Source organism: Streptomyces sp. NPDC054796 (assembly GCF_053611545.1).
The window spans coordinates 208,058-293,405 of the sequence record NZ_JBSHAO010000002.1; the positions used below are offsets into that span (position 1 = coordinate 208,058).

General features: G+C 71.4%; 76 protein-coding genes and 2 pseudogenes (1 of these 78 only partly in view). 37 read left to right on the forward strand and 41 right to left on the reverse strand.

Features of this window, described 5'->3' with window-relative positions; genetic code table 11:
• Positions 1 to 452, reverse strand: a pseudogene (locus ACWGJ2_RS02700) (pectate lyase family protein); its annotated part reaches 646 nt to the left of the window's first position; the annotation flags it as partial.
• Positions 453 to 939: 487 nt separating this feature from the next.
• Here ACWGJ2_RS02700 and ACWGJ2_RS02705 point away from each other — a divergent pair.
• The 5 genes from ACWGJ2_RS02705 (at position 940) to ACWGJ2_RS02725 (ending at position 8,702) form a co-directional block, all read left to right on the forward strand.
• Complete coding sequence (locus tag ACWGJ2_RS02705; protein ID WP_453344105.1) at positions 940 to 2,430, forward strand: acyl-CoA carboxylase subunit beta; 1,491 nt, start codon at positions 940 to 942, stop codon at positions 2,428 to 2,430.
• Positions 2,431 to 2,443: 13 nt separating this feature from the next.
• Complete coding sequence (locus tag ACWGJ2_RS02710) at positions 2,444 to 3,700, forward strand: beta-ketoacyl-[acyl-carrier-protein] synthase family protein (protein WP_453344106.1); 1,257 nt, start codon at positions 2,444 to 2,446, stop codon at positions 3,698 to 3,700.
• Between the two features lie 2 nt (positions 3,701 to 3,702).
• A complete protein-coding gene (locus ACWGJ2_RS02715) occupies positions 3,703 to 5,406 on the forward strand; it encodes a CoA-transferase (RefSeq protein WP_453344107.1) in 1,704 nt (567 codons plus the stop codon).
• Between the two features lie 14 nt (positions 5,407 to 5,420).
• On the forward strand, positions 5,421 to 6,359 hold the full coding sequence (locus ACWGJ2_RS02720) for a 3-oxoacyl-[acyl-carrier-protein] synthase III C-terminal domain-containing protein (protein ID WP_453344108.1): 939 nt from the start codon (positions 5,421 to 5,423) through the stop codon (positions 6,357 to 6,359).
• A gap of 111 nt (positions 6,360 to 6,470) precedes the next feature.
• A complete protein-coding gene (locus ACWGJ2_RS02725) occupies positions 6,471 to 8,702 on the forward strand; it encodes a beta-ketoacyl synthase N-terminal-like domain-containing protein (protein ID WP_453344109.1) in 2,232 nt (743 codons plus the stop codon).
• Between the two features lie 57 nt (positions 8,703 to 8,759).
• Here the strand turns inward: ACWGJ2_RS02725 and ACWGJ2_RS02730 are convergent, their stop codons facing one another.
• From ACWGJ2_RS02730 to ACWGJ2_RS02755, 6 genes are read right to left on the reverse strand one after another with little or no spacing between them, the layout of a single operon-like run.
• A complete protein-coding gene (locus ACWGJ2_RS02730) occupies positions 8,760 to 9,530 on the reverse strand; it encodes an SDR family oxidoreductase (protein ID WP_453344110.1) in 771 nt (256 codons plus the stop codon).
• Positions 9,527 to 9,928 carry a carboxymuconolactone decarboxylase family protein gene (locus ACWGJ2_RS02735; protein ID WP_453344111.1) on the reverse strand — a complete coding sequence of 134 codons (402 nt, stop codon included), beginning with the start codon at positions 9,926 to 9,928 and terminating at the stop codon, positions 9,527 to 9,529. The genes ACWGJ2_RS02730 and ACWGJ2_RS02735 overlap by 4 nt, the downstream gene beginning before the upstream one ends.
• Positions 9,925 to 10,344 carry a hypothetical protein gene (locus tag ACWGJ2_RS02740; RefSeq protein ID WP_453344112.1) on the reverse strand — a complete coding sequence of 140 codons (420 nt, stop codon included), beginning with the start codon at positions 10,342 to 10,344 and terminating at the stop codon, positions 9,925 to 9,927. Before ACWGJ2_RS02740 ends, ACWGJ2_RS02735 begins: the two co-directional genes overlap by 4 nt.
• Positions 10,341 to 10,628: an acyl carrier protein gene (locus ACWGJ2_RS02745; RefSeq protein WP_453344113.1), complete on the reverse strand. Its 288-nt coding sequence runs from the start codon at positions 10,626 to 10,628 to the stop codon at positions 10,341 to 10,343. Before ACWGJ2_RS02745 ends, ACWGJ2_RS02740 begins: the two co-directional genes overlap by 4 nt.
• Positions 10,629 to 10,633: 5 nt before the next feature.
• Positions 10,634 to 11,089, reverse strand: a complete 456-nt coding sequence (locus ACWGJ2_RS02750) for an ester cyclase (protein WP_453344114.1) — start codon at positions 11,087 to 11,089, stop codon at positions 10,634 to 10,636.
• On the reverse strand, positions 11,086 to 11,895 hold the full coding sequence (locus tag ACWGJ2_RS02755; RefSeq protein WP_453344115.1) for an SDR family oxidoreductase: 810 nt from the start codon (positions 11,893 to 11,895) through the stop codon (positions 11,086 to 11,088). The genes ACWGJ2_RS02750 and ACWGJ2_RS02755 overlap by 4 nt, the downstream gene beginning before the upstream one ends.
• Positions 11,896 to 12,099: 204 nt before the next feature.
• Between ACWGJ2_RS02755 and ACWGJ2_RS02760 the strand changes: the two genes are divergently transcribed.
• From ACWGJ2_RS02760 to ACWGJ2_RS02770, 3 genes are all read left to right on the forward strand, one after another.
• Entirely contained in the window at positions 12,100 to 13,140 is a 1,041-nt protein-coding gene (locus tag ACWGJ2_RS02760) for a phosphotransferase family protein (RefSeq protein ID WP_453344116.1), read from the forward strand.
• Between the two features lie 32 nt (positions 13,141 to 13,172).
• Entirely contained in the window at positions 13,173 to 14,402 is a 1,230-nt protein-coding gene (locus tag ACWGJ2_RS02765; protein ID WP_453344117.1) for an acyl-CoA dehydrogenase family protein, read from the forward strand.
• An 89-nt stretch (positions 14,403 to 14,491) separates the two neighbouring features.
• Complete coding sequence (locus tag ACWGJ2_RS02770; protein ID WP_453344118.1) at positions 14,492 to 15,331, forward strand: enoyl-CoA hydratase/isomerase family protein; 840 nt, start codon at positions 14,492 to 14,494, stop codon at positions 15,329 to 15,331.
• Here ACWGJ2_RS02770 and ACWGJ2_RS02775 read toward each other — a convergent pair.
• From ACWGJ2_RS02775 to ACWGJ2_RS02795, 5 genes are all read right to left on the reverse strand, one after another.
• Positions 15,307 to 16,344: a LuxR C-terminal-related transcriptional regulator gene (locus ACWGJ2_RS02775; RefSeq protein ID WP_453344119.1), complete on the reverse strand. Its 1,038-nt coding sequence runs from the start codon at positions 16,342 to 16,344 to the stop codon at positions 15,307 to 15,309. The two genes, ACWGJ2_RS02770 and ACWGJ2_RS02775, sit on opposite strands and share 25 nt — an antisense overlap.
• A gap of 343 nt (positions 16,345 to 16,687) precedes the next feature.
• Positions 16,688 to 16,951, reverse strand: a complete 264-nt coding sequence (locus ACWGJ2_RS02780) for a hypothetical protein (RefSeq protein WP_453344120.1) — start codon at positions 16,949 to 16,951, stop codon at positions 16,688 to 16,690.
• A 253-nt stretch (positions 16,952 to 17,204) separates the two neighbouring features.
• On the reverse strand, positions 17,205 to 19,394 hold the full coding sequence (locus ACWGJ2_RS02785) for an MMPL family transporter (protein ID WP_453344121.1): 2,190 nt from the start codon (positions 19,392 to 19,394) through the stop codon (positions 17,205 to 17,207).
• A gap of 27 nt (positions 19,395 to 19,421) precedes the next feature.
• Positions 19,422 to 19,970: a TetR/AcrR family transcriptional regulator gene (locus ACWGJ2_RS02790; RefSeq protein ID WP_453344122.1), complete on the reverse strand. Its 549-nt coding sequence runs from the start codon at positions 19,968 to 19,970 to the stop codon at positions 19,422 to 19,424.
• Between the two features lie 96 nt (positions 19,971 to 20,066).
• On the reverse strand, positions 20,067 to 20,789 hold the full coding sequence (locus ACWGJ2_RS02795; RefSeq protein ID WP_453344123.1) for an NUDIX hydrolase: 723 nt from the start codon (positions 20,787 to 20,789) through the stop codon (positions 20,067 to 20,069).
• 84 nt (positions 20,790 to 20,873) lie between these two features.
• On the opposite strand from ACWGJ2_RS02795, the gene ACWGJ2_RS02800 reads away from it, so the two are divergent.
• From ACWGJ2_RS02800 to ACWGJ2_RS02810, 3 genes are read left to right on the forward strand one after another with little or no spacing between them, the layout of a single operon-like run.
• The gene (locus ACWGJ2_RS02800) at positions 20,874 to 22,637 is read left to right on the forward strand and encodes a hypothetical protein (RefSeq protein ID WP_453344124.1); all 1,764 of its coding nucleotides are present in this window, start codon (positions 20,874 to 20,876) and stop codon (positions 22,635 to 22,637) included.
• On the forward strand, positions 22,634 to 23,536 hold the full coding sequence (locus ACWGJ2_RS02805) for a 5'-methylthioadenosine/S-adenosylhomocysteine nucleosidase family protein (RefSeq protein WP_453344125.1): 903 nt from the start codon (positions 22,634 to 22,636) through the stop codon (positions 23,534 to 23,536). The genes ACWGJ2_RS02800 and ACWGJ2_RS02805 overlap by 4 nt, the downstream gene beginning before the upstream one ends.
• Before the next feature lie 51 nt (positions 23,537 to 23,587).
• The gene (locus ACWGJ2_RS02810; protein ID WP_453344126.1) at positions 23,588 to 24,247 is read left to right on the forward strand and encodes a hypothetical protein; all 660 of its coding nucleotides are present in this window, start codon (positions 23,588 to 23,590) and stop codon (positions 24,245 to 24,247) included.
• Between the two features lie 232 nt (positions 24,248 to 24,479).
• Here the strand turns inward: ACWGJ2_RS02810 and ACWGJ2_RS02815 are convergent, their stop codons facing one another.
• On the reverse strand, positions 24,480 to 26,078 hold the full coding sequence (locus ACWGJ2_RS02815; protein ID WP_453344127.1) for a helix-turn-helix domain-containing protein: 1,599 nt from the start codon (positions 26,076 to 26,078) through the stop codon (positions 24,480 to 24,482).
• Between the two features lie 221 nt (positions 26,079 to 26,299).
• Between ACWGJ2_RS02815 and ACWGJ2_RS02820 the strand changes: the two genes are divergently transcribed.
• Positions 26,300 to 27,682 carry an alpha/beta hydrolase domain-containing protein gene (locus ACWGJ2_RS02820; protein ID WP_453344128.1) on the forward strand — a complete coding sequence of 461 codons (1,383 nt, stop codon included), beginning with the start codon at positions 26,300 to 26,302 and terminating at the stop codon, positions 27,680 to 27,682.
• Between the two features lie 89 nt (positions 27,683 to 27,771).
• Here the strand turns inward: ACWGJ2_RS02820 and ACWGJ2_RS02825 are convergent, their stop codons facing one another.
• The 3 genes from ACWGJ2_RS02825 to ACWGJ2_RS02835 form a co-directional block, all read right to left on the reverse strand.
• The gene (locus ACWGJ2_RS02825; protein ID WP_453344129.1) at positions 27,772 to 28,704 is read right to left on the reverse strand and encodes an endonuclease/exonuclease/phosphatase family protein; all 933 of its coding nucleotides are present in this window, start codon (positions 28,702 to 28,704) and stop codon (positions 27,772 to 27,774) included.
• 372 nt (positions 28,705 to 29,076) lie between these two features.
• A complete protein-coding gene (locus ACWGJ2_RS02830; RefSeq protein ID WP_453344130.1) occupies positions 29,077 to 29,703 on the reverse strand; it encodes a hypothetical protein in 627 nt (208 codons plus the stop codon).
• Between the two features lie 174 nt (positions 29,704 to 29,877).
• On the reverse strand, positions 29,878 to 30,732 hold the full coding sequence (locus ACWGJ2_RS02835) for a poly(ethylene terephthalate) hydrolase family protein (RefSeq protein ID WP_453344131.1): 855 nt from the start codon (positions 30,730 to 30,732) through the stop codon (positions 29,878 to 29,880).
• A 455-nt stretch (positions 30,733 to 31,187) separates the two neighbouring features.
• Between ACWGJ2_RS02835 and ACWGJ2_RS02840 the strand changes: the two genes are divergently transcribed.
• From ACWGJ2_RS02840 to ACWGJ2_RS02855, 4 genes are all read left to right on the forward strand, one after another.
• Entirely contained in the window at positions 31,188 to 32,213 is a 1,026-nt protein-coding gene (locus ACWGJ2_RS02840; RefSeq protein ID WP_453344132.1) for an amidohydrolase family protein, read from the forward strand.
• A 17-nt stretch (positions 32,214 to 32,230) separates the two neighbouring features.
• Positions 32,231 to 32,914 carry a 4-carboxy-4-hydroxy-2-oxoadipate aldolase/oxaloacetate decarboxylase gene (ligK, locus tag ACWGJ2_RS02845; protein ID WP_453344133.1) on the forward strand — a complete coding sequence of 228 codons (684 nt, stop codon included), beginning with the start codon at positions 32,231 to 32,233 and terminating at the stop codon, positions 32,912 to 32,914.
• Between the two features lie 178 nt (positions 32,915 to 33,092).
• Positions 33,093 to 34,013 (forward strand): amidohydrolase family protein, encoded by a 921-nt coding sequence (locus ACWGJ2_RS02850; RefSeq protein ID WP_453344134.1) that lies wholly within the window; start codon positions 33,093 to 33,095, stop codon positions 34,011 to 34,013.
• A 50-nt stretch (positions 34,014 to 34,063) separates the two neighbouring features.
• Positions 34,064 to 35,497: an MFS transporter gene (locus tag ACWGJ2_RS02855; protein WP_453344135.1), complete on the forward strand. Its 1,434-nt coding sequence runs from the start codon at positions 34,064 to 34,066 to the stop codon at positions 35,495 to 35,497.
• Positions 35,498 to 35,617: 120 nt separating this feature from the next.
• Here the strand turns inward: ACWGJ2_RS02855 and ACWGJ2_RS02860 are convergent, their stop codons facing one another.
• The gene (locus tag ACWGJ2_RS02860; RefSeq protein WP_453344136.1) at positions 35,618 to 37,171 is read right to left on the reverse strand and encodes a glycoside hydrolase family 3 protein; all 1,554 of its coding nucleotides are present in this window, start codon (positions 37,169 to 37,171) and stop codon (positions 35,618 to 35,620) included.
• Positions 37,172 to 37,508: 337 nt separating this feature from the next.
• On the opposite strand from ACWGJ2_RS02860, the gene ACWGJ2_RS02865 reads away from it, so the two are divergent.
• The 4 genes from ACWGJ2_RS02865 to ACWGJ2_RS02880 are packed head-to-tail and all read left to right on the forward strand — an operon-like array spanning position 37,509 to position 41,894.
• The gene (locus ACWGJ2_RS02865) at positions 37,509 to 38,645 is read left to right on the forward strand and encodes a phytanoyl-CoA dioxygenase family protein (protein WP_453344137.1); all 1,137 of its coding nucleotides are present in this window, start codon (positions 37,509 to 37,511) and stop codon (positions 38,643 to 38,645) included.
• A complete protein-coding gene (locus tag ACWGJ2_RS02870; RefSeq protein WP_453344138.1) occupies positions 38,627 to 39,988 on the forward strand; it encodes a DUF6271 family protein in 1,362 nt (453 codons plus the stop codon). The genes ACWGJ2_RS02865 and ACWGJ2_RS02870 overlap by 19 nt, the downstream gene beginning before the upstream one ends.
• Positions 39,985 to 40,626 (forward strand): GNAT family N-acetyltransferase, encoded by a 642-nt coding sequence (locus ACWGJ2_RS02875; RefSeq protein ID WP_453344139.1) that lies wholly within the window; start codon positions 39,985 to 39,987, stop codon positions 40,624 to 40,626. The genes ACWGJ2_RS02870 and ACWGJ2_RS02875 overlap by 4 nt, the downstream gene beginning before the upstream one ends.
• On the forward strand, positions 40,626 to 41,894 hold the full coding sequence (locus ACWGJ2_RS02880; protein WP_453344140.1) for an MFS transporter: 1,269 nt from the start codon (positions 40,626 to 40,628) through the stop codon (positions 41,892 to 41,894). The genes ACWGJ2_RS02875 and ACWGJ2_RS02880 overlap by 1 nt, the downstream gene beginning before the upstream one ends.
• Positions 41,895 to 41,949: 55 nt before the next feature.
• Here the strand turns inward: ACWGJ2_RS02880 and ACWGJ2_RS02885 are convergent, their stop codons facing one another.
• Positions 41,950 to 42,180, reverse strand: coding sequence for a hypothetical protein (locus ACWGJ2_RS02885; protein WP_453344141.1), 231 nt, complete (start codon positions 42,178 to 42,180; stop codon positions 41,950 to 41,952).
• Positions 42,181 to 42,411: 231 nt separating this feature from the next.
• Between ACWGJ2_RS02885 and ACWGJ2_RS02890 the strand changes: the two genes are divergently transcribed.
• Positions 42,412 to 43,248 carry an SAM-dependent methyltransferase gene (locus ACWGJ2_RS02890; RefSeq protein WP_453344142.1) on the forward strand — a complete coding sequence of 279 codons (837 nt, stop codon included), beginning with the start codon at positions 42,412 to 42,414 and terminating at the stop codon, positions 43,246 to 43,248.
• 42 nt (positions 43,249 to 43,290) lie between these two features.
• Here the strand turns inward: ACWGJ2_RS02890 and ACWGJ2_RS02895 are convergent, their stop codons facing one another.
• The 4 genes from ACWGJ2_RS02895 to ACWGJ2_RS02910 form a co-directional block, all read right to left on the reverse strand.
• Positions 43,291 to 45,363, reverse strand: a complete 2,073-nt coding sequence (locus tag ACWGJ2_RS02895) for an iron ABC transporter permease (RefSeq protein WP_453344143.1) — start codon at positions 45,361 to 45,363, stop codon at positions 43,291 to 43,293.
• 4 nt (positions 45,364 to 45,367) lie between these two features.
• Positions 45,368 to 46,345: an iron-siderophore ABC transporter substrate-binding protein gene (locus tag ACWGJ2_RS02900; protein ID WP_453344144.1), complete on the reverse strand. Its 978-nt coding sequence runs from the start codon at positions 46,343 to 46,345 to the stop codon at positions 45,368 to 45,370.
• Entirely contained in the window at positions 46,342 to 47,202 is an 861-nt protein-coding gene (locus tag ACWGJ2_RS02905) for an ABC transporter ATP-binding protein (protein ID WP_453344145.1), read from the reverse strand. Before ACWGJ2_RS02905 ends, ACWGJ2_RS02900 begins: the two co-directional genes overlap by 4 nt.
• 324 nt (positions 47,203 to 47,526) lie before the next feature.
• Entirely contained in the window at positions 47,527 to 47,967 is a 441-nt protein-coding gene (locus ACWGJ2_RS02910; RefSeq protein ID WP_453344146.1) for a hypothetical protein, read from the reverse strand.
• A 319-nt stretch (positions 47,968 to 48,286) separates the two neighbouring features.
• On the opposite strand from ACWGJ2_RS02910, the gene ACWGJ2_RS02915 reads away from it, so the two are divergent.
• A complete protein-coding gene (locus tag ACWGJ2_RS02915; protein WP_453344147.1) occupies positions 48,287 to 50,569 on the forward strand; it encodes a prolyl oligopeptidase family serine peptidase in 2,283 nt (760 codons plus the stop codon).
• A 138-nt stretch (positions 50,570 to 50,707) separates the two neighbouring features.
• Here the strand turns inward: ACWGJ2_RS02915 and ACWGJ2_RS02920 are convergent, their stop codons facing one another.
• The 5 genes from ACWGJ2_RS02920 to ACWGJ2_RS02940 form a co-directional block, all read right to left on the reverse strand.
• Positions 50,708 to 52,039, reverse strand: a complete 1,332-nt coding sequence (locus ACWGJ2_RS02920; RefSeq protein ID WP_453344148.1) for an MFS transporter — start codon at positions 52,037 to 52,039, stop codon at positions 50,708 to 50,710.
• A gap of 46 nt (positions 52,040 to 52,085) precedes the next feature.
• Positions 52,086 to 53,036 carry a catechol 2,3-dioxygenase gene (locus tag ACWGJ2_RS02925; RefSeq protein ID WP_453344149.1) on the reverse strand — a complete coding sequence of 317 codons (951 nt, stop codon included), beginning with the start codon at positions 53,034 to 53,036 and terminating at the stop codon, positions 52,086 to 52,088.
• Positions 53,037 to 53,178: 142 nt separating this feature from the next.
• On the reverse strand, positions 53,179 to 54,381 hold the full coding sequence (locus tag ACWGJ2_RS02930; RefSeq protein ID WP_453344150.1) for a 4-oxalomesaconate tautomerase: 1,203 nt from the start codon (positions 54,379 to 54,381) through the stop codon (positions 53,179 to 53,181).
• A 97-nt stretch (positions 54,382 to 54,478) separates the two neighbouring features.
• Positions 54,479 to 55,129 (reverse strand): GntR family transcriptional regulator, encoded by a 651-nt coding sequence (locus ACWGJ2_RS02935; protein ID WP_453344151.1) that lies wholly within the window; start codon positions 55,127 to 55,129, stop codon positions 54,479 to 54,481.
• 237 nt (positions 55,130 to 55,366) lie between these two features.
• A complete protein-coding gene (locus tag ACWGJ2_RS02940; protein ID WP_453344152.1) occupies positions 55,367 to 56,260 on the reverse strand; it encodes an NADP-dependent oxidoreductase in 894 nt (297 codons plus the stop codon).
• Positions 56,261 to 56,330: 70 nt separating this feature from the next.
• Here ACWGJ2_RS02940 and ACWGJ2_RS02945 point away from each other — a divergent pair, with 70 nt between their 5' ends.
• A complete protein-coding gene (locus tag ACWGJ2_RS02945; RefSeq protein WP_453344153.1) occupies positions 56,331 to 56,900 on the forward strand; it encodes a TetR/AcrR family transcriptional regulator in 570 nt (189 codons plus the stop codon).
• Between the two features lie 108 nt (positions 56,901 to 57,008).
• Positions 57,009 to 57,410 carry a DUF4333 domain-containing protein gene (locus ACWGJ2_RS02950; protein ID WP_453344154.1) on the forward strand — a complete coding sequence of 134 codons (402 nt, stop codon included), beginning with the start codon at positions 57,009 to 57,011 and terminating at the stop codon, positions 57,408 to 57,410.
• 48 nt (positions 57,411 to 57,458) lie between these two features.
• Here ACWGJ2_RS02950 and ACWGJ2_RS02955 read toward each other — a convergent pair whose 3' ends face one another.
• The 5 genes from ACWGJ2_RS02955 to ACWGJ2_RS02975 form a co-directional block, all read right to left on the reverse strand.
• Positions 57,459 to 58,166 carry a response regulator gene (locus ACWGJ2_RS02955; RefSeq protein ID WP_453344155.1) on the reverse strand — a complete coding sequence of 236 codons (708 nt, stop codon included), beginning with the start codon at positions 58,164 to 58,166 and terminating at the stop codon, positions 57,459 to 57,461.
• Positions 58,163 to 59,440: a sensor histidine kinase gene (locus tag ACWGJ2_RS02960; protein ID WP_453344156.1), complete on the reverse strand. Its 1,278-nt coding sequence runs from the start codon at positions 59,438 to 59,440 to the stop codon at positions 58,163 to 58,165. Before ACWGJ2_RS02960 ends, ACWGJ2_RS02955 begins: the two co-directional genes overlap by 4 nt.
• A 577-nt stretch (positions 59,441 to 60,017) precedes the next feature.
• Positions 60,018 to 61,292 (reverse strand): hypothetical protein, encoded by a 1,275-nt coding sequence (locus tag ACWGJ2_RS02965; RefSeq protein WP_453344157.1) that lies wholly within the window; start codon positions 61,290 to 61,292, stop codon positions 60,018 to 60,020.
• Positions 61,293 to 61,321: 29 nt separating this feature from the next.
• Entirely contained in the window at positions 61,322 to 61,822 is a 501-nt protein-coding gene (locus ACWGJ2_RS02970; RefSeq protein WP_453344158.1) for a hypothetical protein, read from the reverse strand.
• A gap of 282 nt (positions 61,823 to 62,104) precedes the next feature.
• Positions 62,105 to 62,638 carry a cytochrome P450 gene (locus ACWGJ2_RS02975; RefSeq protein ID WP_453344159.1) on the reverse strand — a complete coding sequence of 178 codons (534 nt, stop codon included), beginning with the start codon at positions 62,636 to 62,638 and terminating at the stop codon, positions 62,105 to 62,107.
• A 323-nt stretch (positions 62,639 to 62,961) separates the two neighbouring features.
• On the opposite strand from ACWGJ2_RS02975, the gene ACWGJ2_RS02980 reads away from it, so the two are divergent.
• Positions 62,962 to 64,203 carry a phospholipase D-like domain-containing protein gene (locus ACWGJ2_RS02980; protein ID WP_453344160.1) on the forward strand — a complete coding sequence of 414 codons (1,242 nt, stop codon included), beginning with the start codon at positions 62,962 to 62,964 and terminating at the stop codon, positions 64,201 to 64,203.
• Positions 64,204 to 64,522: 319 nt separating this feature from the next.
• Positions 64,523 to 65,686: pseudogene (locus tag ACWGJ2_RS02985) on the forward strand (cytochrome P450); the annotation flags it as partial.
• 201 nt (positions 65,687 to 65,887) lie between these two features.
• Here ACWGJ2_RS02985 and ACWGJ2_RS02990 read toward each other — a convergent pair.
• Positions 65,888 to 66,817: an NmrA family NAD(P)-binding protein gene (locus tag ACWGJ2_RS02990; RefSeq protein WP_453344161.1), complete on the reverse strand. Its 930-nt coding sequence runs from the start codon at positions 66,815 to 66,817 to the stop codon at positions 65,888 to 65,890.
• A gap of 160 nt (positions 66,818 to 66,977) precedes the next feature.
• Between ACWGJ2_RS02990 and ACWGJ2_RS02995 the strand changes: the two genes are divergently transcribed.
• The gene (locus ACWGJ2_RS02995; RefSeq protein WP_453344162.1) at positions 66,978 to 67,565 is read left to right on the forward strand and encodes a TetR/AcrR family transcriptional regulator; all 588 of its coding nucleotides are present in this window, start codon (positions 66,978 to 66,980) and stop codon (positions 67,563 to 67,565) included.
• A gap of 64 nt (positions 67,566 to 67,629) precedes the next feature.
• Positions 67,630 to 68,367, forward strand: a complete 738-nt coding sequence (locus ACWGJ2_RS03000) for a formylglycine-generating enzyme family protein (protein ID WP_453344163.1) — start codon at positions 67,630 to 67,632, stop codon at positions 68,365 to 68,367.
• A gap of 32 nt (positions 68,368 to 68,399) precedes the next feature.
• On the opposite strand, the gene ACWGJ2_RS03005 is transcribed toward ACWGJ2_RS03000, so the two are convergent.
• Positions 68,400 to 69,167, reverse strand: a complete 768-nt coding sequence (locus ACWGJ2_RS03005) for a sulfite exporter TauE/SafE family protein (RefSeq protein WP_453344164.1) — start codon at positions 69,165 to 69,167, stop codon at positions 68,400 to 68,402.
• Positions 69,168 to 69,431: 264 nt separating this feature from the next.
• Here ACWGJ2_RS03005 and ACWGJ2_RS03010 point away from each other — a divergent pair, with 264 nt between their 5' ends.
• On the forward strand, positions 69,432 to 70,694 hold the full coding sequence (locus ACWGJ2_RS03010; protein ID WP_453344165.1) for an AAA family ATPase: 1,263 nt from the start codon (positions 69,432 to 69,434) through the stop codon (positions 70,692 to 70,694).
• Positions 70,695 to 70,750: 56 nt separating this feature from the next.
• Entirely contained in the window at positions 70,751 to 72,412 is a 1,662-nt protein-coding gene (locus tag ACWGJ2_RS03015; protein WP_453344166.1) for a VWA domain-containing protein, read from the forward strand.
• Positions 72,413 to 72,462: 50 nt separating this feature from the next.
• Here ACWGJ2_RS03015 and ACWGJ2_RS03020 read toward each other — a convergent pair whose 3' ends face one another.
• Positions 72,463 to 73,038 (reverse strand): TerD family protein, encoded by a 576-nt coding sequence (locus ACWGJ2_RS03020; RefSeq protein ID WP_453344167.1) that lies wholly within the window; start codon positions 73,036 to 73,038, stop codon positions 72,463 to 72,465.
• 331 nt (positions 73,039 to 73,369) lie between these two features.
• Here ACWGJ2_RS03020 and ACWGJ2_RS03025 point away from each other — a divergent pair, with 331 nt between their 5' ends.
• Entirely contained in the window at positions 73,370 to 74,038 is a 669-nt protein-coding gene (locus tag ACWGJ2_RS03025; protein WP_453344168.1) for an adenosylcobinamide amidohydrolase, read from the forward strand.
• A gap of 47 nt (positions 74,039 to 74,085) precedes the next feature.
• On the opposite strand, the gene ACWGJ2_RS03030 is transcribed toward ACWGJ2_RS03025, so the two are convergent.
• Positions 74,086 to 75,117, reverse strand: coding sequence for a zinc-binding dehydrogenase (locus ACWGJ2_RS03030; RefSeq protein ID WP_453344169.1), 1,032 nt, complete (start codon positions 75,115 to 75,117; stop codon positions 74,086 to 74,088).
• A 183-nt stretch (positions 75,118 to 75,300) separates the two neighbouring features.
• A complete protein-coding gene (locus ACWGJ2_RS03035; RefSeq protein WP_453344170.1) occupies positions 75,301 to 75,837 on the reverse strand; it encodes a hypothetical protein in 537 nt (178 codons plus the stop codon).
• A gap of 304 nt (positions 75,838 to 76,141) precedes the next feature.
• Between ACWGJ2_RS03035 and ACWGJ2_RS03040 the strand changes: the two genes are divergently transcribed.
• Positions 76,142 to 77,092 (forward strand): GlxA family transcriptional regulator, encoded by a 951-nt coding sequence (locus ACWGJ2_RS03040; protein ID WP_453344171.1) that lies wholly within the window; start codon positions 76,142 to 76,144, stop codon positions 77,090 to 77,092.
• Between the two features lie 51 nt (positions 77,093 to 77,143).
• On the opposite strand, the gene ACWGJ2_RS03045 is transcribed toward ACWGJ2_RS03040, so the two are convergent.
• Entirely contained in the window at positions 77,144 to 77,653 is a 510-nt protein-coding gene (locus ACWGJ2_RS03045) for a DinB family protein (protein WP_453344172.1), read from the reverse strand.
• A gap of 207 nt (positions 77,654 to 77,860) precedes the next feature.
• Between ACWGJ2_RS03045 and ACWGJ2_RS03050 the strand changes: the two genes are divergently transcribed.
• Positions 77,861 to 78,775 (forward strand): SDR family oxidoreductase, encoded by a 915-nt coding sequence (locus ACWGJ2_RS03050; RefSeq protein ID WP_453344173.1) that lies wholly within the window; start codon positions 77,861 to 77,863, stop codon positions 78,773 to 78,775.
• Positions 78,776 to 78,791: 16 nt separating this feature from the next.
• On the opposite strand, the gene ACWGJ2_RS03055 is transcribed toward ACWGJ2_RS03050, so the two are convergent.
• On the reverse strand, positions 78,792 to 79,454 hold the full coding sequence (locus ACWGJ2_RS03055) for a TOPRIM nucleotidyl transferase/hydrolase domain-containing protein (protein WP_453344174.1): 663 nt from the start codon (positions 79,452 to 79,454) through the stop codon (positions 78,792 to 78,794).
• Positions 79,455 to 79,738: 284 nt separating this feature from the next.
• Between ACWGJ2_RS03055 and ACWGJ2_RS03060 the strand changes: the two genes are divergently transcribed.
• Positions 79,739 to 80,413: a hypothetical protein gene (locus ACWGJ2_RS03060; protein ID WP_453344175.1), complete on the forward strand. Its 675-nt coding sequence runs from the start codon at positions 79,739 to 79,741 to the stop codon at positions 80,411 to 80,413.
• A 201-nt stretch (positions 80,414 to 80,614) separates the two neighbouring features.
• Here the strand turns inward: ACWGJ2_RS03060 and ACWGJ2_RS03065 are convergent, their stop codons facing one another.
• Complete coding sequence (locus ACWGJ2_RS03065; RefSeq protein ID WP_453344176.1) at positions 80,615 to 81,622, reverse strand: AraC family transcriptional regulator; 1,008 nt, start codon at positions 81,620 to 81,622, stop codon at positions 80,615 to 80,617.
• A gap of 73 nt (positions 81,623 to 81,695) precedes the next feature.
• Between ACWGJ2_RS03065 and ACWGJ2_RS03070 the strand changes: the two genes are divergently transcribed.
• Positions 81,696 to 82,676 (forward strand): SDR family NAD(P)-dependent oxidoreductase, encoded by a 981-nt coding sequence (locus ACWGJ2_RS03070; protein WP_453344177.1) that lies wholly within the window; start codon positions 81,696 to 81,698, stop codon positions 82,674 to 82,676.
• Between the two features lie 23 nt (positions 82,677 to 82,699).
• Here the strand turns inward: ACWGJ2_RS03070 and ACWGJ2_RS03075 are convergent, their stop codons facing one another.
• Entirely contained in the window at positions 82,700 to 83,482 is a 783-nt protein-coding gene (locus tag ACWGJ2_RS03075; RefSeq protein ID WP_453344178.1) for a class I SAM-dependent DNA methyltransferase, read from the reverse strand.
• A 187-nt stretch (positions 83,483 to 83,669) separates the two neighbouring features.
• Here ACWGJ2_RS03075 and ACWGJ2_RS03080 point away from each other — a divergent pair, with 187 nt between their 5' ends.
• Positions 83,670 to 84,113, forward strand: coding sequence for a spore-associated protein A (locus tag ACWGJ2_RS03080; RefSeq protein ID WP_453344179.1), 444 nt, complete (start codon positions 83,670 to 83,672; stop codon positions 84,111 to 84,113).
• 220 nt (positions 84,114 to 84,333) lie between these two features.
• Positions 84,334 to 85,143 (forward strand): pectate lyase, encoded by an 810-nt coding sequence (locus tag ACWGJ2_RS03085; protein ID WP_453344180.1) that lies wholly within the window; start codon positions 84,334 to 84,336, stop codon positions 85,141 to 85,143.
• The last annotated feature ends 205 nt before the right edge of the window (positions 85,144 to 85,348 follow it).

Genomic DNA, 85,348 nt, shown 5'->3' on the forward strand with positions numbered 1-85,348 from the left:
GACTTCTTGACGTTCTTGACCGTCACGTTCTGGATGATGATGTTCTTGGACTCGCGGATGTGGATGCCCAACTGGTCGAAGACGGCTCCGCTGCCGACGCCGACGAGCGTGACGTTGCTGATCTGCTTCAGCTCGATCACTCCGGCGGCGGTGTTGCAACTGTCGCCGGACACCTTGCTGGTGTTGCCGTGGTTGATGGTCCCCTGCACCTCGATGGTGATCGGGGTGCTGCTGCTCGCGCGGTTGCACAGGGCCGCGTGGATCGCGGTACCGGTGCTGGCCCGTACCGTCTGCCCGCCCGCGCCACCGGTGGTCCCGCCGTTCTGCGACGCGTAGCCGGTGGCGCCGCCGGCCGCCGACGCCTCGGACGTCGACACGACCGCGCCGGTCACGCCCGCGAGGGCCACCGCCGTCAGGGCCGCGCAGAGTCGTGGTGCGACTGGTCTTCTCATCGTGGTCTCCCCATTCGTCGTCGAATGCCGGGGGCCGTCGCCGCGGCCGTTCAGGCGGCCGGATCGCGTCCACCGATCCGCCACCCTGCGGGCGGAGGCCCGGCCGCCCCGGATGTGAGTGCGCTTCTCCTCGCGGGCCTGACCGGCGGTTCCGCCGCGGTCCTGGCCATCGAACCCTGAACTTCGAACTCGTCGGCGGCGATTACGAGATCGCCATGACGGACAGCCTTGAGCCATGACAGCGCTTTCCCAACGCCGTCATCTGTGCACCGTGCTGTTCGATCACATCTGTGGCGGCACCTGTGATCCGTAGCAGCTCACGCGCATCGCCATAGCGCTCGTCTCGGCGGTCGCCTCCGTCGATACGAGCCTTCTCATTGGAAAGCGCTTTCTGCCGCGCAGAATAGAACCACGTCTGTTCCGCTGACAAGACTTGTTACGGAAAGCCGTAGTGCCCGCGTTCCGCTCCCTCTTGGACCGTGGCCCCATGCATACGCCAGAGAGTCCGGCCGCGAGGCCGATGGTGGTCGAGGAGAAGGCGATCCCAGCGGACCCGCGGGCTGGGGAGGTTCCCCGTTCTCGCATCGGAGCGCTGGTCGATCCGGGATCGTTCTCCGAGGTCTGTAGCCAGGCCGGACACCGCGCGACCTCCTTCGGCATGCGGGAGCGCGAACTGCCCGCCGACGGGGTGATCACCGGAACCGGGGAGATCGACGGACGGCCCGTGTGCGTCTTCGCGCAGGACCCTCATGTGATGGGCGGTTCACTCGGAGAGGTCCACGCGTTGAAGATCAGCGGCCTGATGGAGCTGGCCTCCCGGGCCCGGTGCCCGGTCGTGGCGCTGCTCGAATCGGGCGGTGCGCGGCTCCAGGAAGGCATCGCCGCGGTGGACGGCTACGGACAGATCTTCCGCCGCAACGTCGCCCTGTCCGGACGGGTGCCACAGCTCAGTGTGATCTTCGGGGCGTGTGCGGGCGGGGCGGTGTACTCCCCCGGGCTGACCGACCTCGTCATCATGGAGGCGGACTCGGCGATGTTCCTGACCGGGCCCCGCGTCGTGAAAGCGGTCACGGCGGAGGACGTCACGACTGCCCAACTGGGCGGTCCCGAGGCCCACGCGAACGCTTCCGGGGTCGCGCATCTGGTCTCCCGTGACGAGCGGGACGCGCTGCGGCTCGCCCGGGACGCCCTCTCCTACCTGCCGTCCTCCTGCCATCACCCGCCCCCTCTGAGCGACCCGGCGAGCCCCGGCCCGATGCCCGTGATCCCGGACCGGGAACAAGAGCCCTACGACGTGCGCGCCGTCGCGGGCGGGATCGTGGACAGCGGCAGTTTCCTCGAACTGCAACCGCGCTTCGCCCGCAATCTCGTGGTGGGGCTGGCACGTCTGGAGGGGCGCCCGGTCGGCGTGGTGGCCAATCAGCCGGAAGTGCTGGCCGGGGTCCTGGACATCGAAGCGGCCGAGAAGGCCGCGCGCTTCGTCCGGATGTGCGACGCGTTCGGCCTGCCACTGATCACTCTGGTGGACACACCGGGATTTCTCCCCGGGACGCGGCAGGAGCGCGGCGGCATCATCCGCAAGGGAGCCAAGCTGCTCTACGCCTACGGAGAGGCGTCCGTTCCGCGCGTGACAGTGGTGCTGCGCAAAGCGTTCGGTGGCGGATACGTGGTGATGAATTCCCGGTCGCTGGGGGCCGACGCGGTCTTCGCCCTGCCAGGAGCCCAGATCGCGGCGGTCGGCGCGGAAGGCGCCGTCGACGTCGTATGCCGACGCGAGATCGAGCGGGCCCCCGAACTGCGGGAGCCGCTCCTGGACCTTTATCGCCAGGAGGTGATGGCACTCAAAGTGGCACAACAGCGGATGCTGGTCGACGAGGAAGTCGCACCCGGTGACATACGGAACACCGTGGCCCGCACCATCGGACTCCTTGCCCGCACGGCGACCCCTGGTTTCCGGCACGACAACATGCCCCAGTGAGGAAAGAGCTGCGATGAAGCACCCAGGAGACGAACCGGTTGTGGTGACCGGCATCGGAGCAGAGGTCGCGGGAGCGAGCGGCGTCGAGGAGTTCTGGCGGAACCTGGCGGAGGGGAACTCCCGCATCGATGTGGTGCCACAGTTCGTGAAGGAGGAAGCGCCCACTCTCATCGGTGGTGTGATCAGCGACTTCGACCCCGGCTCCCGCCTCCCGCCCGGCGAGGAGGAACGCACGGCACGCTTCGGCCGCGAAACACAGATCACGATGGCCTCGGTCGGCCAATGCGTCGAGGACGCGCGCCTGGAGCCTGGGGACGTACCGCCGCACCGGACCGCCATGGTGGGCGCTTCCTCCCGCGGGCCCCTGTCCTGGTGGTGCGGCGCCCCTGAGGACAGCGCGCCCGGCCGGGGCCGTAGCGGCATTCTGCACAGCCTTCCCGGCGCACCGGTCTCCCTCGCTTCGATCGCCCACGGTGTCCAGGGTACGGTCACCACGATCAGCAACGGGTGTGTCAGCGGCCATCAGGCCGTCGGGATCGCGGCCGGGCTGCTCCACTCCGGTGACACCGACGCGGCCCTGGTGGTGGGACACGACTTCCCGCTGCTGACTCCGCTGATGCGGCTGTACGCGGCGATGGGCGAGGGCGCCCTGTGCCGGCGGGAGGATCCGGTGGGCGCGATGCGTCCCTACGGACGGGAACGGGACGGCTTCGTACTGGGCGAGGGCGCCGTCACGTTGTGCCTGGAGCGGGCCGGCTCGGCGCGACGGCGAGGTGCGCGCGCCTATGCCGAGATCCTGGGACACCGCTCGCGGAGCGAGGCGGCACACCCCATGACGATGGACCTGAGCGGACAGCACATGGCGAACCTGGCGGAAGAGGTACTGGAGGACGCGCACAGGAAGCCCGAGGATGTCGGCTACGTCTGCGGACACGGCTCGGCCACGCGGTACAACGATCTCGCCGAGGCCCGCGCGCTGAGCCGCCTCCTGCCGGAGACCTCACCACGGCATCGCCCGCCGCTGGGCTCCGTCAAGCCCGTCTACGGTCACCTCCTGGGCGGCAGCGGCACACTGAACGTCGCCGCTGTCGCGCTGATGCTGCACCACCAGCAGTTGGCACCCACCTTGAACTGCGAGGACCCCGACCCCGAATGCGGCTCCGACCATGTGGCCGAGGGCCGACGGCCCGTGCGCACGGACCTCGCGCTCTCCCTCTCCTCCTCCCTGGGCAGCCATTCCTCCGTGGTGGCCCTGGCCGCCGCCGCGTGATCATGGCGGATGCCACGGCGCACGCACCGCTCATCGCCGCCGGCCCGGACGAGCTGGTCGCGGCTCTGGTGGGACCGGGGACACATGTGCACTGCGCGATCACCCCGTCGCGGCCCAACGCGTTGATCCACGCGCTGGCCCGGGTCTTCGCCGGCCGCGGAAGTCTCACCGTGAGCATCGCGGCCCTTCATTCCAACGCGCACGCTCTCGCGCTGTCGGGTGCCGTACGCCATGTGGAGACGGGCTTCCTCGGGGAGCTGTACCCCGCGCCGCGCCCGCACCCGCTGTACGCCGACGTCGCCACGGCTGGAGTGCCGTTCACCGTCCGGGCCTGGTCGTTGCTGAGCCACGTGCAGCGCCTGGTGGCAGGGGCGCAGGGGCTGCCCTACGCGATCACCGGTTCCCTCGCCGGCAGCGACCTGCCCGCCCGGCTGCCGGGGGACGTGCACACGGTGGCGGACCCCGCATGCCCGGAACGGAACCTGACACTGGTGCGCGCGCTGCGCCCGGATGTCACCCTCGTGCACGGAGTGTGCGCCGACCGGCACGGCAACGTGGTGCTCGTCCCACCTCTGGGCGAAGGCCCCTGGGCCTGCTACGCAGCCCGGCGAGGTGTCATCGCCTCGGTGGAACGCATCGTCCCCGACGCCGTGGTGGCGGCACACGCCGACCACGTGGTCGTCCCGGGACAGCGGGTCATCGGACTGTGCGAGGCACCGCGCGGCGCTCACCCCCAGTCCCTGCGCACCAAGGGCATCGCGGGAATCACCGGCTACCCGGACGACTACCCGTTCCTGGCAGCCACGGCCCGTGCCTGTGCGACGGCCGAGACCGCCGCCCAGTGGTACGAGCGGTGGATCGCGCCGCCCGGCGGCCACGCCTCCTACCTGGAACGCCTCGCGGACATCGCACGCCCCGGCCCTGCCGCCCGCGCCCACGGGGCGGGGACGGCAGGAGCACACGCGTGTGCGACCGCTCAGGAACGGGTGGCGGTGCTGACGGCACGGGCGGTCGTCGAACTCGTGGAACGCGCCGGGTACGACACCCTGTTCGCGGGTATCGGCGTATCCCATCTCGCGGCGTGGACGGCGGCGGCCCAACTGGAGCGCCGGGGACGGCCCGTCCGGGTGTGTGCCGAACTCGGCCTCTGCGGAATGCGGCCCGCGCGGGGTGACCCCTTCCTCTTCTCCTCCGCCCACATGGAACGGTGCGAGGCGCTCACGTCGGTCCTCGAAGCACTCGGCGGTATGGCGGCGGGCAACAGCGGGCGGTGCCTGGGCGTGCTGGCCGCTGCCGAGATCGACCAGCGGGGCAACATCAACACGGTTCGTTCACCGAGCGGCCGGTGGCTCACGGGATCCGGCGGGGCCAACGACATCGGGACCGCGGTCGACTGCGTCGTAGCGGCCACCGCCGCCCCGCACCGCTATGTGGCAAGGGTGGCCCATGTCACGACGCCGGGGCGCCGGGTGCGCTCGGTCGTCAGCCAGTTCGGCCGCTTCGAGCGCCACGAGGAGGACTCTCCGCTGGCACTCGCGACGTGGCTGCCGCCCGACGGCGAGGAGACGCACGGCACCGAGGCCGTGCTCGGACGCCACACCTCCTGGCAGACCACTCCACTGCCGACGTTACGCGGGGAGGAGCGGATTCGGGACGACGAACTCGCCCTGCTGCGGAGCTTCGACCCCAGCGGCCACTTTCGATGACGAGGAGAACTCTCATGACGCGCTCACACCGCGGCGCCTGGGCTGAATCGGGAATCAGTATCACGGGCTTCGGGCACTACTATCCGGAGCGTCTGGAGATCAGCTCGGACGATCCGGAGACCTTCGCCGAACTCGGTGTGCGGACGCGTCATGTCTCCTCCCCCGACGAGACGGTTCCCGTGATGGCGGGCACCGCCGTCCGGCGCGCGCTCGCCGCGGCCGGGCGCGGCATCGAGGAGGTGGACCTGCTGATCCTCGCCAACTGCACCACCCGCCGCTGGTTCCCCGAGGCCGCTCCGCGCGTCGCCCATGAGGTGGGCGCGCACCGGGCGCTCGCCTTCGACGTATGCGGTGCCTGCGCCGGGTTCGTGCACGGGATACAGCTCTGCGCCTCCCTGCTGAGCACCCTGGGCGGGATGCGCCTCGCCGTGGTGGTCGCCTCGGAGCAGTTCTCGCGACGGGCCAGGCCACAGAGCCGCAGCGCGCGTGTGGTGGGCGATGCCGCCGCGGCGGCGGTGCTCGCGCGCGACGGCGGGAGCGGCCTGCTGGACTCGGTGCTCCATACCACCGGGGCGGAGGCCGATATCTGCACGATCGGCCCGGAGGACGGCTGGATGCACACCGACCCGCAGGTCGCGGAGCTGGCCTTCAAGACCCAGAGCACCGCGGCGGACGAACTGCTGGAGCGCACCGGCCTCACGCTTGCCGACGTCGACTGGGTGGTGCCCCATCCCGGCACCCGGGTGGTACAGGCGTCGCTGCGCGACCACTTCGCACGCGCCGGGGCGAGCATGGTCACCAACTTCGAGACGTGTGGAAATACGGCCAGCGCCGCGATCCCCGGCACCGTCTCCGAGAACCTGGGAACGGGCCTGTTCCGCCGGGGCCAGCTCGTCCTCGCTCCCACGGCGGGCGCGGGGTGGTACTACGGCGGCCTGCTGATCCGCCTGTAGGTGTCCGCCCGTAGACGGCCGCCCCGGTCAGGGCCCGTACGCCCGGGCGGGAGCGGACAGCCGGTCTCCTCGCACGAGGTGAGAACCGGTCCCTTCACACGAGGTGAGGAAATGAACAGCTTCGACGCACTGCCCGCGATCGTCGGGTACGGAGTGCTCGCGCCCCAGGTGTCGGCTCCCGGAGAGCTGTGGGACCGCTTGCGCCAGAGTCCCCGGGCCGCCACCACGGACCCGGCCCGGTTCGACAACGACGACTTCCACTCGCCGGACCCGGAGTGCGAGGACGCCACTTACGGACGCGGGTTCATGGCCGTGACGGGATTCGATCCCCACCCGGTGCTGGGCGCCGAGATGGCGTCGGGCACCGCCCCGGACGACCTCACCGCGCTGTGGCTGCGTCACACTCTGCTGTGCGCGCTGGACGAGGTGACGGTCCGCGCCAGCGACCGTGTCCTGTTCGTCCTCGGCTATCCGCTTCCCGGGTCCCTCCGGCTGGACGAGTCCTTGACCGAGCGCGCCGCGGGACTGCGGCCCGCGGAGCAGGACGACACCCGCTTCCTGCCCTTCGAGATCGCGCGTACGGCGGCTCACGGGCTGCTGCCCGAGGGCACCGACACCCTCGTCATCGACAGCGCCTGTTCCTCGGCTCTCTACGCGTGCGACATCGGTGCGCGCGCACTGCGCGCGGACGAGGCCGACATCGCCCTGTGCGCCGGGGCCTACGCGGTCACCCCCCGGGACTGTGTCGCTTTCGCCAAGGCTCGTGGCATGTCACCGAGCATGCGGCTGCGTGCCTTCGACGAGGCGGCCGACGGGGCGGTGCTCGGTGACGCCGCCGGTGCTGTCGTCCTCAAGACCCCGGAGCGTGCCGCCGCGGATCAGGAACGGGTCCTCGCCGTGGTCACCGCGACCGGCACCTCCTCCGACGGCAAGGGCAAGGCCATCTACGCGCCCGACCAGGCCGGTCAGTACAGGGCGGTGCGGCGGGCCCTGGACTCCGGCGCGCTCGCGCCCGACGACGTGGACTGGGTGATCGCCCACGGGACCGGAACGCCCGTGGGCGACCGCTCGGAACTCACCAGCCTGAACTCTGCGTATGCCGAGCGGGCCACGGCTCTGCCCCTCGTCTCCAACAAGAGCGTCTTCGGCCACTCGTGCAACGCCTCGGGGGCCGTGTCCCTCGCCCATGCCCTCCTGGCGCTCGACAACGCGGCCGTCCCACGCCAGCAGCACTTCCGGCGCCTCCCCGAGCTCCCCGCCGAGGTCCCCTCCGTCGCGCCCCTCACCGGCGAGAGGGCCTGGCCCCGCCGGTCCGGCAGTCCGCGCACCGTGGCCGTCTCGGCCTTCGGGTTCGGTGGCACCGATATCCACCTGCTGCTCAGCGACCGGCCGGGCCCCTCGGCGCCGGTTCCGGCGCCACCTGATGAGGTGGTTCTCGTGGGCTGGGACGCTCTGCTGCCGGGCGCACCCGACACCACGGCACTCACCGAATGGCTACGTGAGGGAACCGCACCGGGCGCCACGGCCTTCGGCGACCCCTATCCCGTGCCGTCGCCCAAAACGACCGGTATCCCGCCGGTCACGGCGGAGCGGATCGACCGGACCCAGATGATGGCGCTCGAATGCGTGCAACGCTACACCGAACGGTGCGGCACCCCCTGGGAAAGGGCAGCGGGCTTCACGGGCGCGCTGACCGGCCATTTCGGTCCGACGCGGGCGGGCGTCGACTACACCCACCGCTGTCACCTCCGCCAGCTCCGCCGCCGGTTCGCCGACCGGGGTTCCGCCGCGCGGCACGAGAGCGCGGTACGCGAACGGATCGCCCCCATATCGCTGGACACGGTGGCGGGGATCATGCCTGGGTGTGTGGCGGCCCGCGTAGCCAAACGATGGGATCTGCACGGCATGACCATGGCCGTCGAGCAGGGCTGGGACTCCACCCTGGCGGCGCTGTCGATCGCGCACGGCGCTCTGGCCGCCCGTGAGCTGGACTTCGCGCTGCTCCTGGGGGCGCACGGCAACCGCCTGCCGGAATTCGGCTCGCTGCTCGCCCCTTACGGTGTGCCCGGCGTGCTCGCGGAGGGGGTGTTCCTGCTCGTCCTGGCGCGGCAGGAGGCACTGGGGAGCACGCCCGGTCTGGCCCGGGTGACTCGTCTCCCGGCGGGAGTGGCACCCGAGGAGGTGCCCACGGTGCGGTGCGGCCCTTGGGCGGGACGCACCTACGCGGGGGCGGACGGCGCGGTCGCGCTGTTGCGTGCCGTGGTCGGGCCGGACCCCGTCGCCGTGGTGGCTCCGTCGCCGGGCGGTACGGGTCCCCTCTGGAGCGTGGCTCGTACAGCCTGACCCGGGCATCGGACGACGACGGAATGACGGGGGTGGGTGACGGTGGGTGACGTGTGATCAGCCGGCGCTGTAGCCGCCGTCGAGGGCGTACGCCTGCCCGGTGATGAAGCCCGCGGAGTCCGAGAGGAGATAGGTCACCAGATCGGCCACTTCACGCAGTGTGCCCATGCGGGGGATGGGATGTGCCTGGACCGCGGCGGCGAGCACGTCGTCCGGCAGCGCCCGCAGCAGCTCGGTTTCGACGGCGCTCGGGCAGACGGCGTTGACCCTGATCCCCTGCCCCGCGTGTTCCAGTGCCGCGGCTTTCGTGAGCCCGACGATGGCGTGTTTGGCAGCCGTGTAGAGCGGCAGTCCGGGGAACGCCACCAGACCGGTGACGGAGGAGCAGTTGACGATGGCGCCGTGGCCCTGATCGCGCATGGCGGCGAGTTCGAACCGCAGTGAGTTCCAGCACCCCTTGAAGTTGACGGAGACCAGTTCCTCCCAGTCCTCCTCGCGGGTCTCCACCAGCGGCACCTTCCCCCGGCCCATGGTTCCGGCGTTGTTGAATGCCAGGTCGAGGCGTCCGTATGTCCGTGTCACCTCCTCGACGGCGGAGCGCACCTCGTCCTCCCGCGTGACATCCACGGGAATGAACCGCGCGCGGCTCGCGTCCCCCGTCACCTCGGCGAGCGCTTCGAGCAACGCGGCGCCTCGCTCGGTGCGCCGGCCGCACCCCACGACGACGGCGCCCGCGCGGGCCAGTGCGAGTGCGGTCTCCCAGCCGATGCCGGAAGTGGCCCCGGTCACCAGGGCCACTTCGCCGGTCAGGGTGAACCGCGCGGTCACCGTCCCTCCTTGGCCTGGTCCCGCAACCGGTCGAGAACCTTCATGGCCTGCCTGCTGGCCTGGATCGCACGTGGTACGCCCGCGTAGGCGCCACATTGCAGGATGGTCTCCAGGATCTCCTCCGGCGCGAGCCCCGCGGCGTACGCCTGCTCCACATGTCCGGCCAGCAGTTCGTCGCACCCGCCGAGAGTGGTCAGCACGCAGACCGTGATGAGTTCCCGGTCCCGGGGGCCGAGTGCCGGGCGGCTGTGCAGAGTTCCGTAGACGGACTCCACCGTGTAGCGGGCGAGATCAGCGTGGGGGATGGCCTGCGCCACACGCTCGTCGGCGTCGGGCAGGACGGTGCGCAGACGTGCCATGCCCGCTTCGTACAGCTCGGACCGGCCGGTCGTCCTCATGAGACCTCCAGGGCGTCACGTGTGGTTTTGGGCACCGGCACCAGCCCCGCGGTGGTGCCTCGCAGGACGATCGTGCCGTTCTGGTTGGTGATGACCATCTCGGCTTCGACACTGGTGCCGAGCGGCCCCGCCGGCACGGCTCGCCGGATGGTGAGGCGGGCTTCGATGGTGTCGCCCGAATGGACCGGGGCGATGAACTCCATCGTGCTGCGGCGGCCCAGATAGCCGAAGGGCGCGAGCACTTCCCCTGCCAGCGAGGCGACGTACAGGCCGTGTGCCAGCGGTGGATCGCACGACGTGTCGACGTGGTGGCCCGCCCGGTCACCCGTGAGTTCCGCGAAAGCGAGGATCTGCTCGGTCTCGATGAGACGCCGCGCGGTGTACACCTTTCCGGCCCGGGGCGGCGACGAGGTCATCGGGCGCTGTCCGAGAGACGGCGTGTCACGAAGTCGGTCATGTCGTCCAGCACACGGAGTTCTTGAAGCGTGGCGAAGTCCTCCGAAGCGTTCAGACCGAAATGATCGGTCACCTGGGCGGCCAGTTCCGCCTGCCGGAGCGAATCCACGCCCGCCTCCGACTCCAGGTCCGCCGCGCAGTCGAGTTCGCCGCGACCGTACCCGAGGGCGTTCTCGTAGATGCCCCGCAAGACATCGGAGACCGCGGAGCGCCGGGGGCCGTCGGTGTCCCAAGGGAGGGTCATCACCCTCACTCCTCCCGCTCGGACACGGTCGGGGGGTTGGCGCCGATCTGCGTGAAGAAGCCGAGCGCGTCCCAGGCGCTCCAGCTCTCGGCCAGCTTCCCGTCTTCGTGCCTGTCCACGGTGATGCCCTCCACCGAGAACTTGCGTCCGGTCGCCGGAACGTCCGGCAGATCGCCTGTCTGGGTACCCGCGAAGGTCCAGCGGCAGATCACTTTGTCGCCGTCGGCCAGCACCTCCGCGACCGTGACCCGAAGGTCCGGGAACACCTCGCAGTACATCTGGAGTGCCGCCCGGGCCGCACGGGGTCCGCGGAGTTCGGGGAAGGGCCAGTGGGGGTCGTGGTCGATCCAGCCTTCTCCCACGACCCTGTCGAGTGCGTCGGGGTCCTTCTCGCTCCAGGCGTTGAGCAGCGCGAGCGATCGCTTCTTGTTCTCTTCGGTCAGGGGGCCGGTCAGTGTCATCGTGACGTCTTCCTCTCCTGGAGATGCGGGACGGCATCGGCGATGGCGGTCCAGGTTCCGTCCGTCGTGGCGCCGCCGTCGATCACCAGCACCTGGCCTGTCATCCAATTCGAGTGGTCGGCGGCCAGGTAGAGGGCCGCGGCGGCGACGTCCTCGCTCTGTCCGATCCTGCCCAGCGGCCAGGGCCACCGGTGTCCCGCGGGATACCGCTCCCACAGAATCCGGGACAGCTCGGTCCGTACGAGCCCTGGAGCGATCGCGTTGATCCTGACGCCCGGACCGATCTCCGCCGCCAGGTGGCGGGTGAGGTGCAGCAAGCCCGCTTTGCTGAGGTTGTACGCCCCCGTGGGGCCGCCCCCGTAGAGCGCGCCGATCGAAGCGATGTTGACGACGCTTCCTCCGCTTTTGCGCATGGAATGCCGCCAGGCGGCCTGGGTCCAGAGGAGTGGCGCGCGGGTGTTGGTCTGCCATATCCGATCCAGGTCCCTGTCGCCGGCTTCGATGAGGGGACCCACACCTGTGTTCATCGCGGCGTTGTTCACGAGAATGTCGATGCCGCCGAAACGCTCGGTGGTGGCGGCCACGCATGTCTCGGCGTGGGACGGTTCCTCCGTCCGTGCGAGGAATCCCGCGCAATTCGGCCCGGCGTCCGCGACGGCGTCCGCCAGCCGGTCGCGGTCGCGCCCGGTCAGCATCACCTGCGCTCCGTGCCGTGCGAACTCGATGGCGATCGCCCTGCCGATACCGCGCGAGGCGCCTGTCACGAGAGCGGACTTTCCTTGCAGGCTCGCACTTTCCTCGTCCACAGCGCCTCGCTTCGTTCGTGGAACAGATCAGGGCGGGGCAGTGGCAGCTCGTCCGTGGCTGCTCGCTTCTTCGATGCTAGGAGTCCCGTACGTGCCCGGTGGCTACGGTTTTCCGTAGCCTGTGCGCACGCTCTCTGTGGCGACACTCGGGACAGCACCGCTCGGCCGGGGCCCGGTCACCGCTACGGGGAGGAGACTTCGTACATGGACGCGACGGATTTCCTCGCCCCCGCCACGGAGGCGATGGGCCGGCTGCGCCGATATCTCGGCACGGTGACCGGTGTCCAGATGCCGCCCCTCAGCGTCCGGCCGCTGACCGGCGGAATGTCACGGCCCAGTTTCCGGCTGACGGCGGACAGCTGTGCCATGTCCTGGGTGCTGCGTACAGCCGTCTCCCGGCGGGAAGTAGCCGGACTCCTCCGGGAATACCGTGCCCTTCGCACTCTCCGGGGCTCGCCGGTACGGGCACCCGCCCCCGTCGCCGTGTGCGAGGACGCCTCGGTCCTGGGCACGGCGTTCAGCGTGCTGGAGTGGGTCGAAGGCACCGTCCACACCCGGAAGCCGACGGGGCTGAGCGCGGAGCAGGCCCGGAAGCTGAGTCTCGCGGTGGTCGAGACGCTCTGCTCGTTGCACCGCCTTCCTCCCCGCCACCACCGCGCGCTGCCGCGGTCACCCGACCCTGCGCGGTACCTGGAACGGCAGATGGAGCGGCTGCGGCGGCAGTGCCTGGCGTTCGGCAGCGAATGCCCCCGTGGCGCCGTCGGTCTTCTCGATGTCCTGGCCGCTTCGCTCCCCCGGTCTCCGGAAGCGACCGTCGTGCACGGCGACTTCCATCCCGGCAACCTCGTCTTCGACGCGCACGATCCCGCGAGGCCCGCCGCGATCCTCGACTGGGAACTGTGCACGGTCGGCGATCCCCTCACCGACCTCGGCACCCTCGCGGCATGCTGGTCCGGCCCCGCCGACCCTCCCAATTCCCTGGCGCGGGGTCTGAGCGGCCAGCCCGGTCTGCTGAACGTCGACGAGCTGGTGGACCGGTACGTCGAGCTGACCGGAGCCGCGGGCGACCGCACGGACTGGTACCTCGTCTTCGGCCAGGTCCGTACCGCCGTGCTGCTCCAGGCCCTCGCCCTGAACGGGCAGACGCTTCGGGAGCCCTCGCCGCAGGCTCTGGTCGACAGGGCGAGACAGCGTGTCCTCCAGTCGCGGCAGCCAGGGCTGCAAGGAGAGACCCCACAGGACTGAGCCGTCCGCGATCCCTTCCCGGGAAGGAACCCATGGACTTCAGCGACGACCCCCGAACCTCCGAGCTGGCCGCACGGCTGCTGGCGTTCATGGACGAGCGGGTGCTTCCCGCCGAATCCGTGGCAGCCGCGGAGATCACCGCGGGAACCCCGCACTGGGGCCGCCCCGCGGTCCTCGAACCGCTCAAGGAGAGCGCGCGTGCGGAAGGGCTGTGGAACCTCTTCCTCAGCCATCCCGACTACGGCGCCGGGCTCACGAACCTCCAGTACGCGCCGCTCGCCGAGATCACTGGTTCGAGTCCGTTCCTCGCACCCGAGGCCCTCAACTGCGCCGCCCCGGACTCCGGGAACATCGAGCTGCTGGTCGAAGCAGGCACCGAGGCGCAGAAGCGACGCTGGCTCACCCCCTTGCTTGAGGGGGCGGCCAAGTCCGCCTTCGCCATGACCGAGCCGGAGGTAGCCTCCAGCGACGCCCGGAACATCGCCACCCGCATCGAACGCGACGGTGACCACTACCTTGTCACCGGCCGCAAGTGGTGGACCTCGGGCGTCCTCAGCCCCGTCTGCGACCTCATTGTCCTGATGGGCGTGACCGACCCGTCCGCGCCGGTCCGCAAGCGTCACAGCCTGCTCCTGATCCCCGCGGACACCGAGGGTGTGGAGATCAACCGGCCGCTTTCCGTGCTGGGGTACTGGGACGGGCCGACGGGAGGTCACGCCGAGGTGACCTTCGACCGGGCCCGTGTTCCCCTCGGCTGCCTGCTCGGGGAGGAGGGCGCCGGTTTCGCGCTCGCTCAGGCACGTCTCGCGGGAGGGCGCATCCACCACTGCATGCGGCTGGTCGGGATGGCGGAGCGCGCACTCGGCCTGATGTGCGAGCGGAGTCTGGGCCGGGTGGCCTTCGGCGCGAAACTGGCGGAGCACGGCAGCGTACGCGAGGGCATAGCCAGGTCACGTACGGAGATCGACCAGGCCCGGCTCCTGGTCGAACACGCCGCCTGGACAGTCGACACGGCCGGGACGGAGGCCGCTGCCTCACGAGCGGCCATCTCAGCGATCAAGGCGGTAGTACCGTCCATGGCCGGCACAGTGATCGACCGAGCTGTCCAAGTGCATGGTGGCGGCGGTCTCTCACAGGATTATCCGCTCGCCCAGATGTACACCTTCACACGGGTGCTGCGGATCGCGGACGGGCCCGACGAGGTGCACCGGCACGTCGTCGCGAAGAGCGAACTGTCGAAGTATCAGCACTCACCGCGATGAGGCTTCGCTTTCCCGTAGGGCGGACCGAGGTCGGCCGGGAAACACTGAGGATTCAGGGGGAGGCCATTCCACAGGGAGGACCGAACTCCATGGAAGAACTTCACGGAAACGACCGGGCCTCCTCACCGGAGGAACCCCACAAGGATTCCGTCCGGGTGGAGACCGCCGACAACATCGCGGTCATCCGGCTGGACCGGCCTCCCCTCAATGTGCTGAACACCCACATGCGCGACATGATCGGAGCGGCTGCCCTGCGCGTCGGCCAGGACCCCCGGATCAGGTCCGTGATCCTCTACGGCGGCGACCGGGCACTGGCCGCTGGAGGGGACATCCACGAGATGGCGGAGGCGTCCTCGTCCGAGGTCGATGTGCTCGCCCGCCGCGCCCACGCGGCCTTCTCCGCCGTGGAGGCCATCCGCAGCCCCGTAGTGGCCGCGCTGACAGGGCATACTCTGGGTGGCGGGCTGGAGCTGGCGCTGTGCGCCGATTACCGGATATGCGCGGCCAGTTCTGTACTCGGCCAGCCGGAGGTAAGGCTCGGGCTGATCCCCGGTGGCGGCGGTACCCAGCGCCTGCCGCGGCTCATCGGGCTCTCACGGGCGAAGGATCTCATCTATACGGGCCGCCAGGTGCACTCCGCCGAGGCGCTCGCGCTCGGCCTTGTCGACGAGGTGGTGCCCGACGACGAGGTGTTCACCAGGGCGCGGGAATACGCCGCCCGCCTGTCGAGCGGCTCCAGCTCGGCGATCCGCGCGGCGAAGGAAGCCATGAGCACGCGTCCCCGGCATGACGGACACGACGGTCTGGAGGTCGAACGGCTTCTCTTCTCCGCGCTGTTCAGCGGTGAGGACGCCCGGTACGGGTTGCAGCACTTCCGTGAACACGGGAGGCCGCCCACGCGTTTTCATTCCGGCCGAGTCGAGCCGTAGTCCCCGGGCAGCGCGAGTGCCAGTTGCGCCCGCCGGGTTATCCCCAGCCTGCGGTACACGTCCGTCATCTGGAACTCGACAGCTCGCGTACTCACCCCGAAACAGTCGGCGATCTCCCGGTTCTTCCACCCCTTGACGGCTAATCGGGCGATACGCATCTGATGTGGTGACAACTTCTGCCCGAAGGGAAGCCCGGCGCCCTCCCGTTTCTCCGTCCGCTGTTTCTCCGTCCGCGTGAAAGCGGCGCCTACCACTGGATACCGCAAGGTGATTCTGGCACCGGCGGAGACCACTCCCATCTGCGCCAGCCCGCCCACGGTCCGTACCGCTTCCGCCTCGGTGACCCCCATCCTCCGTGCGAGCATGGCGGTATCCGGGTTCTTCATCCTGGTCAGCTCCCGGCACACGGCGACGGACAGCTCGCCCTCCGAGGAGATTCGGGTGACGAGCGGTCGTGCACACGCCCGGGGGTGGTACCGCACAAGACTCTCGACCGCGTCATCGCCCGGTTCCATGCCGGTTTCCGTGCTGACCGCGGCCAATTGCGCCAGAAGTGCCGGGTTGCCTCCGGTCGCGGTGTGCGCCTGATCGCAGAAGCGTGACGAGGGGGTCTTCGGCAGCCGGGACCGGAGCAAGGATTCGGCGGAAATCGCGTTCAAGTTTCCCAGCGCAACCGTGTCCGCCATTTCTTCGAGGTCGAGGAGCGCCGGTGATACCTCAGGGCGCTGATTCCCTCGTATGGTGAGGGCGACCGTCACGGGTAAGTGCCATAATCGTCCGAGTACTCGCAGAGAGGGCTCGTCGGCCCATTGCGCCTCGTCCACCGCGATCAAAAGGCCCCGCGATGCCTTCGGAGTCATTTCGGTCAGCCAGGCATGGGAACCGGCCTGGCCGGAAATATCACGCACTCCCGCGGATGCCGCCAGCTCGCACAGTATCCCGTTCCGCACGTCTTTCTCACGGATACCGCCCCGGGCCGTGGCCACGGCGAAACCGGTCTGCTGAGCCTGCACGACTGTTCGTCTGAGCAGCGTCGTCCGCCCTGTTCCCGCGCCTCCCAAGATGACCCGGACGGGGCTGTGCGCACTCTCCCTCCGGAGAGGTGACGGAAGAAGCGAGTCGCCGGACGTGCACCGGGTGATGCGGGCGGGGCCGAGGTCGTGCATCACACCTCACAGCAGGATGAGCGGAATGCGAAAGCGACGCCACAGCGTCTGGGGAAAGGGCTTCGGCACATGGCCTGCCCGCACAGCCCGCCGCGCTACCGGGACCCAGCGGGGCAAGAGCGTGAACGTGGTGAAACCGCCGACGCCGGGTTGTCTCAGCCTGCTCAGCCCGGCACCGGCGCGCAGCCCCTCAGTCGCCGCACTTGTAGGCGTAGATGTGCAACCCGTCCCGGGGCTCACGCTCCACCTCGCGCCGGGCTTCCACCATCGCTTCCTCACAGTTCTCCGCCTGCTCAGGGCTCAAGGCCGGCGCCCCGGACGGCTGTCCCTCGCGCGTCTCCCCGTCGGGTGACGGGCTGTCAGGCCGCAGCGCCAGCGTGGCGCCACCGCCCGCCAGGACGAGCGCCAGCCACGCGCCGCCGGCCCACCACCACGCACGCCGCGTCCGCGACATCCCCACCCCCGTATGTCCCACGGTTCCCACTGTCCCGGCCAGTCTGCCACCGGTGCGGCGACGGGGAGTACGTGGCCGCGCTCAAGGTTCCGCGCAGGATGATCTCCGACGTCGGGGAGGACAGAAGCGCGCCCTCGCGGTGAGCGGTCGTGCGGCTCACCGCGAGGGCGGTTTCTCAGGGGTGGTGCGTCAGGGGGTATGTCAGGGGCGGTGCCTCAACGGTGGCGTCCGCGCCCCGCTCTCTGACGGGCACTCAGACCCGTACGTCCTCCCGTTCGCGCTGTGCGGGCACGGGCCGCTCCCGCAGCTTCTCGCCCTCGACGTCGAGGTTGGGCAGGGCCCGCTGCAAGGGGCGCGGCAGCCACCAGGCGGCGCGGCCGAGGAGCGACATCGCCGCGGGCACCAGGGTCATGCGGACGACGAAGGCGTCCACCAGCACACCCACGGCCAGCGCGAAGCCGATCGACTTGATGATCGGGTCCTCCATGAACACGAAGCCGCCGAACACCGAGGTCATGATGAGCGCCGCGGCGGTCACCACGCGCCCGTTGTGGCCCAGGCCGTTGACGGTGGCCTGGGACGCCTCGGCGCCGTGCACATAGTCCTCGCGCATACGGGAGACGAGGAAGACCTCGTAGTCCATGGCCAGGCCGAAGAGGATGCCGATGAGGAGGATGGGCAGGAAGCTGACCAGGGGCCCCGAGGTGTCGAGGCCGACGAGGTCGGCGAGGTGGCCCTGCTGGAACACGGCGACGGTGATGCCGAAGGTGGCACCGACGGTGAGCAGGAAGCCGAGCGCCGCCTTGATGGGAACGAGGATGGAGCGGAAGACGAGCATCAGCAGCAGGATGGACAGGCCGACCACCAGCAGGAGGTAGACCGGCAGGGCGTCGGCCAACTGCTCGGAGACGTCGATGCCCAGTGCCGTCATGCCGGTCAGGGACACCTTGGCGCCCTTGACGTCCGCCACGTGTTCGCGGATGTCATTGACCGCGTCCTCGGTGGCGGAGGCGGTGGGCCCCTCCTTGGGGATGACCGCCAGGAGCGCGGTGGTGCCCTCCTTGTTGAGCTGCGGCGGGGCGACCGTGAGGACTCCGTCGGTCTTCTTGATCTCCGCAGCGACCTGCTTGACCGCGGCTCCCGTCGACTTGGCGTCGTCGCCGGAGACGACCGCCAGCAGCCGTCCGTTGAAGCCCTCGCCGAAGCCCTCACTGGTGAGGTCGTACGCCTTGCGCGCCGGGGAGTCGCTGGCCGCTGTGCCCGCGTCGGGCAGGGCCAGCCGCATGTCCTGGGTCGGCAGTGCGACGGCGCCCAGGCCCACGATGCCCACCAGGAGCAGGGGTATGCGGGCGCGCAGGACGGTGCGGCCCCAGCGGAAGCCGAACGCTTCCTTGGCGGCGCTGCCGCCGCCCGGCTCCTCGCCGTCGCGCTGCTTGTTCTGCTTGGCGTCGCGCTGCTTGCGCGGCAGCACCCGCTGTCCCACGAAGCCGAGGATCGCGGGCAGCAGGGTCAGGGCGACCAGTACGGCCAGCGCGACGGTACCGGCTGCGGCCAGGCCCATGACGGTCAGGAAGGGGATGCCGACCACGGAGAGGCCCGCCAGGGCGATGACCACGGTGGCACCGGCGAAGACGACCGCGGAGCCCGCCGTCCCGGCGGCACGGCCCGCCGCCTCCTCGGGCTCGACGCCCTCGGTGAGGAAGTTTCGGTAGCGGGAGGTGATGAAGAGCGAGTAGTCGATGCCGACGGCCAGTCCGAGCATCAGCGCCAGGATCGGCGCGGTGCTGGTGAGTTCGATGGCGCCGCTCAGCGCGTACAGGCCCGCCATGCCCGCGCCGACGCCGATGAGGGCGTTGAGCAGGGTCATGCCCGCGGCCACCAGTGAGCCGAAGGTGATGACCAGCACCACGGCCGCCACCAGGACGCCGAGGATCTCGGTGGAACCGACCTCCACCTTGTTGGTCATCACCTCGCCGCCGTGCTCGACCTGGACGCCCTTCGCGTCCGCTCCGGCCTTCTCGAAGTCGGCCCGCTGCGCCTCGGTGACTTCCTGGGCGCCGGTGTCGAACTGGACCTGGACGAGGGCGTAGCGGCCGTCGGGGGACACCGACCTGGCCTTGAAGGGGTCGACGGCCGCGGTGACGCCGTCCACGCGGGCGGCCTGTTCGACCACCGGGGCGACGTCGGCGGGTGTGAGCTTCTCACCCTTGGGGGCGGCGATGACTATGGAGCCCGTCCCTCCGCTGGCCTGGGGAAACTCCTTCTTGAGGGAGTCCATGGCCCGTTGGGACTCGGTGCCCGGCATCTCGAACTGGTCGGTGGTCTGACCGCTGAAGGCCGCGGCGGCGCCGCCCAGCAGGGCGAGCAGCAGCAGCCAGAGCGCGACAACGCGCCCGCGGCGGCGGAAGGAAAACCGGCCGAGCCGGTGCAGCAAGGTCGCCATTACAGAAGATATCTCTCTGTTGCAGGTTCACCGGGGGTGGTGGTCGAGCGCCCGCAGGGCGCTGTGGATCATCTGGTCACGCAGCATCTCGTCCGGTACCGGCACATCACTGGCGCTGGTCACGAAGACCGCACCGATCACCATCCAGGCGCCCACCAGCGCCTCGGGTTCCGTGCTGTGACCGGCCAACGAGGCCAGCAGCCGTTCGGTGAGGCCGGGGATGCCGGACAGCGCGGAGTTGTTCAGCATCTCGGGAAGGTCGCTGAACAGGAGCTTGACCTCGCGCCGGTAACGCAGCGCGAGGTCCACATAGCCGGTCACGGCCGCCTCGACCGCCTGATCGCCCGTCAGCCCGGCGAGGCTCGCGTCGAGTTCGGTGAGCCCTTGACCGGCCGGCGTCAGCAGCTCGGTGAGTATCGCGTCCTTGCTGGTGAAGTGGTAGAGCAGCGATGCCTTCGAACAGCCCACCTCGGAGGCGATGTCGTGGAGCGACGTTCCCCGGTACCCGTGGATGACGAAGAGTGCGAGGGCCGCCTCCAGGATGTGCCCGCGCAGGGCGGATGCGGAGCGTGCCATGACCCAACAGTAACTGTCCGATCGGTCAGCCCTGAACGATCGGACAGGCCAGGCGTGTGGCCTTCGCCACTTCCGTCGCTCCGGGACGGCCGTGCACTATGCCGACTGCCCGCCCCCACGCAGCAGGGGCGGACTGAGCAGCCACGCGTTGCCCCGCCGGTAAAGGGCGGCCGGCCGCCCTGTCGGGGGGAACCGCTGCTCCCCCGTCGACTGGACGAAGCCCGTCGTATTGATCACCTTGCGGCGGAAGTTGCTGGGGTCCAGGAACTGCCCCCAGACGACCTCATAGACCGTGCGGAGTTCACTCAAGGTGAATGACTCTCCGCAGAATGCCGTGGCGACCGCCGTGTACTCGAGCTTGCCGCGAATTTCCTCCAACGCCTCCGCGAGGATGTCCGCGTGGTCGAACGCCAAGCCCTGGCCATCACCGACCAGCCGCGAAACCGGAAACCAGTAGGCACGCTTGGCGTCGGTACCTCCCACCGGAGCGGGAAGATCCGGCACCAGCGCGAGGTAGGCGATCGTGACGACCCTCCCCCTGGGATCGCGCCCAGGATCCCCATAGGCGCCCAACTGCTCCAAGTGCAGCCGACTGCCGTCGATGTTCGCCTCCTCCGACAGTTCGCGCAGCGCGCCCTCGCGCAAGGTTTCGCCCCTCTGGACGTATCCGCCGGGCAGCGCGGGCCGACCGAGGAACGGCTCCTTGCCACGTTCGACCAGGAGAACCATCAACTGGTCGTCCCTGATGGTGAAGATAGCCAGATCCACCGTCACCCACGACGCCTCCACCTCAGCGGACTTCTTCAGCCAGTCATCCACCAGAACCCCTAAAGGTCATATTGACTTAAACACTTCCGACGCTTATGGTCAAAGTAACCATAACTCTGGAGGCAGGGGCAGAGCGTGATCACTTCGCATGCGCCACCCGCCAAGGAACGGACCGGCGAACCCACCGCCGCCACACGTCACTTATGCACCGGCGTGTATGTGGACGAGCGATTCCGTGACCTCGTGATCGACGAGGTGTGCACAGCCCCGCACCGAAGAGTCGCCCCTTCATACGGATTCGACATCGTTCCGGTCATGCGTCATGCGTGGCGGGCCGCGGCACTGAGTGCGATACCCCGTGCGACGGTGGCGGGAGCCGCGGCCGTTCCGGCCTTCATGGGAGCGGCACCCACCACCGTCCTGGTCATGTGCGGCCTGCTCCTCTTATGGCTGCTCCGTCTCGCGACGCTGCTCCGGCGCATCGACTCGGAACCACGGCTCAGGCGGCGCGCCAAACGCCGCGACCGGGAGCCGGCGCGCAAGCACCTGAGTCTCCTGAAACTCGTCTTCACCCGGAAACGCTCCTGGCAGCGCTCGGAGAAGATGCAGATGCTCAGGCACATAGGTGTCGTCGCGGTCACCCTGGTGCTGTTCGGCCTGATCGTCGCGGCCCTCTACCCGGCCGACGCAGCCGTGGCCCTCCACTTGGCGGGGGCGATCACGGTCATGTACCTCACGGTCGGGGCCGCACGGCAACTGGTACTGAACCACGTCCTGCGTGCCGCGGACCTCAGACCGGCACGACTGTCCCGCCGACAACAGGCAGCAGACGCACAGCAGCATCACGTCTGTGCGGTGTACCGACGTCCGCGTCACAGCGAGGACGAGAACGAAGACGAGGACGACCTCACCAAATTCACACTCTTCGGGGAAGAGTCACCGTTCGTCGGAGCTGGAGAACTCGTCTACCAGTGGAACCCCCCGATGAGTATTCAGTTGCTGCGTCCCGGCGACGACGAGACCCCGCTTCATGAACGTGAGTACCTTGTGCCTCCCTTCCAGGCGTATGACCTGGTGCAGTATCTGCGCGAGGCAGTCGAGCATCTGGAGGCCGACAGCGGCGACGTCCGGCTCGATGCCGAAGTCCACCACCGCGTCTACGTCGCGGAAACCGACGTGGCGGCAGATCGGTCCCTCTTGCCACGCCGGCTCAGCGAGGCCGATATGCGCGTCATCATCAACACGCCCGCTTCCAAGCAGCACCACTTTCTCGAAGTCACCACACCCGCAGACGGGGCGGAGTTCGTCGCGACCGTCCTGCTGCACGTCAGCCTCCAGGGACGCACCTTGAGCATCTCCACGGCGGCGTGCGTCCTCGCCCACACCCCCAGATCCTTCCAGCGCACCGAGGAGTTCGGTCAGAGCGGCGTCGGAGCCGTCCTCTGGGCGGCGTTCCGGGAACTGGCCGCACTCCCGGCGGAGATACCACGCTCGTGGCGGATCATTCGCTATTTCTACGCACTGGGGAAAGCCGCACTGCTCCCCCGCGACCTCACCTCGACACCGATTCGCAACGTCCTGATCGGAACCCGCGTCAGCGTCAGACAGAGGTCAGCCCAGGAATGGTCGAAAATCCAACTGGAGAAGAGTGACATCACGGGCAGGATGAAGACGATCGAGCAACGATTGCTTCATGCCGCAGGCGATTTTCTGCACGCCAACGGGGTGGACGTATCCGAGTTCAAAGATCGCGCGCTCAAAATCATCAACAGCGGGATATTCAACTTCGGCGACAACAACACCTTCAGCAACAACGCGGTGGGCGCCGAAGCCCAGGTCGGCGGCGCGGGCGCCCAGCCGACAAGTCCCAGCAACCAGACCGGTGGAGGAAGCAAGTGAACGTCAACCGAGGCATCGTCAACCGCGGCGACAACAACAACTTCAGCGGCAATGCCATCGGAGACCGGGCCCGCGTCTCCATGGGAGCCCCTTCCCACGACCCCGGCACTTCCTCCCACGAGGAGAGCACGAGGTGGGACGTCGGAGTGGTCACGATTCTCAGCGAGGAACTCCGCGCCGTGGTGGACGAGCTGGGCCTGGAACGTCACAAGGAGCCCAGCGGCCTGTACTTCTACCACGGAGACTGCGCCACTCCGGGAAAGACCGTCCGGGTCGTGGCCACCCAGTGTCAGAGCCAGGGGCAGCGTTCGACGATGGCAGCGCTGGAGAACCTGCGCCGTCACTACAACCCACGGCTGTGGGCCCTGGTAGGCGTCGGCGGCGGAATCCATGACGAGCACGCCCGCATCGGCAATGTCATCGTCTCCACCGATGTCGTGTATTACGAGAATCGCAAGATCAATCCTCGCGAGGACGTCCGACGCCGAGGGGAGCACCGGCAGGCACCGGCACCGGTCGTTCACGCGGTGAACGCCTACTTCTCCGATAACGGGACTCCGGCGCACATCCCCGGCCGAGTCTCTTCGCACGCATCAGAGGAATTCGCCGTATATCAGGGAGTGATCGGATCGGGCGAAGCGGTGATCGCGGACCGTGAGAGCGATATCCGGAGATACCTCACCAGCTACCACGAGAAGGTACTGGCAGTGGACATGGAGGCCGGTGGCCTCAGTCAGTACTGGCAGGAGAACTCCGTCCACGGCAGGAACAACCCCGGTTGGGTCGTCGTCCGCGGCGTATCCGACAACGCAGACCAGGAAAAGGGGCACAGATACCACGAACTAGCGGCGCGCAACGCCGCTCACGTCCTGCGGCTCCTCCTCTCGTATCTCTGCTGACCGAAAGCGCCAAGGACCTCGTGATCGCTCAGGCACAGGAGGAAAGCTCACATGACCGCTTTTCTTTTCGGGATTCTCAGTTCTCTCGCGGCCAGCGCCATCCTGTTCGTCTTCGGTCTGCTACGCGGCTCACGCCCACTGTGGTGGCTGGTCGCCGTCTGCTCCTGGTGCACAGGCACGGGACTCGCCCGCGTGTACCCTCATCAGTCCTCCGCCGAGCGCGACATCGCACGGGATCTGGGCAGAGCCCGCTGGATCAAGGTTCTGGCAGGGCGGGGAAATGTGCTCACCCGTGAGGTGTTCTCCCCCCTCTGGGCGGGTGAACTCTCCCTCGAATCGGTACAGGTCCTGCTCCCCGACCCCAGCACCCGGGCCGACTCCTGGCTGGACCGACGCTCGCACGACGTGTGCCGATTCGACCCCGGCTTCACCCCGCACCTGCTGAGAAGCCAGGTCCAGGCGAACATCAACTACCTCGCACGGGTATCACGCACACAACGTGACTTCGAGCTGCACAGCTTCAACCTGCCCAACACGTGCCGGGTGATCGCGACGGACCGGGCCGCCTACCTCACCTTCTACAGCGGCTCCGGTCACGGCCGAAACTCCCCGTGCCTGTACGTGCGGGCGCCCGGACTCCTGTACAGCATCGCCCTCCAGCAGTTCGATTCGGCCTGGTCGGACAGTTCGCCTGTGCCCTCGACGCCGTAGCGGCACCCGTCACCGGTTGCTCCTCCGAGGAAGAGCGCTCCCGCCCGAGACCTCGAACCGTCGGACCGGCCGCCGCGGTGCGGTTGGCCGTCCCCTCCCCCGTACCCCGGGCGGGAGTCGCTGTTTCCCCCGTGCGACGGATGGTCCGTCCGTCGCTGAAACCGTAGAGGGCACCATCTCCGTGGACCAATGCGCACAGTGCTCAATTCCAGGGGCAGGTTGTGCACGGTGCTCAGTCGGCGCGGATCGCGGTGATGCGCAGCGCGTGGACGACGTCATAGGTGCCGACGCCGGTGGTCAGCAGATCGCGGCTGAGGGCGGCTTCGGCGGCATGCAGGTGGGCGCGGACGGTGTTGCGGCTGATGCCGAGGCGGCGGGCGGCGTGCTGGGCGTCGGTGTTGGCGTCGATCCACGCCTGGAGTGTGCGGCGCCGCGGGTCGCGCAGGGGCCGGAGGAACGTCCGGGCCCACGCGACGGCGCGTTCGGTGCGCAGCAAGTCCTCCAGCGCGGGAGGCTGTTGCTCCTCGCCCGGCTCGGGCGCCGCGCAGGCGCCGGTGACGGCGAGGGCCAGGTGGAGGGCGGCGCGGGAGCGGACGTCGTTCAGGTCCATGTCCAGGGCCCGTTCCGCACGCCTGATGTGGGCGGTGACGGTGTTGCGGCTGAGGCCGAGCAGCCCGGCCACCACCGACCGGGGCGCGGCCGTGAGCAGGCGGGTGATGTCGCGGGTGACCGTCGGAAGGGTGTCCAGCGGGCGCAGTACGTCGCGGGCCCAGGCGAAGGCGGGCGCGCCGGGGAGGACGCCGCCCAGCGGTGTCCGGCCCTGGTAGGCGGCCACGCGGCCCGGTGTGGTGCGGGCGACGGCCAGTGCGTGGGCGGCCTGGCTGTAGGCACCGGCCGTCGCGTCGAGCGCGTGCGTGCCGCTGATGCCCAGCGCGTAGCCGGGGTTGTCGCGCACCAGGCGGTGCAGCGCCCCGGCCCTGCCGTGCGCCGGACCGTCAGGGCCGCCCGGGCCACTCGGGCCGTCCGCGTCCCGGCCGCCGGTGCCGTCCGTGTCACCGGCGCCGTCCGTGCTATCGGTGCCTTCGGTTCCGTCCGTGCCGTCCGTGCCGTCGGCGATGAGGCAGATCAGGTGCTCCTTGAAGGCCGGGCACTGCACCATGAGATCCGCGCCGTGGTAGCCGGAGGGGTCCTGGTGCGCCCGGACGATCCGCTCGCGTTCGGCGGGCGGGCAGTGCAGCAGATGGATCCGTAATCGCCCGGCTTCCAGCAGCGGCGGTACGGCGCCGGTCGTCATCCGGCGGGCCAGCGCGGGCTCCCCGGCCATCAGCGCGGAGAGCACGGCGAACCGCACCTGGCGCGCCTTGTACTGGAAGCCGCGCCAGACCCGCTCGCCGTCCTCGGCGCGGCGCAGGAGAGTGATGACGCTGCCGGTGTGCGAGAGCAGCGCGCTCTCCTCCGGCCCGGGTGCCGACCGGGCGGCGGCCACCAGCAGCAGCCGCGGCTCCCGCGTGCCGAGGGCCTCGCAGCGCACGTGCCATCCCCCGGCCTCGGTCGCGGCGGCGGCCAGCCGGCCGCCGGACAGCCGGGCGAGCAGCGGCGCGACCCGGCGCAGCACCTCCGCGGGAAAGCCCGCTGTGGCCCACTGCGGTGTGACCGCACCCTCCTCCCCGCCCTCGCCGCTCTCCGTGACCAGCGCGATGTGCGCGCCGGTGTGCCGGTGCGCCCAGTCCAGCACCTTCTGGACGTCCGGCTCCTCCGCACGGCACGCCTGACGTCGCACCTCGCGCAGCAGCCCGTCGAGCCCTCCTCCGTACCCGCGCGGCTCCGCCACGTCCACCACGGTCTCCACCCCCTCCGCCGACGTCCCCAGCGGCGCACGGACCCGCCCGAGTGCGGGCGGGAGCGCCCGGGACCGGCGATTCAGCCGATGACGCCTCACTCTCCGCACACCATCCTCCACGGACAAGGACGGGCGCACACGCGCTCCGCACAAGAAGACACCCGCACGAGGACACGCCCGTACGACGACACGACGAGAGGAGACGCACGCGCATGAGCGCATGGCGCAGAGCATCCCGGATCCTGTTGGCCGCGCTGGTCACCGCCACCCTGACCGGTGGAGTGGCCGACGCCGCCCCCCGGTCCTCCGCACCCGCGGCGACCGGGGTGCCGGTCGTCCAGGGACCCGTTCCCGGCACGGTGCCCGGCGATCCGAAGGCCCCTGATGTGGAGGACACCTACCCCTGGATGTCCACCGATTCGGATCTGGCCGCCGCCGGGTACGTGGAGGAGGAGTTCCATCTGTCGGGCGAGGCCGACGGCTACAGCACCAGCGGCGAGGTCGTCGCCTCCGACGTCCCCTACACCACCCGCATCGTCGTCCGCCGTCCCGCCGATCCCGCGCGCTTCAACGGCACGGTGCTCACCGAATGGCAGAACGTCACGGCCGGGTACGACATCGACGCACTGTGGTCGCCCGAACAGATCATGCGCGAGGGCTATGCCTGGGTCGGTGTGTCGGCCCAGCGCGTGGGCGTGAACCAGCTCCGCGGCTGGAGCCCGGCGCGCTACGGCGGCCTCGACGTCACCGGAGAGGGCCGCTTCAACGCCGACGAGCTGTCCTACGACGTGTTCGCGCAGGCGGCCAAGGCCCTCCGCCCCCGCGAGGGCGTCGCGCCTCTCGGGCCGCTGCGGGCCAAGACAGTGCTGGCCGTGGGCGCCTCACAGTCCGCGGGGCGTATGACGGTCTACTACGACCACGTCCTGCCCAGGACGGAGCCCGTCTTCGACGCCTACGCCAACATCGTCGGCACCGCGCCCTCGCGCAAGGGCGACGAACCGGTCTTCCACGTGCTCTCGGAGACCGACGTCCGCAGTCCGGCGCGGCGTCCCGACGACGACCGGTACCGGCGCTGGGAGGTCGCGGGAACCGCGCACTCCGGCTGGCACGGCCAGGAGTACCGGGCGTCGGTCCTGGCCCGCGATCTCGGCGAGGCACCCGCCTACGACTGCGACCAGCCGCCCTTCAGCAGGGCGCCGCTCCACCATGTGATCGCCGCCGTCTACGGGCATCTGACGCGGTGGGCCGAGCGCGGCGCCGGGCCGCCGTCCGCACCCGCGCTGGAGTTCGCCGCCGACGGCACCAAGGCCAGGGACGGGCTGGGGCTGGCCCGGGGCGGCATCAGGCTCTCTCAGGTCGAGGCTCCGATCGCGCTCAACACCGGCGACAACTCGGGGGAGACCTTCTGCGTCCTGTTCGGCACCCACCGCCCCTTCGACAAGGCACAGCTCGACGAGCTCTACCGCTCGCACAGCGGCTATGTCTCCGGCGTCCGCCGCGCCGACACACGTAACGTACTGACCGGCTATCTGCTCCCCGGCGATGCCCTCAAGAACCTGCGGGAGGCGGCCGACTTCGACCTGGAAAACCCCTGACCCTGTCGCGCGGTGGGGGCCGAGGGCACTGCCCTCGGCCCCTGCGGCCGGGCAGCGGCGGACGTCCGCAGCGACACCCGCGACGACGGTCAGCGCGGCGCCAGCTCGACGCGCGCCGAGACGGGAAGGTGGTCGCTGCCCGTGGCGGGCAGGGTCCGTACGCCGGTCACAGTCCCCGAACGCGCCATGACCTGGTCGATCCGGGCCGCGGGGAACCCGGCGGGGAAGCTGAAGGCGAAGCCCCGTTCCGGGGTGTTGAGCCGCGAGGTGAGCGGGTCGAGGCCCCGGTCCTCCACCGTGCCGTTCAAATCGCCGAGCAGGAGCACCCACTCCAGCCGCTCCGCTGCGACCGCCGCGCCCAGCAGTCCGGCGCTCTCGTCCCGGGGCCCTGAGGTGAGGCCGCCCGCGCCGACGCGGACCGAGGGCAGATGGGCCACGTACACCGCGACCTCGCCCCGGGGTGTCCGCGCCGTCGCGCGCAGGCCGCGGTTCCAGTCGGCGCCGAAGCCGCGCGGCCTGATGTCCACGGCGCGCGTGTCCGTCAGCGGGTACTTCGACCACAGCCCGACGGTGCCCTCGACCACATGGTGGGGGTAGTCGGACGCCAGCGTCTTCTCGTAGCCGGGCAGCGCGGAAGGTGTCACCTCCTCCAGCGCGATGAGCTGCGGCCCGGCCGCGGCCAGGGCCTTCGCGGTGGCCACCGGGTCCGGGTTCACGTCGCTCACGTTGTGCTGGACCGCCGTGATGCCGAGCGTGCCCTTGTCCTTGCCCTTGCCCTCGTCTCCGTCGACGGGCAGGAGCAGCGCGCCGAAGAGGCCCGCCCACGCCAGCGCGGGCGCCAGCACCGCGGCCAGCGCGGTCCACGAACGGCGCAGCAGCGCCAGGACGAACAGCACCGGGACCGCCAGGCCCAGCCACGGCAGCAGCGCCTCCAGCAGGCTGCCGAGTCGGCCCACCCCGTTGGGGACGGCCGGGTGGCACAACAGCAGCGCTGCGACGAGGACCGCGAGCACGGCGAGCACACGTCCACGGGTCCATGGGGTGCGGCCCTTCGCGTCGGTCCCCCAGGTCCAGCGGTCGGGGGAACGGGGCGCACGCGGCCCGCCGCGCCGGGGGGATCTTCCTGCCGCGCCGGTCCCCGTACCCGTACCCGTCAGGGCACTGTTCGTCCGTCCCACCGCGTCCCGCCTCTCTGTTCCGGGCCCTTGCCCGGCTCTCCCCTCCCTCCGGCCGGGAGCGGGCGTCATCCGCCAGAACGACAGTGCGCGCACCCCGCGTTCCCGGGTGCGCGCACTGCCGCACGACGTTCACGACACCGTCACCGGGCTCGCCGGGTCCCCGGAGGGGAACACGGATCCTGCCCGGTGGAGGCTCGGCCGCTCACCGGCGGAGGTTCAGCCGCTGAGCGACCACTCCAGGGGTGCCTTGGTGTAGCCACGGCTCAGCTCGACGGCGGCGGCCTTCTGGCCCTCCGGGATGAGGAAGGCGCTGCAGACCTTCTCCGTCTGGCCCGCGCTGACCTTCTTGGTGGTGTCGGTCGCCGGGCAGTTCGGCCACTTGGCCTCGCCCATGATGACGATGAGAGCCTTGGTGCGCTCGTTCTTGTCCGTCTTGACGATCAGGTCGTCGTCCATGTCGCCGAGTTCCATGGTCTTGCCGCTCTCGTGGGTGATCGTGGACCACACGTACACGGGGACCTGGGGGCCGTCCTCCTTGTCCTTCTCCAGGCCGGACTTGTCCATGTCGGCCTTCGTGCCGGTCTCCACCTTCGTGGGGGTGACCGTGTACTCGGCGCCCTTGGACGCGCTCTCGTCGCTCACCTGCACCGGGCTCGTCTCACCCAGGGTGTACTCCGTCTTGTCCTCCGAGTCCTCCGACTCCGCGCTGCCGCCGGAGGCGGACGACTCGGAGGAGCCGCCACCCTTGCTCTTGCCCGAGCTGGAGGCACCGCAGCCGGTCAGGGCCACCGCCAGCACCACAGCGCCCACAGCCGCCGGAACGGCACGAGTCCACGTGCGCATCTCTTTCCTCACTTTCCCCGTTATGTCCCCGCTGGGCGGCTGGACGGCACGAGCCCTCACAGCCGACCCCTTGTCAGGGGCACGATCTTGCCAGAAGGCAACTCTCCGCTTGCACGGAGGGGTTGCCAACGCGTTTCCTCGCGGCGCGTACCGACGGCGGCCGGGATGTACGGGTCAGCCGAGGTTCTTCTGCCGCACGTCCCATTCGGTGGAGCACAGGCCGCAGTTGGAGCCGACGAACTGTGCCCTGCTGGCCGTGTCGCCCTTGAGCTGCCACTTCAGCCAGTGCCCGCCGACCCGGCCGAACTCGCCGCCGTTCGGCTCGTCGTAGGTGCCGAAGTGCCCGACGTCCAGGTTGCCCATGAAGGCGGGCAGGCCGGACGGCAGCTTCCTCCAGTCGTCCATGGCGTTCTCGTACGCGATGTCGGTGGGGCCGCCCACGAAGTAGGCGACCGGGGTGTGCAGCCCGCGCAGCAGGGAGTCCTGGGTGTTGCTGAGCAGTCCGCTGTTCCACAGGGCCACGGTGGTCAGACGGGGGTCGTCGGCCACCTCGTAGGTCTCGATGCCGCCGCAGGACTGGCCCATCACGGCGATCTTGGTGGTGTCGATCTTGCCGTAGTACTTGCTGGTGCGACGGGAGTTCTCCGCGATCGCCCAGTCGACGGAGTCGGTGAGCATGTCGGAGGTGGTCGAGCCCGAGCCGCCAGGCCGCCCGTTCGCGATGACGAGGAAGCCGTGGGAGGCCCACTCGGTGAGGATGTTCTCGAACCAGGTGCCGTCCGCGCGGCAGGCACCGTTGCCCCACGCGACGATCGGCAGCTTGGTGTCCGAGGGGAGGGTGTCGGGCCGGTAGATGGTGTGGTTCGTCAGCCGCAGAGTGGTCTCGTAACCGGCGGAGTAGGGACCTGAGCCGCCCAGCACGGCGGGCGGGGAGCCGGGCGCCGCGCTCGCGCCGCCCGGGCCGATGACCGCCGCGGTCAACACGCCGATCAGGAGGAGGACGCTGAGCATCGCGGTGCGTAATCGCATGGGCTTCTCCCTTGATCCGAGGGGGTGGATGGGGTGCCCCGCACCTGGAGACCGTGACGCATGAGCCCCGCACCCTGCCAGGGACATCGCGGGAAACAGGTGAAATTGCCGATGCCGCGGTGATCGGCGCGGGGGACGTCCCGGGCGCGTGCCGTCGCGCCTCACCTGGGGTGTTCCGGCGCTTACGGGGTGCGCGCGACGGGTGGACTCGCCCGGCCAGGACCGGGTGAAACTTTACCGTCGAACGCATTGTCAACAATTTAGTCGGCGATTAGGTTGGCATGCGAGCCGCTCAAGGGAGACCCCCTCAAGGGAGGCACCGGGGCCGGAGCGCGGCACGTCCACGGGGCGGCCGTCCCGCCCCGCTCGTCCCGCCCGCCCCGTACGCACCCCACGCCGTGGGCGCGACCGCCTTCTCCCCCGGCCCGCGCCCCGCAAGAGCACGAGGAACAGCAATGATCATCGACTGTCACGGTCACTACACGACGGCGCCGCCCGCGCTGGCGGCATGGCGCGACCGGCAGATCGCCGGGCTCACCGACCCGGCGGTCGCACCCGTGCCGGCGGAGCTGCGGATCAGCGACGACGAGCTGCGCGAGAGCATCGAGCCCAACCAGCTCCGGCTGATGGACGAGCGCGGCATCGACATGACGGTCTTCTCGCCCCGCGCGTCGTTCATGGCACACCACATCGGCGACTTCGCCGCCTCGTCGGCCTGGGCGTCACTGTGCAACGAGCTGTGCTACCGCGTCAGCCAGCTCTACCCGGAGCGCTTCGTCCCCGCCGCGATGCTGCCGCAGTCCCCCGGCGTCGACCCGGCCACGTGCGTCCCGGAACTGGTCAGGTGCGTGGAGGAGTACGGCACGGTGGCGGTGAACCTCAACCCCGACCCCTCGGGCGGGCACTGGACCGCGCCGCCGCTGACGGACCGCTCGTGGTACCCCCTCTACGAGAAGATGGCCGAGTACGACATCCCGGCGATGGTCCACGTCAGCACGAGCGTCAACCCGGCCTTCCACACCACCGGCGCGCACTACCTCAACGCCGACACCACGGCCTTCATGCAGTTGGTCCAGGGCGACCTGTTCGCGGACTTCCCCACCCTCCGCCTGATCATCCCGCACGGCGGCGGCGCCGTCCCGTACCACTGGGGCCGCTTCCGCGGGCTGGCGATGGCGCTGGGCAAGCCGCCGCTGGAGGAGCACGTCCTGGGCAATGTCTTCTTCGACACCTGTGTCTACCACCAGCCGGGTTCGGATCTGCTCTTCGAGGTCGTGCCCGCCAAGAACATCCTCTTCGCCTCGGAGATGATCGGCGCCGTGCGCTCCGTCGATCCGGACACGGGCCACCACTTCGACGACACACGCCGCTACGCCGAGGCGGCCGGACTGTCCGCTGACGACCTGTCAGCCATCCAGGAGACCAACGCCCGCTCCGTATACCCCCGCCTGGACGCGCTGCTGCGGCGTCAGGGCCGCTGACCAGAAGGAAGAGCACGATGCACGAACTCGGAGTCGTCCACCGCGACATCACCCGCCCGGCACCCTCGGACGTCGAGGCGCTCGCGCCCTACGGTGTCAGCACGCTGCACGAGGCCATGGGACGCCTCGGCCTGATGCGCCCCTATGTGCGGCCTGTCTACCCCGGGGCCAGGCTGTGCGGGCCCGCGGTCACCGTCCTCCTCCAGCCGGGCGACAACTGGATGATGCACGTCGCCATCGAGCAGCTCCAGCCGGGCGACGTGCTCGTGGCCGCCTGCACCACCGAGTGCGAGGACGGCTTCTTCGGGGACCTGCTCGCCACCTCGGCGCGTGCGCGAGGAGGTGCGGGCCTGGTCATCGACGGCGGGTGCCGCGATGTGGCCGACCTCCAGGAGATGGACTTCCCGGTCTTCAGCCGGGCCGTCAGCTCCAAGGGGACGGTCAAGGCCACCCTCGGCTCGGTGAACGTGCCGGTGGTCTGCGCCAACGCGCTCGTACGTCCCGGGGACGTGGTGGCGGCCGACGCGGACGGCGTGGTCGTCGTCCCCGTCGAGCGAGTCGCCGAGACCGCCGAGGCCGCGCGGCGGCGGGAGGAGAACGAGGCGCGCAAGCGCGAGCGGCTGGCCGCGGGCGAGCTGGGTCTCGACATGTACGGGATGCGCGAGCCGCTCAAGGCCGCGGGCCTGCGCTACCTGGACTGATCCCCTCCCGGGGCCGGTGGCCCCGGACCGGCCGTCCGGGGCCACCGGCATCGGCGACCGCCCCGGCACACGGCGCTACGGGCCCGCGCGGCCGTGCGGCCGCACACCTCGCTTCCCGGACCCGCACACCACACCACACCCCGCACCGCACCGCACCGCACCGCACCAAGGAGCCGTCATGAGCACCCTCTCCCCCAAGACACCGGGCTGGCTGGACTGGTGCCCCGATCCCTCCGAGCCCGCTCTCGCCCTGCCGCCCGGAAGTGTGGACGCCCACTGCCACCTCTTCGGCCCGCAGGCCACGTTCCCCTTCGCGCCGGAACGCAAGTACACGCCCTGCGACGGCGGCAAGGACGAGCTGTTCGCGCTCCGCGACCACCTCGGCTTCGCGCGCAACGTCATCGTGCAGGCCACCTGCCACGGCGCGGACAACAGCGCCATGCTCGACGCCGTCGCGGCTGCCGGTGACCGGGCGCGGGGCGTCGCGACCGTACGGCCCGACATCGGCGACGACGAGCTGCGCGCCCTGGACGCGGCCGGTGTGCGCGGTGTGCGGTTCAACTTCGTGAAACGCCTGGTCGACGCCGCGCCCACCGAGCAACTCCGCACGATCGCCGAGAAGGTCGCACCGCTCGGGTGGCACATCGTCCTGTACTTCGAGGCCGCCGACCTGCCCGAGCTGGAGCACTTCTTCGGCGCGCTGCCCACCCCGCTGGTGGTGGACCACATGGGGCGCCCCGATGTGACCCGGCCGGCCGACGGGCCGGAGTTCTCCCGCTTCCTGCGCTTCGTCGAGCACCACGACGTGTGGGTCAAGGTGACCTGCCCCGAGCGGCTCAGTGTCACCGGGCCCCCGGCCGTGGACGGTCAGCGGCACGCCTACACCGACGTCGTCCCCTTCGGCCGCCGCGTCGTCGAGGAGTTCCCCGACCGGGTCCTGTGGGGCACCGACTGGCCGCACCCGAACCTCACAGGGCACATGCCCGACGACGGGCTCCTCGTCGACGGCATCGCACAGGTGGCCCGCACCGAGGAGGAGCGCCGCAAGCTGCTCGTCGACAACCCCATGCGCCTGTACTGGCCCGGCGAAGCCGTCTGATCCCCCGCCCCCGCCCCCGCCACGTCGAGCTCCCCGAAACGGTCCCTCACATGCAGCCCGTACCGCACGCACCACACGTACAGCACGCGAACTCGCAGAACCGGCTCGACCGGCTTCCGGTCTCCCGGTTCCACAAGACCACTCTCCTGGCCATCGCCTTCGCCTACTTCTTCGAGTTCGCGGACATCAACAGCTTCGCCACCACCGCACCGAAGCTGATCGATCTGTGGGGCGTGACGGTGAATCAGGTCGCCTATGTGACCTCGCTGTCGTTCGTCGGCATGTTCCTCGGCTCGATCGTCGCCGGTGCCCTGGCCGACCGGCTGGGGCGCAAACGGGCCCTGTTGCACACCACGCTGTCGTTCGGCATCTTCTCGTTCGTCTCGGTCTTCTCCTGGGACATCGTCTCGCTGGGTGTCTTCCGCGTGCTCACCTCCGCGGGCCTCTCGGCGATGACGGTGGTGGCCGTCATCTACGTCAACGAGATGTATCCGGCCCGCGTCCGCGGCAAGTACCAGGCGTACGCCATCGTCATCGGCATCTGCGGCACACCCGCCACCAACCTCATCGCCAGCGGTGTCGTGCCGCTGACCGACTGGTCCTGGCGCCTGGTCTACCTCTGGGGCTCCCTGGGCATCCTCCTCGTGCTCTTCACCCGGCATCTGAAGGAGTCGCCGCGCTGGTACGAGAGCAAGGGCGACCACGCCACGGCGGACGCGGTGCTGCGGGAGATCGAGACGCGGGTGGCGGCGGAGAAGGGCCCGCTGCCCGAGCCCGCGGCCCCCATCGAGCAGGCGCCGATCACCAAGCAGCCGCTGCGCATGCTCCTCCAGAAGAAGTACCTGTACCCCACCCTGCTGCTCACGGTCCTGTGGGTGACGCAGACCATCGGTTTCTTCGGCTATTCGAGCTGGGCGCCGACGCTGCTGTCGAAGGAGGGCTTCAGCGTCGAGAAGTCCGTGTTCTACGTGGCACTCACCACCGTCGGCGCACCGCTGGGCTCCTACCTGGCCGCGCTGGTCACCGACCGGTTCGAGCGCAAGTGGTGTCTCGTCGCCTTCGGCACCGTCATCGCCCTGTGCGGCCTGCTGTACGGGCTGACCTTCAACCCGGTCCTCATCATCGTCTTCGGCTTCCTGGTCAACCTCTTCGAGCGGGGTTACACCGCGCTCGGCTACGCCTACTCCCCCGAGCTGTTCGACACCCGCAGCCGCTCCCTGGGTACGGGCATCTCCTACGGTCTCGGACGGCTGTCCAACGCCGCCGGGCCCCTCATCGTCGCGGCCCTCTACAACAGCAGCGGCTACCAGAGCGTCTTCTACTTCATCGCCGGGAGCTGGATGGTGGGCGCCGTGGTGCTGGCCGTCTTCGGCCCCCGCACGCGCCCGTCCCGCGCGGCGGGCGAGCGGCAGGGCACGGACGCGGGGCGGTCGGGGGAGGCCGAGGGGCGGAGGTCCCCCGCGGCCGACGTCGGCGGGGCGTAGCCGGGGCACCGGCCCGGCCGCGCGGTGCACCCGCACACGGCCCCGCGCCCCATGGTGCGCCTGGTGACGCTCACGGACGGTTGCTTCAGACGTCCCGCTACCGGGTCTTCGGCTGACGGGTCAGTGCCACTGGCCCGTCAGCACCTCCGCCGCCGCCAGTCCGGAGGCGGCGGTGGCGCCGTGCGTGAAGATCTGGGCCGCCCCCGGGGCGACGGTGACGGCGCCCGGCAGGCCCATCTCCACCACGATCGCGTCGGGGCGCGCCGTCGTGAGGTCCTTCAGTGCCCGGCTCATCCACTCGTGGCGCGCTGCGTCCCTGACGACGACGACCAGGGGGCGCCCGGTGGCCGGTTCCAGTGCGCGGGTGCGCAGGACGGGGGCCTCCAGGGCGGCGTCCTGTGCGTGCAGTTCCTGGGGGTGGACGCGTACAGAAGTGGTGCCGGGGAGCCGTTCGGTCAGCGGCGCCGCGACGCCCCAGGGTGTCTCCTTGCCGATGGCCAGGTTGGTGGTGGGCGCCAGCTCGACGACGTGCGGCGGGGCCGAGAGGGGCAGGACGTCCCGCGCGGACCCGGTCAGCCGGACGGCGCGGCGCGCTGCGACGAAGCCGATACCGTCGCCGGGCGCTTCGGCACCGGCGTCGGTGTCGGCCGAGCCGGTCCGCGCCAGCCCTGTGGACCAGTCGGCGAACGCGCGCACCCGCTCCGCCGCCTCGGCCAGCCGCTCCTCGGTGAGGTCCCCGGAGACCACGGCGTCGGCGAGGGCACCGGTCAGTACCTGGACGACGGACTCCTCCGCGCTCTCCCCGCCGACGCACACGGCGTCGGCACCAGCGGCGACGGCCCGGACCGTGGCGCCGTCGATGCCGTAGCGGTCGGAGACGGCGCCCATCTCGATGGCGTCGGTGACGACGAGCCCGTCGAAGCCGAGTTCCTCGCGGAGCAGGTCGTGGAGGATGCGGCGGCTGAGCGTCGCGGGCAGGTCGGGGTCGTACGCCGGAACCAGCAGGTGGCCGCTCATGACCGCGCGGACGCCCGCGTCCAGGGAGGCCCGGAAGGGCGGCAGCGCCTGGGTGGCGATCTCCTCACGGCCGGCGCCGTAGCGGGGCAGGCCGTGGTGTGAGTCGACGGCGACGTCGCCGTGGCCCGGGAAGTGCTTGGCGCAGGCCGCGACGCCGGCGGACTGGAGGCCGCGGATCCACGCCGCCGCGTGCCGGGAGACCGCCTTCGGGTCGGCGCCGAAGGACCTGACGCCGATGATCGGGTTGTCCGGGTTGGAGTTGACGTCCACGCTGGGCGCGTAGTTGAGGCTCACACCGGCGGCACGCAACTGGCGGCCCAGGTCGGCGGCGACGGACTCGGTCAGCTCTGCCTCGTCGACGGTGCCGAGCGCGAAGTTGCCGGGCCGGGAAGAGCCGGTGGCCGACTCGATGCGGGTGACGTCCCCGGCCTCCTCGTCGATCGCGACGATCAACGCGGGGTTCTCCGCGCGCAGTTGCTCCGTGAGCCGGGCGACCTGCTCCGGGGAGACGATGTTGCGCGAGAAGAGGACGACGGAGGCCAGCCCGTCCGCGATGTCACGCAGCACCCAGTCCGGCGCCTCGGTGCCCACGAAGCCCGGCTGGAGGACGGAGAGCGCGAGGCGGCGCAGCGCCGCGCTGTGGTTGCTGGAGGACATCGAGCAGCCTTTCGGAGAGGGCGGCGTACCGAGGTACCGATGGCCTCGCGCCGACGCGACATCGATTTTTCTCTTGGTACGGACCAATGAATTCCCGGCTAGGCTACCCACCCCTGTCAAGAGGGACACCGCCGAGCGACCCCGCCCGGGCGAACCCCTCTCCCGGTCCGTGACGTACACCCATGTCCCGCAATAAGCGGACGCGAAGGTTGTTGTTGACAGGGTGAGTTGGTCTAGTCCAACGTTACGTGATGCGCGCGCCGCCCTCCGGGGCGGAAGTGACGCACGGGCCCCACGGTGGACACCATCACGCGACCACACACTCTTGGAGCACCACATGCCGCCGTCCGGATATCTCCACCGCGCCCCCTCGGACCGCCCCTACTTCAGCTCGGACGGCGAGACCTACCTCGCGCGGACACCCCTGCGGGACCTGGACAAGACACGCCCCCTCCGCGTGCTGTCCGAGGAGGACTTCGCCTTCTGGCAGACCTACGGCTACGTCGTGGTGAAGCAGGCGATACCCGCCTCGTCGGCGCGTCAACTGCTGGACTTCGCCTGGGAGTTCCAGGGCCTCGACCCCAACCGCCCCGACACCTGGTACGAGGAGCGCGAGTTCCGCTCCGACCTGGACCGGGACCTGCACGTCTACGGCTTCGTCGAGGCGTACCAGCACCAGCTCATCTGGGACAGCCGCCAGACACGGCGGGTCTACGACGCGTTCGTCGACGTGTGGGACTGCGAAGAGCTGTGGGTCACCCTGGACCGGCTCAACCTCAACCCGCCCAACGTCAGGAACCGCAGCCGCGACCTGATCGCGCCCGTGGAGCGGGGATTCGACATCGAGCTGCACTGGGACGTGGACACCACGCTCGGTGTGCTGCCGCAGCGGGTCCAGGGCATCATCGCGCTGAACGACACCCGCCCCGAGTTCGGCGGCTTCCAGTGCTGCCCCGAGCTGTTCCGCCAGTTCGAGCGATGGCGGGCGCTCCAGCCCGAGGGCCGCGACCCGATCCGGCCCAGCATCGACCGGGAGCGGATGCCCGTCGTCCGGCCGGACCTGGAGGCGGGCGACCTGCTGATCTGGAACGGGCTGCTGGCACACGGCGTCGCGCCCAACACGTCTTCGAGCGGCGTGCGCTCCGTTCAGTACCTCTCGATGATGCCCGCGCTGGAGACCCACGAGGAGCTGCGGCGCTCGCGCGTCGAGTCCTGGCGCACCCTGAGCACCCCGGACTGGAACGCCACGCTCCTGGGCGACGCCACCAGGCACGAGTCCCTCCGCTACGGCCGCGCCACGCTCGACCCGCTGGGCGCCAAGCTGCTGGGCCTCGACTCCTGGCACCCGGAGGACCCGGCCCCGGCCGGGCCACGGGCCGCCGGGGAGGACCAGCTCACGGGGGACGGGCTCGCAGGGGACGCGCTCACGGGGGACGCGCTCACGGGGGACGAGGCATGCGCAGAATCTGTCTGACCCTCCCCACCAACAGGCTCTGCGACGAGACCATCGCGGCACTCGGCGAGGAGGCGGCCTACGCCGCGCGGCACTTCGGCGTCGAGGTGCACCTGCTGATCCTGGACTCCTGCGCGGCGCCCGCGTACGCGGCACACGCCGAGGCCGTGCGCCGTCTGCCCCGCGATCCGCGAATCGTCGTGCACCACCTCGACGAGGCCCGGCAGCGCGACTTCCTGCGGCAGGTGACCGGCGGCGCCGGGACCAACAAGCCCGGGCTGCTGCTGGACCTGCTGCTGCCCGCCGCGCTGTCCTACGGCGCCTGCACCGACCGCGCCTTCCTGATCAGCCTCGCGCTCGGCTGCGAGTCCGTGCACCGCAGGGACTCCGACAGCCGGTACCAGAGCATCGACGGCACACCGGTCTTCCCCGTCCACCACGAACTCCTCGCCCTGGGCAAGCGCGCGGCCGACGCCGCGCACGCGGTTTCGCGCACCGCGCTGGACCAGCGGCAACTGGAGCGGAAGGTGGCGATGGTCGGCAGCTCCTTCGTGGGGGAACTGTCCGTGGACATCGGCGGGATACAGCGGGCCGCCCCGGACGTCTACCACGACATGGTCGGCCTGTGGGCACCGGCGCACTGGTCGGCCGAGCAGAAGCGGAACCTGGTCGCCGAGTCCTTCCGCGGGGCCGGGGACGAGACGTTCACGGAGGACGACTCGACGCTGACGCTCGTCGACCCGATGCGCGTGGACATGTGCAACATCGCCTTCCACGACGTCCACACCCGGGTGCCGCTGCCGCCCGCGACCGACACGATCGGCAGCGACTACTTCCTCCTCCACCTCGTCCACGACGCGGGACTGCCCGGGGTGCTGCACAACCGGAACATCGTGAACTTCTACACAGGCGAGCGACGCACGGACGCGGGCTTCCTCGCGTACCAGACGCGCTTCGTGAAGTTCCTGCTCTCGATGCTCTACTTCCACTTCATCTACGACCGGCTGGCCGAGGCCGGGCCCTCGCTGCTCGACGACCGGGGCCGGGTGCGCGCCGCCGCCGTCGCCCGCTTCACGCGGGAGAGCACCCTCCTGGACCGCACGGAGAACGTCGCGAAGCTGGAGAGCCTGGACGTCTCCTACCGGAAGCTGGGCGGCCGGTACGCGACGTTCGCCGACCTCCTGGCGGCGCGCCGCGAACGTCTCCTGGACGAGGCGCAGCGCGACATCGAGGACTTCGCCCTGCTGACGGAGTCCTGGGAAGCGCTGGTCGGCGCGGCCAGGACCACTCCCCTGCCGCCACCCCCGTCCACGTCCACGTCCACGTCCCCGCCCGCGCCGCGTTGTACGGAGACGGCGGAGTGAGGCCGACGGTGCCGCCCGTGGGGCCCGCGCACGGGGCCGCACGGGTGCGGCACATCGCCGCCGGGGACTGGGAGGAGATCGTGGCGCTGGAGTCCGGCGCGTATGCCGGGCTCGGCCTGTCCGAGGGCCGCGAGGCACTGCGGTCCCGTGCTGACGCCTCGCCCGCGACCTGCTTCGTGCTGGAGGCGGGCGCCCGGCTGGCGGGCTATGTGCTGGCGCTGCCCTACCCGGCCTTCCGGTACCCGGACCTGGACCGGCCGGAGGACGCGTCGTTCTCGTCGGGCTCCGCCGGTCCCTCGGGCTCCGCCACCTCCTCCGGCAACCTGCATCTGCACGACATGGTGATCGCCGAGGATCTGCGCCGCAGGGGCCTGGCGCGGCATCTGCTGCGGCATCTCGTGCTGTCCGCCCGCGCGCTGGGGTATGAGCGGATCTCCCTGGTCGCCGTCGGATGCAGCGAGCGGTTCTGGGCCGCGCGCGGCTTCACGGCGCACTCCGGGGTCCTCTCCTCTGACGGCTACGGCCCGGACGCCGTCTATATGTCGCGGCCTCTGGCGGCCCTCCCCGACGGGGCGCCGGAGCCCGTCGGCGCAGCGGTGGCGCCGCGCGGCATCCCCGTGCGAGACGAAGTGAGCTGATGCGCGTGTTCCGTGTCCGTGACCCCTTCCACCGCGGCCAGTTGGCGATCGCCGCGCTGTTCTGCTCCCTCGGCTTCCAGTACGCCACCTGGGCCTCGCGCATCCCGGCGCTCAAGAGCGGCCTGGAGCTGACCGCGGCCGAGGTGGGCGTCCTGCTGATGGCAGCGGGGGCCGGGGCCGCCGTGTCGTTCCCGCTGGTGGCCCTGCTGATGCGGCGGCTGGGCTCGCGGCGGCTCGCGCTGCTGTCCAGCCTGTGTCTGACGCTGCTCCTGCTCGCGCTCGCCGCAGCGCCGAACTACCCGGTGGCGCTGGCGGTGATGTGCGCCGACGGGCTCTTCGTGGGCGGCCTCAACGTGGCCATGAACGCGCAGGGCGCCGCCCTGGAGTCCCGCCACGGGCGCAACGCCATGGCCAGGCTGCACGCCACCTTCAGCGCCGGTTCCCTGCTCGCGGCCCTCCTCGCCTCCGGCACGACGGCCCTGACCCCCTCGGTCACGGCCCACTTCGCCGCCGCCGCGCTCCTCCTCGTGCTGCTGGGCGCCTGCGCCCGTACCGGTCTCCTCACGGACGACGGGCCCGCGCGGGCCGGGAAGGAGAACGAGGCGGGCGAGGGGAGCGAGGGGAGCAAGGACCGCCGCAAGTGGAGCCTGCCGTCCCGTATGACGCTGTGGATGTGCTGCGCCATGGCGTTCGGCACCGTCACCGAGGGCGCCATGAACGACTGGTCGGCCCTGTATCTGAAGGACGTCGCGAAGGCGTCGGCGGAACTCGCGCCCATGGGCATCGCGGTGGTCTCGGGAATGATGGTGGTGGCCCGCCTCTTCGCCGACGGCTGGCGCGCGCGGTGGGGCGACGGGCGCGTGGTCCTGTGCGGCAGTGTCCTCGCCGGGACCGGACTGGCCCTCGCCCTGGTGACCGGAGGCGTGGTGCCCGCGCTCGCGGGGTTCGCCTGCGTCGGCCTCGGGATCGCGGCAGTGACCCCCTGTGTCTACGTCGCCGCCGCTAAGCAGGGCTCGGACGCGCTGACGCTCGTCGCCGCGATGGGCACCACGGGCCTGCTGGCCGGGCCCCCGCTGATCGGGTTCATCGCCCACGCGAGCAGCCTGGTGTGGGGCATGGGCGTGGTCGCCGCCTCGGCGCTCGTCGTCTCGGTGTGCGGCACGCGGATCCGGTGGACGCCGACGGCGGCCGAGCCGTCCGACGCCGCCTCCACTTCCGCCTCCGACGCCACCGCCGCCGATGAGCGCCCCGGCCAGGTCCCGGCCTGAACCGGCGCTTACCGCCTGGCGCGACACCTGGTCCGCCGCGTCGCGCAGCATCGCGTCAGGCGCAGCTCATCCAGCCGATGTCGCGGACCTCGATCTCGCCGTCAAGAACGGCGTACTGCAACCAGGAGAAGGGCCCGAACGCCTCGCGGACCTCCATGCCGATGATCTCCCGCACGTCGGGGAAGCTGCGCGGGGCGCTCTGCGCCTGCCCCAGCAGCTCCAGCACCTCCATGCGGGCCTCCTCGTCCGGCAGGGCGGCCATCACCTGGACCGCCGGCTCGTCCATCACAACCCCGTGCATGCGTTACCCCCGTGTCGGTCGGTCGTCCCGGGTGTGACCGTACGAGGGAGAAGACGTTTCCGCGCCCCCTGTGGATGACTCGGCACGCCTCTGTAGCGAGACCGTCGAACGCGGCGGGTGTCCCCTCCCACGGGTGACGCGCGTCCCCGCCCGCGCTACTGGCCCGCGCGTGACGGCTGTGGTCGACTGTTCCAGCCGACTGGTCAGGAGGATGATGTGCAGAGCGCTTCGGATTCGACGCCGCCCCAGATCGACGCGAGCGTGCCGCACTCGGCGCGGATCTTCAACTGGTGGCTGGGAGGCAAGGACAACTACGCGGTCGACCAGATGGCCGGGGCGCGGGTCCTCCAGACCTTCCCCGGCATGGCCGACCTGGCGCTCGCCGGACGGCAGTTCCTCGGCCGGACGGTGCGTCATCTCGCCGAGGAGGAGGGCATCCGGCAGTTCCTGGACATCGGGACCGGACTGCCGACGGCCGACAACACCCACGAGGTCGCCCAGCGCAGTGCCCCCGACTCCCGCATCGTGTACGTCGACAACGACCCCTTGGTCCTCCAGCAGGCACACGCGCTGCTCACCAGCACCTCCGAGGGCGCGTGCGCGTACATCGACGCGGACGTGCACGAGCCGGAGCGGATCCTGCGGCTCGCGGAGCGGACGCTGGACCTGGAACGGCCGGTCGCCGTGGTGCTCATGGGCATCCTGGCCCACGTCCAGGAGTACGAGGAGGCCCGCTCCATCGTGCGCCGTCTGATGGAGCCGCTGCCGCCCGGCAGTTTCCTCGTGGTCCGGGACGGCACGGACACCGACCCGGACTACGCGGCGGCCCTGGAGTGGTACAACGCCAACAGCGGCGGCGTCCCGTACATCCTGCGCGGACACGAGGAGATCGAGGGCTTCTTCGACGGCCTGGAACTGCTGCCGCCCGGCCTCGTCTCCTGCCCGCTCTGGCGCCCGGAGGCCGCGGAACCCGGCACGCGGGGGACGGGAGAGACGGAGGGAGCGGAGGAGCCCGCCGTACTGGGCGGCGTCGGCCGCAAGCCACTCCCCTGAGGACGCTCCGTACCCTCGGCCTGCTGTCAGCCCGCCTTCGGCCTACCGTCGGCTCCGCATGAGCAGATAGAGGAAGTAGGGGGTGCCCACGACGGCCGTCATCAGGCCCGCGCCGAGCTGGGCCGGGGCGATGACCGTGCGGCCGAGCAGGTCGGCGACGCCGACGAGCGCCGCGCCCAGCAGCATCGCCACCGGCACGGTGCGCACGTGCCGCCGCCCCACCAGGGCGCGTGCCGCGTGCGGGGCCACGAGGCCGACGAAGCCGATCGTGCCCGCCGCTGCGACGGCCGTCGCGCTGAGCAGCACGCTCAGCACGAGGAAGCCGAGCCGCCCCCGGGCCAGGCGCAGGCCCAGCAGCCTGGGCGTGTCCTCGTCGAGCGAGACGAGGTCGAGTTCCCCGCGCCGTACGGCCGCCACGGCGGTGCCCGCGACCAGCACGAGCGCGAGGGGCACGAGGTCGGGCAGCCCGCGCCCGTAGGTCGAACCCGACAGCCAGGTGAGGGCCTTCGTCGCGTTGAACGGGTCGGTGAGGACGATGAACAGGCTGATGAGCGCCGTCGTCCCGGCCGACACGCCGACGCCGACGAGGACGAGCCGGTTCTGCTGGAACCCGCCCCGCGCGGCGAGCCCGAAGACGAGGGCCGCGGTGAGCGCGGCTCCGGCGAAGGCCGCGCCCGCCACGCCCCAGGACCCGGCGGCCGGGAGCGTGGTGACGACGAGGACGGCGCCGAGCGCGGCGCCGCCGGAGACGCCGAGGACGCCGGGCTCCGCGAGGGGGTTGCGGGTGACGGCCTGCACCAGGGTGCCCGCCAGGGCGAGTGCCGCGCCCGCGAGGAGCGCGGCGAGCACGCGCGGTACCCGGGTGTCGAGGACGAAGGCGATGCTCTGGGCCGCCCGTCCCTGCGCCCAGTTGGCGACGTCGCCGAGCAGGAGCTTGGTGTCGCCCAGCAGCACGGCGGCGACGGTCACGCCCACGAACACGACGGCGAGCGCGGCCACGGTCGCCAGGAACGCGGCCCTGCTCGGGATGCGCAGCCGGTCGGGCGTCGCCGCGCCGCCGGTGTCCCGGACCCGTACCGCCATCACGACGAGGAAGACGGCGCCGACCACGCTGGTGACGACTCCCGTGGGCACCGCCACGGCGGTCTCCGCTGTGAGGACAGCGCGCAGGAGGACGTCGGAGCCGAGCACGAGCGCGGCGCCCGCGAGTCCGGCGACAGGGACGTTCACCCGTGACCGGGCGAACGCCCGGTGCCGGCGGCCGAGGGGACGCAGGAGCGCCGGGGCGCACAGTCCGACGAACCCGATGGGTCCGGCGAGGGTCACGGCAGCGGCGGAGAGCAGCGCGGCGAGCACGACGACCGTGACGCGGGTCGCCCTGACCGGGACGCCGAGCCCGCGTGCCGCGTCGTCCCCCAGCGCGAGGGCGTCGAGGCGGCGCGCGAAGAGCAGCAGTCCGACGAGTCCGAGCAGCGCTATGGGCGCCATGCCGGTCACGCCGTCGAACCCGTTCTGGCCGATGCTGCCCTGGTTCCACTGGTAGAGGCCCTCGGTCCGCTCGGGGAACAGCAGGAGCAGCGCCTGGGTGAGGGAGCCTGTGCCCAGCGCGAGGGCGCTTCCGGCGAGGACGAGCCGGACGGATCCGGAGCCGGTGCCGGGGCCTGACAGTCCGAGGACGACTGCGGCGGCGGCGAGCCCTCCGGCGAACGCGACGCCGGAGGAGGCGAGGAAGGGCACCGAGATCCCGGTGGCGGCGAGCAGCCCGAGGGCCAGGTACGAGCCCGCGTTCACGGCGAGGGTGTCGGGCGCGGCGAGCACGTTGCGGCTCACGGCCTGGAGCGCGGCGCCCGCCATGCCGAGGCAGACGCCGACGAGGATTCCGGCGGCCATCCTCGGCAGGCGCGAGGCGATGACGACGGACGCGTCGCCCGGGTCCGCGTGCCCGGTGAGCGCCTTGCCCACCTCGGCGGCTCCGACGGAGGCTGTGCCCTGGGTGATGTCGAGGACGGCGAGGCCCGCGACCAGGAGCGCGAGCGCGGCCGTCACCGCGACCGCGCCCGCCGTGGACGCGGCCGTGGAGGTACGGGGGACGGAGGTGGTTGCGGTGACGGCCACGGCGTTACTTCGTCAGCGCGTCGACGACGGCGTCGGCGTAGGCTCCCATCGACCCGGGGCCGCCGAACATCCAGATGCCCCCGGGCAGCTTGTGCACGTTCCCTTCCTTCACGAAGGGCAGCGACTTCCAGACCTTGTTGTCGGCCAGTTCGTCGCCGAAGGGGTCGCGGCTGCCGTCGTCACCGGCGATGTAGGCGAACTGGACGTCGTCGCCGAGTCCGGTGAGCCCTTCGACGTCGGTGGTGGCGAGCCCGTAGCTCTTGTCGCCCTTGTTCTTCCAGGGGTTCTTGAGGCCGAGGTCCTCGTTGACGGCGCCGATGAGGGAGCCGCTGGTGTAGGGGCGGATGGAGACCTGGTTGGAGGCGACGTAGCCGTCGGCGAAGGCCAGTTCCGTCCCGTCGAGCCCGGCCTTCTCCAGCTTCTCGCGGCCCGCGGCGATCTTCTCGTCGAACTCCTTCTTGACGGCGTCGGCGCGCTTCTCCTTGCCGGTGGCCTCGGCGATGAGGTCGAGGTTCTCCTTCATCTGCCCGACCTGGTCGGAGGCGTCGGCCGAGCGCACCTCCAGGACCGGGGCGATCTTCCGGAGCTGCTTGACGGCGGAGGCGGTGAGGTCGGTGGTCGCGACGATCAGGTCGGGCGAGAGGGAGGCGACCGTGTCCATGCTGGGCTCGCCGCGCGTGCCGATGTCCTTCGGGGAGTTCTTCAGCGGGACCGACGTGTTCCACGTCTTGTAGCCCTTGACGTCGGCGACGCCGACGGGCTCGACGCCGAGGGAGGCGAGGTTCTCGACGACGTTCCACTCGGTGCCGACGACCTTCTTCGCGGGGCCGTCGAGGGTCACCTTCTTGCCGGAAGCGTCGGTGAGCGAGATCTTGTCGGCGGCGGAGTCCGCGCCGTCGGCGGCGGGTTCGGTGGTGCCGCAGCCGGCCAGGACGAGCACCGCGGCGGTGGCGGTGGTCGTGGTGAGGAGAAGGCGTCTCATGGGGTGGTGCTCAGCCTTTCGCTTCGCGTGTGGTGGCGGCCGATCGCGCGAGTTCGCAGTTGGCCGGTCAGGGGGTCGGTGTCGACGTCGACGCGGATGCCGTAGGTGCCGGTCAGCCGCTCCGGGGTCAGCACGTCGGCGGGCGCGCCGTCGGCGGTGATCCGTCCGTCGTGGAGCAGGGCGACCCGGTCGGCGACGGCCGCCGCCTGGTCGAGGTCGTGCAGGACGACGCCGACGGCGATGCCGTGGTCATCGGCCAGGTCGCGGATCAGGTCGAGAAGTTCGACCTGATAGCGCAGGTCGAGGTAGGTGGTGGGCTCGTCGAGGAGGAGCACGCCGGTCTCCTGGGCGAGGCAGCTCGCCAGCCATACGCGCTGGAGCTGGCCGCCGGAGAGGTATTCGGCGCCACGCGCGGCCAGCTCGGTGACGCCGGTCATCTCCAGCGCGCGGTCCACGGCGGCCCTGCCGCCGGGGTCGGGCCTGCCCCAGCGGCCCCGGTACGGGTAGCGGCCGAAGTCGACCAGGTCCCGGACGGTGAGACCGCTCGGGGTGGGGCGGCCCTGGGTGAGCAGCGCGACGTGCCGCGCGAACTCGCGGGAGCTGAGGGCAAGGCCGTCGGTCTCCGTGTCGAGCGTGAGGGTGCCGGCGCGGGCGGCCTGCAACCGTGCGAGCGTGCGCAGGAGCGTCGACTTCCCGCTGCCGTTCGGGCCCACGAGCGCGGTGACCTCGCCCGGCCTGAGCGCGAGCGCCGCCTCGTGCACGACGTCGACGCCGTCGTACGCCACGGTCACACCTTCGGCTGCCAGTGCGCGCCCACGCGAACGGGGAGCGGCGGCAGCATGATCACCAGCCCTCATGGTGGGTTAGCTTAGCCTAACCTTAACGTTGCGGATCCGGGTGGTCCGGTTCGCCGAGTGCGCCGTCATATCCCGTCCGGCCGGGGACGCGCTGATTCCGGGGTGTGGGGTGTGGGGTGCGGGGTGCGGTGGCCGCCCCGGCGCCGTGGGGCGGGCCGGAAAGGATGACCCAGTGAATCTCCGTCGCGCCTCTGTCGCGGTGCCGCCGGCACTGGCGGCGGCGTTCGCCTTCACGGGGCAGGCATGCGCCGATACAGGTGGGTGGCGGGACGGGTCTCAGGCGGGCGGGGGCGTCGGAGTACGTGCCGCCTTCCACGCCGGGATTCAGTCGATCGATCCCCAGGCACGGTACGGCCGTTGGGGCTCGGGGGTGTGCTGGGCCGCGGTGGGTGTGCGGCGGCTGCGGGAGCGGTGCCCGAGGAGGCTGGTGAGGCCGGTCACGAGCCCCACCAGGAACGGGAGGGCGAGCACGCCTGCCATCACCAGCATGCCGATGCCGCTCCCCTTCTCCCCGTCCCGCAGGGCGCCGACGCCCGCGACGGTGAAGATGGTGACGAACGTGAGCGGAGGCAGCAGCCACGGCCACCAGTTGGGCTCGGGAGTGCCCCGGAGAGCCGCGTACCAGTAGCGGGCACACCACCAGGCGACCACGAAGGCCGAGAGCGCGACGGCCGCGAAGCCGGTCATGGGCAGCGGGCGGTCGGTGGTGTGCGCGGCCACGACGGAGAACACCACCCCCAGAAAGGCCATGAAGGGGGTCAGCATCCCTCCGGCCACGAGGCGGTGACGGCGTGAGCCACTGAGGGCATTCGACGGTATGAACATGACCACGCACTCTAAAGCGCGGTCCGCCCCGGCCGATCATGCCGGTCGGGCGCCGTCACCTCACCCGACTGGCTCGGTGAACGAGAGAGTGCGGCGATGCGCGCATAGCGTGGGGACGCCGGATACGTCCCCTCACATGGAGGTCGTCATGCAGGAACTGCCTGGTCTCGGACTTCTGATTCTCACCCTGCTCTCGGATGAGGTGCTCACCGTGCCGCAATGGCGCCTGGAGCTTGCCGCGGGCGACAACGACTGACCGATGGCATCGACCCACACACCATATGCGGCGGGCCCCCCGATCGCGGGCGGCCCGCCGCATCGGCACGTCTCCCCCGCTCCCCCTGCCTCCCCCGACTATCCCGCCGCCACCCGCACTCAGGTCGCCGACGAGCTGCACGGCCGACGTGTGCCCGACCCGTACCGGTGGCTGGAGGACGACGAGGGCGCGGACTGCGAGCAGTGGCTGGCCCGGCAGGACGAGCTGTTCACGTCGCACGCCCCGGCCTGGCACACGCGCGGATACTTCCGTGCCGCGCTGGAGGAGTTGCAGGGGCTGGGCGGGGCGCTCGTGCCCGTGGCGACGCCGCCCCTTTTCCGCGGGCGGCGCCGGTTCTTCCTGCACCGCGAGGCGAGCGCTCAGCTTCCGCGGCTGCTGGTGGCGGACGGCACCGAGGACGGGGCCTGGGAGGGCGCCGGGGACGACGCCGAGTACGGAGCCGACGCACGGATCCTCGTCGATCCCATGACGGTCGACCCGGACGGGCCGACGTTCCTCGCGGCATGGCGTCCGTCATGGACCGGCCGGCTGCTGGCCTGCCAGCTCACCCGCCGGGGCAGCGACAGCCCCGAACTGCGGGTGCTGGACGTGGACACCGGCCGGGTCGTCGATGGTCCGCTGCACCCGGAGCGCGTCACACCGGTGGCGTGGCTGTCCGACGACAGTGGCTTCTACTACGTCGCACGGGCCCCCGGCGCGGGAACCGGAACCGGAGCCGCCACGCGCTGCGTGCGTCTGCACCGGATCGGCGCAGAGCCCGCCACCGACCCGGTCGTCTTCGACACCGTGCACCCGCATCTGTCGGTGTCCCTCGGCGCCGACGGACGGTGGCTGACCGTCAGCACCGCGCCCGGCGCGCAGGCGGGCAACGACCTGTACCTGGCCGACCTGGCCGACCTGACGGATCCGGCCGATCCCGCAGCGCCCGGCCTCCGGCTGATCCACCAGGGCGCGGAGGACGGCAGCGGCGCGCTGGTGAAGTCCGGGCCGCGCGGGCTGCTCTACGCGGTCACCGACGCCGACGCGCCGCGCGGCCGGGTGTGCGCCGTCGACCCCTCGCGTCCCCAGCGCGAGGAGTGGTCCACCCTGATCACGCCCGGGCCGGACGCGCTGCTGACCTCGTGCACCGCGCTCACCACCGGCCAGGACAGCGGCGAGGTGCGGCTGCTGGTGGGGACGATCCGCCGGGGCGCCGCGCGCCTGGCGCTGCACGACCTCACAGGGCGCAAGCTGTCCGACGTGCCCACCCCCGGCACGGGCCCGGGCACGATCAGCAACCTCAGCACACCGCCGCGCTGCGCCGACCAGGCGTGGTTCACCTACACCGACTTCGTCACCCCGCCGACGGTCCACCGCTACAGCGTCCGGCAGGGCCGCTGCTTCCCCGAGCCGCCCGCGCCCGCCACGCCCGCCCTGCCGACGTCCGCCGTCGCGACGCCGGACACGCCGACGCAGGCGCCGGAGGTGCGGCAGATCACCTACCGTTCCGACGACGGCACCGAGGTGGACATGTACGTGATCATGCCGCCCGGGCAGGCCGACGAGCCACGGCCCACGATCCTCACCGCGTACGGCGGTTTCGGCGCGCTCGCGGCCCCCGCCTACTCACCGGCCATCATGGCCTGGGTGCGGGCCGGTGGCCGGTACGCGATCGCCGGTGTGCGGGGCGGCGGCGAGCACGGCACCGAGTGGCACGCGGCCGGCAGCGGTCTGCGCAAGCCCACGTGCTTCGCCGACTTCGCCGCCGCGGCCCGCCACCTCGTCCGGGAGCGGTTCACCAGTCCGGAGCGGCTGGCCATCAAGGGCGCCTCGCACGCGGGCCTGACCGTCGCCGCCGCCTTGACCAGCGACCCCGGTCTGTACGCTGCGGCCGTCTGCTCCGACGCACCCACCGACATGGTCCGCTACCCCCGGTTCGGCCTCGGCCCCCTGTGGGCACCGGAGTTCGGCGTCCCTGACCGGCCCGGTGACCTGGACGTGCTGCTGAGCTACTCGCCCTACCACCGCGTCGAGCCCGGCACCCGCTACCCGGCCGTCCTCCTCACAGGTGGCCGGACCGACCCCCGCGTCGGCGCCGCACACCTCCGCAAGTTCACCGCGGCGCTCCAGCACGCCACGGCCTCGTCCCGGCCGGTCCTGCTGCGCACCGAAGCCGATGTCGGCCACGGCCAGCGCACCGCATCGCGCTGGGCCGACCTGACCGCCGACACCCTCGCCTTCTGCGCCGCGCACACCGGCCTGACACCGGCCATGACGCAGGCATGACGCAGGCGCCCAGGGCGGAGAACGCGAGGGCGACGATCCGCGGCGTCTTCCTCTCGCGGGTCACCTCGGCGGCGGACCTGATGGGGTGACACACCGTCGCCCCACCGGCACACATGCACCCGTCGGCCCGTCGACCCGTCAGCCGGTGGCGGACAGCGCTTCCTTGCCCGTGCCGCCCGCGCTGATGCGACGGGCCGTCAGCGCGGTGAGGGCGATGAAGGCGGTGGAGAGCAGTGCGGCGAGGGCGAAGGCCGTGAACCCCCAGCCCTCCGCTTTGCTCGCGACGAGCTGACCGCCGAGCCACGGTCCGAAGACGGCACCGAAGCGGCCCATCCCGGACGTCCAGCCCACGGCCGTCGCGCGGGCATCGGCCGTCGAGCGCCCGGCGACGGCCGCGTAGATCATGGCCTGGGCGCTGAAGAGGAACAGTCCGGTGAGGAAGACGAGCGCATAGGTGAGGGCGAGCGGCATGTGGACGCCGAGGGTGTAGACGCCGACGGCGGTGAGCGCGAACCAGACGGCCGCGACCCGAGGGGCGCCGAAGCGGTCGGAGAAGCGGCCCGCGACGAGCATGCCCACGATGCCGCCGAGATTGATGAGGACGACGAAGGTGAGCGAGGAGCCCAGCTCGTAGCCCTGGCCCCGCATCATCGTGGGCAGCCAGGTGCTGACGCCGTAGACGAGCAGCAGGCCGCCGAAGGAGGCGAGCCAGAACAGCAGGGTCTGAGCCCACAGGCCGCCCCGGAACAGTGCCGCCAGCGCGCTCCAGCGCTCGGCCGCCGCCGGGCGCTCCGTCTCGGCCGCGGGGAGCGGCACGTCGTAGCGCAGGGCCAGCTCGCGGGCCTCGGCGGCGCGGCCCTTCGCCAGCAGGAAGCTCGGCGACTCCGGGAGGAACCTGGCGACCAGCGGCACCGCGATGACCAGCGGGGCGACACCCACCCAGAAGGCGGCGCGCCAGCCGAGCGGCTCCACGATCCACAGGGCGAGGAAGGCGGAGAGGATGCCGCCCGCCTGGTGCGCGGTCATCAGCAGGCCGACGGTGAGGTTGCCGCGGCCCTTGGGCGCGTACTCGGAGACCATCGTGATCGCGGTGGGCAGCAGCCCGCCGAGACCGACGCCCGCGATGAAGCGGCCCAGGCCGAAGACGGTGACGCCGGGCGCGATCGCGCACACCCCGGATGCCAGCGAGAAGACCGCGGTGCTGACGAGGATCATCTTCTTGCGCCCTACCCAGTCGGTGACCGTGCCCGCGCACAGGGCGCCCAGCAGCATGCCGAAGGTGGCGTAGCTGCCGATGGTGCCCGCCGCGCCCGCTTCGAGGCCGAGGGCCTTCTGCTCCAGCATGTGCGGCAGCACGGAGCCGTAGATGAACATGTCGAGGCCGTCGAAGAGCACGACCATCCAGCACAGGCCGATCACGAGGGTGGTCAGCCGTGCGCCGCGGGCCGGTGGAGCGGGTGAGGAGGACATCGTTGTTTCCTCTCGTCCGGAGGGTGTCAGGTCGGTTCGGCCCAGGTCAGGACACGGGCGGTGTGCCGTGGGTGTGGAAGGACTCGATGGTCTTCAGGCCCCACGCCTGCCCCTTCGCCCGCTCGGTCTCGGTCCAGGTGATCAGCGGCCAGTCGGGGGCCAGCACCAGGCGGGTGAGCGGGTTGCACAGCTCGACGCGGTTGCCGCCGGGCTCGTAGACGTAGAGGAAGAACGTCTGCTGGATGGCGTGCTTGTGCGGTCCCGTCTCGATGAACACGTCGTTGTCGAGACATAGGTCGGCGGCGCGCAGGATGTCCTCGCGGGTGTCGGTGGCGAACGCGATGTGGTGCAGCCGTCCGCGCGAGCCCGTCCAGTCCGAGGTGTAGACGAGGTCGTACGACTTGTTGGTGAACGTCAGCCACTGCGCGGCGAGTTCGCCGGTGTCGAGGACGATCTGCTCGGTGGGGCGTGCCCCGAGCACCTCGCGGACGAAGGTGGCGTTGGCGGCCACGTCGGACCCGAGGAAGTTGACGTGGTCCAGCCTGCGCACCCCCACACCCTGGACGGGCTTGGCCTGGGGCTGGTTCTTGAGGCCGGGGCGCAGCTCGTCCGGTGCCTCGTACCACTCGCTCTCCCAGTACAGGGCGAGTTCGTGCCCGTCGGGGTCGCTGGACACGTACACCGGGCCCAGGCCCGGCTCGTCCTCCGCCCAGCGGCCCTCGCGCCCCGCGCGCTCCAGCTCCGCCACCCTCCGCCGCAGTGCCTCCTCGCTGGAGGTGCGCAGCGCCGTGCGGCGGACACCGGAGGTGGAGTGGGCCGTGAGGACGAGGCTGTGGTGCTCGTAGTCGTCGAAGGTGCGCAGGTAGACGGAGTCGCCGGAGCGGCCGTTCTCGGTGAGGCCGAGTATGCGGGTGAAGAAGCCGACACTGCCGTCCAGATCGGGGGTGAGCAGTTCGACGTGGCCGAGGTGGGCGATGTCTCCGAGGGGCGGGGTCATGGCGGGCTCCTTGAGGGGGTGCGGGTGTGGCGCTGGAGGGGACGCGGGTACGGGTGATGGCCCCACGGCGGGCCGGGGGTGCGATGTGCGGGACGGTGCGCGGGGCGGGTGCGCGTCAGGCGGGGTGCGTCGGGGGTGTGCGTCAGGCGCGCGGGGCGTCGGCCGTCGTCGGCGCGGGGGCGGCGGGCCGGGCGAAGACCGTGCCGTCGAAGATCTTCCGGGCGGTGCGCACCACACCGGTGCGGCGGACCCGTGCGGTGCCGTCGGCACCGTCGGCGCCGGTCCCGGCCTCCACCTCGGCCTCGACGTCGAGGAACCCCGTGGGGTGCTCGACCCGCACCCGGCTCCCCTCGTCGGGGAGTTGGGCGATGCCCTCTCCGACGCTGCCGGGAACACGCAGCCCGGCCGCGACGCTCGCGGCACCGAGCACGCCGATGGAGGTGTGGCAGCGCACCGGGATGAAGGTGCGGGTCATGACCGCGCCGCCGGACTCGGGCGGGGCCAGCAGGCTGAGCTTGGGCACGGTGGTGTCCGACACGTCGCCGAGCCCCATCAGGGGGCCCGCCGCGAGCCGGATCGCCCGGAGCCGGCCGGCGAGCCCTTCGTCCTTCTCCAGTTCGGCGGGGCTCTCGTAGCCCGAGATCCCCAGCGCGGAGGCCGCGATCAGGACGGTGGGCATGCCGTTGTCCACGCAGGTCACGGGCGTGCCGTCGAGGGTGTCGCGGGCGTTCCCCGTGGGCAGCAGCGGACCGGCGCCCTCCGGGAACTCGATCATCACAGGGGCCGCGCTCCCCGGCACCCCGGAGATCTCGGCGGAGCCCGCGTAGGCGACACGTCCGCCGGGCGTGGAGAAGGTGGCGGTGGCGAGGTCGCCGGTGTTGAGCATACGGATGCGTACGGAGGTGTCGCCGTCCGACGGGGTGACCAGTCCGCGTTCGACGGCGAAGGGGCCGACGCCCGCGAGCAGGTTCCCGCAGTTCTGGCGGTCCGTCACCTCGGCGGTGTCCACCCCGACCTGGAGGAAGAGGTAGTCCACGTCGGCTTTGGTGTCGCCCTCGGCCGAGGGTGACACCACGGCGACCTTGCTGGTGAGGGGGTGTGCGCCGCCCAGGCCGTCGATCTGGCGGGGGTCGGGGCTGCCCATGACGCGCAGCAGCAGTTCGTCGCGCGCGGAGGGGTCGTCCGGCAGGTCTCCGGCGAGGAAGTAGGCGCCCTTGGAGGTGCCGCCGCGCATCAGCAGGCAGCGCACCTCCTCGACCTCGGCGGCTCCGGTGGCTGCCCCGGCGACCGCGGGTGCCGGTGCCGGTGTGTGTGCGGGGTGCGCGGGCGCGTGGGCTCGTGTCATCGCTGGTATCTCCTTGCTGGACAGGACAGCACCCGCCCCGGCCGCACCGGCCGACCGCGCGACGTCCCGAGCACCGAGCGACGTGCCGGGCGAGGCGTCAGTCCCGCAACGCTTCGATCACGCTGCCGAGGTGGGCGCGGACGGCCGACTCGGCCGCCTGCGGATCCCTGGCCCTGATCGCCTCGATCACGGCCAGGTGCTCGTTCAGTGACTGCTGGGGCCGCCCCGGCCTCAGCGCCAACTGGAAGCGGTGCCGCACCAGTTGGGCGTTCAGCCGCTCCAGGAGTTCCACGGCCGTCCGCTGGCCGGAGAACTCCCTGACGCAGGTGTGGAGTTCGTGGTTCAGCTCGGAGTAGGTGACGGGATCGCCGTCGGCGACCGCCTTGGACATGGCGTCGCCCAGGTCGGTCAGCTCGTCGAGCTGGTCCTCGGTGGCGGAGACCGCCGCCTTGGCCGCGCACAGCCCCTCCAGGGCCATGCGGCACTCCGTGATGGCCACCGCCTCCTCGACGGTGACCACCCGCACCCGCGACCCCCGGTTGCGGATGCGCTCGACCAGCCCCTCGGCCGCGAGGTCGATCAGCGCCGCGCGGATGCTGGCGCGTGTGACGCCGAACTGCTCGGCGAGCTCGTTCTCCACCAGCCTTTGGGCCGGCACCATCTCGCCCCGCACGATCGCCTGCCGGAGCTTCGTCAGAGCTAGCTGCTTGGCCTGTTCTCCGCTGCTCGGACCGGCTTGCTTCGGCATGTGCCCTCCTGAGTGAGTGCCTGTCGAACCTAAATCTAGAGCAACAGAATTGTCAACGATTTTGTCCTCAATAAATCGACCCCGATGACCCTTCGTCACGGGGGTCGGGAAGGAGACGGGGCACGGCCGTCAGGCGGCGCCGACGGCGAGGTGCCGGGGCCCGGCGGCCCCGGCACCCGAGCGCGCGGACGCACGGACGCGGCGTCACACGCGCGGGACGCCGCCCAGGACCACGTCTCAGACGACGATGACCCGACGCCCGCGCGTGTGACCGGCCTGGCTGTCGACGTGCGCCGCCGCGGCCTCGGCGAGGGTGTACGACTTCTCGACGGGTATGTGGAGCTTCCCCCGCGAGATGAGCGCCGCGGCCTCGGCGAGCGCATCCGGCACGCTCCCGGCCACACCCGAGAACCGGACGCCGTGCTCCGGCGCGCCGAGGTCGGCGATGGAGATCACCTTCTGCGGATCCCCGGTCAGCTCGACGAGTTCGCGGATCACACCCGAACCGGCCAGATCGAGCGCCGCGTCGCCCCGGCCGAGCCGCCGCACCCGCTCGGTCCAGCCCTCGCCGTACGTCGTCGCGAGGGCACCCAGGCCGCGCAGATAGTCCTGGTTCGCGGCCCCGGCCGTGCCGATCACCGTGATGCCGCGCTCGCGGGCGATCTGGAGCACCGCCGAGCCGACTCCCCCGGACGCGCCGCTGACCAGCAGCGTCTGCCCGGGCCGTACACCGACCTCGCGGATGATGCGCAGCGCGGTCTCCACCACCGAGGGGTATCCGGCCGCCTCCTCGAACGTCAGCCCCTCGGGCATACGGGCCCAGGCCGACAGCACGGCGAACTCGGCGTAGGTACTGGCACCCTCGCCGAACACGAGGTCACCGATCTTGACCCCTTCGACGCCCTCTCCGATCTCGTCCACCACCCCGGAGGCGTCCAGCCCGACTCCGGAGGGCAGCACGGTCGGGTGCGCCCCCAGGACCTGGCCCTCGCGGACCCGCCAGTCGACGGGGTTCACGCCTGCGGCGCGTACGGCGATACGTATGTGGCCGGGGCCCGCGTGGGGCTCCTCGGCGTCGATGAGGTGCAGGACGTCGGGACCGCCGAATTCGGCGAAGCTCACTTTCTTCATGCGGACGACCGTAGCACTAACGGTTAGTGTTTTGAAGCGGATTCGTTTTTGTGCCTGATAGCCTCGGCGCATGACCGTGCCGCCCGGACGCCGTGAACGCAAAAAGGCCGCGACCCGCCAGAAGATCGCCGACGCCGCCCTGCGGCTCTTCCTGGAGCGCGGGTACGAAGCGGTGGGCATCCGCGATGTGGCGGCGGAGGCCGACGTGGCCGTCACCACGCTCTTCTCCCACTTCGCCTCGAAGGAGGCGCTGGTCTTCGAGCAGGACGAGGACTTCGAGCAGCGCCTCACGCGGGCGGTCACGGAGCGGGCGCCGGACGAACCGCTCATCCCCGCGCTGCGCCGCGAGGTGCTGGCCCTGGTGCGCCACTGCACGGCGGACAGCGCGGCACCGGTCTGGCACATGATCGACACGTCGCCCGCGCTGCGGGAGTACGAGGAGTCGATGAGGCTGCGCCACGCGGAGTCGCTGGCGGTGGCGCTGGCCGCCGACCCCGGCCTGCCGCAGACCACGACGGCCTGCCGGGCGCTCGCGAGGTTCGTGATCGACGCCTACTCGCTGGCCCGGGAGGCGCCCGGACCGGAGGCCGCCGTGGACGAGATCTTCCGGATGATCGAGGCGGCCTGGGAGGTCGCCTGACCTTCCCGTCGACGTACGCGGGAAGACGTACGCGGAAGACCGCACGCGGGGAACCGGCCCTCCAGGCAGCGCAGTGCAGCGCACCGGAACGGAACTGAGGAAGAGCGCATGAAGCCCGTCGTGATCGCCCTGGCCGTGGCCGCCGTCCTGGCGGTGGGAACGGTGGGTGCTTACCGCCTGCTGGACAACGTCTCCGTCGCCACCGCGACCGGAACCGGAGGCGGCAACAGCAACAGCAACGGAACCGACCGCATGGTGCCGCGTGCGGAGGTCGAGAAGCAGGCCGAGGAGAACTTCGCGCGGCCCTTCTTCGAGGAGGCACCGAAGTCCGTCAGCTGCCCGCGCGGGCTGCGCGCGAAGAAGTTGGACACCGTGCGGTGCACCGCCGTCTTCGGGGACGGGAGCAAGCCGATGCTGATCTCCGTGACCGGGGTGCGGGGCGACAAGGTGAGCTTTGACTACGGCGTCGAGGAGACGTCCCACGACGGCGGGACGGGGAAGAGCGAGTAGCGATCCTCGCGGGCGCTACTGGCGTGGTGTGTACGGCGGGTGGCCGGTTCAGGCAACGCCGACGACGCCGCTGCGCCACGCCCAGGCGGCGATCTCCACCCGGTTCCGCAGCTCCAACTTGCCCTGGATGCTCGCCAGATGGGACTTGACGGTGGAGAGCGACACATACAGCTCGGCGCAGATCTCCTGGTTGGTCCGCCCGACGGCCACCAGCCGCGCCACGTCCAGCTCCCGCTGCGTCAGCGGACCCTCCGAGTCCGCGCCGCCCCCGGCACTCGTGGCACCGTCGGGCCCGGCGGCGGGCCCCTCCCCTATCCGCTCCAGGAGCCGCACGGTCACGGCGGGCGAGACCAGCGCATCGCCACGTGCCGCCGCCCGTACTGCCTCCACCAGCAGTCCGGGGCCCGCGTCCTTCAGCAGGAAGCCGCAGGCGCCGCCGCGCAACGCCCCGTACACGTAGTCGTCCTGGTCGAAGGTGGTCACGACCACCACGCGCAGCGGATCGACGGCCTTCGGGCCCGCGAGCAAACGGGTCACCTCCAGCCCGTCGAGCTTCGGCATCCGGATGTCGACGAGGCACACGTCGGGGCGCAGCCGCCTGGCCAGTTCCACGCACTCGGCGCCGTCGGCGGCCTCGCCCACGACCTCTATGCCGGGCTGCGCCTGGAGGATCAGCCGGAAGCCGGTACGCACCATGTCCTGGTCATCGGCGATCAGGACACGGACGGGTTCGGCTGATCCGCTGCTGCTGGTCATGCGGGTGATCCTGCCACAGCGCCGCGCACGGGGAACTCGGCCCTCAGCGTCCAGCCGCCGTCCTCGGCCCGGCTCGCGTGCAGTGTGCCGCCGACGGCCTCGGCGCGCTCGCTCAGCCCGACGAGGCCCAGGCCGCCACGTCCGCCCAGGGGTTCGGCGTGCGCCGAGGTGTGCCGGGGCGGGGGCGCGTTGTGCACCTCGACGCACAGCAGACGCGGGGCGGTGTTCCGCCCGCCCTCGGACTTCCGGCCCTCACGCCCGCCGTCCGCACCTCCTCGGGGCTCGTCCGCCAGGGCGACCCGCACGGTGACGGAGGGGGAACCCGGCGCGTGACGGCGCACGTTCGTCAGCGCCTCCCGTACGACGTTGCGCACCGAGGTCTCCACCTCGGGCTCCGCCCGCGCCTGCCTGGCCTCGGCCGCGACCTGGAGCGTGGCGGGCGCGTCGCGTTCGGAGAACGCGGCGACCAGCTCGGCCAGCTCCGCGTACAGCTCCCCCGGCCGCACGGCGCGCACCTCGTCCTCGCGCAGCACCCGGACCAGCTTGCGCATGGACTCCAGGGTCTGCGACCCGGCCTCCTCGATGCCGCGCAGCAGCGGGTCCACCTGCTCGGGCGCGGTCTCGCGGATCGTACGGGCCGCCTGGGCCTGGACGACGATGCCTGTGACGTGGTGGGCGACGAAGTCGTGCAGCTCGCGGGCGAGCGCGAGGCGTTCGTTCTGGCGTACGTCGACGACGGCGCGCCGCCTGCGGGCGTCGAGCCCGCGCAGATAGCAGCCGAGGCCGACGGCGCCGCCCGCGAGGAACGTCAGGAGGAAGGAGAAGAAGGCGTTGCTGCTCTCGTCCATCCGCATCGGCGCCGCGATCACGGCGGTCCCGAGCGCCGCGCACAGCGCGGCGGCCAGCCAGGGCCGCGCCACCTCCCTGGCCGTGAGCGCCAGCAGAAGCAGCAGGCAGAACGTCTCCAGCATGCCCCAGCCCGCGACGAGCGGCGGCATGGCCCTGAACTGAAGCAGCGTCATCGCCCAGGAGACGAACGCGGTGGCGCCGACGCGCCACGTCAGGGCGGGACGAGCCCCTGACATCAGCAGCGCGCTCGCCGCCACCAGGCCAGGAGCCAGCCACCACCACACATGGGGTCCCTCCAGGCCCGTGGCCGACTCGACGCTGAACACGTCGAGCACCCACGTCAGCCCCATGATCACCCACAGCGCGGTAAGCGCCGCGCGACGGGGCAGCCGCGGGGTGGCAGTCCGGTCGTCCGTATCTGGCATGTCACGTACCTCTCGCACACGGAGCAGCGTACGCAAGACGATCATCCGGCGGGCCCGGCCGAAAGGACGAGGTCAGGGCGTGGAACCGGCCGGTCGGCCGAGCCGGGGACAGGGACGGGGACGGAGACGGGGAGGCGAACCTTCCGCGCACCGCACGCGTCTCCTCCGTACACGTTCACGTACACGGCATCAGAGGCATTGCCGTATGAAGCGGGACACAAGGGATACAGGGGAACAGGGGGAGCAGATGGTCGCGTGGATCGTTTTCGGAGGGGTGTTCCTGGTCGTCGCCGCGCTCATCGCGTGGATGATCGCGAGGCCGCCGAACCTCGCCCCGCACCGCCCCGATCGGCACCCCCGGCGGCGCGACCACCGCTCCGGCACCCGGGCGTGGACGGCGGGCGGCAGCACCCGCGCCGATTCCGGCGCGGGCAGCGGGGGAAGCAGCCAAAGTGGCGGCGGGGGCGAAGGCGGTTGCGGAGGCTGGGGCGGTTGCGGAGGCGGAGGCGGAGCTGGTTGCGGAGGCGGCGGGGGCTCCTGAGGTGGCCGAAGCAGGAGCGAGGCCGAGACGGCCGGGTTACCGCTCGGCCGTCTCCGGCAGTCGCAGGCCGTGGCAGTCGCGCAGCTCGCTCTGGGACTTCGCGAAGGCGGTCAGCGCCTCGCGCATCTCCTTCTCGCTGTACCGGCTCTTGTCCAGCGCGCGGTCCTCGCTGTCCGAGTCGTCCTGCTCCCTGTCCACCCACAGCTCGAACCCGGCAGGCCTGCCCTCGCATGTGGCGGTGGCCCAGCCGCTCTCACCGGTCAGCCACGGGGTGACGGCACGCGTGCCGCCCTCGCCGTCGGAGGTGCCGTCCATCCGCGCCTGCCGCTGCATCCGCGCGGGGACCCAGTCCCCGTACCACGCGTTCAGTTCCAGCACCGTCCGCTGAGGGTCGTCGTCCCCGTCCCCGTCCCCGTTCTCGCCGCTCGCGCTGACGGCGCAGCTCACCATGGGCGCCGGGCTGTCGGGCGTCCCCATCTCCACCGTCCAGCCGTCGCCTTGAAGCGGGCCGCGTGCCAGCGCCGCACAGGCGGTGCCCGCCGTGCCGGCGGGGCGGACGGTCTTCGCCGCCACGTTCTCCGCGGGCACCGGAAGCGGCTCGCTGTCGCAGCCGAGCTTCTCTGACGCCTTGTTGGCGAGCGCGACGCCGGGACGCAGCAGCCGCACGGGACCCCTGTCCAGGCCGCCGCCGTGGACCTCGACCAGGAGACGAGCGGCACGGCCCGTGGCGTCATCGCCGAGGCCGGGACAGGAGGGGGTGAGCACGATGCCGGTCAACGTGCTCTCGAAGCCGGGCAGTCCCGCGGGCAGCGCGGCACGCGGCCGGCCACCGTCGTCGGCGAAGTGCCGCACCAGTTCGGCGTCCACGTCGTCACGGCTGGTGACGGCGTCGACCTCGACGACCCGCCCCCGCTCCACGGTCGTCACCTCGCAGTGGTAGCGGCCGAGTTGGGTGTCCGTGTGCGACTCGGCCGAGGCCAGATGCTCGTCCGGGTCGCCGGAGAGGGCGCGCAGGGAGTCCAGGCCGCCCTCGGGCAGCCCGTCGTCGCAGGCGCCGGACTCGATCGCCAGGTCCTTGACCGTGGGTGCCGCGAACCATCCGGCGGCGCCGAGCACGAGCGCGCAGACGGCGGCCCAACCGGCGGTGCGCTTGCGGCGGCGTCGCCGGTCGCTCTCGTCCTGGAGCACGCGCCAGCGCTCGCGCTGCTCGTCCGAGTACGCGAAGACACCGGCCTCCCGGGACGACGCCTCCGTCTTCTCCGACTTCTCCGATGCCCCTGGCTCCCCCGTCACTTCAGCATCACCCGTCACGCGGGCACCGTATCCCAGACCGACCAGCCCTACCCGAAGCTCCTCAGCCACTTGCGCGACTGGTAGACCCCCGCGGCCAGGGCGATGACGCCGAAGCACATCCACATGAGGGAGGCCAGGACCGCGCCCACACCGGTCTCCCGGAACACACCCGGGCTGCCCACCATGTTCTCCGTCACGTCCAGTTTCCTGCCGTCCGGGTAGTCACCGGCGTTCTCCAGGGTTCCGCTCCTGCGGTCCGCCGCCTCCCCGCCCTGGGGGACGAAGGCACCGTCGCACTCGTAGTCGGAGTTCTTGCCGCTGGGGTTCTTGTCGGTGCAGTACGCCACGGTGAACGTGCCCCGCTCGCCTGCCAGTCCCGTGGCCTGCGCCCCCTGGACGACGTTGATGACGACGGCAGCGGCACCGCCCACCGTGAGCACGAACCCGAACAGCAGACCCAGCACCCGCCATCCCCACGCGGGCCTCATCTTCCCGCGCTGCTCCGTGTCCTTCGTGTTCGCCGGCTCGCGCGCTGTCTCAGTGGTCACCCGAGCACCCTAGAGGGCGAGCCGGGCCCGGCACCCCGTCACCCCATCGCGGTCTCCGGCATCGCTTCCGCCAGGTCAGCGGCCAGGTCGCGCGCCACCGCGACGGGGTGGTACTGCACGAAGAGGTGCTCTCCCGGGTAACCGCGGGACGTGAACGGCGCGGTGGTGTGTCCTCGCCACGGAGCCGGCTCTCCGAGCGAAGAATGACGATGTCCCGCACACCCGGGGCGAACTGCGCCTCGGCCTGGTCCAGCGCACGTGAGATGCGCGCCGCGACTGCGGCTACGGCTCGGGCGTCAGGCGGACGGGCAGGCGGTTGACGCCTTCGCCGACGTCGATGTCGGCCGTCACGAAGTGCAGGGGCAGATGCATGAGCGGCGAGTGGAGCCGCAGCGTCTCCTCGACGGCGTCCGGCCAGCGGGACGGGTCGTTCCGGAGAACGGCCAACTGCCCGGGGTGGACGAGGAGTTCCCGCACCGCGTGGTCCAGGAGCGCGACGGTGGTCTCGCTTCCGGCGCCGATCATGAGGATGAGCGTCGAGACCAGCTCGGACTCGCTGAGCCGGTCGCCGTCGTCCTCGTGCTCGGTGAGCAGCAGGCTGGTCAGGTCCTCGCCGAGGTCGGCTCGCTTGGTGTCGATCAGGGTCCGCATCGCGTCGAGGAGGTGGTGGCGGGTGCGCTCGGCCTGCTCCTCGCCGGCGCCGGTGGCGAGCACGTCGTCGATGACGCTCAGCATCCGGGGCCGCTGTCCGGCGGCCACACCGAACAGGTCGCAGATGACGCGGGTCGGCAGCGGACAGCTGAAGGTGTCGCGCAAGTCGGCCACGGCGCCGGGCCCGGTGCCGGCCCTGGCCGCGGAGGCGCTGGAGACAGGCGGTCCTGCTCCGCACGGTAGGCGCGGCACCGGGCCCCCACAAGGGCACTCGGTGGGGACGTACAAGCGCCTGCCCGGACGGTTGCGCGGGCCGCACGGCCGCACGGCCGCACATGAAGCGCCGCAGACGTACGCTCCCGCCCCGCACGCACCAGAGTGCGCATGCCCCATACAGGCAGCCCCCCGTTCCGGCGTACAGTCGGTTCGCCCCGGGCCGCGCAGGTCCCGGTGGTCTCAGGCTTTCGGGACCCCCAGCAGGAGCTGCCATGGCCACGGCGCGGGAACAGCCGGACTGCTCACCAGCCCTCCCAGGGCAGCAGACCGGGGACGGGCCGCCCGACGCGGCGCGGGCCACGGACCGCCAGCGGCGCATCCGCCGCCGCCTGGAGCGGCTGATCGGCATCGCCGCGACGGAGGGCAACGCGCTGGTCCCGCTGCGCAACGGTGACGAGATCTTCCCCGCCATGCTGGACAGTGTGCGGGCCGCCGAGCACACCGTCGACATGATGACCTTCGTGTACTGGCGCGGCGACATCGCCCGGCAGTTCGCCGAGGCGCTGGCCGAGCGCGCCCGCGCTGGGGTGCGGGTGCGACTGCTGCTCGACGGCTTCGGCAGCAGGCCCATCGAACAGCGGCTGCTGGATCTGATGGAGCGGGCCGGGGTCGCGGTCGCCTGGTTCCGCAAGCCCGCGCGGCTCTCGCCGTTGAAGCAGAACCACCGCTGCCACCGCAAGGTCCTGGTGGTCGACGAGGCCACCGCGTTCACCGGCGGGGTCGGCATCGCGGAGGAGTGGTGCGGTAACGCTCGTAACGAGCACGAGTGGCGCGACACCCACGTCCAGGTACGCGGTCCTGCGGTGGACGGCATCGCCGCCGCGTTCGCGCAGAACTGGGCCGAGTGCCACGACGAACTCTTCGACGAACGGGACCGGTTCATCGAGCACTCCGCCAGCGGCCGGTCCGTCGTCCAGGTGGTGCGCGGCTCGGCCAGCTTCGGCTGGCAGGACATGCAGACCCTGCTGCGCGTGCTCCTGGAGTCGGCCGAGGAGCGCGTCCGCATCGCCACCGCCTACTTCGCGCCCGACACCTTCTTCGTCGGCCTGCTGTGCGCGGCGGCCCGGCGCGGTGTCACCGTCGACATCCTGCTGCCCGGCCCGCACACGGACAAGCGGGTCTGCCAGCTCGCGGGGCAGCAGCACTACGAGGAGCTGTTGGCCTGCGGGGTGCGGATATGGCAGTACCAGCCCACGATGATGCACGCCAAGGTCATCACGGTGGACCAGGTGGTCTCCCTCGTCGGCTCGTCGAACGTCAACCGGCGCTCCCTCGACCACGACGAGGAGGTCTCGCTCGCGGTGCTGGACGAGTCGTTCACGGGGGAGCTGGACGCGCACTTCGAGGAGGATCTGGCCGTCAGCGAGCTGATCCGGCCGGGGAGATGGAAGCAGCGGCCGGTCGCCCAGCGGCTGCTGGAGGGCGCTGTGGCCCCCATCCGCCGCTTCCTCTGAACCGGTTCGACAATGGCCGGTCCGCGAGGATCGGCCTCCTGTCCTCCCTCGTTAGCATCGCTCTGCCGAACCGACGGGGGTTGCTGAAGTCCCGCGAGCACTGGGCCCGGTCCGCCCCCGACACCGCGACCCCGATCTCCCGCGCGGTGGCGCGGATCGCGGGGCGCAACTGCCTGAACCACAGCGACGGTTACGAGGCGTGGGCCGGCCACAATGAGCCACATCTCGCCACGCCCGACGCCGATCCCGGCATCGCGCCGCGCCCTCTGGCGGACGTGCCGTGAGTACCGTCCCGTCGGCGGCGCCGCACGGGCATGCCGTGAGCACGATCCCCACCGTTCCCGGTGCCCTGCCCCTCCTCGGGCACACCGCCCGCCTCGCGGCCGGTCCGCTGGCGTTCCTGGAGGCGCAGCGCCGTCAGGGCGACATCACCCGCATCCGGCTCGGCCGCCGTCCCGCGTATCTGCTGAACCATCCCGATCTGGTGCGCGCTCTGCTCACCGCCCCGACGCGCCGGTTCGACCGGGGCGACATCTTCCGCGAGGGGCGCGGTCTGCTCGGGGAGGGTCTCGCGGTCGCCGACGGGGAGCACCATCTGACGCGTCGGCGCACCGTCCAGCCGCTGTTCCAGAAGTCCCGGCTGCCCGAGCACTTTCCGGCCATGGCCGAGCACGCCACGGCCTGTGCCCGGTCCTGGCGGGCGGGGCAGCGCTTCGCGCTGAACGCGGAGATGACCGACCTCGCACTGACGGTCATCTCCCACACCCTGTTCGGCGCCCCGCTGTCCGACCACGATCTGCGCACGATCCGCCGTCACCTGCCGGGCTTCTTCCAGGGCGTCGCCTACCGCGGCTACGGCCCACGCGCCCTGCTCAACGGCGTGCCGACCCCCGAGCGGGCCCGCTACCGCTCCGCCGTGACGACGCTGCGCGCGGTGTTCGAGAAGCTCGTCGCCGCGCACCGCGACAGCCCGGCCCTGGCGGCCATCGGCGAGGGTACCGACGACGCGCAGCTCGTGGACGACGTCGCCTCCCTCGTCACCGGAGCCCACACCACCGCCAGCACGGCAGCGTGGGTCTTCCACCTCCTCGACCGCCACCCCCATGTCCGCGCGCGGGTCCGCGAGGAGGCCGACGCCGTCGTGGGCGACCGGGACGTGCGCCCCGACGACATACCCCGCCTCACCTACACCGGGCACGTGCTCACCGAGACCTTGCGCTACTACCCGCCGGTCTGGCTCTTCCCGCGTCGCGCCACCGCTCCCGTGACGCTGGGCGGCCACGAGTTCCCCTCGGGGACGCAGCTCTTCTACAGCCCCTACGTCATCCACCGGGACCCCCGCTTCCATCCCCGTCCCGCCGTCTTCGACCCCGGCCGCTGGACCGGGGCCCGCGCGGGAGCGTCGACGCACCGCACCGCCTACCTTCCCTTCGGCGCGGGCGTCCACGGGTGCCCCGGCGGGGACTACGCGCCGGCGGAGCTGGTCCTCCTCGTCGCGGCGACCGGACGGCGATGGCACCTCCGGCCCGACACCTCCGGCCCGACGCCCGTGCCGCGCCGCGTCCCAGGACCATCCTCGCGCCCTCCCCCGTCACCGTCACCGTCGAGCCGCGCGCCGCCGCACCGACGGCCTGACGCGGCTGGTCGCGGCGCGGCGCCAAGCGATGGTGCCGCGGTGCGGTGGTCACCCGTCCGACGCCGGTGCCTCCGGGGTCAGGTACCGCTCGGCCCACCGCGCGAAGCCGGTGAGCGGGATGCCCAGGGCCCGCGCGTCCTCGGGGCGCGCGGGCTGGTCGACCTCGTTCAGCCACGCGTGCGAGGCGACGAACTCCGGCGCCCCGGCGGCCAGCGCCTCGTCCACCGTCATGGAGGGGGCGGTCAGCTCGACGCCCAGCGCGCGGGAGAGGACTTCGGCGACGCGGGTCATGGACGCCCGCTCGCTGGCCAGTTCCAGCTCGACCCCGTGGAAGTGCTCCGGGTCGGCGAAGGCCGCGGCGGCAGCGGCGCCAATGTCGTCGACGGCGACGAGCGCCAGCACGGTATCGGGCCTGATGACGGTCACCAGGCCGCCTTCGGGACCCTTCGGGAGCAGGTAGGTGCCGGGGAGGAGGTTCTCCATGAAGAAGCCCGGCTTGAGGAGGGTCCAGTGCCGGAAGCCCGCCTCGCGGACCCGGTCCTGGATCGCGCTCTTGGTCTCGAAGTAGTGCTCCATCGACGTCCAGCGCCCCTCGTCCCAGCCGGGCGCGTCCCGGTGCTGTCCGGCACCGGAGACGGAGGTGTGCACGAACTGGGCCACTCCGGCCTCGCGTGCGGCGTCGACGAGGTTGCGGCCCTGCACCCACTCGGAGTCGCTCTGGAGGTCCGCCAGGTCGGGCAGTTGCACGGAGAAGACGGCGCGGGCCCCGTCGGCGGCCCGGCGCACGGAGTCGAGGTCGAGGAGGTCGCCGGTCACCAGCTCGGCGCCCAGCGCCGCGAGCGCGCGAGCACGTTCGGTGGACGGGTCGCGTACCAGGGCCCGTACGGGCACGCCCGTCGCGAGCAGCGCACGCGCCGTGGCGCCGCCCTGCTGGCCGGTGGCGCCTGTGACCAGGACGGGTGCGGGATCTGTGGGCATGAGTGCTCCTCGGATGGTGTGCGCCGTGGGACGGCGGGCGGAACGCGCTGTGGCCCGGCAGGAGTTGACGGCGGACCCTTAAACGGCGGGGCCCGCCACTTACCGTTCCGCTACGATACGGAGGGCCCCGCCACTTAGCAACCCTCCAGGAGGTGACGCCATGCCCACGCAGTCCACGCGGCCCGCACAGCCCGCACAGCGTGCGGACGCCCGTCGCAACTACGCGCGCATCCTCGCCGTGGCCGTGGACGAGGTCGCCGCGCACGGCGCCGACGCCTCCCTGGAGCAGATCGCGCGCACGGCGGGCGTCGGATCGGCCACCGTGCGCCGCCACTTCCCCAGCCGCTGCGCACTGCTGGAGGCCGTCTTCCAGGAGCGGATCCAGGGCCTGTGCGCACGCGCCCACGAACTGTCCGGGGCACGGGACGCACGGACCGCGCTGCTGGAGTGGCTGAGCGCGCTCACCGTCTACGCCGCCGACGCGCGAGGGCTGGCCACCGCCCTGACCCGGGAAGGGGCGGACGAGCAGGGCCACCCCAGCACCTGCGCGGCGCGGTTGGGCGAGGCGGGCGAGCCGCTGCTGCGACGCGCGGCGCGGGCCGGAGCGGTGGCGCCCGGCGTGACCGTCCCGGATCTGCTCACGCTGATCTCGGGCATCGTGCTGGCCACCGAGCACCTCCCTGACCCCGCCGCCGAGGCGGACCGCCTGCTCGGCCTGGCCATGGCGGGGATCAGTCCGCGAGGATGACGGCGGGTCACGAGTCACGGGTCGTAGGTCACAGGTCACGGGTCACGACACACGAGGAGTCGCGGTGAGCCCTGGAACGGCACCTTCCCAGTCGGTCGACGAGGGGCTGGTGAGCATTCCGGCGGGCGAGATCGTCCTGCGGGACGAGGGCACGAGGACGGAGTGGAAGGCCGAGGTCCCGGCCTTCAGACTGGCGCCGTACCCGGTCACGCGCGAGCTGTACCTCGCCGTCCGCGGCGAGGCACCGTCGAGCGGCAAGGGCCCCACGAGCGACGCGGACCTCACGAGCGGCGGCGGGCCGCGGACGCCGGTGACCGAGGTGTCCTGGAAGGACGCTCTGCGGTTCTGCGACCTGCTCTCGCGCGAGGCGGGCCTCACCCCGTGCTACGTGACGGGCGACGACCCGGGCGACCCCGACGCACTCGACGTCGTCCGCGACGATGCCGCCGACGGCTACCGCCTTCCCACCGAGGCCGAGTGGGAGTACGCGTGCCGCGCCGGGACCCCGGACGTGCGCTACGGAGAGCTGGACGAGATCGCCTGGCACCGCGGCAACTCCGGTGACCAGGTGCACGACGTCGCCACGAGGGCGCCGAACGCGTGGGGCCTGCACGACATGATCGGCAACGTGTGGGAGTGGTGCTGGGACCTCTACGACCCCGCCGTCTACGGCCCGTACCGCGTCTTCCGGGGTGGTGGCGCCTACGACCGCCCCCGGGCGTGCCGTGCCTCGTGCCGCCGCAAGAGCCACCCGACCTTCCGCATCGACGACCTCGGTTTCCGCCTCGCGCGCTCCGTGTGAGCTGTGAGCGGGGGCGCGACGCCCGGGCCGCGTCAGCCCAGCACCAACTGGGCGATGGCCGCGCCGCCGACCACCACGATCAGGCAGCGCAGCAGCACGGGGCTGAGGCGGCGGCCCACCGTGGCGCCGAGCCGCCCGCCCACGGCGGAGCCGGCCGCGAGCAGGGCGACGGCCGTCCAGTCGAAGTCGGCCTTCCAGAGGAAGAACAGGGCGGCGACACCGTTCACGACGGCGACGAGCACGTTCTTGACGGCGACGAGTCGCTGCATGGGTTCGTCGAGCAACATGCCCATCAGGGAGACGTAGATGATGCCCTGGGCCGCCGAGAAGTAGCCGCCGTAGACGCTGGCCAGCCCCACCCCCGCCAGCAGCCCGGGACCGCCGTGCGCCGACAGGGGGCGCCCGGTGCGTGCGCGGCGCCGCCGCACGGCGCGGCTGACGCGCGGCTGGAGGACGATGAGGAGCAGCGCGAGCCCGACCAGGACCGGCACGATCATCTCGAACGCGGCGGCGGGCAGTGCCAGCAGCAGCATGGCACCGGCGAGTCCGCCGAGCACCGCGCCCGCCGTCAGCCTGAGGACGAGGCGGCGCTGCCCGCGGAGTTCCTTGCGGTAGCCGATGGCTCCGCTGACCGAACCGGGCACCAGGCCCAGTGCGTTGGAGACCGTCGCGGTGACGGGTGGCAGGCCGACGGCCAGCAGAACGGGGAACGTGATCAGTGTGCCCGAGCCGACGACGGTGTTGACGGCCCCGGCCCCGAGCCCCGCCGCGAGGACCGCGCACATCTCCCACACCGTCACGCCGTACCCTCCCGCGCAGGGAGGAACGAGGCGAGGGCGAGGGTGAGAGTGAGAGTGAGGGCGGGCCGAACGGTGGTCGTGGGCGTACCGCCCCGATGTGCGAGATGCATGGCAGCGATCGTACGGAGGGGACACTTCGGTGGCGGCCGAAGTGTCCCCGTCGCCGGGTATCTTGCTCGGGCGACGGGCCGTTCCGATCCGTTCCGTTTCCGGGAACGGCCCGGGGTCATCGCTCCAGAGGGCGTCACAGGCAAGGATCCGAACATGGGCGCACACGACGCGCAGGGCGCGCACGGCAGACAGGGCGTGCACGGCACACAGGAGACGCGGGACGCACCCGATCCGCAGGGGACGTCCAAGCGGCTGCGGGCGATCAGCGACGAGTTGTCGGACCGCTTCTACGAGCGGGCCGACGTGGTGCGGACGCTGCTGGTGACACTGCTGGCCGGACAGCACTCGCTGGTGCTCGGCCCGCCGGGAACGGCGAAGTCCGAGCTGGCCAGGGAGCTGACGGGCAGGATCGAGGGCGCGTCCTACTGGGAGATCCTGCTGTCGAAGTTCACGGCGCCGACGAGGATGTTCGGTCCCGTCGACGTCGCCGCGCTGGCCAGGGGCGAGTACCGCCAGATCTTCGACGGCCGCGCCACGACCGCGCATGTCGCGTTCATCGACGAGATCTTCAAGTGCTCGACGGCCGCACTGAACGAGACCCTGGGCTACCTCAACGAGCGGATCTACCACCCCGAGAGCGGCGGCGCGCCGATCCGCTGCCCCCTGATCGGTGCCATCACGGCGAGCAACGAACTGCCCGCGGGAGAGGACACGGCAGCGATCTACGACCGGCTGCTGGTGCGGATCGAGGTCGGGTACCTGGCGGACCCGTCGAACTTCGCCGCGCTGATCCGCTCCGCCGTCGGCCGCCCGACGGCACCGGCCCGTACCACCGTCGAACTGGCCGCGTTGCGGCACGCCGTGACCGAGGCCGTCCCGGACGTGGACGTCCCCGACGGGATCGTGGACGCGGTGTGCACACTGCGCGCCGCGCTGCGCCGCAAGGAACTCATCGCCTCCGACCGCCGCTGGCGGCAGGCGGTGGGCCTGCTCCAGGCTTCCGCTTACCTCGACGACCGCACGGCGGTCGCCGAGACCGACCTGTCGGTGCTGACACATGTGCTGTGGGACTCCCCTGCCGAGCGGCCGACCGTCGAGCGCGAGGTGCTGCAACTGGTCAACCCCGACGCCAAGGAAGCGCTCGATCTGGCCGACGCCATCGAGGAGTTGGAGGCTCAGCTCGACGCCATGGCCGGGCAGTCCCGCGAGGCGCTGAGCGAGTGGGTCATCACGAAGGCCCATCACACGCTGGCCACGGCGGGGAAGCGGCTGGAGAAGCTGCGCGCGGAGGCGGCCGGCGCCGGGCGCTCCACCGCCGCTGTCGACCGTGTCATCGGCCGCCAGCGCGCCGTCCGCACCCGCGTGCTCACCGAGGCCCTCGGCCTGGACGCGCGCATGGTGCAGTCCCAGCTCTGAGCCACGGCGGGAGCGCGACGCGACGGTACGGGTGTGAAGGGGACGGGAGCGGGGCCATGGACGGGACACCGGGCGAGCGCGACGAGCGGACGGACGGGTCCGCAGGGCCGACGAACGGGGCCGGGGCGTGGCAGGGCCCGTCCGTCGAGCCTTCCGGGCGGCACACCACGGCCGTGGTCGCGGACCGGTCGGACCGGAGCGTGTGGGGTGACCTCTACGCACGGTCGGCCGCGCTGCGCGAGCTGGCCCGGGAACTGAACGAGCACCACGACGACGCCACCGGCCTCCTCAGCGACGTGTTCCTGGCCGCGTACCAGTCCGCGCCACGATTGCGCGAGCACGCGGAGATGGACCCCTCCCGGCTGGCCCGCCACCGGATCGTCACCTCGCTGGTGGCATCGCCGGAGTTCGCCGAGCTGCGCCGGGAGACGGTCGGCGACCCCTACGCCGCCGCGATGGCCGTCCTCGCCCGGGCCGCCGAGCTGCGCCGGATGCTGGAGCGTCCCCGGGGCGGCGGGGAGCGGGCGGCGCGGGTGCCGCGGGCCCGGCAGGGCGACGGGGGTGAGGCGGCCTCCGTGGACGGGGCCACCCTCATGAGCGGGGCACACCAACAGGCCGCCGACAGGGCCGACATGGCCGACGACAAGGGCGACGGGGCCGACGAGCACGGCACCGTGCCGCCCCCGGCCGCCCCCGCCCCCACCCCCGCGCGGCAGCCCGCACGAGGCACCCCACAGGCCCCCGCGACCACGGACGCGACCCCGGCGCACCGCACCACCACACGCAACACGGTGGCGAGGCGCGCGGCGGCCACCCGCCATGAGGCCGCGCTGACGCGGACGTGGGGGTTCGACGCCGCGGAACTGGAGCGGCTGCCCTGGGAGCAGCGCGCCCGGCTCGCGGAGCGGCTGCGTACCGGCCGACTCGCCCAGTGGGCCGAACTGATCGGCCGTTTCCGCCGGATGGCGGGCGGCGAGCGTGCCCGCAAGGTGGAGAACACGGCCGGGGAGCTGATCGGCGTCACGCTCGGCGACGACCTCTCCCGCGTCATTCCCTCCGAACTGGCCCACCTCGGTCTGCCCGCGCTGCGTGCGGTGTTCGCCGCGCGCTACGCCGCGGGAGAGCTGATGCTCTACGACCACCAGGGAGAACAGAGCACGGGACGGGGCGCCATCGTCGCGTGCGTGGACACCTCGCACTCCATGTACGCGGCGGGACCCGGCGGGGTGACCCGGGAGGCGTGGGCCAAGGCGTGCGCCCTCGCGCTGCTGGACCAGGCCCGCCACGCCCGACGTGACTTCGTCGGCATCCTGTTCTCCGCCGCCGACAAGCTCCAGGTCTTCCGCTTCCCGGCCGGCCGGCCCGCGGGCATCGCCGAGGCGCTCGACTTCGCGGAGACCTTCCTCGGCGGCGGCACCAGCTACCAGTCGCCGCTGACGGCGGCCGGTGAGCTGCTGGAGGAGGAGTTCAACGACGCGGCGCGCACGCGCGGCGACATCGTCCTGATCACCGACGACGAGTGCGGCGTCACCGAGGAATGGATGCGCGGCTGGAACGACGCCAAGCGACTGCTGGGCTTCCGCGTCTTCGGCGTGGCCATCGGCACCCCGCATGCCGCCGAGACCGGCTCGGTCCTCGAGGCCCTGTGCGACAACCTCCGCACCGTCGAGGACCTCACCGACGTCCGTACCGCCGCCGACCTCTTCCGCGTGATCTGATCCGGGGCCCGGCCCGGTCTGCTCCGGGCCGGGCCCTGGCGCGGTCTCGGTCAGACGTTGACGCCGAAGTCCTGCGCGATGCCGCGCAGGCCCGAGGCATAGCCCTGGCCGACGGCGCGGAACTTCCACTCGGCGCCGTTGCGGTACAGCTCGCCGAAGACCATGGCGGTCTCCGTCGAGGCGTCCTCGCTGAGGTCGTAGCGGGCCAGCTCGTTGTTGTCGGCCTGGTTGACGACGCGGATGAAGGCGTTGCGTACCTGGCCGAAGCTCTGCTGGCGGCTCTCGGCCTCGTGGATGGAGACCGGGAAGACGATCTTGTCGACCTCCGCGGGAACGCCCGCCAGGTTGACCTTGATCTGCTCGTCGTCGCCCTCGCCCTCACCGGTGAGGTTGTCACCGGTGTGCTGGACCGAGCCGTCGGGGCTGGTCAGGTTGTTGAAGAAGACGAAGTGCTGGTCGGAGACGACCTTGCTGCCCGTGTCCACCAGCAGCGCGCTGGCGTCCAGGTCGAAGTCCGTGCCGGTGGTGGTACGCACGTCCCAGCCCAGGCCGACGGTGACCGCGGTCAGGCCGGGCGCTTCCTTGCTGAGCGAGACGTTGCCGCCCTTGGACAGTGAGACTCCCACGTTTTTCCTCCCGGTGTGCGGTGCGGTGCATTGCGTTGTATGCGTTGTGTGTGGTGCGTCGCGTCGTATGACGAGTGCCGAAAACCTACAGCACTGTAGAAACGAACCGGCGGGGCCGGGTGCCGAACCGCCACCGGCCCCACGAGCGGCGGCGTTTGGTGGGTGCCCACGCTATAGCCGTACGCGGGTGCGCGCCGCACATCGGCACCACGGCGTGCCGGACGCACGCGTCCCGTACGTCCCGTGCGGCCGACGCGGCCCGGGGGCGACGTGAGCCAACTCATGCCCCCGCGGGCACGAGCGCGCCCCGCGCGGCGGTGAGGATGAACGGGTGCACCCTTCCCTTCACTGGTCGGCCGCGCTCCCCGTGCTGGTCTGGCGCTTTCCGCGGCCCCTGCTCACCGTCTCCTCAGGGCCGTACGGCGGCGGCCTGGGCGAGCGCCGCTGGGCGCTGAACGCCACCGTCTCCCCCGACGCCGACCTGTCAGCGCCCGAGGCCCATCTGCGGCGCGTCGGCGAGGAGTTGGGGTGCGCGGGGCCCGGTGCGGGGCTGATGACGGCCGTGGACGTACGGCACCGGGTGACGCGTGACGAGGACGGTGTGACGGTCACCGCGACGACGGGCGTGGGCGTCCCGCTGTGGGCCGCGGCGCCGGAGCTCACGGTGGCGGCGACCGCGCCGCCCGCGCCGGGCACCGTCAACGTGGTCGCCGCGCTGCCGGTGCGGCTGTCCGAGGCGGCGATGATCAACGCGGTGGCCACGGTGACCGAGGCCAAGACCCAGGCACTGCTGGAGGCGGGGGTGCCGGGCACGGGCACCTGCACCGATGCCGTCGTGCTCGTGTGTCCGCCGCACGGCCCTGCCGAGAGCTACGGCGGAACCCGGTCGCGGATCGGCACCCCGCTGGCCAGGGCGGTCCACGCGGCGGTGCGCGAGGGGCTGCGCGTGCCGGAGCCGCAGCACCACTCGTACGCGCGTGTCACGTCCCCCGGCGGCTGACCCTTCACACCCCGCGCCACACACACCCCGCGCCACGCCGGGCGCGGTCACCCGCCTCGGCCGACCGCGACCGCACCCGGCATCACGGCCCCCGGCATGAACAGCCCGACCTTGGCCGTGCCGTTGCCGTGGGCCCGCGCGGCGGCGAACGCGGCCGGTGTCTCCTCCAGCGGATACATGTTCTCCAGGCAGTGGTCCACGGTGACGGCGCCCGTGTGGATGGCCTCGACGGCGGCACGGAACGAGACGAGTCCGGGTTCGGACTGGGTGCCGTTGGCCCACGCCATGGTGAGCGCCTTGCGGAACGCCCGCTCGACGGGGAAGGGCGCGTCGCCCTTGCGTTCGGGGTAGCCGAAGAAGCCGACGGTGCCCCGCTCGCGGGCGCACTCGACGGCCGCGGCGCGTGCCACGTCGTAACCGGCCGCCTCGATGACCAGATCGGCGCCGACGCCGCCCGTCGCCGCGAGCGTCGCCTCGACGACGGACGCGCCGGGCTCCAGCACGGTGCGGGCGGCGCCGAGGCGGTCGGCGAGCGCGAGACGGTCCGCGTTCAGGTCGGAGACGAGCACCTCGATGCCACGCGCGACGAGCTGCTGGAGGTGGAAGAGCCCGGCGGAGCCGGCGCCGATGACCACCGCGCTGCGGGGCACGAGCCCGTCGGACAGTGTGGAGCAGGGCAGGAACTTCTTCATGGCGTAGATCGTGGTGCCGAGTTGCTGTGCGAGCAGCGAGCGGCGCAGATCGGCCCCCTCGCGCAGGGGGACGACGTGTGTGGCGTCGACGGCCTGGTACTCGGCGAAGCACCCGCCGCGCGTGCCGTACGGGACGGTGAGGACAGGTGTGCCCGCCGCGATGCCTGGTGCGCGGCTGTCCACCACATGGCCGACTCCCTCGTGCCCCGGATAGCCGGGCCGGTTCAGGAAGTCGTCGTCGTGGAAGCCGTCGTAGACGACGTGGAGGTCGGAGCCGCAGATCGCCGCGTACCTCATCTCGACCAGCACCTGGCCTGCGCCTGGCACGGGCAGCGGGAAGTCCCGCACCTCCACGACGCCGGACCGGCTCAGGCTCGCGGCCCGCACGGCCCCGCCCCGTGTCCCCTGCGGCCCCCGGGCACCGGAGGCCGCACACGCTTCGTCCCGTCGTTGCTGGAAGGCTCGCTCATCGCACCGCTCTCGGTCGGGGCGCCATCGGGGCCGTACGGCGATTCTAGGGCGACGGGCGGCCCCGGCGGCTCTGATGGTCCTGGCGGCTCTGGCGGCCGGTCACGCTCCCGTCGTCGAGCCCGGCCTGACGATCATCAGTACGGTCACCACGGCCCACAGCAGGTTGAAGACGCCGGTGAACATGGCGAGCCGCGCGCTCGCGCCGCGTTCCGTGGGCGGTGTGCCCGCGTCGAGCTGGTCGAGCAGTGCCTCCTGACGGGGCAGTACCACCGCTCCCAGGACCACGGCGGCGAGCAGGGTGAGGACGATCGAGACGATCAGCCAGGTGTCACCGAGTACGCCGAGGCTGCTGGCCGTGGCGAACCCGAAGACGGGCACCGCCAGCCCGATGACGGCGTAGACGCGGCAGATCCGGTGCAGCACATGGACGGTGGCGCCCGCGCCCGCACCCGCGCCCGCACCCGTGTCTCCGGCACCGATGTCTCCGGCACCGGTGCCGCTGGTGTCGGCGCCGACGGGGAGGAGAGCCGCCGCGGCACGGCGGAAGGCTGCCGGGAACATGCTGGCGGCCACGGTCACGGGACCGATCGCGATGATGGCGGCGAGGACGTGCACGGAGAGCAGGAACTTCGTCATCGGCGCGCACCCGGCCCCGTCGTCCCGGCCACCACGGCGCGAGCGGCGCGGGTCGGCGGCGCTGCCCTGCCATGGGTGCTCTCGACGGGCGCGTACGCGGATGTGCGTGCTGACATGTGTGGTTGCTTTCTCACGCAGGAACAGGTCATCGGTGTCTCCGTGAGCATGCTAAGCCGGTCCCGCCCCTCGCCCCATGGGCTGGACCGCCACATACCAACGGATTCTCGCCAGCGCCGTGACGTGCGACGATGCGGCACATCCGCCTCGTACCGCCGCTGGCGGGAAACCGTTTACTGTGGGCCTCATGCATACGGTGGCGATCCTGGTCCTGGACGATGTCGTCCCCTTCGACATGGCGACACCCATCGAGGTGTTCGGACGCACCCGCCTGCCCGACGGCCGCCGCCCGTACACCGTGCGGCTCTGCGGGCTCACTCCGGAGGTGCGCGGCGAGGCGTTCACCATGCGCCCGCCGTGGGGCCTGGAGGCGCTGGCGGACGCGGACACGGTCATCGTGCCCGGCTGCGCCGAGACCGCGCCGCCCCCGCCGCCGGAGGCACTCGACGCGCTGCGCGCCGCCGCCGCTTCGGGCACCCGCATCGCGTCGATATGCAGCGGAGCGTTCATCCTCGCGGCTACGGGCCTGCTGGACGGGCTGAGCGCGACGACACACTGGCTGGGGGCGCGGGCGCTGGCCGAGCGGTTCCCGCTGGTCGACGTCCGGCCGGACGTGCTCTACGTCGACAACGGCCAGTTCCTCACCTCGGCGGGCGCCGCCGCCGGTCTCGACCTATGTCTGCACATGATCCGCCGCGATCTGGGATCCGCCGTGGCGGCCGACGCCGCGCGGTTGTCGGTCATGCCCCTGGAACGGGAGGGCGGGCAGGCCCAGTTCATCGTCCACGAGCAGCCTCCCGTGCCACGGGGCTCGCTCCTCGAACCGGTCCTCGCCTGGATCGAGGACAACCTCGGCCAGGACCTCACCCTGGAGGCCATGGCGGCGCGGTGCGGGATGAGCGAGCGCACCTTCAGCCGCCGGTTCCGTGAACAGACGGGCACCACACCGTTGCAGTGGCTGCTGCGGGCCCGGGTGCGCAGGGCGCAGTTCCTGCTGGAGACCACGGAGTACGGCGTCGAACGCATCGCCGCGCAGTCGGGGTTCGGCTCGCCGACGGCCTTCCGCGAGCGCTTCAAGCGCGTGGTGGGCCTCACCCCGCAGGCGTACCGGGCCTCGTTCCAGGCGCAGCCCTCCTGAGCCGACGGCGACGGGCCACCGGCGTCGGCTCAGGCGGACTGCGCCGTCGGCTCAGGCGCCCACCGTTCCGTCGACACCCTCCCGCAGGAAGTCCGCGTGCCCGTTGTGGCGGCCGTACTCCATGAGCACGTGCACCATCGCCATCCGCAGTGACACCTCCTCGCCCCACCGCGGCTGGTACCCGGCACGGTCCAGCGACCCGGCCTCCCGCTCGATCCGCCGCGAGTGCGCCACCTCGGCCTCCCAGGCCCCGAACGCCTCCTCACGGGTCGACGCGCTCGCGTCGTACGCCGCCTGGAAGTCGGTCCTGTCGGACCAGACCAGGGGCACGTCGTTGTCCTCGAACACCCGGCGGAACCAGGCGCGTTCCACCTCCGCCATGTGCCGCACCAGGCCGAGCAGCGACAGCGTGGAGGGCGGCATCGACCGCTGCCGCAGTTGCTCGTCGGTGAGCCCTTCGCACTTCATGGCGAGGGTCGCGCGGTGGTAGTCGAGAAAGGCCCGCAGTGTGTCGCGCTCGCTTCCCGAGCGGGGCGGTCCTGTGCGGTTGTCGGTGGTCACTGCTCGTCCTCCTCGTCCGTGTCCGTAAGCGGTGTCAGTATCCACCGCCATCACGGCCCGCCCCCGTCCACTCCCGTCACCTCGGAGCACCGCACGTCACCTCGGAAAACCGCCCGGGAAACCCGACATGAGGTGTCGGGATTCCCGGTGACCATGGTCCTCACGCCGCACGAGGGTGCGGCACGGACCGGACAGGGAAGGACACACATGTCCGCAGCACTGGAGGGCAAGGTCGCCCTCGTCGCGGGGGCGACGCGCGGGGCAGGCAGAGGGATCGCGGTCGAGCTGGGGGCGGCCGGGGCCACCGTCTACGTCACCGGCCGGAGCACCCGGGGCCGACGGTCGGAGTACGACCGCCCGGAGACCATCGAGGACACCGCCGACCTGGTGACCGAGGCAGGCGGCCGGGGCATCGCCGTCCCCACCGACCACCTCGTGCCCGCCGAGGTCCGCGCGCTCGTAGGACGGATCGAAGCGGAGGAGGGGCGACTGGACGTCCTGGTCAACGACATCTGGGGCAGTGAGCACCTCTTCGCGTGGGACTCGCCCGTGTGGGAGCACGACCTGGACAAGGGGCTGCGGCTGCTGCGCCTCGCGGTCGAGACCCACGCCGTCACCAGCCACCACGCCCTGCCCCTGCTGCTGCGCGGGGAGAGGGGCCTGGTGGTCGAGATGACCGACGGCACCGCCGAGTACAACCTGGACACCTACCGGGTCTCGTTCTTCTACGACCTCGCCAAGACCGCCGTACTGCGCATGGCCTTCTCCCTCGGCCACGAACTGGCTCCGCGCGGCGGCACGGCGGTGGCGCTCACCCCCGGCTGGATGCGCTCGGAGATCATGCTCGACCACTTCGGGGTGACCGAGGAGAACTGGCGCGACGCGGTGGCGAACGAACCGCACTTCTGCATGTCCGAGTCCCCCTCCTTCGTCGGCCGGGCGGTCGCCGCGCTGGCCGCCGACCCCGAGGTGGGGCGCTGGAACAAGCGGTCGCTGTCCAGCGGCGGGCTCGCACAGGTCTACGGCTTCACCGACCGGGACGGCAGCCGCCCGGACTTCTGGCGGTACATGGTCGAGGTCCAGGACCCGGGCAAGCCCGCCGACGCGCACGGCTACCGCTGACCAGTACACACACGCGTCAGATGTGGCCGAGCAGCCGCTCCAGCGGCTCGGGGACGTGCGCCGGATCCAGTGCCTCCACGAGGGAGCGCGCGTAACGGGCCTTGCGACCGCCGAGGCTGCCCATGAAGCGCCGCAACTGGAGTTCGACGGCCCGTCCCCGATGCGCAGGCTGCTTCTGGAGGGTGCGGAACGCGCGCAGTTCCCCCTGCTCCTCGACCACGCGCTGCACGGTGGCGGCGCCGAGTGAGCGGATCAGTTCGTCCTCCAGGTCGGCGACGCACACGTAGAAGCCCAGCCGCTCCAGCCCGCCGCGCGCACGCGGGGAACCGAGACCGGCGCGGTCCAGCGCACGGCGGAAGAAGGCTTCCTCGCCCGCGTCGCACAGGCCGGCGAGCGCGACGTCGAGCCCCTGCGGGCCCAGCAGGGCGAGAAAGCGGCCGATGCTCGTCGCGCCGCCGAGCGGGACGACGCAGATGCCCTCGGCTGCGAGGTCCCTGCCGTGCCGCGCGGCCAGGGTCTCCAGCGCGACCTGGTCGCTGAGCCCTTCGACGAGCACGAACCGGCGCAGGCCGCTCTCCGACACCAGCTCCCGCGTGACCGTCGCGCCCCGCTGTGCTTCCGCACCACCGGCCGCCCACTCGACGGCGGCGGCACGCAGCCGCGTCATCTCGTCGTCCATGCGCGTGAGTGTCGCAGCCGGGGCCGTGACATGACACCGGATATCCCCGGCGCCGAGCGGGACTTCCTGTCGTGCGTGCCGTGCTTCCCGCGCGCGTTCCGCGTTCACGTGTGGGTGTTTCCCGTTCTCGTGCGAGTGTGCGGCATGGTTTCGGGAAGGCGGTCTTTCACGTGGTCACACCGCACACCGCGCACACACCTCCTCGCACACGAGGACGTCACGTACGCACTGTGTGGAGTACCATCCGCCACCAGCAACCGCACAGATCCCGAAAGTGAGGCGTCATGCCGGAAACCGCCAAGGACACCACCAACTTGAAGTCCCAGTACGCCTCCCAGGTGACCTCGGACCTGGAGCACAACGAGCGCGAGCAGCAACGTATCGGTGAGGAAGTGACCGCCCTTCAGGAGCAGTTGCGCGGCCTTGAGGAGGACCACGCCCTGCTGGTGGAGATGCGGCAGGCACTCGGCGGCGAGCAGACGGCCGCCGCACCGCGCGCCAAGGCTTCGGGCTCCGCCGCATCGCGCAAGGGCGCCAAGCTTCCCAAGGCGCGCAAGTCCAAGGACGACGCGCAGCCCGCCAAGCCCAGGGGCACCGCACGCACCGCCAAGGCCAAGGAGACCGCGAGCACGGCGGGCGCGGCCGGGAAGAAGAAGCCGGGCGCGGCCAAGTCCCGTGCCACCTCGGCCCGCTCCGCAGGTCAGCCCACTCTCCGCGAGCTCGTCGCGGGACACCTCAGCGGGCTGAGCGAGCCGCGCTCAGCGGCCGAGATCACCACGGCGCTCACCCAGGCGCACCCGGAACGTAAGTTCGGAACCACTGTCGTACGCAACACACTCGAAGCACTCGTCGCCAAGGGCCAGGCCGACCGCAGCAAGCAGAACAAGTCGGTGTTCTACTCCGCCACCACTCCCGTCGCGGACGCGCCGAAGCAGGAGGACACCCCCGCCGCCATCTGACGCACCATGCCGGGCATCCGCTCACACCGGCACGCCCGGTACCCCCGGTACCCGGCACACTCGGCACGTATCGGGGACGGGCCCGTCCCGCCCTCCCCGGTCCGAGCCGGGGCACTCTGCCGTGCTGGAGGACGGCAGCGACGGCGCAGCTCCTGCTCCGGGCGCTGTGCGCTGTGGCAGCCGTGGCGCAGCAGATGGCGGTCACGAGACACCCCTGAGCCCGCCCGTCGCAGCCCCGTCCCGGCCCTGCCGGTCCCTGCCGCCGGGCCCGGCGCCTTCCTCGCGGACGCGTTTCCTGTACCGCAGCGGCGGTTCCCCGACCTCGCGTCTGAACGCGGTGCTGAAGGCGCTTTCCGACGAGTAGCCCAGCTCCGCGGCCAGCGCGCCGATGTGTCCGTCGCCCTCCCGCAGGGCGCGCTGTGCCAGGAGCATGCGCCAGTGGTGGAGGTAGGTGAGCGGCGGTGTGCCCGCCACCTCGCGGAAGCGGGTGGCGAATGCCGTACGCGACATGGACGCGGCGCGCGCCAGCGTCTCCAGCTTCCAGGCTCTGCCCGGTTCGGCGTGCATGAGGGCCACCGCCGCGTGCAGCCGCTCGTCGGTCAGCACCCGCAGCCGGCCCGGGGGAAGAGCGGCCCGGCCGAGGTGGACGCGCAGCATGTCGAGCACCAGGAGCTGTCCGTGCCGGCGGATGGCGAAGGCGGAGCCGACGCGGTCGCAGGCCACTTCGTCGAGGAGCTGGTCCAGCCTGGCGCGCAGGGGGACGGTGGTGGTCGCGGCCCGGACATGGCCCACAGGTGGCAGTGCGTGCAGGAGCAGCGCCTCGCCGATCGCGTTGAGGACGATGTGGCCGCCGAGAAGTGTGTCGGTGCCCGCCTCGTCGACCGGGAAGGCTGTCGCGCCCTCCACGTCGATCTCGTGCGGGTCCTCGTCCTCGGGGCCTCCCCATACCTCGAGCCAGGTCCGGTTGTTCAGGATGGCGACGTCGCCGGGTTCGAGGTCGAGCCGGCGGGCGGCGCCGCCGGAGCCTTCGGAGCCGTCAGGGCCACCGGCGGTCAGCCGGGCCCGGCCGCGGGCGACCGCGATGAATTTCAGACGGTGTGTGAGGTGGCGATCGCGGGCCACCCACGCGCCACGGGCGGTGAAGCCACCTGTCATCAGAGCGCGGATCTCGATGAGGTCGAAGACCTCGGACATCGGGTCGCTCAGCATGTCTGAACGATCGCGAAGAAAACGTGAACTGTCACTTATTCACCGTACGCGCCCCGGCTCCTAGCGTGGTCGCATGAACCAGAAACAGCGCCCTCTCGGATCCGGCTTCACCGCGGCCTCGACAGCCGACGAGGTTCTCACGGGCATCGATCTGACCGGCAAGAACGTCGTCATCACCGGAGGCCATGCCGGAATCGGCCTGGAAGCCACCCGCGCCCTGGCCGAGGCCGGTGCGCACGTCGTCACGGCCTCGCGCGATCCGGGCAATGCCGCGCGGGCCCTGTCCGGGATCGGGAACGTCGAGGCCGACCGGCTGGACCTCCTCGACCCCGCGTCGATCGACGCCTTCGCCTCACGCGTCCTCGGCACCGGCCGACCGCTGCACATCCTCATCAACAACGCCGGTGTCCCCGCGCCCGACGAGCGGACCGTGGAAGCACGCGGCTACGAGGTGCAGTTCGCGGCCAACCACCTGGGCCACTTCCACCTGACCCAGCGCCTGCTGCCCGCGCTGCGCGCCGCCGGCCGCGCCCGCGTCGTCAATGTGACCTCCGGCGCCCAGCGGATGTCCGGCATCCGCTGGGACGACCCGCACTTCGCCTCCGGCTACGACAAGAACCTCGCCTACGCCCAGTCCAAGACGGCCAACGTGCTCTTCTCCGTCGAGCTGGACCGCCGTTGGGAACAGCACGGCATCCGCGGCTACGCCACACACCCCGGCATCGTCGCCGGTACGAGCCTCAACAGCTCAGCGGGGCAGGAGCAGTTACGGGCCATGGGGCTGATCGACGCGGCGGGTCGTCCCGTCATCGACCCCGAACGCGAGAAGAAGACACCGCGGCAGGGGGCCGCCACCCTCGTGTTCGCGGCCACCAGCCCGCTCCTCGACGGCATCGGCGGGGTGTACCTGCGGAACAGCGACATCTCGGAACTGGACGACGAGGTCAGGCCCTTCGACCCGGCACACCCCGTGTCCACCGCCATGTCGCACTCCCTCGACCCGGACTCCGCCCGACGGCTCTGGGAACTGAGCGAAGAACTGCTCAAGGCGTAGCCGGCCCGGCTCCCCCGCCCGCGTCAGTCGGCGGGCTTCTCCCAGACCGAGACATGGCCGGTGCTCTCGCTGGTGAACGGGGCCCGCGACCACCCCTCCCACCGGGCGCGCAGCCGCAGCCCGGCGAGCCGCGCCATCAGATCCAGCTCGGACGGCCACACGTACCGGAACGGGAAGAAGTGGTACTCGGGGCATCCGTCGGTGAGCGTGACGTAGTGGGAGGCCGTGGCCTGGGTGGCGACGTCATAGGTGTCGAACGCCCACGCCTCCGGGCCGATGTGGAACGGCACGGCGTTCTGCCCCGGTGGCAGCCGTCGCAGATCGGGCACGCCCACCTCGATGACGAAGGCGCCACCGGGCCGCAGGTGCGCCGCCGCGTTGTGGAAGCAGGTCACCTGGGCGTCCTGGGTCGTCAGGTTGTTGATGGTGTTGAAGACGAGGTAGACGACGGCGAACGCACCCGCCCCCGCACCCGTGTCCACGTCCACATCCACGCCGGGGCCCGGCACCCGCGTCGTCGCGAAGTCGCCGACCGTCACGCCGATGGCGTCGCCGCCGGGTTTGGCGCGCAGCCGGGACAGCATGGCCCGGGACATGTCGATGCCGTGCACCGGCACACCACGCCCGGCCAGTGGCAGGGCGATACGGCCCGTGCCGATGCCGAATTCGAGCGCGGGCCCGTCCCCCGCGAGGGCGGCCAGCACATCGACCGCGGGATCCACCGCTTCCGCGCTGAACATGTCCGGCGACGACTCGTCGTAGGTGGCCGCGATACTTTCCCCAAAGCAACCGTCCTCATCAGGCATCCCGGGACCGTACCGTCGGCACTCCCCCGAGCGCGCCCCATTTTCCTGGGAGGGGGCAAGCACGCCGCGCATTGTCCGCGTTTCGTCACACACGCAGCTCCCGTACAACGTGCCCCGGTGCCGACCGGTCGTACCCAGTGGCGTCAGGACGCCACCGTGTGCACCACCACAACGGAAACGGGGAACCATGAAGCTCACCCGACGCGCGGTCACCGCCGCGGCCGTCACCGCCGCCACCGGCTGCGGACTGCTCCTCTTCACAGGTCCGCAGGCTCAGGCGGCGGCCCGTGCCGGCTACAACGGCGCCTGCGGAAGCGGCTACAAGGTCGTCAACTCGGCGCCCATCGGCACATCAGGCACCGTCTTCCTCACCTACAACTCCAGCATCGGCACCAACTGCGTCGTCACCGTCCGGAACACTCCGGGCGACCCGGTCTTCATGGTCGCCAGCCTCATCACCAGTGACGCCATCGACCCGAAGCCGGAGGAGGACATCGGCGAGTACCGCTCGTACGCCGGTCCCGTCTACGTGGACGCGGCGGGCAAGTGCGTCAACTGGGGCGGCGTCATCGGCGGGGAGGGCGTCTCGCGCGTCGGCACCAACTGCGGGGCCCTGGCCGCCGACCGCTGACCGCCCATAGGGGGCCGGGGTTCACCGGCGAAGAAATTCCCGGAACACCCGGCAACCTATCCCGCTCCCGCGGCGACGAGGAGACACGGACAGCGCAACCGTCCGGACGTCACGTGCCCCGGCGAAGGACACCGGAGGCCCGGCCGCACCGGCCGGGTCCTCCCCCTCCGCGGGGCACGGGCGTGACCCCCGTCTTCCCCCTCCCCACAAGGAGCCAACGATGACCAGCCTCCACCGCAGGCGCCTCACCAAAAGACAGCGGATCATCACGGGCAGCGGCCTCGGCGTCGGCGCCCTCGTTCTCGGGGCGCTGGCCTCCGGGCTGACGATGTCGTCCGCGTCGGCCGCGACATGGCCCTCCCCCAACGGCTCCGAGGGCGTCAGCGCCACCAAGAGCATCAGCGGTACCGTCGACGGCGGCATGAAGCGCTACTACGGGACCGGGGACCTGGGCGGCGACGGCCAGGACGAGGGCCAGGACCCGATCTTCAAGCTGGCCGACGGTGCGACGCTGAAGAACGTCATCATCGGCGCCCCGGCAGCCGACGGTATCCACTGTTCCGGTAGCTGCACCCTCCAGAACGTGTGGTGGGAGGACGTCGGCGAGGACGCGGCCACCTTCCGGGGCAGCGGCGAGACCTACACGGTCAGCGGCGGCGGTGCCCGCAAGGCCGCCGACAAGATCTTCCAGTTCAACGGCGGCGGCACGCTGAACATCTCCAACTTCGCAGGCCAGGACTTCAAGACCTTCGTGCGGTCCTGCGGCAACTGCTCGACCCAGTACAAGCGCACCATCAGCGTCAGCAACACGGAGATCACCGCGCCCGGCAGCGTCATCGGCGGTATCAACACCAACTACGGTGACTCGCTGACCCTGCGCGGCATCACCATCGTCGGGGACAGCAGCAAGAAGATCGTGCCGTGCCAGAAGTACATCGGGAACGACGACGGCGACGAGCCCACCAAGAACGGCTCGGGCCCCGACGGCACGTACTGCAAGTACAGCACGTCGGACATCACCTACAGGTGACGCCCGTCCGACGGCAACCCGGTGGTGAGTGACTGGGTGAGTGAGTGAACGGTGACGCGGAAGTGAGCTGAGGACGCGTCACACCACCGTCGTGGGGGGGGGGGCCCCCCCCCGGCGCGGGGGGGGCCCACCCACCACACCCGGGCCCCCGCGGCGGGGGGCGGGGGGGCGGCCGGGGGGCGCCCCCCGGGGGGGCACCCGGCGG

Bases quoted from the DNA above. Each gene is read 5' to 3' on its own strand.
- ACWGJ2_RS02705 (WP_453344105.1), top strand. From the start codon at position 940: ATGCATACGCCAGAGAGTCCGGCCGCGAGGCCGATGGTGGTCGAGGAG.
- ACWGJ2_RS02710 (WP_453344106.1), top strand. From the start codon at position 2,444: ATGAAGCACCCAGGAGACGAACCGGTTGTGGTGACCGGCATCGGAGCA.
- ACWGJ2_RS02715 (WP_453344107.1), top strand. From the start codon at position 3,703: ATGGCGGATGCCACGGCGCACGCACCGCTCATCGCCGCCGGCCCGGAC.
- ACWGJ2_RS02720 (WP_453344108.1), top strand. From the start codon at position 5,421: ATGACGCGCTCACACCGCGGCGCCTGGGCTGAATCGGGAATCAGTATC.
- ACWGJ2_RS02725 (WP_453344109.1), top strand. From the start codon at position 6,471: ATGAACAGCTTCGACGCACTGCCCGCGATCGTCGGGTACGGAGTGCTC.
- ACWGJ2_RS02735 (WP_453344111.1), bottom strand. From the start codon at position 9,928: ATGAGGACGACCGGCCGGTCCGAGCTGTACGAAGCGGGCATGGCACGT.
- ACWGJ2_RS02740 (WP_453344112.1), bottom strand. From the start codon at position 10,344: ATGACCTCGTCGCCGCCCCGGGCCGGAAAGGTGTACACCGCGCGGCGT.
- ACWGJ2_RS02745 (WP_453344113.1), bottom strand. From the start codon at position 10,628: ATGACCCTCCCTTGGGACACCGACGGCCCCCGGCGCTCCGCGGTCTCC.
- ACWGJ2_RS02750 (WP_453344114.1), bottom strand. From the start codon at position 11,089: ATGACACTGACCGGCCCCCTGACCGAAGAGAACAAGAAGCGATCGCTC.
- ACWGJ2_RS02760 (WP_453344116.1), top strand. From the start codon at position 12,100: ATGGACGCGACGGATTTCCTCGCCCCCGCCACGGAGGCGATGGGCCGG.
- ACWGJ2_RS02765 (WP_453344117.1), top strand. From the start codon at position 13,173: ATGGACTTCAGCGACGACCCCCGAACCTCCGAGCTGGCCGCACGGCTG.
- ACWGJ2_RS02770 (WP_453344118.1), top strand. From the start codon at position 14,492: ATGGAAGAACTTCACGGAAACGACCGGGCCTCCTCACCGGAGGAACCC.
- ACWGJ2_RS02780 (WP_453344120.1), bottom strand. From the start codon at position 16,951: ATGTCGCGGACGCGGCGTGCGTGGTGGTGGGCCGGCGGCGCGTGGCTG.
- ACWGJ2_RS02785 (WP_453344121.1), bottom strand. From the start codon at position 19,394: ATGGCGACCTTGCTGCACCGGCTCGGCCGGTTTTCCTTCCGCCGCCGC.
- ACWGJ2_RS02790 (WP_453344122.1), bottom strand. From the start codon at position 19,970: ATGGCACGCTCCGCATCCGCCCTGCGCGGGCACATCCTGGAGGCGGCC.
- ACWGJ2_RS02810 (WP_453344126.1), top strand. From the start codon at position 23,588: ATGACCGCTTTTCTTTTCGGGATTCTCAGTTCTCTCGCGGCCAGCGCC.
- ACWGJ2_RS02820 (WP_453344128.1), top strand. From the start codon at position 26,300: ATGAGCGCATGGCGCAGAGCATCCCGGATCCTGTTGGCCGCGCTGGTC.
- ACWGJ2_RS02830 (WP_453344130.1), bottom strand. From the start codon at position 29,703: ATGCGCACGTGGACTCGTGCCGTTCCGGCGGCTGTGGGCGCTGTGGTG.
- ACWGJ2_RS02835 (WP_453344131.1), bottom strand. From the start codon at position 30,732: ATGCGATTACGCACCGCGATGCTCAGCGTCCTCCTCCTGATCGGCGTG.
- ACWGJ2_RS02840 (WP_453344132.1), top strand. From the start codon at position 31,188: ATGATCATCGACTGTCACGGTCACTACACGACGGCGCCGCCCGCGCTG.
- ligK (WP_453344133.1), top strand. From the start codon at position 32,231: ATGCACGAACTCGGAGTCGTCCACCGCGACATCACCCGCCCGGCACCC.
- ACWGJ2_RS02850 (WP_453344134.1), top strand. From the start codon at position 33,093: ATGAGCACCCTCTCCCCCAAGACACCGGGCTGGCTGGACTGGTGCCCC.
- ACWGJ2_RS02855 (WP_453344135.1), top strand. From the start codon at position 34,064: ATGCAGCCCGTACCGCACGCACCACACGTACAGCACGCGAACTCGCAG.
- ACWGJ2_RS02860 (WP_453344136.1), bottom strand. From the start codon at position 37,171: ATGTCCTCCAGCAACCACAGCGCGGCGCTGCGCCGCCTCGCGCTCTCC.
- ACWGJ2_RS02865 (WP_453344137.1), top strand. From the start codon at position 37,509: ATGCCGCCGTCCGGATATCTCCACCGCGCCCCCTCGGACCGCCCCTAC.
- ACWGJ2_RS02870 (WP_453344138.1), top strand. From the start codon at position 38,627: ATGCGCAGAATCTGTCTGACCCTCCCCACCAACAGGCTCTGCGACGAG.
- ACWGJ2_RS02880 (WP_453344140.1), top strand. From the start codon at position 40,626: ATGCGCGTGTTCCGTGTCCGTGACCCCTTCCACCGCGGCCAGTTGGCG.
- ACWGJ2_RS02885 (WP_453344141.1), bottom strand. From the start codon at position 42,180: ATGGACGAGCCGGCGGTCCAGGTGATGGCCGCCCTGCCGGACGAGGAG.
- ACWGJ2_RS02900 (WP_453344144.1), bottom strand. From the start codon at position 46,345: ATGAGACGCCTTCTCCTCACCACGACCACCGCCACCGCCGCGGTGCTC.
- ACWGJ2_RS02905 (WP_453344145.1), bottom strand. From the start codon at position 47,202: ATGAGGGCTGGTGATCATGCTGCCGCCGCTCCCCGTTCGCGTGGGCGC.
- ACWGJ2_RS02910 (WP_453344146.1), bottom strand. From the start codon at position 47,967: ATGCTGACCCCCTTCATGGCCTTTCTGGGGGTGGTGTTCTCCGTCGTG.
- ACWGJ2_RS02915 (WP_453344147.1), top strand. From the start codon at position 48,287: ATGGCATCGACCCACACACCATATGCGGCGGGCCCCCCGATCGCGGGC.
- ACWGJ2_RS02920 (WP_453344148.1), bottom strand. From the start codon at position 52,039: ATGTCCTCCTCACCCGCTCCACCGGCCCGCGGCGCACGGCTGACCACC.
- ACWGJ2_RS02925 (WP_453344149.1), bottom strand. From the start codon at position 53,036: ATGACCCCGCCCCTCGGAGACATCGCCCACCTCGGCCACGTCGAACTG.
- ACWGJ2_RS02930 (WP_453344150.1), bottom strand. From the start codon at position 54,381: ATGACACGAGCCCACGCGCCCGCGCACCCCGCACACACACCGGCACCG.
- ACWGJ2_RS02935 (WP_453344151.1), bottom strand. From the start codon at position 55,129: ATGCCGAAGCAAGCCGGTCCGAGCAGCGGAGAACAGGCCAAGCAGCTA.
- ACWGJ2_RS02940 (WP_453344152.1), bottom strand. From the start codon at position 56,260: ATGAAGAAAGTGAGCTTCGCCGAATTCGGCGGTCCCGACGTCCTGCAC.
- ACWGJ2_RS02945 (WP_453344153.1), top strand. From the start codon at position 56,331: ATGACCGTGCCGCCCGGACGCCGTGAACGCAAAAAGGCCGCGACCCGC.
- ACWGJ2_RS02950 (WP_453344154.1), top strand. From the start codon at position 57,009: ATGAAGCCCGTCGTGATCGCCCTGGCCGTGGCCGCCGTCCTGGCGGTG.
- ACWGJ2_RS02955 (WP_453344155.1), bottom strand. From the start codon at position 58,166: ATGACCAGCAGCAGCGGATCAGCCGAACCCGTCCGTGTCCTGATCGCC.
- ACWGJ2_RS02960 (WP_453344156.1), bottom strand. From the start codon at position 59,440: ATGCCAGATACGGACGACCGGACTGCCACCCCGCGGCTGCCCCGTCGC.
- ACWGJ2_RS02980 (WP_453344160.1), top strand. From the start codon at position 62,962: ATGGCCACGGCGCGGGAACAGCCGGACTGCTCACCAGCCCTCCCAGGG.
- ACWGJ2_RS02990 (WP_453344161.1), bottom strand. From the start codon at position 66,817: ATGCCCACAGATCCCGCACCCGTCCTGGTCACAGGCGCCACCGGCCAG.
- ACWGJ2_RS02995 (WP_453344162.1), top strand. From the start codon at position 66,978: ATGCCCACGCAGTCCACGCGGCCCGCACAGCCCGCACAGCGTGCGGAC.
- ACWGJ2_RS03010 (WP_453344165.1), top strand. From the start codon at position 69,432: ATGGGCGCACACGACGCGCAGGGCGCGCACGGCAGACAGGGCGTGCAC.
- ACWGJ2_RS03015 (WP_453344166.1), top strand. From the start codon at position 70,751: ATGGACGGGACACCGGGCGAGCGCGACGAGCGGACGGACGGGTCCGCA.
- ACWGJ2_RS03035 (WP_453344170.1), bottom strand. From the start codon at position 75,837: ATGACGAAGTTCCTGCTCTCCGTGCACGTCCTCGCCGCCATCATCGCG.
- ACWGJ2_RS03040 (WP_453344171.1), top strand. From the start codon at position 76,142: ATGCATACGGTGGCGATCCTGGTCCTGGACGATGTCGTCCCCTTCGAC.
- ACWGJ2_RS03050 (WP_453344173.1), top strand. From the start codon at position 77,861: ATGTCCGCAGCACTGGAGGGCAAGGTCGCCCTCGTCGCGGGGGCGACG.
- ACWGJ2_RS03055 (WP_453344174.1), bottom strand. From the start codon at position 79,454: ATGGACGACGAGATGACGCGGCTGCGTGCCGCCGCCGTCGAGTGGGCG.
- ACWGJ2_RS03060 (WP_453344175.1), top strand. From the start codon at position 79,739: ATGCCGGAAACCGCCAAGGACACCACCAACTTGAAGTCCCAGTACGCC.
- ACWGJ2_RS03065 (WP_453344176.1), bottom strand. From the start codon at position 81,622: ATGCTGAGCGACCCGATGTCCGAGGTCTTCGACCTCATCGAGATCCGC.
- ACWGJ2_RS03070 (WP_453344177.1), top strand. From the start codon at position 81,696: ATGAACCAGAAACAGCGCCCTCTCGGATCCGGCTTCACCGCGGCCTCG.
- ACWGJ2_RS03075 (WP_453344178.1), bottom strand. From the start codon at position 83,482: ATGCCTGATGAGGACGGTTGCTTTGGGGAAAGTATCGCGGCCACCTAC.
- ACWGJ2_RS03080 (WP_453344179.1), top strand. From the start codon at position 83,670: ATGAAGCTCACCCGACGCGCGGTCACCGCCGCGGCCGTCACCGCCGCC.
- ACWGJ2_RS03085 (WP_453344180.1), top strand. From the start codon at position 84,334: ATGACCAGCCTCCACCGCAGGCGCCTCACCAAAAGACAGCGGATCATC.